This window comes from Fulvivirga ligni (assembly GCF_021389935.1).
Taxonomy (GTDB): domain Bacteria; phylum Bacteroidota; class Bacteroidia; order Cytophagales; family Cyclobacteriaceae; genus Fulvivirga; species Fulvivirga ligni.
In genome coordinates, this window is sequence record NZ_CP089979.1 from 3,872,954 (window position 1) to 3,988,296 (window position 115,343).

The window sequence follows — 115,343 nt, forward strand, 5'->3', positions numbered from 1 at the left end:
TTTTGGTTCAGCCGGTGTGGCCATAACAAAGGTGATTGGCAGAATTATCCTTTGTGAAGCTTTTTCACCATTGGCTTTTTCACCGGGTATCCAATCAGGACAATTTTCTATAATTCTTATAGCCTCCGCACTCAGAAGTGGATCTGGGCTTCTCACTATTTCAATGGACTCATCATTAATTTCTCCTGTCTTTGTCACAACGAATTGTACAAATACTTTCCCTTGAATTCCTTTCTGCCTGGCTTCCGCAGGGTATTGAAGAGAGTTGCCGACATAAAAATAAAAACCTTGATATCCATTTTCTTTATAAATCGCCGGTTTGTCCAGAATCTGAAAAACCTCTTCTTTCTCTTTATCCTGACCGTTTGAATCAAGGCAGAGGAATAACAATAATAGATTTATTGCAATAATCTTTAATATTTTCATGGTGTAAATCTATTAATAATTAATCAAACTCCACCCCCTTCAAAATCAATCCCGAGGCAGGAGCGATATAACTGAAGGCCCCAGCTTCTGAACCATCTATGGATTGTTGAAGCGCTGCTAGCGTAATTTCCCCTTTTCCTAATAGAAATAGGGCGCCCATCATTAGCCTTACCTGGTAACGCATGAATCCTTCGCCTTTTACTCTAAAGATGTAGCTTTTCTCTGGGAAGAAGTTGGCTGTGTAAAGGTTGTTTTCTATGATTTCTGCTTCATCAATCACTCTGTCAAATACCGTAATGTCAGAAGGCTTGTAGGCGTAATTTTTGAAATGATGAGGGCCTTGAAACAGCTTGGCTCCTTTTTTCATAATCTCAAGGTCTAAATCCTGGATAATGTAACTCATAAAAGGTGCTGCAAAGGGATGATTTTTAGCTCCAAAGGAAAAAAGGTAAAGATATTCCTTGGTTTTGGAGTGTTGAATGATGTTGAAATGCTTATCTGTTTCCTCTATTTTCAAAGCTCTGATGTCGCTAGGAAGATTTTCGTTAAGTAAATCGAAAATAGCTTCTGTATCTATAGGTTCTTTGGTGAATAGCTCAAATACTCCGCCTTCGGCAGAAACCATGGCGTCGGTTCGGGAAGAGCCTAAAGTACGGTAATTATCATGGCCAAGTACAAAAGTCAATGTCTTTTCCAGCATGCCTTGCACGGTTTTCACCTGCGGCTGCTTCTGCCAGCCATGATATCGGAAACCCAAAAACTGAAAATGAATGAGGTAATAATATTTCTTCATTGCCTCAAAGGTAGGCCATCTCTCCTACTCGGCTTACCAATCTATCGGGAAATAGTCTTTTAAAAACTGTCCACACCAGTGCTTTCCGGTGTTGATGCCATCGAAAAATGGATCACAAACACGTGCCGCGCCATCTACAATGTCCAACGGTGGCTGAAAATCATGCTTATCTTGTTTTATCTTGGCCAGTTCTACAGGATCTTCATCAGTAACCCAACCGGTGTCTACCGCATTCATAAAAATGCCTTCTTTCCCTAAATCGCCAGCGGCGGTATGAGTAAGCATATTCAGGGCTGCCTTAGCCATATTGGTATGTGGGTGACGACTTTCTTTTTTAAATCGGTAAAACTTACCTTCCATAGCCGTTACGTTTACCACGTGCTTCTTGCCCGTGTAGTCACGTTGCATCAGGTCAATTAATCGATTACAGAGCACAAATGGAGCAATCGAGTTCACCAGCTGTACTTCAAGCATTTCATGGGTATGAACCTCGCCAAGCTTTAATCTCCAACTGTTGGTTTTTCTTAAGTCAACTTGCTGAAGATCAGCATCCAGTTTGCCTTCCGGGAATACCTCGGCGGCCTCCAGTGAGTTATCAAACTTATAAGGTACTTGTGAAAGCTGGGCTGAAGCTCTAATACCGATGCCAGGCTCCTGACTATTCCAGGTAACGGGCAGCTGTCCCATTTTGCTTTCTTTGCCGCTATCCAGCAAGTGATGTAGTAGGTCTTCATGGTCATGCAGAAGCATTTGCACCTGCGGTGAATGATCATGATATCCTAAGCGCTCATTTTCCATCAGATGGGTGTAGAAGCCTGCGGGTCTCCTAACGGTTTGTGCGGCGTTATTAATGAGAATGTCCAAACGATCATATTGCTGCTCTATATAGGTGGCAAACAGCTCCACGCTTGGAATGTGTCTTAAATCCAGACCATGGATCTTCAGCCTGTGTCCCCATTCCGAGAAGTCTTCCTCTTTAGCAAATCTAATGGCAGAATCAGCTGGGAATCTGGTGGTAGCAATGACTGTAGCTCCGGCTCTAAGCATCATCAAAGTGGCCTGGTAGCCAATCTTTAGACGTGAACCAGTGATCAAAGCTACCTGACCGGTAAGCTCTGCCGTTTGGAATCTTTTTGCATAATTTAAATCACCACATTCCTGACACATAGAATCATAAAAATGATGGAGCGTAGTGTATTCCTTTTTACAGACATAACAGTTGCGAGGTGAGCTCAGCTTCCTGGCTTCATCTTCCTCCTGCTGTGGTCCTTCAATCTGCTTAGGGGCGGTGAAAATAGTGGCTTCTCTGGCGCTTCTTATTCCTGTAGTAGCTCTGGCTTCACGGTCTTGCTCGCGAACAAGTTGCTTCTGCACCTTCCTTTTTAAACGACCGCGCTTTCTGATCTCTGTGCGGTCTGGCCTGGAAAGCTTACCTGCCAACGTGATGAGTTCTATTTTCTTCTCTTCTGTAAGGCTGACGAGCTGCTCAGTATCTTCAAGTAAAAGTTTTAGTGTTTCAATACACTGATCTATATCGGCATCATTCACTTGCTTATTCACCTCTTCTTGTTGCTGATTCATAATCATTCAAAATAACGTACGAATATAAGCTTTACTTGAAAGCAAAAGCTTTTATTCGGTTGTATATTTTTCTAACGTGAAAATATCTTTAACTGTACATTAAAAATTTAACATTCATACGCATTAAATTTTTGCAAAAATCTAATACATTTAACCCTCTCAAAATTTGTAATAGTTTTAGATGATGTATGGAGATAGAGTTTAAAAGATGCACTTTAAATGAACTGGATCAACTATTAGAAATTTCAAAGGCTACCTACTTTGAAGCATTTTCTGCTGGGGAAGCGTCTGAGAATGTGCAGCAATATGTGGCTAACGCATTCAACGAAGACCGTCTTTGGCATGAGCTAAATAACCCATTCTCAGAGTTTTATCTCGCCGAATCTGATGGTGATGTGGTGGGTTATATAAAACTAAACTACAAAGAAGCACAGCAGAAGTATAGCGACAGAAATAGCATAGAGCTGCAGCGCATTTATACCGTAGGTAAAGTACACGGACAGGGTGCCGGCCAGGTGCTACTTAATGAAGCCATCAGAATAGCCAGACAAAATCACGCTGAGTTCTTATGGCTAGGCGTTTGGGACCAAAACCCTCGTGCCATTCACTTTTATCAGAAAAACGGATTTGACAAACTTGGCCAGATGCACTTTTACATGGGCGATAAGAAGTATACTGATACTATTATGATGATTGAGTTGTAGGTGGCTTAGCTGGAGGTGCTAATCTAACTGGTTATTCTTTTGCTGCTTAGTGGGTGCTGTTTTGATGGGGGAGTTATTGGGTTATTGGTTATTGAGTTATTGGTTGTTTTGTGGCTTTTCTGGTTAAACTAGGTACTCGTTACTTCTTACTATCTACTCTTTTATGATTGTTGGTTATTATGTTATTATTGATTTTGTAGGTAGGCTTTTTAACTAGTTACTCATTACTTCTTGCTATCTACTCTTTTATAGTTATTGGTTATTGAGTTATTTGTTTTTGTGGCTTTTCTGGTTAAACTAGGTACTCAATACTTCTTACTATTCACTACTCACTACTATCTACTAACATCTCAATACTCACTACTATCTACTCACATCTCTATACACCATGTCTCAATAGTAATTGCCATTTGTGGTAAATGCCATGGTTTGGAGTTGGGATATTGTGGTAATATTGGGCTTTAACTTCCTTGTATTATGATTTTGTATCGGTATATATTTCTTTCTCTTTTTGTCATTTGTTTGGTTCAATGTGATTTGGTGGCTCAGGATAATTCGGGTCTTGGTCAAATTAGGGTGGATGGAAAGCACTTTGTGGATGAGTCTGGGGAGGTAATTGTCTTTAGAGGTTTGGATACTAGTGATCCTGATAAGTTGGCTTCGGAGGGGCATTGGAATAGGCGGTATTTTGAGGAGATGGCTGACTGGGGAGCTAATATGGTTCGCTTTCCGGTTCATCCCGGGGCATGGAGACATAGAGGTGAGCAGGAATATTTGAAGCTTTTGGATCAAGGGGTGCAATGGGCTGGTGAGCAGGGCATGTATGTGATGATTGATTGGCATAGCATCGGGAATTTGAAGGAGGAGAAGTTTCATGGTAAGGGATATGTCACCACGTTTAAAGAGACTAAGCAGTTTTGGGATACTATTTCGAAGCATTTTAAGGGGAATAATACTGTGGCTATGCTGGAGCTTTTTAATGAGCCCACTACCAGAAATGGTGAATATGGAAGCATAACCTGGCAGGAATGGAAGCCTATGATGGAGGAGATTATCAAGTTGATCAGGGATAATGGAAATGATGCTATTCCATTGGTGGCTGGGTTTAATTGGGCCTATGATCTTACTGTGGTAAAGGATAATCCTATTGAGGCTGAGGGCATTGCTTATGTGAGTCACCCGTATCCTCAAAAGAGAGAGAAACCATGGTTTACGGCCTGGACGGAAGATTGGGGATTTGTGGCCGAGAAATATCCTGTTATTTTAACTGAAGTAGGCTTTTGCGGACCTAATGACAGAGGGGCTCATATACCGGTAATCAGCGATGAATCTTATGGTGAGGCGCTGGATGAATACTGCGATAAGCATGGCATCTCCTACATGGTTTGGGTTTTTGATGCGCAATGGTCACCCATGTTGATCTCGGATTGGGACTTCACTCCTACTACTCAGGGAAAATATTTCAAAAAATCACTGCAAAGTCGTAAATAGATCAGTTTACTTCAATCTTAAAGGTGCAGATATATTCTGTGTAGTTTAAAATATGAACCAGGTATTTGCCCTTGTTATTGAAGGTGTGGTCAAAGGCAATTTCTCCCTCTAGATTAGGATGAACCTCAGCTTCAAGCAACTCTACGTCATTTCCTTTAACTATCTGATAAGTAATGAATTGTGGAGAAGAAGCATTGTTTTTTTTCAATGTAAATGGTACGGTGTCTCCTTTGTTAATTTCCCTTTTAAAGGCCTTCGCGGTAGGTAATAGCTTCTCGTTGAAAGCGCCTTTGTAAAGCAGAGGTGCGTTCAAAAATTGATCAAAAGATGGTTTTTTATCCATCAATAGCCAGGCCGTGTCCAGCGGGTAATGATTCTTAGCGAATAATGATGGTTCTGTCAGAAAATAACCTTCACTAAAGCTTGTAATGAATCTCCCTTGAGCGGGATTAATGATTCCACTGGACCAGGTAGCATCGCATAAATACCATTTGCCGTTGAGTTTTACTGCATTCCAGGAGTGATTAGGGATACTTTTGGTCTCTACGTTCGAAACAACAGTTCGGCCGTAGCCATCTATAATTACGCATTCAATATCAGAATGATAGGCCAGTTGTTTTATTAAATATGCATAGCCACTGCACACAGTAGAATAGTTTTTTCTCAGTTGTTTGAAAACCTTTTGCACGAAGGATTTATTCCATTCATTGAGTTCAAATGGCTCATTTTGATACTTCTCTCTCTTGCGCTTATTGATTTCATATAGCGTAGGATCATTGGCAATGTTATCACAGACCCACCGATAGATAGCTCTGAACTTTTGTTCGTCATCTGGTAAGTTCGTGGTGAGACCAAGGGATAATGCCCTTAAGTTATCCAAGGAATTGCCTTTGAAAACTGTAGCTATGCTATCCGCTTTAGAGTAACGGGCATTATCATTATCTGACCCTTGTGCATAAAGTGTGATGTTTATGCCCAGGACTAATATTAAGATGAAGATTCTCACTTAGAATATGTTCTTTATTTTATCCCATAGATTTTCTTTTGGCTCCTGGTAAACTTTACCCACCACTACTTCTCCTAATATGGACACTGTAATTTTCATTTCTATTTCCAGGTTTTCGACGCTCTTGTTGGGCACTTTATATTCCTCAGTTTCGAAGCCGATAAAAGAAAACAATAGTATGTCACCCTCTTCTAAAGCTTGAGGAAATTCAAAACGACCATCTTTGTCGGCTACAGTCCCTATTTCACTGCCTTTTAATATGATGTTAGCACCCGGAACGGCTTGTCCTTCTCCATCTTTTACCACACCTTTTATCCAGTGTTTCTCAGCGGCCGAAGATGCATGAGTACTTTTGTCATTAGCCGTAGTCAGCACTGTTTCTTCTACAAAGTTTGTTTGCGCCTTCACTGTTGGCGTAAAAGCAAGTACTGATAAGCCAATAACTGCCGCTTTTACCCACAGCCAGTTATTGATTTTGGGCATGTCTACCAATTCATAGGTTTTTAATTGTTCACCTCTAAACATACCACATACTTTTCCTCCTTTGTGATTCAGGAAGTAGTCTTTTAATTCAACATCAGTCATGCTGGTAAAGTCTACTACATTTCTTTCGCAGACTGCGCAGTAGCCACCTTCTTTGGTTGGTGTAAACTCTGACCAGTTTTCATTGCAAGGATTCTCTACGGAAAGTGTTATGTGTTTTTTCATAATTATAGGATTTTAGAAGTAGGATGCAGGATGTTTAAAGATTCCATAAACAGAAATCATTTTTTTTAAATTTTATTTTCCATTCCATGGATTGGGCATTTTTTTCTACAGTAGGAAAATGCTATTTGAGCATTTTATAGCTTCATGGCGACTTTTGGTTATGGCACACTTATCTCTATATGAGAGAAGACTATAACTATGATTATGATTAAACATACCAACACCCTCGTATTTGCATTTATTTCTTTTTTATTATTCTCCTGTGCCAGCAATAAGCCTGTTTATAACAATAAAGTAGCTAATGATACGCTACCGGCGGCTTATGCTACGAAGTCCGTAATGAACTTTAGTAACGTTACAGGCTGGGAAGATGGCCTGAAACCTAAGGCGCCAGAGGGATTTGAGGTTAATCCTTTTTATGGGGGCCTGGAAAATCCAAGGTGGTTATATGAGTTGCCCAATGGAGACATTCTAGTCGCTGAAAGTAATTCTAATCATAGCTTCCTGGAGCAATTCGGAGCCATATTTATTGGGGCTAATAAGTCAAATAATTTAAAAAAGAGTGCAGATAGAATCTCCTTGCTAAAAGATACAAATAATGATGGCACAGCGGATGAAAGGCATATACTTGTTGAAGATCTTAATCAGCCTTTAGGTATGCTTTTGATGAATGATTATCTATATATCGCTAATACGGAAGCTTTGGTCAGATATAATTTCAAGGTTGGGGAAACTAAGCTCACAGGTAAAAGTGAAAAGATAATGGATTTCCCTTCTGGAAAACATAACAGACACTGGACAAGAAATATCATTGCAAATAAAGATGAATCCAAGATTTATGTGGCTATTGGTTCTGGTAGCAACGTGGCAGAATACGGCGTTTCGAACGAAATATTAAGAGCTGACATTCTGGAGATTAACCCTGATGGATCTGCCATGCGCATATTTGCTGATGGTATCAGAAATCCTGTGGGTATGGACTGGAACCCAGATACAGGCGAGCTCTGGACTGTGGTGAATGAGCGCGATGAGCTCGGCGATAACTTAGTGCCAGACTACCTTACTCATGTAGAAGAAAATGGCTTCTATGGCTGGCCTTACGTATACTTCGGACAGCATGATGACCCTAGAATTGGAGACGATCCGGCTGTAGTTAAGAATACTATTGTGCCAGATTATGCTTTGGGGGCACACACCGCCTCTTTAGGATTACAATTTTATAAGGGTGATGCATTCCCTTCAAAATATAGAAATGGAGCCTTTATAGCACAGCATGGTTCTTGGAATAGATCAACGTTGGCAGGCTATAAAGTGATATTTGTGCCGTTTAAAAACGGAAAACCAGCTGGCAATTCTGAAGATTTCCTGACCGGCTTTGTAGAAAATTTAGATAAGGAGAAAGTTCATGGACGACCTGTTTGTGTGATACAGGATCATGAAGGTAATCTGCTCGTTACTGATGATACTTCTGGTATGATATGGAGAGTTAGTGCCAAATAAGGCACCAACCCAGATCTATATCTTAGTAGTGTGCTATACTTGTAAGCTCAGCTAATATTTTATCGCAGTTTTCAATCACCTTTCTATGAAGGCCGTTGATAGATGCTGTTCCTTCCATTTGGTTAATTTCTCTCAGAATACTAGCAAGCTCCTCCTGCTCAAAAACTTTGTTTAAGCTGGTAATTTTATGGATGGCATCTTTTAATCTCTTTTCATCTGAAGTCTTTATCGCACCGTTAAAATCCTTTAAAAACTCCTCATAATTTTTGATGCAGTTGTTGGCAAAGTCCATTATAAAGTCCTTATCGCCGTCAGCATAGATATTGATTACATCTGCAATTCTGCTCTCATCCGTGTTTATCATCTCGTTCATAACTTTACCGTTTACTCGTTCTGAAAATTTGTACAATGTTTTATATAGCTCAGCAGGTCTGAAAGGCTTGCTCAAGTAGCCGTCCATTCCCAACTTAAATACTTCGTCTTTTACTTCTGCCAATGCATCTGCCGTTAGGGCAATAATGGGGATTGACCTAAAGTATGGATCATGTGATAGTCTGATCTTAGCAGTAGCTTCGTATCCATTCACTTCAGGCATTCTAAGGTCCATAAGTATCATGTCAAACCTTTTGGTTGAAACAAGATTCAGGGCTTCCATACCATTGTTAGCCATTTCATAGGTTACATTGGCTCTCTTTAAGAATTTACCTATAAGTATCTGATTAGCAGTGTTATCTTCAGCTACTAATACATGTAAATCTTTCTTTCTGATATCTTCTAAGGTAATGTCGTTATAGAGTTCGCTCACCGTAGGCTGACCTTCTTCCAGATATAAATCAAAGTAGAATTCAGATCCCTCTCCCAGCCTGCTGTAAATTTTGATATCGCTGCCCATCATGTTCAGAAGTTTTCTGGTGATGTATAGTCCCAGGCCGGTGCCACCGTATTTTCTGGTGGTTCCTGTTTCAGCTTGCTCAAAAGATTCAAAGATCTTGGATTGGTTCTCTGGTGCAATTCCTATTCCTGAATCCTTTACAGAGAATTTCATTCCGTACTTGCCATCTTTTTGCTCCAGATATTTTACTGATATATCCACATATCCGTCAGTGGTGAATTTCACGGCATTACCAACCAAATTGTAAATGATCTGGCTTATTCTGGTAATATCACCAATGAAGTGTGTAGGCAATTTCTCATCATAATTCGTTCTGATAGTTACCAAGTTTTCATCTGCCTTTTGGAATAATGAATTTTGAATGTTCTTAATCAATTCATGTAAGCCAAATACATTCTGCTCAAGCTTAAGCTTGTTAGATTCTATCTTATTGATATCTAAAATATCATTGACCAAATTCAGGAGATTGTCACCCGAAAACTTTAAAAGCTTAAGGTGCTCCAGTTGATCAGGACGTGGGTTTTCAGACATTAATAAATGAGATAAACCGTTGATAGCATTTAGTGGAGTCCGGATTTCATGACTCATGGTGGCTAGAAACTGCGCTTTAGCCTTGGTGGCTTTCTCGGCTTCTTCTGTGGCTCTTTCAGCTTCCTCTTTAGCCTTTAGCAATTGCAGGTTTCGCTCTTTTAGAGTGGTAATATCTTCAGTAAGAACGAGTACGCCGCCTATTTCGTCGTCACTTATGAACCACGGTCTTACTTCCCATTTTAACCATATTTTTCCCTCTCCATTTGTTCTACCAAAAGATTCTTCATTACTGTATTCAATGGCGCCCTTTAGGCATCTCTCATAGATTTTTTTCCATTTTTCTACATCCATGGTTGGGAAGGTATCGTAAATTTTCCTTCCCAATATCATACCGCCTGGAGCGTGATAATCTTCCCTCCATTTCTTGCTCACCGTAATGAATTCCATGTGCCTGTTGAACATGGCTACAGTAGCTGGTGTGTATTCGATAAAGGCGCTTAATTGATTCTTAATTACCTTCTTTTTATGTATATCAATCACTCGACCCACCAAAAGAATAATTTTTCCTTTTTCTCTTCTGACGTTACCGGTTACTTCTACCCAGCGGTACTCCCCTTTTTTTGTTAAAACTCTGATTTCAACGGGCGCATGATTTTCCTTTTTCCCTGCTGCTGATATGGCTCTCTTGAGAAGCATTTTATCTGCAGGGTGTACTCTGCTAAGCAGGTTTTTGATAGTAGCTTCTATCTCAGATTTTTTGAAACCTAGTATCTTGTATAGATGATTAGACCAAGTTTCAGTGCCTTCTATTATACTTTTTTCAAAAATTCCAACCTTGATAGAGTTGCTTAAAAACTCCATTTTCTTTACTCTAAAATCAGCTTCTTGTTTAGCCTGTTGTAATTTTATCTGTGTTTTATCAAGATTTTCTACAGTATGTTGAAGCTCATCTCTTCGCATTCTTAATTCAATAAGGTTCATGGCTTGTTTGGCCAGAAGATTTAATGAATTGATCTGTTGGTCAGTTAATGTTTTAGGTTTGTCATCAAGCACACAAAGAGAGCCTAGCTTAGTGCCATCATAAGATGTAAGAGCAATGCCTGCATAAAATCTTATGTATGGCTTCCCGGTAACTAAAGGATTGTTTTTAAACCTATCATCTTTATGAGCATCTTCTACTATAAAAACATTATTTGAAGATTTTAAAGTGTAATTGCAGAAGGTGTGGTTGATTGGTATGTTAACAATATCATCCAGTTCGCAAGCTCTGTAGTAGACCTCATCTTCGCTGATAAGTGTAAGTAAAGCACCAGGTGTCTCACAAATTTGTGAGGCCAGTGTTGTGATGGCATCAATGTCTGACTGTGGTAACGCTTGTAACAGTTTTACAGGACTTGCCTTCTCCGCTTTTAAAGCTTTGCTCATTCCGTTTCATTTATTGAAAAACTAGCGTTGGTTTTTTTTGGTATTTGGTTGTGTTATTTCAGGCTGTTTGCTCATTTATATGCAAATCTTACATGGTGTAACCCTCTAAAAGTACCTAAAAATCCACAAAAAAGCCAATGTGTTGGGTTGACGTATTCTAAATAGGTTTAGCAAAACCAAATAAATTGGATAATATTATCTATTTAGGCCTCAGAGCTAAAAATAGCACCTCTCTAATCAGAAAAATGTAAGTATATATTGATGATTCTAGCTCTTTTTTTTTGTGATCATTCGTATATATAACATGTGTAATTTTAGAAAGTGTCGATATGTCGACCTCATATGAGTCTAGGATAATGCTCTTCCGTTAGTTTGCGGTTCAGTCCATTCGAATTGTATCAACAGGATTCTTGCTGATAGCTACAAACATCTGCTTAAAAATGACGATGAATATAAGCGTGAAAACTATAATGAATGGAAGCATAAAAAACCAGCTGCCAATGTCCACTTGATCAATGAAACTGCCTAACCACTCTTTCATAGCATAATAGGCCAAGCTTATAGCAATGGTGTATGCCAGGGCCGCAAGAATGAAATATGTTCTAGTCAAATTCAAAAATAAATGCTTAAACGAGGCGCCAAGTACCTTTCTTATAGCCACTTCCTTTTCCCTTTCCCTTACTGTCTGAAGTGATAAACCTACCAAACCAATAGATGAGATGATAATTGATAATATACAGAGCACAGTAAAGAATTTCTGAAAACGAAGGTCATTGCTATATTGTTGGTTGTAGAAATGATCTAAATAGAAATGATCAAAGGGAGAGTCAGGAAAGGCCTTTTTCCATGATTGCTCTATCTGATTAATTAGATGGGGTGATGCATCTTGAGCAAAGTCGATGACATAGTAATTCATATCTCCTTTGATCTCATTATAAATTGTAGGGCTAATTTTATTTTTCAGTCCTTGCTGATGTACATCTTTCGCCACACCCAAAATAGTGATGGCCTGATCATTAGAATATATTGTGCTGCCAATCGCATGATTATCATCATTAAACCCTAATAAAGCCGCTGCTGTCTCATTAAGGATCACGCCATCATTTTCCTGATCAGTTTTAAACTTATCTCCGGCTACAGTCTGTATGTTGAAAATGTCGAAATAACTAGCCTCTACATTTAAATAGGTGAAGTCATAGTCAGAAACTTGGCCTTTATCCCGGCTATATTGATTAGATCGCCAATATACCTCCATGCCCGGTACCGCATCTGTAGCAGTAATTCCTTTTATACCAGACAAACTGCTTAATGATGAAGATAATTTTGTGAATGTGTTGTTGGAATCGTCTATGTTGGGCTGCTTGATTACCAGTTTATTACGGGTGTTTACCCCTTTATCAAAATTCAGAATGTAATCAATTTGCTGATAAACAGTGAGTGAGCCCGCAATGAGAAAGATGGTGATAACAAACTGTAAAACCAGTATACCGCTTCTCAACTTAATCCCTCCTATTGACGTGTGTGCAGTTCCCTTAAGTACCAATTGAGGTTTCCAACCAGACATGATTAATGCAGGGTAGCAGCCGGTAAGTAAGGTTCCTATAACCAGTATAATCATCATTTCCAGCCAGTAGTCAGCAATTGAATGAAGATGGATTGATCCTTGTATCTGGAAAAAGCTTTCGAAGTATGGCGTTAAAGTTTGGATCACAGTAACAGCTAATAGCATACCCATAGCATTAATTAAAAAGGATTCTGTCATAAACTGCCAAAAGAGTTGCTTTCGCACGGCGCCAGAGGCCTTTCTTACACCTACTTCTTTCATTCTTTTGTTGGAAATAGAGGCATAGAGGTTAATGACATTTACATAGATAATCATCAGTATTAAAATGCCCAATAAAAGAAGATACCATAGAGTCTCACCATTGACCGGCTCATCAAACTCCGAAAATACTGTAGAGTCATTATGAATTTCGGTAATAGGCTGAAAAACGTATGTTTCAACATCCTGATTCTGAATATTTGCCACATAGTGATTAAACTGATCCTGTAATTGATTTATGGAGATCCCCTTGTCCACTTGGATATAAGTGAATAGATTATTCCAATGCCAATTGCTCTCAATTTCATCTCCAAGAAACTGCTTCACGGTGGCGAAGGACATCAAGAGTTCAGGTTTTAAATGGCTATCTTTCCGAATGTCTTCATAGACGCCTTTGACGGTAAACTCCACGCTTCCTCCCAGGTTCGGGCTATTGATTTTCACCACTTGCCCCACCGGATCAATATCTCCATAGAGCTTATTCGCCAGCTTGTCAGACATCACCACTGTACCGGGAACATCGAAGCCCTCGAGCTGACTACCAGGCTTAAACTGGAAGGAGAATACATCAAAATGCCGCTTTTCTACCAACAGAATATCTGATTCCTTAACACTCTTAGCTTCAGTAATTACACTGGCGTCTCCAAATAGCACCACTCTTGAAAAGTCCTTGACGGTCGGGAAATTATCCATCAAAGCTTTAGCTACTGCGGGTGATGTTCTTGCTGAGCTTTGTTCTGTATCATTCTGACTCACCATGTTCACCCTGTACAGCTCGTCCGAATGTTCCAGATATGCATCATAGTTGCTCTCAAAGCTGTAATATTTATATAGCAGTACAGAAGTAGATATGCCGATACCAAGGCAAACAATGTATAGAATGCCTAATATTTTGTACTTGAGCAGTTGTCTGAAGGCTATTTTGAGGTAATGTTTAATCATGACTTTGCTATTCAGATTTTAAGTGCTCTACTGGGTTGGCTCTAATGCTTTTCAGTATCTGAGAAAGAGATGTAATCAGAGCAATGACCAGGAGAGTTGATAATGGCAGTACATAATAATATGCCCCCACTCCTATTTTTGACGCATATTGCTGAAGCCATAGAGCTGATAGATAGTAAAAGACGGGAAAGCTTAATGCCGAGCTTAGAATAATGAGCAGAATATATTTCTGAGTGAGCACTTTACTTAGATCAATGGCACTTGCACCTAATACTTTTCTTATACTCAGCTCTTTCATTCTCAGGTTAGCATTATAATTGGCTAGCCCCATCAGCCCCAGGCATGCCAGAAATATGGCTAACACTGAAAATCCCATTAAAGCCTGTAGCAGGCGATGATCTGCCTGAAACTGGTGCATCATATGATCATCTATGAAGAAGTATTCAAAAGGCTTATCTGGAAATAGCTTTTCCCACTCTGTTCTCGTAGCTTCAATGGCCTCCTTATAATTACCTTGTTGGAAAGCTACCGACAAGAAGGACTTATGCCCATGAACGAGCGTGTACATGGTAGCTTCAATTTTACTTCTCGGGGAAACCATGTGAAAGTCTTCCAAAACTCCAATAATTGTGGTTTCTGAGCCAAACAAGCTTAGCTTCCTTCCAATAGCCTTTTCTGTGTCCTGATAGCCCATGTCAGATGCCATCTTCTTATTAATAACCAGTTGATTTAAAGGATGTAATTCATCCTCAGCTTGGTAAAATCTACCTGCCAGAAGCTTTATGTCATACACTTTAGCAAAATTTTCATCAATCATGGTGCGGGCGGCGCTTATTCTAGTGTCATTACCAAGGTCTATTTGTCCGACCCAGCTATAATCCTGGCCAGGAATATTGGAACTGATTGTGGCTGCTTCTATACTCGGATAATCAGATAGTTCTTTGCCCAATAGATGAAATTTATCGAGATAAGTAGTGTCCATGTTTTCCTGAACGGTTTCATAAGATTTGACCACCATAACATTTTGGTTAAAATCTTTGCTGAGGTCCACTATGTAATTGATCTGTGAATACACCAAAAGAGCCATGGCACATAGCAGCATGGCTATACCAAACTGAAAAGTCATCAGTACAGAGCGGAAGGAATACTTTTTGGTTCTATTGCCTCCTTCTTTCAATAGTCTCGAGGGGGCAAATCGACTAAGAACTAAGGATGGATAAAATCCTGCTAAAAGGGTAATTACAATAGTGCTTAAGCTGAGGTACCCATAAAATCTGGCGTTCATCCACCAATCCGTTTTAATAGCACTTCCCATCCAGTGATTGAAGAGAGGCGTACTCAGCTGAATAGCAGTAACTGCTAAAATATGAGCCAACAACACCATACAGAATGATTCTAATAAAAACTGTAATCGGAGTTGAAACTGGCTGGAGCCAATAACTTTACGCACACCTACCTCTCGAGACCGCTCCAGAGAGCTGGAGGTTGAGAGGTTGATGTAATTAAATATGGCTATCATCAAAATAGCAATGGCTATGACTAGCAGAGCATTGACTACCTTTCCGTTACCATTGGCCTCCGTTTCTCCCCGAAGATTAGAATTGAGGTGAATATCTGTTAGCGGTTGTAAACTTATCTCTGAACTCAAGTTCTTGCCTTTGTTGTAGTCTTCCAGGTAGGCTTTAGAGAAGTTATTGACCTTAGCTTCCAACGCTTCAGGATCAACGTTCCTATCAGTTAAAACATAAGTATAAAAGCCATCCCAGGATTTAAGGCTCCTGTCTCCATAAACTTTCGCCCAACTCATGAGCATATTAAAATGTAGGTGACTGTTAGCCGGAATATCTTTAAAAACTGCTGTTATTTCATAGTTAGGATTAAACATTCCTTGCCATTGTAACTGCTCGCCTACAACATCAGTTGTATTGAAAACTTTCCGGGCCAGTGATTCTGATATAATCAGTTTGTTGGGCAGACTCAATGCTGAATGCAAATCTCCGGCTACAGCTTCCAGGTCAAAAATATCAATAAAAGAACTGTCTGTAAGAAAAATAGAGTTCTCCGAAAAACTATCCTCTCCATCATTATAAGTGAACACAGGCTCATATTCTGATGCAATATTGAACAGTCTGCATGTATTCTCTATCTCTGGCAGAGCACGCTGAAGCTCCAAGCCTAATTCAGGAAAAACCGAAGCACGTTGATAAGATTCTTCACCGTTGACAGATCTGGTATGAGTGAGCCTGTAAATCCTATCTGTCTTTGTGTTCCACTGATCAAAACTATGTTCATACCTCACATACATGAGTAGCAATAAAGTAGAAGCCAACCCAACCGTTAGCCCAATAATGTGAATCAGAGAAAATGCACGATTCTTTCTGATGTTTCTTAATGCTATCTTTATGAAGTTTTGGATCATTATTCTTCTTTTAGGTTAGGCTCGAGATGAACTATTCACTCTTCAAACTATCAACCGGATTTATTTTTATCACCTTGATCAATTCTATTGAAATGGTAGCCATAATGATTATGAAAAAGGTGACCATGGCTAAACTGTACAGTAGATATGGCTGAGCAATCTTATAGGCAAAACCTTGCAGCCACTGATCCATGATCATATATGAAACGATGACTCCTATGAAGGCGGCAATGCTGTAGACGCTCAGTAACTCTTTACCTAATAGCTTCCATATATTTAAAGCGCTGGCTCCCAGCACCTTTCTTATGCCTATTTCTTTAATTCTATAGGTAAAGTTTTGCATAGTAACGCCAAATACCCCAACTAATACAATCAATATGGCAAAGATAGAAGCCGTTGTAAAGGCTTTCTTAAACTGCGTATCATCGGCATACAGCTCCACCAGTTTGTCTTCAAGGAAGAAGCTTTCAAAGGGCACCATAGGAAATACCTGTTTCCATTTTGCTTCTATGGCCGCTTTGGCTTCTTTTGGTTCCCCACTTATCCTAAAACTGAGGAAGCGAAATATCTCAGCAGAGTCCACAGGAGTAAAATACAGACCTCGCATATTTTCATGTAATGAGCTAAAGTGAAAGTCTTTTACCACTCCAATGATTTCTCTTTGTTTGTTTCCTCTTTCATCAATCATTTCTCCTACCGCTGTCCTGTCACCAAACAATGATCTGGCAGCGGTTTCATTGATCACCACATTATTCAAAGCCTTATCAGATTCGGTGAAAAATCTACCCTCAGCCATTTCAAGCTGATAAATATCGTCGTATTCGGTATCGCAAATAATTTGACCGAAGATTTCATAACTGTCATCATCAGCTATAGAAGGTTTCACTGATTGTTCCATGCCGAATCGACCATCAGGTATTTCGTAAGACAAGCTCACTTGTTGAACGCCAGATATTTGCTTAAACTCATTTTTCATGCTTAGTATTTTGGCTATGCCAGATGGGCCATACCACCTAGGCACTGAAGAAACCACAAGGACATTACTATTGTCATACCCCAGATCCTTATTCAAGAGGAAGTCCATCTGAGAGCTTATTGTGAGCGTGGACAGTATGAAAAATAGAGCCAGAGCAAACTGAGATACCAGCAATGCTTTTTTAATGTCGAATGAATGATGACGGATAATGACTTTTCCTTTTAAAGCTTTTACTACATGCAGCTTAGAGAGGATCAGAGCTGGGTAGAGCCCGGATAAAACACCAGTAATTATGGATATAGAACCCATTATCAAAGCAAGTGGCCAGAAATTGACATTAGAAAAATCAGCTTTATGAAGAAGTTGAGCGTAATATGGAATAACGAGCTGAATTAAGCTCATCGCTAAGGCGAATGCTAGAATAGAAAGCATAGTTGACTCTAGTAGAAATTGTAAGATCAACTCCTTTCTATTGCTTCCTATGGCTTTTCTCACCCCTATCTCTTTCATCCTGCGGTTAGCAATACCAATAGATATATTTACGAAATTTATCATGGCCATTAGAAGGATGAACAAGGCAACTAATCCCAAAACCAATAAAACATGTTGCTTTGCGCCATTATTTTGAACCAGATTATAGGATTTCAAGGGAGTTAATTTAGCCGTAAGATCTTTGGCCAGGAAATCAGGAGCTTTGGCATGAATTAAATCACGAAGTGGTTTTTCTAAATCTTCCGGGGTCACACCAGGTTGAAGCTCTAAACGGGTCTGTAGTATGTAATTACCCCAAGCTTCAAATATGTCAGCTCGAAAATAGATGGCATTGGCGCTATTGATATAAATGTCAGTTCTATCTCCCAGATTGTCGGTTACGGAGTTTTCCGGTATATCATCCATCACCCCTGTAATCTTGAATTCTTTAAACCCTCTGGGATTATAATTTGCATTTTGTGTCTCCAAAGTCAGTGTTTCCCCAATTACGTCAGTAGAACCAAAAAACTTGAGAGCCACATCCTGTTGAAGTACTATACCATCTGGTACATCCAAAGCCGTCTTTGGGTTTCCTGCTATTAATGGAATGCCGAACATGGTAAGCATATTGCCATCAGCAATCTGTAAGTTGAGTCTGAAGTTGTTTTCTCCACCATCAGACACATTACAACTTACTGCATCTATAGTGAAATAGTTAGCTACTAATTGAGGGTACTGCTCTGTCAATTCTTTTCCTAGTGGAGCTAGCGTAGTGAACTCTGGCCGGCTCACTCCCTTTGCCCAATCAGACTCCAGCATGTACTGATTTTCTGCGTGCTTTAACCAGTTATTGGCCTGCCATTCATCTGCCATGAATAGTAATGTCAGGAAAGTTGCACTTAGTCCTGTCGCGAGTCCAAGAATATTGATGGCAGCAAACAATTTTTGCTTCTTAATATTCCTCCATGCCAGTAGTAAAAAGCTGAAAATCATTAGATTTTAATTTAAATATTATATTTTAAAATACTGTAAATCAATTAATTAAATGAAAGTTAACTTGAGTTAAGTAATTTAGTGAACTTTCATTGGTCACGCGTCATCATTCTTGTTTTAGAGAGTCTACAGGATTAGCAATGGCAGCTCTTATGGTGTTAAATCCAACTGTGAACATAGCCAGTGCGACCACAAAAAACAGTGGAATAACGAAAAGCCACCATGATAGATTTATGTGAGTGACATAACCAGCCAGCCATTCGCTCAAAACCAGATAAGCTATTGGAATAGCCACCACGTCGGCCACTATTATCAGAATGATGATACCTTTTGATAATAAGGTAACGATCTGAGCCACCGAGGCACCCAACACCTTTCTAATGCCTACTTCTTTAGTGCGCTGAGTTATAGTGAATGATGAAAGACCGAATAACCCCAGGCAAGCTATAAAAATGGCCAGGCATGCAAACAGAGTCACTACAGCGCCAAACTGAGTATCTGCTTTATATTGTTGGTCATAGTTCTGATCCAAAAAGAAGTAGTCAAATACACTTTCTGGAAATAATGCGTTCCACGTATCTTCAATGGTGCTTAATGTTCCTCTAATATCATTGCCACTCACCTTTAATGTCATGAAACCTTCTACAGGCCGATAAGGGAATAGCATGGGTAACATGCTTTCTTTTGGAGATCGTTGATGATAATTTTTGGTCACGCCTATGATGGTAGAAGGCTCATTATGCCAGTAGTAAGTAATTTTTTCTCCAATGGCCGCCTCTGGCGATTCAAAACCTAAGATTTCAGCGGCCTTTTCATTAATTAATATTTGGCCGCCATATACTGTTGCTTTATCAAAGTTACGACCGCTCACCATTTCCATGCCCAGTGTTGGGATATAGTCTTCATTAGACCTTACGATGTAGTAATTAAATCCATTACCTTCTTTGGTTTTATTACCTACCCACTTTATACCAGTGGTAGTACTAAGCTCATGTAAACTAATACCTGGCACCGATTCTGAGAACGCGATACTCTGAATATTAGGATAATTCAAGAGTTGATCTCTGGCGTTTTGCAGCTTTACATTATACAAAGAGTCACTGATAAGTAATTCAGGTGTTCTAACAGTAAGTGTATGACTTAGATCCATACCCAGATCCTTGCTTCTCAGATGATTAATCTGCAAGTACACTACGCTGGTCCCTATTATCAGAAAAATGGTTGAGCCAAATTGAAATACTACCAAGGCTTTTCTCAGCCACTGCCCATGACTCGAATTTCTCAAGGTTCCTTTTAACACTGAAACCGGACGAAAGCCTGATAGCACCATGGCCGGATATATTCCTGACAACAGGCTGCCGATAATGAACATGCCAAACAACATTAGCCAAAATTGATAATCAGATAATATATTTAGAGCGATAGGCTGTCCGGAAATATCTCTGAAGTAAGGAAGTGCTATTTGCAACATGGTGAAAGCTATAATCACGGCAAATAGGTTCACCAGAACAGATTCGAAGAGAAATTGAAATACCAGCTGTGACTTGGCAGACCCTAAGACCTTCCTCACTCCTACTTCGCGTGCTCTGCTTATCGCCCTTGAGGTGGATAAGTTGATATAATTGACCCAGGCTATGGCGATGATGAAAAAGGCGATGATAAGCAAAAAGAATACTGTTTCTGCCCCACCGGTGGCTTCGGGCTCAAATGTTCTATGAGAGTATAAATGAATATCTTTAATAAGGCCTGCTGTGAATTTCTCATCTTCTACTTTTTCCAATTCATCCGCCACTTTCCCCAGTTTTTGATTAAAGGCCTCCAGGTCGGTGCCTGGCTGCATGAGTAGATAAGTGTATTCATTATTACCCTGCCACTGGAACTTCTCATACCAATCCCAAAGTTGGGGTAAAGTGCTGTGTGAAAGTAAGATATCGAATTTGAGATGGGTGTTAGGCGGAACATCGGCCATGAGCCCGGAAACCCTATATTCCTGGCCATCAATGTTCATAGATTTGCCAAGAACATCATCAGTTCCAAAGTATTTTTGAGCTATAGAGCTGGTAATCACCACTTGAAAAGGCTTATTCAAGGCTTCGTTTTTATTGCCTTTTAGCATCTCATACGAGAATATGTCAAACACTGAGGGATCGGTAAAATATACCCGACTTTCATAAAACTTATCCTGGCCTGATTTTACTTCTATGGCATCATAATAGAACATCCTCACATAATCCTGTACCTCTGGCCACTTGTCCTTTAATAATGGTCCTAATGGTCCGTATGTCTCACAGTCAGTAGTGACATATTCATCTCCATCATACAGATCTACAGTAACACGATAAATGTTATCAGCATTCACATGGAAATTCTCATAGCTCTTTTCATACCTCACATACTGAATGATCAATAAGAAGGCAGCCATACCCACAGCCAACCCCAGAATATTGATGATGGAAAATGCCTTGCCTTTAAGCATATTCCTCAGTCCTATTTTTAAGTAGTTCTTTAGCATAATTACTCCTGTCTAAGTGAATCAATTGGATTAGCTATGGCTGCTTTTATGGTATTGTAACTCACGGTGAGTAGCGCTATGAGCATAGCACTGAGACCTGCTATGATAAAGGGAGTTGCACTTAACTCTATACGGTAGGCAAACTCCTCCAGCCATCGTTGAATGAAGTAGTATGCCACTGGGATGGCTATAATAAAGGATATAATGACCAGCTTTAGGAAATCTGTGGAAAACATAGAAGTAAGACTCAATACCGAAGCTCCGAATACTTTTCTGATGCCTGTCTCTTTGGTACGCTGTTCCGTCATATATGCAGTGAGACCGAAAAGCCCCAAACATGAAATCAAAATTGCGGCTAAAGAAAATATGTTGGCCAGTTTTCCTGCGGTGGCTACTTCGTTATAATTTTTAGCCAACTCGTCATCTAAAAACGAATACGTAAAAGGATATGATTGGTCGTATTTTTCAAAAATGGTCTTAATGCTTTCTAAGGTGCCAGGTATATCCTCTCCGGTTAATCTTATGTAGCCTAAATAGGTGTAGTCTCTTTTTAATCGTAGAATCACCGGTTCAATTTTGCTGAAAAGGCTTTGATGATGAAAGTCTTTTATGATGCCCACTATGGGTGCTTTATCGTCCCAAACGGTTATTTCCTGGCCTATGGGATCGGTTAGTCCCATTTCTCTTATGGCCGCCTCGTTTACGATATATTGAATGGTGCTGTCTTCAGGATTAGAGGTGAAGTTTTTACCTTCGATTAATTGTAAGTTAAAGGCTTCTATAAAGTTCTCATCAGTTTGCACCACATGAAACTGTGAATCTTTATCTGGTTTCCCTGGCCAACTTACACCCCATGATGCACTGGTTATGTGTGTAGGGTTTTGATCTGTAGAGGTTGCGGCAGCCACACCTGCCAGCGACCTCACCTCATCCAAATAACTCTCTTTGTGAAAAGTGGCCTTGTACAGAGGTTGTTCGATTAAGTTATTGCTGGCTATGCCTAAATCTTTCTGCATCACATATTGTATCTGCTGGTAGATGATGATGGTGCTACTGATTAATATGATGGATAATGCAAACTGCAGCACCACCAACATACGTCTAATGCCACCAAAGGAACTAGACTTATGGTTTGCCCCTTTTAGAATAGTAATGGGTTGAAAGGCGGAGATGTAGAAAGCGGGATAACTGCCGGCAATGATACCTACAAAAAGGCTAAGCCCTACAACGCAGGATATAAATAGAGGATCGCTATACGGAATGGTTAATTGCTTGCTCACCAGCTGGTTAAAGAACGGTAACGATACATCTGCTAATGTTACTGCCAGAATAGTGCTGATAGTGGTAAGTAGAACAGATTCGCTTATAAATTGAAATATCAGCATACTGCGTTTAGCACCAGAAGTTTTCCTAATCCCAACCTCTTTGGCTCTTAAACCAGATTTGGCAGTAGCAAGATTCATGAAGTTCATGATGGCAATGAGTATTATCACTAAAGCCACTATGGAGAACATTCTTACATATTCTATCCTTCCGGTGGCATTTTGCAAACCATCACTGATTTCAGATCTTAAGTGAAGGTCAGCCAATGGGAAAAGATGCAGGCGACCGTATTCATCACCATATTCAAGCTGATAGTTTTTTAGAAATTCTCTGATTTCTTTATCCACTTTAGCTTGCTCGGCATCCTTCCTCAATAAGACTATTAAAGACTGATCATAGTTATACCAATCATTGTCAGCATACTCGTTGACAGGTTCAAAGGGAATAAGAAAGTCGAAGTCGAAAGAGCTTTGTTGAGGAATGGTTTCCAGTACACCTGTAACTTTGTATTGAATGGTGCTTTCACCCTCTGCCAGTTCTACCATTTTATTTATGGCGGATGCATCTCCAAAAAGCGCTTTAGCATATGATTTTGTTAAAACTACACTACGAGGCTCATCCAATGCCGTGTTTTTATCACCTTCTATAAGAGGGAAAGATAGAAGATCCAGAAAGGTTGAATCTACATAGATCCCTTTTGGCTTTATCTTTTTATCCTCATAGCTGAATAACCGCGCTACGGCCGATGATTTACGGCAGGTCTGTTCTATGTCATTTATTTGCTCGGATAAGACCGGACCTAGGGCAAATGGCACTGCCTTCCAATAAGAGGTTTCATCCCCTATTTTAATTTCTGATACAGTTAAGAATAGCCTGTCCCCTTTCTCATGGAATTGATCATAGGCTAATTCATCTCTGACCCATAATGAGATGAGAATGGCACAAGTAAGTCCAAATGCCAAACCAATAATATTGATTAAGGAAAATGTCTTCTGTTTAACTATACTTCTGAATGCTATTTTGATGTAGTTCTTTAACATAACTGTTCGACCTTTTCTTATTTATTAGCCACACATGTGCCATGAATTTAACTTATTGATTTTCAGTTATTTAACTTGATTGCACTTCTAATAATTTGATATATTGTATCAGAATGATACGGTTTGTTTGTGTCAACCTGATACAGTTTTTAGATTTATGGCTCAATATTGAGGTTAAGGTAATGAAAAATAAAGCCACGATTTTAATTATAGATGATGATGAGGATGTTTTAATAACGGCCCGAATGATTTTAAGGCCGTTTTATCAGAAAGTCATTACCGAAAGCAGTCCCAAAAATCTGGAGTCAGTACTCAGGAAAGAGCACATAGATATCATTATCCTGGATATGAATTATAAGGTGGGTGCAACTACTGGTAATGAAGGCTTGTACTGGCTAAGACAAATTAAGTCTATAGACCCTGAGATAAAAGTAATCATGAATACGGCCTATGGTGATATTCAGCTGGCGGTAGAGTGTATGAAAGAAGGGGCTACTGATTTTTTGGTTAAGCCTTGGGAAAAGGAAAAATTGATAGCTACAGTGAATACTGTCTATCAACTGATGAACTCTGAGAAGAAGGTAGTGCGCCTGAAGGAATCTAACAAAATACTTCATTCTGATCTCACAAGTCATCTAGGGGAAATGATTGGTGAATCTGAGGCCATTAAAGAAGTTTTCGAAACCATCAGGAAAGTGGCGGCTACTGATGCCAATGTACTTATTCTTGGTGAAAATGGTACCGGTAAAGAATTGGTAGCCAGGGCGATTCATGATTTATCCAAAAGAAAATCAGAAGAGTTCGTGAAAGTTGATTTAGGTTCTCTTACCGGCAGCTTGTTTGAATCTGAGTTGTTTGGGCATGTAAAAGGAGCCTTTACAGACGCAAAGACAGATAAGTCAGGTAGATTCGAAATAGCCAGCGGAGGCTCTTTGTTTCTGGATGAGATTGGTAATATATCTTTAGCGCACCAGGCTAAGCTTTTGTCTGTATTGCAAAACAGACAAGTACTGCGTGTAGGATCTTCAAAGCCTACTCCTATTGATATACGCCTCATATCGGCCACTAATAAAGATATCAGCGCGATGGTTAATCAAGAATCCTTTAGGGAAGATCTTGTGTATCGTATTAATACCATTGAAATATCAGTGCCAGCCTTAAGGGAAAGAAAGGGAGATATAGGATTATTGGTAAAGCATTTTCTGGCGCTATATGGCAAAAAGTATGATAAAGGATCACTGACCATCAATGCTTCTCAGGTAAATAAATTAGAACAATATTCATGGCCGGGTAATGTGCGTGAACTACAGCACGCCACCGAAAGAGCTGTGATTATGTCATCAGGTACAGAGCTATCTGCAGATGATTTCATTACTAAGAAAAGTTTGGTAAATGTTTCAAAACCTGAATCTCTTAATGTGGAAGATGTAGAGAGGCAGACAATTATTCAGGCGGTGGAAAAACACAAAGGCAATTTAACTAAAGCGGCCAAAACTTTAGGTTTTGGCCGTAGTACGTTATATCGTAAAATGCAAAAATACGGCTTATAACTGTATTTCTGTATTACTTATTGATATACTCATAACTCATAGGGTTGTGCCCATAATCGTTATGAAGTACGTTTACTCCTGGGGTTCCTGAGAAACTAGTTGAGTTCTCTTCTGTTGGTCTTAATGATTTAACAAAGACTCTTTTCTTCACAAAATCACTTAGCTCTGTAGCTTGTTGTCTGTATATATCATTGATGTCCATGATCGTTAATTTTTTATTTCTAACATCTATTAATCAACAACCAGGCCATATTAGTAACCCGACGTATAGCATATTTTTGAGAAAAATAAGTCTCAGATTTTCAACAAACTGTTGAGAATTGTTCAAAGAAGGCATCATCAATCACTATATAAGAGGATTATTTTGAGATGATTTCACTGGTGATGGTTAAAGAGTGTGACATAAAAAAAAGCATCCTGAATACAGGATGCCTTTCTACTAATTAACCTGATTATAAAAGAATTTATTTTACATCAAATCTGTCTGCATTCATAACTTTGGTCCATGCGTTTACAAAGTCAGTAACAAACTTCTGCTTACTGTCGCTGCAGGCATATACCTCAGAAATGGCTCTTAACTCAGAGTTAGAACCAAAAATTAGATCTACTCTTGAACCAGTCCACTTGGTACTTCCAGATACTCTATCTGTACCTTCAAACTCTAATTCATCATCAGAGACTTTTTTCCATGTGGTTCTCATATCCAGAAGATTCACGAAGTAATCATTGCTAAGAGTACCTGGCTTATCAGTGAATATTCCCAGCTTAGAGCCATTATAATTAGCTCCTAATGACCTTAACCCACCTACTAGTACAGTCATTTCAGGTGCAGTAAGATTCATGAGCTGTGCACGATCTATAAGCATTTCCTCAGCAGAGGCAGAGATGTGATCTTGATTTCTAAAGAAGTTTCTAAAACCATCAGCGTTAGGCTCTAATATAGAGAATGACTCTATATCTGTCTGCTCCTGACTAGCATCGGTTCTACCTGGGGTAAATGGAACGGTTAAATCGTGTCCGGCAGCTTTGGCTGCTTTCTCTATGGCCGCACCACCTCCAAGCACGATCAAGTCAGCTATAGATACCTTTTTACTTCCACCCTGGCTATTAAATGATTCTTGTATACTTTCATAGGCTTTTAGCACCTTAGCCAGTTGCTCAGGATTGTTAGCTTCCCAATCCTTCATAGGCGCCAATCTAATTCTACCACCATTAGCCCCACCACGCTTATCTGACTGACGATAAGTGGAAGCAGAAGCCCACGCAGTAGAAACCAATTCTGATACCGAAAGACCTGAGTCTAAAATCTTGGCCTTTAGATCAGCAATATCCTTATGATCAATAGTGTCGTAATCGGCTTCAGGAAGCGGATCTTGCCATAGAAGTTCTTCGGAAGGAACCTCAGGGCCTAAATATCTAGACAAAGGTCCCATGTCTCTGTGTGTAAGCTTGTACCATGCCTTCGCGAAAGCATCAGCAAACTCATCAGGATTTTCGAAGAATCTTCTGGAAATCTTTTCATAGGCAGGATCCACCTTAAGCGATAAGTCTGTGGTAAGCATAAAAGGTGCATGCTTTTTAGAAGGATCATGAGCATCAGGTACCAGCCCCGCTCCTGCTCCATCTTTAGGTTTCCATTGGTGTGCACCAGCTGGGCTTTTGGTAAGTTCCCATTCGTAACCAAAAAGGTTCTCGAAGAAGTTATTACTCCATTTGGTAGGTGTGGTAGTCCATGCCCCTTCTAACCCACTAGTAATGGTGTTTTCGCTATGACCTGAGTTGAAAGTGTTTTTCCAGCCTAAGCCCATTTCTTCAATACTGGCACCGGCTGGCTCTAAGCCTACAAATTCACCAGGATCAGCTGCGCCGTGCGTTTTTCCGAAAGTATGACCTCCAGCAATAAGAGCAACAGTTTCTTCATCATTCATTGCCATACGGCCAAAGGTTTCTCTTATATGTTCTGCTGCCGCTGCGGGATCAGGATTTCCATTCGGCCCTTCCGGGTTCACATAGATGAGTCCCATATGAGAGGCAGCTAACGGATTCTCCAGCTTATCTTCTTCATAGCGTTCTTTGTTGCCAAGCCATTCCGTTTCAGCTCCCCAGTAAATGTCATCTTCAGGCTCCCATACATCTTCACGACCACCTGCAAATCCAAATGTCTCAAAACCCATAGATTCAAGGGCTACGTTACCGGCTAATACCATAAGATCGGCCCAAGAGATTTTATTGCCATATTTTTGCTTAACAGGCCATAATAAAAGTCTGGCTTTATCCAGGTTGGCGTTATCTGGCCAGCTATTTAATGGAGCAAATCTTTGGCTTCCTGAAGAGGCACCACCTCTGCCATCAGAGATACGATAGGTTCCTGCGCTGTGCCAAGCCATTCTTATGAAGAAAGGACCATAATGGCCATAATCAGCCGGCCACCATTCCTGGGAGTCTGTCATTAGATCAGTTAAATCTTTCTTTACAGCCGAAAGGTTCAGGCTTTTGAAAGCTTCTGCGTAATTAAATCCTTCATCCATAGGGTTGGATAAATGAGAGTTCTGGTGAAGGATTTGAAGGTTGAGCTGGTTTGGCCACCAGTCACGGTTTTTGGTACCACCGCCAGCGGTGTAATGTAGGCCACCATTTAAAAAGGGGCATCTGCTGGTGTCATTGGTATCCCACACCGGGCTTTCACCGGCGCCGTTTTTGTTTTCATAGCTGTCCATAAAGTGGAGGTTTAATAATTAAGTTTGTATTTCAATATTATAAGTTCGATTGTCGAATCATCTATCACCTTAAATTACTCAATTAATGACCTTGAGTCCAGTATTGTTAATTTAAAAAAACTATAGCCTAATAGAGAATAATTATATCTCGAAAACCTTTTCTGATATGAGGTTTATAAAAGTGACATGATTTTATTAAAATTGAGACTTCAGCTACCATAGTTATATTGAGTTTGAAGCACAACTATAAATCGATATTCGCCACCTTTGATCCTTACCCTTCTTATAAGGGCTCGGCCATACATATTGAAAAGGTCACAGAACAACTAGCAGGCAAATTCCCGGACACATTACTGGTGAGTCTACAAAAGCATACCGATAAAAGGTTTCCCGAGCATCTTGATCATCTGGAATGCCCGATACAAGAGCCTAATTACTTAAAGCGTGCCCTGAAATATTCCGAGTGGCTGGATGGCGTTTTGGACAATCAGCTTAGTCTTCAGATAGGTCACTTTCGAGATGTTTGGAGTGGCAAGCCGATATTAGAACGAGCTCATATTACCAGCGTGTTTGAGGTGAACGGTTTGCCTTCTATTGAGCTGGTTAACCGATACCCATATATAGGAAATGATACTATTGAGAAAATTGTCAGACTAGAGGATGAATGTCTTCAAAAAAGTCAGCTGATAGTTTGTCCTTCACAAACCATAAAGCAGCACTTGCTTAAAAGGCATGTTTTGGAAGATAAGATTCATGTGCTGCCCAATGGCGCTGATCTTATACCTGCTTACAGTAGGCCAGATGATATGCCGGATCAGTACATTGTTTATTTTGGTGCGCTTCAGCCCTGGCAAGGTGTAGATGTGCTAGTGAAAGCCATGCAATATCTTCAAGATAAGCCAGAGATAAAACTGGTGATTTGTTCATCGCATAAGCCTAAGTTCAGCCGTCCTTTTTACAAGTTGATAGGAAGGCTTGGGTTGGAAGATCAAATCATTTGGCGATATCAATTGCATAAGAATGATTTGCATAGGATCATCCAGCACGCCATGTGTACAGTGGCTCCCCTTACCGAGTGTGAGCGTAATTTGGAGCAAGGTTGCTCGCCATTGAAGATCTTTGAAAGCATGGCCTGCAAAACCCCAATAATTGCTTCTGATCTGCCAGTGATACGAGAAATACTCACGCCAGATGAGGAGGTGAAATTATGCCGGCCTGGCAGACCAGCTGATGTAGCCAGATGTATAAGATTGCTTGCTGACTACCCTGATTTCAGAGAGAAATTAGCCCAGAATGCTTATGCTAAATTTATTAGTAATTATACTTGGGAAGATATAAGTAAAAGATTGTCAGTGATTTACGACAATATTTTTAAACTTACTTTTTAATTTGAAATTCATCCAAGTTTGGTTTCAGATAATATTTTATATCTTGCTTTTCAAAATTAAATCAGCCCGTGACCGACAATAAATATTCAGAAAAATACAAGCATTTATCACCTGTTCAGCAGCAGTTTATAGATGAAAAAGTGGTGAGCACCACCATGAAAATTGATAAGTGGCTGGCGCTGCTTACCAAGGTATCTAAGTTTGATAAAAGAAATGATGATACTATAAGCTCCTTTCTGAAAGCTGCCATAGTGTGCTTCGTACTGACTTTCCTGTCTCTTTTTAGTTTACCTTTTCTGGAAGTGTATGCATTGATTCCAATTGGTATCTTTTTAGCATCAGGCATTGTTCTATTGGTTTACCGGAAGCAGCTGAAGAAGCGTGATGTAAATAACTATCTGCGTCTATTCTTTATACCAGTGCTTAACATCCTAAGGGCGAAAGTAGGTGGTGAAGCCAAGTTATCGGCTAACCTTGATTTTAGAATACCCAGAACGGTGCTTACACCGGTAAAGTCAAACGTCCGAGGCAGAGATATGAAATTATACTCACCCAAATACATAGTGGCCAGACTTACCATGGCGGATAATGCTGCGCTTGAGTTCGTGGTTGCCGACGATATCAAAGATTTTAGGTGGACTAAGAGATCTGCCAGTGGTAAAACCAAGATAAAGACCAAGACCAAGTTTGTACACTATTGCTTCGTGAAGCTGTCACTGCCCAAGTCTGAGTATCAATTAAAGAAAGAGCCTGCAGGTGGTATTACCGTAATGGATCATAATGGCCATTACCTTGCTAAGGCCAAGGTGAAGATAAAAACAGTGGGTAAAGGAAATGTGCTTAAAGTGGCGGTGTTTCTGGATACCATGCAGAAAATATATAGTCTGTTCCAGCCGCTAAACCCAATCTACGACGAAGGAAAAACTACAAGGCTGGAAAGGTCTGAGCGAGATGATGTTGATGATGTGGAAGATGGTGCAATAATGATGGCTATGCCCTATTTGTGGTATGGTTCTGATTTTGACGATTATGATTATGATGGCTTTGACTATACAGAAACCGGTGATTATGTGTTAGATGATGATTCTGTTACTGCCTTTGATAGCTAATGTATGTCTGTGATTTTATGGTTGACTGACAACTATCCGCCCCAAAGAGGTGGAATGGCTCAGTCTTGTGATAGAATAGTTGATGGATTAAGAAGAGCTGGAGTGCAGATTGAGATCATCCATTTTGTGAATAAGGAGGTCAAGATAAGAAGGCAACAGCAGCAGAATGGTGGATATACTGCTATACCCTATGTTAATAACGAAGCTCATGTGCTGAACATCACCTGGAATCATATTAAAACTATTGGAGGAATAGACTCAATAGTCTGCTTTGGCGGCTATTTATCTATGATTGGGGCTCCCGTGTTTAGTCAATGGCTTGGTGTAAAGCTGATTACTCTAATTAGGGGAAATGATTTGGATGCCGGGATTTTCACACCAAGAAAAAGAGGGATTCTCCAGGATGTTTTGGAGGCTTCATCACAAATATGTGCAGTAAGCACTGACAAGGTGTTTAAGATTCAGAAGTGGCTAAAGGTTGATAACGTTCACTTTGTTCCTAACAGCATTAATATGGAGGAATGGCGGGCTACCGACAGCGAATTGAAGTTTGCTAATGATTGGAAGGCTTCAAACTCTAATGGAAAGACGGTGCTGGGATTGTTTGGTCAATTAAAAGCAAAAAAAGGGCTGGACTTCTTTCTTGAAGCATTGAGAAGAACCAGTTGGGTTGAAACCACACACTTGCTCTTGATAGGCGAAACCGAGGAGCATTTAACTGACTTGCTTGAGCAGGTAGGCTGCAGCTATACCATATTGCCATTCCATGATAGGTATGAGCTTATGAAATATTATTTGTGCTGCGATGCTATGGTAATTCCCTCCTATTATGATGGAATGCCTAATGTATTACTTGAAGCAGGTGCATTAGGAGTGCCGGTAATAGCCTCTGATGTAGATGGGATGGCTGATGTAATTAGTGATGGCACCGATGGTCTGTTATTCGAGGCTGGCAATGATGATGCATGTAAAAAAGCCCTGTATCAATTCTTCTCAATGAATAAGGGAGAAAGAACTGAAATGGGTGGAAAACTTAAAAATACAATTAACACCAAATATACTCTTGAAGATGAAATCAATGCTTATAAAAACCTTATGCTATAGTTTATTGAGTTCTAGCCTATTTATGGCAGCCTGTTCTGGAGGCCATAATAGAGAGACTCAGGTAGATTACGTAGAGCCAATAGAATATCCTCAAGAGAAAGAGCCTCTGGATGCTGGTGACTATTACTATATCAATAATCAGAAGAATATTTCACTGGCTGAGATCATTATCAACGGAAAAGACCTGGTACTACATGTAGGTGATGAAACGCTAGTGGGCGATCTTAAAAGAGATGACAAGAGGAAGTATTACGACAATAACGACAATTTCCGATATGCTGTGAAGTATAAGGATAGAGAAAGCTTTAAATTGAGAGATAGCAATGAGGAGCTTTTGTGGAAAGTGAAGATAAAGGAAGATAAGATCAGTATTGCCAATAATGAAGAAATGAACAATGCCTTTGATATCAGAATCTATGATGGCAATAGAATAAAATTAAAGAAGAGTGATAGTGAGATCAACTCTATGCGCTTTGATCCCAATTCTGATTTTCTGGAGGTGGAGGATTACTCCCTTCGAGGTTTTAAGAATACCATGGCTCCCGCTGTTCTGATGATTCCTGATATGAAGCCTTTAGAAAAATACATTATTTGTACTGAGCTGGTGAATATTGGTAAATGATCGGCTTTTACGCTTTTAGTGGAGGTTTCGGTCACTTAACCCGAGTAAAGAAATTTAGCGAAAAGTGGCTTCCAGATGCATCTATTATCGTTTTTACCAATAATAAAATTGCCTTTGATATGTTCGATAGAGAGCAGGTCATTTACTTCGATCCTGCTCTTCCTTTCACAAAGGCCATGCTCAAGCCATGGTTTCAGCTACAGCTAAAAGAGCACAAAATCACTGATTTTTATATTGATACTTTTCCTGCAGGAATGCTGGGTGAGCTAGATATGTCGCTAGTTGGACACTGTAATGTGTATCTGCTATGCCGTAGATTAAAGTGGGAAGTCTATCAGCCCCTCATTAGTGCTCCTTTGCATTATAAAAGTAGCTATATATTTGAAGAGCTGGAGCCGGATCATGATGTTTGGCTAAAGGAGTTTTCGTACGAGATGGAGGATGTTAAAACTATACTTGAGTTTAGCTTTCATAACTATTTATCTAGTAGTGAGTTATGTGATTCAATTTGGGTGGTGTGCCATACGTCTTTACTGTCTGAAGTTGAGGTGTTGATAGATTATGCTCATGATCTGGCTTCGTTGGAAAAGAGTCATCCTAGAATAGTGGTGCTCACAGACCAGCCGTTGCAAAGAGATGATGTGGAAGTGATTCAGCAAGCTGATCCAATAGAATGGTTTTCCAGAGCCGAACGGATTTTTACAGCGGCAGGATTTAATACCTGGTATGAGCTGGCTCCCTGGAGAGACAAGCATACGGCTATCCCCTTTCCGCGTAAGTTCGATGATCAGTTTTGGCGGAGTAGATTAGATTAATTTTCCTTGATTATGGCAGATATCTAATCAGAGCAAAACGTAATAATCATATAATTTTGATATGATTAAAAATAATTCTACCTTGATTAACTAATTAATTAGTTAATGTATGAAAAGATCAACCTCCTACCTCTTTTTATTATTGGCAGCCAGTGTTTTTGCTGCCTGCCGGACTGAAAAAACAAAACCTACAGTAGCTTACATTAGCGGTCAGTATGTTGGAGCTGAAGACTCTGTTCTGATTGATGTTCGTGATTATGGTAAAGAGTTAAGTTATAACACCCCCATAAGCTTAGATACTGTCTTCTCTGATACGCTGGGTAATTTTGCTGTTACGATACCACTGTCTGAGGGAAAGGAAATTGTGCTTAACAGTGGTTTTGATTTTAATAAGATATTTGTGGAGCCTGGTGATAGCATTTATTTTGAAACCGACAATAAGCACGAAACACCTATCGAAGTAGTCTCAGGCAGAGGCAGCGATAAATTTAAAGTGTTTTTAAAATTGCGAAGTCTAATTAATTATGGCGATTTTACAGATTTTGATAGTGCTCAGGTAGTCAGCGAGTATGATCGTAGGTTTGGTGAAAGCCAGGCGCTAATAGATAGCGTGAAGCCACATTTCTCGGAGGCATTTAATCGGTATCTGAAAGCTCAAATGATAAGGGAAAAGCACTATTTTGAAGCCAGTTTCTTTGGCTATTTAAAAAATTACAGAAATATAGATATACAGAGAGATTCAGCTGCGGCTGTGCAAATGGAGCTAGACGTATTTGATAATGCTTCCATTGGTGATGGTAACAGTGATTATGCAATGGATTTGATGTATCTAGCAAGAAGCAAGGCCTGGAAGGCAGATACAGCTAATACTGTAAACAGAATTACTCATTACAAACATGTGATAGACAGCTTGGATATATCCAAACGGTTTGCTCAGCAATTGCTAGCTCAAGGTTATTTGTCCTATTTAAATGAAGGCAACGTAGCTGAGCTAGAGCCTTTTCTCACTAACTACTATGAGAGATACCCTGATTCCGATTATAATGAAACGCTAAAAGATGAATATAGAGATTGGTATGCCATATCTAATGGCCAACCTGCCCCCGATGTGGAGGCAATGGATCCTGATGGAACGGTTTTCCATTTATCTGATTTAAAGGGAAAAGTGGTTTACATCGATATTTGGGCCACCTGGTGCGGTCCGTGTCTTGGCGAAATGCCTCATGCTAAGAAGATTAAGGACCACTATAAAGAAAATAATGACATTGTATTTCTATATATATCGGTGGATGAAAACAAGGAGAAATGGCTTAAATACCTGGAAGAGCATCCTGATTTTAAAGGTATGCAGGTGAACGATTCTGGTAACTTTAATTCAAATATAACCAAGGCATTCAAGGTGAGAGGAATTCCCCGTTATATTATAATTGATATAGAAGGAAAGATCTTCTCTACTGATGCCCAAAGGCCTAGTAGTGGAGAGAAATTGATTTCGGAATTGGACAGGGCACTGGAAGGACCAGCAGCATAAAATTAAAACCCCAAGCTGATATTTATCCAGCTTGGGGTTTTAATTTATTTTATTTCCACTTTCAGAAGAACATCCTCCTTCTTCTTTTTATACACTTCTACAATGAATTCATTATCAGCAGTTTGAACTGCTCTTGTAGGGGTCAATTGGTAAGCTCTTAGGTTGTCTGCATTGTCAGTATGGAATAGGTTTAGGCGCTTCATCTCACCTGTAGTGTCATCTATTACATAATCTGTGAAAAGTCCTGTGCCCCCATTACCGGAAACTGCAGGCACTTTATCATCAGTTAGATCCTTATTGGCGTCAGTGTCCAGGAATATAAAGTGGTGGTTGGTGCCTCCATGGAAATATGAATATGACATGCTTCCTACCTGATTTGTGCCCGCTTGCCTTTTGGGTACTTTTTTAATCCAGCCGAGCTTTCCTTCCGGAGAAATCTTTACAACCATTATGTCTCCATAATTTAATACCGTTCTGGAGCTACTTCTACCATTTACATAGCTGGTGTAAGTCTTTATGTCAAACTGTTCCCCAACCAAAACAATGCTACCATCAGCCTGAGCATTTGCATAGTCGAAATATAAATTTGGTATTACAGCCGTTTCATCCTCTTTCTCTGTTTCCTTGATAGTGTTCTTCCTAACCGCTCGTTTGGATGCATTCTGATTGATCAATTCTAATGGCACTTCAATAGTGCTCTTATCATAAACCTCTCCTGCTTTGTTGATTTTACAAGCGAAAATACCATCTGTATCTCGTACTCTTTTACCATCGTTGTAAAAACCTGCACAAATCATATAATCTGGAGAACTCTCAAAAAGTGAAAGTGAATTGATGAACTTGTCTTGTAGAGTAACTGAGGTTGTTTTAATTTCTTTACTCTTTCCATTGGTGCTTAATAACTCCACATGATAGTTTGGTGAGCCCTCATTTGACCATTTGCTATCCGTGGTTTTATCATTATAAACCATAGCCAGTACGTAAGCGTTACCATCTGTATCCACTGAGTAGTCCAAGTTGTTCATCATCTTCTCAGTATATGGCATTTCTACTTCTCTATTCCAAATGGGATCGAAATATCGACCAAAAACGTGCATTCCTATAATATCATGACTCTTTTTGTCACTTTTAAATTCAGGTACCTTTCTGTATTGTATCAGCAATTTCGCCTGATCATGAGAATAAAGGAAGTCGAATTTATTTTGAACAATAAGCCTAAAACCATGTCCTACAGCTGTGCCGCTTATTTTTCCTTTTGCAGATAAAAGCTTTTTGGCTTCCTTATCCATGGTGCCATCAGAGAAATGTATTTCACGGTAATAAAGCTCTTCTTCCGCCCTACTCCTGTTCCATAGCGAATAAAAGAGGTAGTAGCTACCGTTGTGTTCGGCAATCCGTTCTATCGCTGCATTTTTTGGTAAATCCTTATATTCTCTTTGCGTCTTGAATTTCATGTTGGCATCAAAACGCTGAATGTAAATTAATCTATCAGCCACTTTTACGGTCATTACTTCACCTCTTTCATGGAAGTATAGTTTGTGTGAGGCGTCAATTACTCTATATGGTGGGCCTGCCTTCACCTTTACTTCTTGTGCTTGCAGATGGCTTATACAAAAAGTGAAAAAAAATAAGATCAAATATCTATTCATCATGATTTAAAAAATTAAAGCGCCCAATTTATAAAATAATAAGAAATAAGACTATTCATTTTTGTGTAACACGCACTTTGTATTAGTCATATGCTATTTCTACAGGTTCACCGATTTTAGCACGGGATAATTTATTTATTAACCTCTCATGATGAAACGATTGGAGATTATCTGATTATTAAGGTTTGAATACACATATAAAAAACACTTAATCAGCGAATTCTGAATGCAAGATGGAAGCGCTTTACATTTGTGCCATAGTAAAAAACTCTTCATATAGTAAAAGTTAATTAAGGTTATTCGAAGAGGTTGCCAGAGGTGGCAACCTCTTTTTTTTATTTCAGTTTTAAGTTCGCAGAGGTTGTGTATTTTTGCAGCTCAAAAAAGTAGAAGAATTATGCACGTTGCTATTTGCGGAAATATTGGATGTGGAAAGACGACCTTAGCAAAGATGTTAGCCAAACATTATAAATGGCATGCTGAACTGGAATCAGTGGATGATAATCCTTATCTGCAGGATTTTTATGAGGATATGAAAAGATGGTCTTTTCATTTACAGATTTACTTTCTCAATAGCAGGTTTAACCAAATTAAGCGCATTCGTCAAAGTTCTACTACTACTATACAGGATAGAACCATCTATGAGGACGCCTACATTTTTGCGAATAACCTGTATAAATCAGAGTACCTTAATGACCGGGACTATAACAGCTATTTAAACCTGTTTCATTCTATGCTGGAGCACGTGCAGGCTCCTGATCTAATGATATATCTGAAGGCTGACATTCCTAAGTTGGTAAGTCAGATAGAAAAGCGTGGTCGTGACTATGAGAACGCTATCAGATTAGATTACTTAAAGAATCTCAATCAGCATTATACTGATTGGATTGGAAACTATAAAGAGGGTAAACTCTTAATAATAGATGTAAATAACCTCGATTATGTGGCTAACCCTGAAGATTTTTCAGGCATTGTAAACAAAATCGATGTAGAGCTACATGGTTTATTCAGTAAAAGTAGTTAACCCACTGTGGGGTTAACTTACTTTCCTATTATGAGTTTACATAGCGAACTACATCCGCTAGAGTAAAAGTTGCTTCTTTGGCCTCTTCACTGGGGCTTTCACAATTATCCTTTATAGATTTTAAGCAGCAATCTACTTCCCAATCTTTAGCATGTAAAAAGCTGTTGCAGTGTAAGAGCATAGAGCCAAAAACTTCTAGTAATATGGCTGATCCTACCGGACCTAGCTTCTCTCCTTCCCCAACCTTTTCAGCCTCTCTCAGTATATAAAAGAACAGTGGCGTATGCTTGGCTAAATTATTGGCCTCTTTCTTTTCAAAGCAATGCTCTTCGAATAATTCTTCTAATTTCAGCTTATTATTAAGATTTCCGGGCTTTATCATAGGATAATGATCGCTGAGCTCTTTTGCCACCTTCTGGCCGGAGGGCAAACGCATAACATATCCTCTTAAGAGGTTTCTAAAAGCCAATGATCTATTATTTTCAGGTGCAAATTTCCCTACGATAGGGTTAGGTAGCCTGATCAATTCATCTGTTAGTAACGGATCAAGGGCTTTGCAACGGGCATAATTTTGCTTTTTATCAACATCTAATAGGTACCTCCAGTCTACGGTTAATTCTGGCGGCACGTGGCTAAAGCCTGTGGTGCTAAATCTTTCATCAAAAAGCTCTATAGCAGGAAAATCTTTATTGATAGGATATAGTGAACGAACCAAACTATGACCAAAGCGGTATGCTGCTACTGAAAATTCCACAGGCATGCATATTTTCCCGTGAGGATCAATGATATTGAACTTAGGATATTGTTTATGCTGGATTTCGTCTAACACATAATCAAACACTTCATTGTCACAAATTCGCTTTAGAAAATCATGTAATACTAAATATTGATAGTGATAAATGACATCTGTTTTTGCCTCTTCGAAGTCTCTTCCTATCAATCTTTTATTGTGGAATTTTATAAATAATAGCTGCAGCTGAGATACAAAAATATTCTCATCATTTCTGGGGTCTCCAATTAGAGCAGTACCTGCTGAAGTTCTGGCCAGGTCGTTCGGGTTAAACTCGTTACCGGTAAGTATTCTGCCATGTTGCGTATCATCATACAGATGAGGGCTGGCTTCTGGCCCAAAACCATAGATGCAATCCAGATCCAGTGAAGCTGATCTAAGGTTCGGTAAAGAATCGTCATGATGTTTTACCGGGCAGCTTACCATTTCTAATTTGGATTTTGGTTGCTCTCCTCCGTGAAGTTGTGTGGTGGTATCCAGGGTAACATCATGGTCAATAAATTGAGCAAAGAAAGTATATGCGGCCGGCAGCGTACTATTTTTGGATGATAATTGTGAGTCATGCATCACGCCGTTCACGCCCCCCAAGAGCTCAGCAACATGTTCAGCCTCTTTTGGAGTTTTTATGTGGTAATCGTCAGCCCAGGTATCTAGGTCAGGAAAAAGTTTACAAAATGATCCTAACCGCAAGTGCGAACATCCCTTAGCCTTGGTCATTCCATGCACATGCTTTTCTGCTTTTGGTAGTTTAGTTTCTGGCATTGTTGTGTGGGTTAGTTTTTGATTATCGAAATTCGATAATCAATAGGCCACTTTCAATACCTAAGTTTGGGTATAATGGAGGGGATTTTTCCCCTCCATAGTCCTTTTGCCATTAAACCAAATCAAACGCTTGAGCATACTTTAAAAGCGATACAAACGAATTTATATTTAGCTTTTTATTGATGTTTTTGCGGTGTTGTTCTACAGTTTTTCTACTGATAAACAGATAGTCAGCCACTGATGGGTTGTTATGCCCCAAGGCCAATAAGCCCATAATTTCTTTCTCACGATCGGTGAGAGAGTTGAAGCAAGCGTATTTATCCTGAATGAATCGTTCTTCCTCGATTATACGCTGTATTTTTCTAGGAGAATATTGAACCTGGTCTAAAGGCTGAGATATAATATACATGCCATCTTCATACCTGGCCCGCTTAGCCGAGATGATACTCAGCTTAAAGATTCGTTCTTTTGGGTACCAAAGTTTAATAATATTATGGTAGCTACGAATGAAATCTTTTCTATTATAAAAACGATTCAATTCGTCCTTAAGGAACTGACTAGAGTTATGATAGAACTTGTCGAAAAAGCCATTACCAAGGTACCGAGCTTCATCCAACGTGAGCTCTAATTTGTCTCTAGCGAAATTATTCAAATAACGAATGGATAGATCAGCGTTATCCAAATGAAAGATGCACGGCATGATGTCACCCACCTCTTCCAGCGTAATTTTACCATCACGAAGCCACTTATCAATCATCAACAGGTTAACACTGCTCATTTGCAGTTTGTCCTGAGTGAGATACATAGCACAATTAGTTAAAACCAACAAAGTATTGGGCCTAAACTAGAGATATTATGTGGTTATTCAAATTAATTATTAGATTATAAGAATGAATTATACGAAAAAGAGAAATAATTATATTTGTATAGTTATATGTATCTCATCTCCCACTGCTTTGCCACTATTTTATAATTGTTTAGGTTAGCTTTACGTATCAGATGAGATTATTTCAATCATACCGTAGTCAGATAATAATTAGGTTAGTTGTACTTATTTTACTGGGTGCAAGTGGCCTTTACATATTGCTACAAACTTATTTCTGGCTGGTAAGTTTTTGGCTGTTTCTGTTTTTTATCATTTTGTTGGTTAATACTATCAAATACATGGAGCGTGTTAAAGCTGACCTCAGCAACTTCCTGGTGAGTATTAAGCAAAATGATTTTAGTACTACCTACAGCAAGCACATTAAAGACAAATATGATCTGGAACTCTCTGACGCTTTTGCTGCCATAAGCACAGAATATAAAAAGCTGCGAACGGAAAAGGAATCCAATTTTCACTTTCTGAAAGCAATCGTAGAGCATTCTACCGTGCCCATGCTCAGCTATCGTGAAGACACGGATGAGATTACCCTACTTAATCAGGCTGGGAAAAAGATATTTGGTACGCCCTATTTGAAAAGTGTTCAGTCGCTAGCCAATATAGATCAAGCTCTTCTTCAGGTAGTTATGCGCTTGAACAGTGGAGAGAAAGAACTTTTGAAATTAGCCTTAGATACCCAGGTTTTAAGCCTTTCTATTTCGGCTAAGCAAATCAAGCTGGAAGGAGTACCTCACAAGTTGGTGTCATTCCAAAACATTAAGGCGGAACTAGATGAGCAAGAGGCTGATTCATGGCAAAAGCTGATTCGTGTACTCACACATGAAATCAAGAACAGTGCTATTCCTATTTCCACCCTCACCTCAGTGGTAACACAATTAATCACCGATGATAATGGAAATCTCAAGGACTTAAATGCTCTGGATGAAGAGGATTTGAATGATCTTAAAATAGGTGTCAACACTATTGAAAAGCGAAGTAAAGGCTTAGTTAATTTCGTAAATGCATACAGTAAGCTGGCCAATATACCACCGCCACAATTATCTTCTGTAAACTCAAAGTCATTTATCGAGGGTATTCTTTTATTGTTAAAATCAGATTTAAGCCATATCCATGTTCAATCAAAAATTGATGATTTTAGCTTATATCTTGATTCCGAACTTATGGAGCAGGTATTAATCAATATCATTAAAAATGCAAAAGAGGCCCTGAGAGAAACTGAACAGCCGATGATTATTATTAGAGCCTTTCGGGATCAGGATACTGTTATCATCAAGATCACAGATAACGGACCGGGTATTTCAGCTGAAGATATGGAGAATATTTTCGTTCCGTTCTTCACCACCAAAAAGGAGGGCTCAGGGATTGGTCTGAGTTTGTCACGTCAGATTGTACGTGCTCATCGTGGTGATCTTACTGTAAAATCTACCGATGGAGAGACTTCATTTTATATAAAACTTTAAATGTTTTAAAACCTTTTATTCATCTCTGTGTTTGATAACCACAAACAAAAACTAATTATCAAAAATGAAGTATTTAAAGATTTTCACGTTGTCGTTAGGCCTTATGGCAGTTATGAGTTGTGGTAACAATACCACTAATGAAGCAGCTGATACCGAGACTAAAGAGGTGGAAGTGAAAGCTGATGCTACAGCTGAAGAAGATGAGAAAGTAAAAGTTAAGCTTGATGCTGATAAACAAGAAATTGGAGTTGAAAGCAAAGATGTTGACATCGATCTTAAAGGAGACGATGAAGATAATAACTAATAATATTTAATGAAGGAGCTGCCAGGTCATTTATCTTTAGTGGCTATTTTGGCAGCTCTTTTTTATTGCCTACCTTGTCCTTATGCAGCTTTTAAATACCACCATATTCATAAGTGAAGAAATTGGGTCCGTAAGTGCAGAATGGACACACGCTCAGTCACCTATTGCACAGATTATTCTTGGTCATGGTGCCGGAGCCGGAATGCACCATCCTTTTATGCAGGCTCTGGCGCAAGCGCTTAAAGACAATAATATCACATCTCTCAGATATCAGTTTCCTTACATGGAAGCTGGTAAAAATATGCCTGATAGACCCAAAAAGGCTACTAAAACTATAATGGAAGTAGCCAATGCTGCTCATCAGGCTTTTCCATCATTGCCACTGTTTATGGCTGGCAAATCGTTTGGAGGCAGAATGAGCTCTTTGCTTGCTGCCGAATGGTCAGAAGATTTTATCAAAGGCCTTATCTTTTATGGTTTTCCACTACACCCCCCAGGAAAGCCTTCTAAAGACAGGGCAGCCCATCTTTCTAATATTAAGGTGCCAATGTTATACTTACAGGGCACAAGGGATAAATTGGCCACGCCTGAGTTACTGGATGAAGTAACTAAACCATTGAAACTTGCAGAGGTAAAATACTTTGAAGGTGCAGATCATTCTTTCACTTATTTGAAAAAATATGGGGTAAGTAAAGAAGCTTCTACTGATTTGCTGGCAGAGGCCTCTGCTCACTGGATAAAAAGTAGAATTGATTAAAAATAAAATGTCTCAAAATATTCTAGAGCGTAGACATTTTGAGACATCATTTAATTAATGACTCGAACCAGATAATTAGTGAGCTAATTCTTTGTCAACCTTCTCAATTTTCTTCTTACCCTTTTCTTTCAATTCTGAAGATTTATTGAAGAAGTCATCTAACTTTTTATCTATAGTATCTTCTATAAGTTGCAGGGTTTCAGACCCTTTTCTAGGCGCAAATAGTACACCTGCCAGCACGCCAACGCCAGCTCCTAATAAGGCTCCTAATATGATTTTACCTTTTTCCATAATGATGTGTGTTTAGATAGTGATTCTGGTAGAAAATTATGTGCCAACTGTTTAAATCAATTTACGGATTTCTACGATAATAGATGCACCAATATTCCACATAAAAGTGTGGAAGAAATGGATAGTGTGAACACCCAACGTGTAGTAAATACCACATAATAAATCCGTAAGAGCCCTTATTTCCGTAAATACGGATATCAATTAAATCTGGCACATAGTTTTCTTAATGTTTGGGTATGAAACTAAAACCAAACATGAATATGAAATTATTGAAACTATTGAGCATGGGTGTAATTGTATCTTCAATACTATTTGCCTGTGAACCCGCACAGAAGTCTGAAGACCATGATGATGCAGATGATATTACCATGGCTGACTTTGAAAGAGAAAGAGATGAGTTGAAAGCTGAGATCAAAGCTGAAATTGATGAAGTGGATGCTAAGATTGATAAGTTTCAAGAAAGAAGAAAATCTGATGCAGAGGAATTATCTGATGAAGCTGAAGATAGATACGAAGACCTAATCGATAACCTTAAAGATAAAAGAGAAGAGCTTAAAGAAGAGTTAAATGATGTAGAGAAATCTACTGAAAGTAACTGGGATAACACTAAAGCCGATATTAAGAAAGGATTTAATGAAGCTAAAAGTGCTGTAGGTAAAGCTGCTCAAGAAGTGGAAGACTTCTTCGAGGGTGATAATGATAATGTTTAAGAAATAGATTGAAAGGTAATTTAAAGAAAGATATATGTTAAAGTTATTTGTTCCACTACCGTTAATTCTGTCCTTATTATGGGGCATCTTGTATGTTGGCTGTGAAATGGGCAACTGGACATATATCTTTCTGCTTGCCAGCTTAGGAATCTTGTTATATAGAATTCATAACTATAACAAAGATCTATATTACTAGTCTCGTTTAAAGGCTAGCAAAGAATCGGTAGATTCCTTCTCATCGTACCAATAACCTTCATAATCAAATCCCTTAAGGTCTTCAACCTTAGAAATTTGATTTTTTATTATATACCTGGCCATAAGACCTCTGGCCTTCTTCGCATAAAAAGATATAATCTTATATTGGCCAGATTTGAAATCTTTAAAATCTACATCAATAATCTTCCCTTTCAGCTGATCTTTATCTACTGATTTGAAATACTCCACAGAGGCTAGATTCACTAATACTTTATCGCCCTGGTTTTTTAAGTCTTTATTAAGAGTCTTAGCAACCACATCTTTCCAAAATTCATATAGGTTTTTATTCTCTCCTACCTTTAGATGTGTTCCCATTTCCAGTCTATAAGGCTGAATGAGATCTAATGGCCTTAGTATTCCATAAAGTCCTGAGAGTATTCTAAAATGATCTTGTGCAAAAGCCACTTCTTTATCACTGAAGGTGTCAGCTTCTAGTCCTTGATAAACATCTCCCTGAAACGCCAGCATGGCAGGCTTTGAATGTGCTGGATTCTTCTTTTTGGTGAAATTGTGATAGCGCTCCACATTTAACGTAGCTAATTTTTCACTGATGCTCATGAGAGATTCAATGTCTTTTTCACTTTTCTCTTTCAGTACAGCAATCAACTGAAGTGCTTCCTTTTGGAATCTTGGCAATGTGGGCTCTAATGTATATGGAGTTTCAAAATCCAGCGTTTTTGCCGGAGATACTATGGCAATCATTATCTATCTATTTTTTGTGTAAAACTAGGACAACCAGCAATGTTCTCCAATTAGAATGAATAGTTGTTATCTATGGCATAACAGGTTCTGTCTATAGCAGTTATTCCAATAACTTACCTGCGATAAAACCTGTGGTCCAGGCGGCCTGAAAGTTAAAACCTCCTGTAACCCCATCAATATCTAAAACCTCTCCGGCAAAGTACATCCCCGGCACCTTCTTACTCTGCATGCTGGCTGGGCTTATGTCTTGCAGGCTTATGCCGCCACAGGTAACAAACTCTTCTTTAAAGGTGGTTTTTCCATGAGTTTGGTAAGTATCATTAACGATGATATTAACCATTTTATTCATGCTCTTCCCTCCTAGTTCACCCCACTGGATATCTTCTCTCAGTTCTATTTTATTCAGCAAAAATTCCCACAATCGAGCTGGTATGTCCACAGGATTTCCATTGATCACTTTCTTCTTATGGTGTTTTTCCTGATATGCTGAGAGCTGAGTCCTCAAATCATTTTCCGCAAGAGATGGCCAATTAATTTGAACATTAAACTTATAGCCCTTATCAGCTAGTTCACGAGCACCAAAAGCCGACAGCTTGAGCACCGCCGGGCCGCTCATACCCCAATGGGTTACCAGTGCCGGACCTTCAGCTTTTAGTTTTGAACCTTGAACCTTTGCGGTGGCATGCGGTACGGCTAATCCCATAAGTTCCTTAATAGGCTCCCCCGGCATATTAAAAGTGAAGAGTGACGGTACCGGAGTTTCAATAGAATGACCCAAATCTGCAAGCCATTGTAAGCCGCTTGCCTTCGGGCTGCCACCAGTGGTAACAATGACTTTACTTACATTATAGTCTTGATTATCAGTTTTTAATGCGAACCCGTTGTTGTCAATTTCTATCTCGCGAATATCAGTTTTAAGGCTTATTTTAATATCAAGCTTTCGCGTTTCTGCCAGTAGACAATCTATTATGGTTTGAGAATCATTAGTTACCGGAAACATGCGGTTATCAGCTTCGGTCTTCAGTTCCACTCCACGTGCTTCGAACCAATTAATAGTATCTTGCACGGCAAACTGCCCAAAGGCCTTTTTTAATAGCTTCTCTCCTCTGGGGTAGAATTTTGAGAGCTGCACATTATTAAGGCAAGCATGCGTTACATTACACCTGCCACCACCAGATACTTTTACCTTTGCTAATACTTTAGAGGTCTTTTCATAAATAGTTACTTCAGCTGACGGATGATGTTCTTTGGCTGAAATAGCAGCAAAAAATCCGGCCGCTCCCCCTCCTATTATGGCAATCTTCATTTGACAGGTTTACATGTAAAAAGTTGCAAAATAACCACATTTTGGGAAAATAGTCTACGCTTCTTAGATCTGATTCATTTAGAATTATGCTTTAGATAAGTTTTCCCATCAGGCAAGGTTTTAGCACTATCCGCAGTAAAACAATACTTTATATTACAAATGGCCGTACTAGGAACTCTAATCAAAACTGCGATTGACATCAAGGATAAGTTCACAGATGACTTACCAGATCATGACGCTCAAAAGCACACGCTTAAAAATTTACTTGAAACCGCTAAGGATACCGAATTTGGGAAGCACTATGGCTTTGAGGAAATCTTAGCCAGTGATAACATGGAAAAGGCTTTTGCTGCTAAAATTCCATTGCACAATTATGCCAAAATCCATGAAGACTGGTGGCATAAAATTCAGGATGGACACGAAGACGTTACCTGGCCGGGTAAGCCCGATTATTTGGCTCTAAGTTCAGGAACTACCGGTAGCCACAGCAAACGTATTCCTGTAACTGATGAGATGTTGGCCTCTATTCGTCAAGCCGCTATTCTTCAAATTACAAGCATGTCTCATTTTGATCTGCCTACTGAGTTTTTCGAAAAGGAGATCATGATGCTGGGTAGTAGTACTGACCTACATCAAAACGGTGAATTTGAGGAAGGTGAGATTAGCGGGATCAGTGCGAGTAACATACCATTTTGGTTTAAAGGATATTACAAGCCAGGAGATCAGATATCGAGTATAGAAGATTGGGATGAGCGCGTTCAGCAGATTGCTGAAAATGCACATAATTGGGATATTGGAGCTATATCAGGTATTCCATCTTGGATAGAATTAATGTTGAAAAAGGTTATAGAACATAATAATTTGAATAACATACATGAGATATGGCCTAATCTCACAGTTTATACTTCAGGTGGTGTAGCGTTTGAGCCTTATAGAAAAAACTTTGATAAGCTCATGGGCAAGCCTGTGATCTATATTGACACTTATCTTGCTTCAGAGGGGTTCATGGCCCTTCAAACCAGGCCTCAGGAAAATCAAATGGCCATGCAACTGGCCACAGGTAACGGAATTTACTTCGAGTTTGTGCCATTCAAGCCCGAATACTTAGATGCAACTGGAGAAGTGAAATCAGACGCTCCAACCGTAACATTAGATGAAGTGGAAGAAGAGGTAGATTACGCATTAGTGATCTCTACAGTTTCAGGTGCCTGGAGATATCTAATTGGCGACACCATTAAGTTCACAGATAAGGAAAGGCAAGAAATTGTTATTACCGGAAGAACTAAGCATTTTCTAAATGTGGTTGGATCTCAGCTATCTGTTGATAAGATGAATGCTGCTATTCAGCACGTGGAAGAAGAATATAATATGACCATTCAGGAGTTTACTGTGGCTGCAACCAGAGTAAATGGCGAATATATACATAAATGGTATCTCGGCTCAGATGATACTCAGGATAATAAGATTTTAGCGAAAGCTATCGATGAGCACTTAAAGAGTGCCAATAAAAACTACGGTGTTGCCAGAGGCAAGGCTTTGACCGGAGTGGAAGTAGAAGTGGTAAATCCAGAAGTGTTTTATGCCTGGAATGAGACCAAGAAGAAAAAAGGAGGTCAGGTAAAAACCCCAAGAGTGATGAAAGAAGACGAGTTTGCTGAATGGGAAGAATTTGCCAAGTCTAAAGCAAAGATGGTAGTGAGTTAATCCTCATCTACCTCTTCAATTTCCCTTGCCAGAATATTAACGGCGGTATAATGCTTACCGCCTTTTCTTACTTGCACCCAGCCCATTTTTCTAAGATATTTAGCTACGTATTTATTATGAAAACCATGGGCTACTAATATTACTAAGTGCTCTTTATCAGCCTTTTGTTCTAAATAGTGAGCGTTTTCCTTGGCTCTTTGTCGGGCTTCTTTAAAAGTTTCTATTCCTTTATCATTAAACCCCAGGATCCAGAGTATTCTAGAGTTGCCCAGCCACCATCCTAGTGGCATTTTAATGTTAAAAAAAGGCATTACTTTCCTTTCAAATTCACGAAAACGAGCGTCTTCAATCATATCATATTTGTCTTCGAAGATTCGCTCAGCAGTGTTTCTTGCCCTTGGAATGTTACTGTAGTAAACACGGTCTGTTCTAAGATTATCAGGACAAAGAGGCATAGGTTTAAATGATAATACGCCAACACTGTCATACACTTCGGTGAAAATAACGGCCTCATCCCTATTTCTCCATCCACCTCTGGTTACATCTGGCTGGCCATGCCTGATAAGAATGATTTGGTCAACATTTTTTGTAGAGTCATAAAAAGGCACTATGCAAGAGTCTATGGACTGTTTTTGGTAGTAGTCCTTCACATATTTTAAGCTAACTTTTTTTTGAGCCATTGCTGATACAGAAATTACTACGCTAATGATGACTAAGACTACTGATTGGCACAATGCGCGAGGTGTTATCACAATAAAAACATTAAACCGTTAGAATAATTTTACCAATATGCTGGCTGGATTCCATCATGCGATGGGCCTCAGCAGCTTCTTCCAGAGGAAACTCGTCATATACCACAGGTATGATTGTCTGATCTGCCAAAAGTGGCCAGATGTGCTTCTCCAGGTTGTTAGCAATGGCTTTTTTGAAATCACTATCTCTGGGTCGTAAGGTAGAACCAGTCACCGTTAAGCGCTTACTCATTACTTTCAGTAAGTCTACTTGTCCCATTCTGCCTTGCATAGCATTAATCATAATCAGTTTTCCCTCTACTTGTAAAAGGTTGATATTCTTGGCTGTATAATCACCTCCAATCATATCAAGTATTATATTAACTCCCTTCTTATGAGTATGTTCTTTAATTTCTGACTCAAAGTCATCCACTTTGTAGTTGATGGCCAACTCGGCGCCTAATTTGCTAACGAAGTCAGCCTTTTCGCTACTTCCCACTGTGGTAAACACTTTTCCTCCCATGGCACTAACCATCTGTACAGCAGCTACTCCAATACCAGAAGTGCCGCCGTGTACCAGCACGCTGTTGCCAGATTGAAATTGCCCAATATCAAATATGTTAGTCCACACGGTAAAGTAGGTTTCAGGCAAGGAAGCTGCCTCAATAAAGCTTAGTCCCTCAGGCACAGGAAGGCACTGATCACCAGACACTTTTACAAATTCCGAATAGCCTCCACCTGATAGTAATGCACACACTTTGTCGCCCACCTTCCATCTGGGGTGATTACTTTCATCAATAACACCGGCCACTTCAAGCCCTGGGATATCTGCTGGTACGCCATCAGGAGCTGGGTATTTACCTTCTCTCTGAATGATGTCCGGCCGATTGACCCCTGCGGCTTTTACGCTTATTAAAACTTCATTTTCTTTTATCTCCGGTATGTCTCTTTCCTGAAGGGCAAGTACCTCGGCAGCGCCTGGTTGTGTTATGCTTATTACTTTCACAATTGTTTTAAGAAGTTTTGGCTTCTACCATCATCATGACCTCTTCAGGGGGCATGTATAGCCTCTTGATTTTGGCCTTGTACTTTTCTGGTAGATCAGAATGGTTGAGTATAAAGTTTTTAGTGGTAATAATCTTATCTGCCAAACCGTGCTGTATAGCATAAGTATCAGCTACACGCTCGGCTCCAATGATATAAGCCCTTGATATTAAGTATCCTATACCGAATTTGATCATAGAAAAAAGTCCTCTGCCCATGTAGTCCATTACATGCCCCAACTCATGCCCAATCCAGCCAAGAATAACGTCAAATGGCAAGGCATGAATAAAGATTTTCTCATGACCGATTTTAAAGTATCTACTCATAAAGATCACATATTCTCTATTGGCTCTTCTTCCAAACATGCTTCCTATTACCGGCTGAGCCTGCATAAATGACCTCTTAATATTGTCTTTAAACACGAACCTTATCTTCACATCTACCAGCTCAGGATAATATGACAGTGCCGTCAAAATCTCTGTTCTTAGGGTATCTGGAATTATCTTATTGGCAGCAAATTGCTCTAACTCAAAGTTAGTGTATTGCGTGGTTTTATCTTCTAGGTTCATAACACTTATTGATTCAATAAATATGCCATTAATTAGCAGGTTCTCGCGGTATAGCTGCCGGTAAACGGCTCAGCATTTCATTATTTAACAATTGCGTGAAGTCTGTAAAGGAGCTGATATTGATCACATTATTGTTCTGGCGGCCAATAAGCACCACTTCATCGCCTACATTTACGTCAGGAATGTGTGATACGTCTACCATAAACAGGTTCATATTGATCAATCCGACTATGGGTGCTTTTTTTCCTCCTATTAAAACGTGGCCTCTATTAGACAATGCTCTTGGGTATCCATTGGAATAACCTAGTGGCAAAACCGCCACACGCATGTCTTGAGTAGCTTGAAAGGCCGTGCCATAACCGATGAACTCACCTGTTTTCACCGACCTTAAATCCATAATGTCGGTTTTCCAATTAAAAATACGCTTAAGGGCTGTTTCCTTTTGTTTATTGCTTTGTTGAAGGTGCATATAGTAAATGTCCGGGCTTGGCCAAAAACCATATTGAGCCACGCCTATTCTAACCATATCGTACAAGGTGTCTTCATAAGCTAAGGCAGCGGCTGAGCAAGCGATATGTTTAAAGTTCGGCATTAGATCCTTTGACTTGCAGATTTTTAGAAAATCCTTGTATTTGGAGTGCTGAGAATCGATTTTAAATTGATTGGATAGGCTTTCTGCTCCGCCAAAATGGGTGCATAGTCCTTCGAAGATCAGATGATCTTTGTTTTTCTTCAAGAAGGTTAGTGCTTTTCCAAATTCACTGGCCTGCATGCCCGTGCGATTAGCACCGGTCTCTACTTCTAAATGAATTTTAGCCGCTTTGCCAACATTTTTGGCAGCTTCCAGGGCCTTTTCGAGTTTATCATAATTGTATACGTAAAACTCAATATCATTTTCAACTGCCCATTTCATATCTTCATTATATAAAATACCCATGATCATGATACTACTATCTTCATTGCGGCATTCCAGCACTTCTTCAGCTTCAAAAGCACTGGCCGTGGCAAAGTGATTTACACCACACTTTTCAGCCATGGGTACAAATGTTCCTATGCCATGTCCGTAGGCGTTGGCCTTTACCACGGATGAAATCCTTACGTTCTTGCCTACTTTCTTTCTTATAAAGTTAAAATTGCCCTTTAAGGCGGATTGATTTAAATATATTCGTGATGAATGTTTTACCATTTTTTTGAAGTTTCTATCCATTGATATGATTCTCCCCAGCTATTTCTAGCCAATTTTTCTACTCTTTCTACCTCTGTGTCGGGCACATCGTGTATGCGGTTTTCAGCTTCTAAGGTATTATAATGAAAGGCATAAAGTCTGGCTGCAAACTGATGAATAGGGAGTGAAGATTCACCATGTTGTTCACCATTGCCATACACTGATGGTTTAATGCCTTGCCCCCAGTCTTGACGGCCTTCATTATTCGGATTAAGGAAATACACCCTCATTTCTCCTTTGGAATCTTTGTCTACTCTTAACAGCGATACGGCATGGAAACCAAGCATTTTTCCCGTAGAGGTAGTAACAAAAATACCCACCGGATTAGGATACATAATTTGATGGTTTCCATTAAAATCTGGGTGCGAAGTAGCGTAAAAGATCTTAACAAAACCTTTGAAATCCACTATAGCATTATATCTATTGTCATAAGCTGATGCAAAGCCTACTTGTATCCACTGTCCATAAAGTGCCGGGTTTACCCATTTATGCGGGTCTTCCATTCTTCCTGAGGCACGTAGCATCATCTCATTGTAGATTTTGTCTAGCATACCTACAAGCACTACTGAAACAGAATCGAGATTATAATCCAGCTTCTGCACTAATCCTTTTCCCACAAGCGATGCCGTTATTTCCTGGCCTTCAAACCTGAATGTCAGGTCGTTATGGGTTGCTGCAGTCATTACCAGATTAATTAACTTGGCCGGGGCATGCTGACTCCACATGCTTATACCTCTGGCCGACTGGCAGGTGGGATTGTTACCCTGCCCCACCCCTAACGGCTGACCTAGCACTCTTATCAGCGCGCCAACCAGGTATTGAAGGGCTGTAATCTTTTCGTCAGGATCTCTTTCTATGTTAGATTTAAGTATCCTGGCCTCTACTTTAGGATGCAGCTTTATAGTCCTGATGTTAGAGAGGCCTGATCTTACAGCATCCCTGCCAATAGTTCCTTTCTCCATCATATTACTCAGTCCATAAATGCACTGGCAATTATATGGCCTTACTGTTTCTAAGATGAGCTCAGAAAGATAATCCTGATATTGGTACCATTTTGCCTCTCCCACTGCACTTACTCCTAAGCATACTGGCACCACCTTATGATATTCATTCTTCACCAAGTAAAGTAGCAGTAAACCATGAAAAGGACTCACTAAACCGAATCGCAGCATATAATTAGCTGCCTCACCGGCTTCTCGCAGAAGATCTTGTTCATCAATACTCTTCAGGTAATCCTTATATGCTTTTAAAGATCTATTTACAGTGCCAGCTGTTGGACAATAGATGCTGTTTTGAAAGTTCAATAGCTCAGCATCAAGTGGTTTGTCTTTGTCCAAATCCATTTTTTCATTGATGAGCGCTATGATCTTTCTCTGCTTCTCTGTAACAACTGGCCTTTGTTCACAAATTAATGTTAGCTCTTCAACCAGTTTACTTTTGATTCCATCCAGATGAATTCTTTCAGAAAGGAAATTGAAAAGCGCATGCACCTTTTTTAGTTCATGCTCACTCATCATTAATCTGGTTTCTTCAAGCGGTTCATTAAACACGAATTCCAGATTGGCAACTAACACTTCTTCCAGATAATTGGAGGCATCTCGGGTATTAAAAGCCTGGTCAGCCATTCGTCCTTCGCTTATGGCCAAGATTCTTAACTCACTCAGAAGCTCAATCGTAGAGCTGGGATGCCCACTTTTATAAGTGCCATTTACTAATGATGGCACTAGTTTATCAGTATTATTCCATGCTGTATCTTCGAAGATTCCTGCCTGAGTAATCTCCTCAATCTTATTATAAACAAAGTCGATACCCTCATGAGTATCGACTATTAAATCTATTTGGCTCATAAACTTAGTGGCTTTGTCGCCTCTGGTAAGTTTAGTGGCCTCTTTGAGCTCATTTAAGACCTCTGCCAACCGATCATATGATTGTTGGATCATTCCATTTTCCACCATTAATTTTGTTTGCTTTTATTATAAATAGAAGTCAACATTCTCATAATGCAAGAGTAGTTCTCGCATTCTATCAGGATCTTCACCTTTAAAGTTTACGGTACCAAAGTGATTACCGAAACCAGATCTATCACTGATTTTCTGTGTTGATAATGGTGGTACCAGGTTATGATCCAGGAAGTAAGATTCCTCTTTTAACTCTTCAGGTATCTCCAGTTTGGAAATAGAGTTTTTGTGAGGGTAAATCATTACGTTTCCGTAGAATGTTTTAGGTCTGGCATCCATAGGAGGCAATATTTCCTGAAGCTCCTCTTCAGTAAGATTCGGATCATGAATCTGAACGAAGGCTGCCAGAGCATCAAAATCATACGCTTTAGCTGCTAGTTCCAGAATATGACCACCAGGAATTCTACATGCAGTCTCTCCAAAGCTTATTTCATTTTTATCGGTAAGGAACCACTCTGGGTGTACCATGCCGTATTCAATGCCAAATATGTCTACTAGTTTCTGTACTTCCTGTAGTATCTGATCTCTTTTGGTATGCAGATAGTTTCCTTCAGGAATGAAGTTAGAATAACCTAGCTTCACGTATTCTGTAATATTTAGAAATCTAACTTTACCTCCATGTACGAAGGCCTCGCATGAAAACTCCTGACCTGACAAGTGACTTTCTGCCAGACATGGAAAATCTTCGTCTAACACTTTATTGTCAATGTCCTCCATGGAGCGTAGCAAGCGGTGGCCTACCGTTCCTGCAGAAGCGAAAGGTTTTATATGCACCCAGCTATCTTCTTCACCGTCTACCTGAAGGTTGGCCTCATTAAGCCTTTTCATGAAAGCTTTAACACCCTCTTTATTGTACACTTCTTCAAATAGCCCTACTCTGAGTCCTCCTATTAAAGCCTTTCTTTTCATCATTGCTTTATTTCTAAATAGGAAGGCACGGTTTAAAACTCTTGGGTCACCTCTATACATTGAATTCAAAGCCCCTGCCCATTCTACAGTTTCTTCGAAAAGTGGAACAGCTACATCTACATTATAAGGTTTAAGTTTTTCAAGAAGATCTAAACTGTTAGAACTATCACTCCATTCGTTAAGCTGGTAAGGCACGAAAGGGATGTTATTCTCTTCTGCGTAATTAGCAAAGTCCGGAAATGATACTACTACAAATGGTTTGTTGAGTTTTTGCATGCTTTCTATTACAGGCAAACTCCAGCCCATAAGCGCAAAACACTTAGCCATGATTGTCTTATTTTTTGGTTCTAATAATCTATTTTCTACTATTACTAAGGGTTTAAAGGAGTGTAATGTTCCGAAAAATTTGGATTTTTCCGTTTTATGGGTAAAAATTGGGCATAAAAAAAAGCCGACAGATACTGTCGGCTTCCTCAAATGTTAATACTTTAATATATATTGATAATTATACTAATCTAACATTAACTGCATTCAAACCTTTACGACCTTCTTGTAATTCAAATGTCACCTCGTCATTCTCACCAACTTCGTCTACTAATCCTGAGATGTGCACAAAATACTCTTGGTTGTCTTCGTTGTCCTTCACAAACCCATATCCTTTTGAGTCGTTGAAGAACTTAATTTTTCCTTCTTTCATTATTAAATATTGTTATTGGACCCAAAGGTATGATAAAAATCAAGCTCTCAAAGAGAATTAAGTATTTATATTTTAATTTATATTTTGACTTTTGTTTTTCACGTCATTAATTTTCTGAAAAACTGTACCAAGAAGTTCTTTATTCTATTATATTAGGCATTTATATACATTACAAAACTATCAACTAATGCCCAATGAATGTGCTCTGCACCTGACTGATGCAGTGCTGGAAAGTAAGCGAAGTCTTACGGATCCTATTGCTGATCAGGTTGTTGCTCAAATTATCGAATCAGGATATGAAGAGAAAATCAATGATATTTTTTATACACTGGTAAGAACTAATGGCTTCGATGGTGAAGCTTTTTCCAGCTTGCCTGATCCCATCTCACAGCTGTTAGTTAATTATTTTGATGAAACTTCTCATCTGCCTTCATGGGCAGATCCTGTTTTAATAGCTCAAGGTGAAGCCGTGTTTAGCGAATACGGCCCTGAGATTTCAATGATACTAAATGTAAAGTCACTGCCACTTTGCTATGCCTGTAGCAATGGAGCTGAAGTACTTTACATGACGGGCAGACTTACTGAGCGTAGCGGTTCTCTTAATCCTTTGGCGAGAAGGCTCATGGAAACATCTCAGATGATTATGAATGCCCTGGCTCCGGGAGGAATGTCTCCAACGGGAAATGGCATCATAACCATCCAAAAGGTAAGGTTGATACACGCTTCTATTCGCTATTTTATACAACATGAAAGATATAACCCAAAAGGCTGGAATGCTGATACTTTGGGTAAGCCTATTAATCAGGAGGATCTGGCTGGTACGCTGATGTCCTTTGGGCCATTAGTGCTGAAAGGTCTTCAGCAAATGAACATTGAGCTTAGTGATGCCAAGATTAAAGGATATATGCACGCCTGGAAGGTAATTGGCTATCTGATGGGTGTAGAAGATTTGTTTTTAACTGATGATTATGCAGAAGGTTGGAATATAGGTGTGGCCATCATGAAACATCAGGCTAAGGCGTCGGATCATGGCAAGGAGTTAACTAAGGCATGTATAGATTTTTTAAATAGCATCATACCTGGCAATTTGTTCGATGAGATGCCTGAGTATATGATCTGGTACTTTTCGCAAGATGTGTCTGAAGCTATCGGCTTAGATATAGCTGCCGCTCTGGGCGTGCGCGAAGGTGACCAACTTAGAGATAAGGTGATGCTGAAATTATGTGATCTGTTTTTTAGAGATATGGGTAAAGTGGGTGATCACAGTAAAATCATTTTTGGAATTAGCTGCTACCTGAACAGAAAGGTGCTCCAGGGATTTTTACACCATTTTAATGATAACAAAAATGTGAGATTTTCAATCCCTCCTTCTCTACAGGATGATTGGAAGCTTAACGAGGAAATAACTACTCCTTATACTTTTTAAACTTTACTCAATTAACATTCATGATCAACACACCTAATAAGCAAACAACCTATTTCATTGTTATAACACAGGCCATTATGGTTTTATGGTCTGTAGCTAGTTCTTTACTCCATGCCGGGCCGCTATATGCTTACATTATTACAGTGGGTTCATTTGTAGTGTATGCCATTTATGCGTTTCTGAAAAAGAACGATTTAATTAAGAAATTAATGATTTTTGGCTTTGTAGCCGGTGTTCTGGAGCTGTGGGCGGATCATTATAGTGTATCGGTGATAAAGACGCTGATATACCCAGCGCATGAAGGAATTATAGTTAACTCACCTTATTATATGCCTTTCTCCTGGGCCATTGCCTTGGCTCAATTGGGTTATTATGCGCTTTTGCTTACTGATAAGAAAGGCGTATGGGTAGCTGCAGCTGTCATCACCATTTCAGGTGGGTTTTACATTCCTCTTTATGAACACTTGGCTAAGGATGCCAACTGGTGGTACTATCAGGATTGTAAAATGCTCTTTAATGCACCTTACTACATCATTTTATGTGAAGCGCTCCTATCAGCATCCTTGCCATTTTTAACCAAATGGATAGCAGGAAAGAATATGGGATATTCATTGATAGCTGGAATCATTCAAGGTGTGTGGATTTACCTGAGTGCGGTGATTGCTTATAACATTGTAGCTTAATTAAAGTATCATGGAGAGCAACAATCTTTGTGCAGAATACCCTGAGTTTAGTAAGATTATCAATATCTGTGATTATAGTATTACAGAGCTTGCATTGGTATTTATAGGCACTATTTTCTGGGTGGTGGTATATGTGATCATCATCAGAAATAGCATTAAGAATAAATACGTGGAAATGCCAGTGCCTGCAGCCGCTTCCAATCTGGCGTGGGAGTTTGCCTGGGGCTTTTTGTTTACTACGGACATGGGCCTACTCTTTGTTTGGGGGCTTAGAATATGGTTTATATTAGACGTGTTTATCTTCTATAACGTACTGCGTTATGGCGATAAACAGATCAGTACACCACTGTTGAAAAAATATTTTAAACCCATAGAATTGGCCTCAGTCTTATTGTGGACATTTGGGTTTTATTTCTTTATTAAAGAAGGTTATGATACTAGCATGGGAGCCACATCGGCCTACATCATTACGATTATCATGGCTTCCTTGTATAGCATTTTCTTTTTGTCTAGCAATTTTAAGCAAGGCTACTCTCTCACTAATGCCTGGTGTAAGATGTTAGGTAATGCTCTTATGAGCGTGTTTGTATTTATACATTATCCGGATATGCACTTTTTGCAGTTTACCACCATTGTGGTATTCATTCTGGATGTAGTTTATATACCATTGCTTAAGATGAAATCGCAATAAGCGAGTATAGTTGTAAAAAATTATTGGTTGGTAGAAGTTGATAATGGATAATATTCTTAAAAATTCGAAAAAAATAGCCGAAGGAGGCAATTCTCTTATTTATCTCAGTGAGTTAAATGACTATAAAAAAAGTGTAGTTATTAAAATTCCTAAGAAGAAGAGTTCTTTATTATCAGCTGAATATCAACTACATAACGAATATAACTACCTCAAATCATTAAACCTTCATGGTGTTCGTAAGCCTATTGAGAAGATCATAATAGATCACCACCCGGCTTTAGTGTTAGAGTATTTTGAGGCCGCCACGCTTAGAGAGTATATCAATACTCGTCCTTTCAATTTGCTGGACTTTCTTAAAGTGTCCATTGAGATATGCAAGACCTTAAGTGATATTCACCATCATAACATTATTCATAAGGATATTAACAGCCATAATATCCTGATCAATAAAACTGGTGAGTTAAGGATCATTGACTTCGGCATTGCCTGTAAATATAATCAGCACAGTGATCTTACTAATAGCCCGGAAATGCTAGAAGGTAATCTGGCCTATTTGTCTCCGGAACAAACCGGAAGGATGAATCGTGAGATCGATAAGAGATCAGACCTATATTCATTAGGTGTGGTTCTCTATGAATGGTGCGCGGGTAGTCTACCCTTCCCTACTAAAGATCCTATGAAATTGATTCATAGTCATTTGGCTGTGAATCCTGAACCAGTTAATCTGCTGAATACAGAGGTTCCGAATAACATATCAAAGATCATTTTAAAGCTTCTTTCAAAAGATAAAGATGATCGTTACCACTCTGCTGACGGGCTACGTTCAGACTTGGAATTAGCTTTGAAGCAATTTTCAGAACACGGTTATATCGAGGGGTTCCCTCTTGGTATGTCTGACTTTTCTGGTCAGCTATCAAGGCCTCAGAAGCTCTATGGCCGTGAGAAAGAGTTGCATACGCTGGTGCAGGCTTTCCATAAAGCCTATAATAAGGAAAAGCAGGTGGTCTTAATTTCCGGACCATCCGGCAGCGGTAAATCTGCACTTGCCATAGAGGTAAACTCACAGTTTTCTGACAAAAGTGGCCATTTTATTTATGGTAAGTTCGATGAACTCCATAGAGACAAGCCCTATTTAGCTATAAAAAATGCCTTCAGGAAGTTAGTCAATAACATTCTGGCAGAAGATAAAGAAGTAAGACAAGCCTGGAAGAAAAGCATTCTGGAGGAAGTAGGTAAAGAAGCTCAACTGCTCATTGAGGTTATTCCTGAATTAGTCAACATTTTAGGGCCACAGCCCGAAGTGCCGAAACTAGGATCTGAAGAGACTAAGAACAGGTTTAGCTACATATTTAGACAATTTATTAAGGCTGTAGCTACTGCATCTCATCCATTGGTATTGTTTATAGATGATGTGCAATGGTCAGATCCGGCATCGCTTACTTTGCTGAGTCAGATTACCAATGATGCGTCTATTCCATACCTTTTCATTATTCTTACCTTAAGAAGTGAATCGGATAGTGCTATTCATTCCGGTAATTTCAAATTTACAGATCAGCTGGAGTTATCAGTGCTTAGCCCACAGCACGTGCAAAGTTTGCTGGTAGATAGTCTGTCAAAGAAATGCCCTGATGCTGAAAAGCTTGCACAGGTCATTTACATGAAAACAGGTGGTAATGCCTTCTTTGTCAACCAGTTCATTCAGAAGATATATCAGGAAGGCTTCCTGTTCTTCAATACAAAGAAGCAGCAATGGGACTGGAAGCTTAAGGAAATAGAGAGTTTGCAGGTCACAAAAAACGTGATCGATCTTTTACATACAGAGCTGAAGAAATTACCGGCAGAATGTCTTGATCTCTTGCAAACAGGGTCATGCCTAAATGAATACTTTAACCTAAAAATTATCTCATCTATTCACTCTGCCAGTGAAGAAGACATCAAGAGCTACTTGTGGGATGCTGTTGAAAAAGGCTTTATTAAGGTCAGTGTGAACCAAAAGGTGGTAAATAATACCGAAGACTACGGTCTGGGAATAGAATATTCATTTGCACATGATAAAATAAAGAAGAGTGCTTATGAGTCGTTATCATCATCCCAGACACTTGATCGCCATTGGAAGATTGGCAAATACCTGTATAACAACCAGGATAAGTATCATGTAAGTGTATTCGATATTGTTTTTCACTGGAATATAGGAATAGAGCACGCCTGGTCAGAGAAGCTAACCAATGACTTGCTTAATCTCAATTTCCTGGCGGGAAATGAAGCAAGAAGTTCAGCGGCATACATGAATGCTCTGGAATATTACCGCCATGCTCTTAAGATATCAACTGGCGATATTTGGACTGAGTTTTACGATTTAGCGCTGGCGGTTCACACGGGTGCTGCAGAAACGGCTTTCCTTACGGGTAAGATGTCTGTGATGCAAGAGCACATTATAGAAGTATTGGCCCATGCTAAGAATATACATGAGAAAATAAAAGTATACCAGATACAAATACAAGCATATATTGCTCAAGGTCAGTCAGTTAAGGCGGTTGATGCCGCGCTGGGTGTATTAGGTCAGTTAGATATTATTTTCCCGGCTAAACCTACCACAGTTCAGATTGGGAAGGAGCTTTTGAGAACCAGTATCAAGCTGAGCAGAAAGAATAAGAAGCAATTGCTTACGCTCCCTCCCATGACTGATCAAAAAGCGCTGGCCAGCATGCAAATTATGGCAAGCGTAGGTTCTGCTGTATCAAGAACTACACCTACCCTATTCCCGCTGATGGTGTTTAAGATGATACACTTATCGCTCAAATATGGTAATTCCATGGAGTCTATCCCCAACTATGGCGGATATGGCATTATTCAGGTGGGAGCGCTTAAAAACTTTAAGGCAGGGCTCAAATATGGTGAGCTCACAAGGGAATTGCTGGAGAGACATAATCCTGATCCAATTAAAGCTAAAACGCTTATTGTATACTACAGCTTTGTTCACCCATGGAAATATGATCTTAAAGAATCATTAAAGCCACTGATGGATACCTACCATATTGGTATGGAAACGGGTGATCATGAGTTCGCTGCTTCTGCCCTTATGGTAAATGGCTTTTATAGCTATTTCAGTGGAGAGGTGCTATCTAAGCTGGATGATAAAATGGCTGCACATGCTCAAAAGATACAGCAGCTTAATCAGGAGTTGCTATATACCCAGCATAGCATTTTCCATCAGGTCATTCAAAACCTGCTTGGCAAAAATAACAAGCCTGAGGTGCTAGAGGGCAATCAATTTAGTGCTTCAGAAGTCATTACAGAGAAATTTAGAGCGAACAATTCCGCCGCAGCTTTCTATGCAGATTTTCATACTTTGGTTTTATCCATTTGGTTTAAAAAGTTTGAAAATGGCTACAAATCCATAGCACTGCTCGATAAAAATCTTAATGCTGTACTGGGCACTATCTTCGTTCCCCAATATCATTTTTATCGTGGAATATCATTGTGCTCCGGATTTCATACCTTATCTGAGAAAGAGAAGAAACAAGCACGTAAAAAGATTACCGAGGGAGTTAAAGTACTAAAGACCTGGTCTGATAGCTGCCCTTATAACTATCTACACATGTATTATTTGCTTTCAGCAGAGTCTCTGAGAGTAAAAGGTAAAAACCCTAAGGCCAAGCTTTTCTATGATCTGGCTATTGTAAGTGCTAATAAGCACGGTTTCTTAAATGACGAAGCCTTATGTTACGAGCTGGCGGGTGAATTTTGTAAAGCCAGCAAAGAACACTATCCATTTGAGATATACCTTAAGAAAGCCCATGATACCTACATGCATTGGGGTGCTGAAATAAAGGCTAGAAACCTTTCAGACCAGTATCCTTTCATTAGCTTGAATTCTGTCGGTCACATTAATGTAGAGGAAAGTTTGAGTACTACCACCGGCAATTATTCTAACCTTGAGCTATCGTCTATACTTAAAGCTTCCACTGCAATAGCCAGTAAAATACAGCTTGATAGACTTCTGGAAACACTCTTAAAAATTGTGTTGGAAAATGCAGGCGCTCAAAGCGGATATTTACTTAGCGTTAAAGATAACGATCTGATAATTAGGGCTAAAGGACACGCAAGTTCAGAAAAGGTAGAAGTGTTTGAGGACTTGAGATTAGCTACCTATGATCACCTGCCATCTTCTATTATCCAGTATGCGGGTAAAATTAGAGAAGAGATTATAATGGATGATGCTTCTTTGGAACACAGGTTCTCTAATGATCCTTATTTTCATGGCAATGATGTGAAGTCCATATTATGTAGCCCCATCATTAAGCAAAATGAATTAATAGGAATTATTTATCTGGAAAATAACCTCATACCAGGTGCATTTACGCAAAAGCGGCTGGAGATGCTGCAGTTGCTTTCTGGGCAGATAGCGGTTTCATTAGATAATGCTTTGCTTTATGAGAATATGGAGCAAGCCGTGAAAGAGAGAACGCAAGAAATCAAGGCCCAGCAGGAAGTGCTGAAGGAATATAATAAAGATTTGTTGGCCCTTAATGATGAAAAAGATCACCTCATAAGTGTAGTTGCTCATGATTTAAGGAGTCCGCTGAATCAGATAAAAGGTATGGTTAACCTGATTAAACTTACCTCCCAGGATAAATCTAACGAGCAGCTGGAGTTCATAAACATAGTTCTGGACAGCACTGAGCGTTTAGGGAATATGATTAGCAGGATTCTGGATGTGAATGCCATTGAAGCGAAGAAGATTGATCTGAAGTTTGAGATGGTGAACCTCTCTGATATGATGCAGAAGCTTCTAAATAACTTCAAGCTTACTGCTAATGAAAAGAAAATTAATTTAGAACTGGATATAGAAGGAAATTACCTGTCTAGCTTGGATAAAAACTACACCATTCAGGTGTTTGAAAATATCTTATCGAATGCCCTTAAATTTTCACCATCGGGTAAATCTATCTTAGTGAATGTAAAAGGCCATAATCAGAATGTTCTGGTGAGCATTAGGGATCAAGGTCCTGGTATCAGTGAGGAAGATATGAAGAGACTGTTTATGCCTTATCAAAAGCTGTCAGCTCAGCCTACTGCTGGTGAGCAGTCTACAGGGCTCGGACTTTCCATTGTAAAGAAATACGTTGAAGCTATGGAGGGTAAAATCTGGTGTGAAAGCACTGAGGGTGAAGGTGCTACCTTCTTTGTGGAGTTCAAGAAGTTTTAGAACCAGCTTTTAGTTGGTTGTAATCTGCTTCGGTGTCTACATCAAAGGTTTTATCATTGGCCTCTAATATTATAATATCCGGGGCATTTTGCTTGAGTATAGTTTTAGCTCCTTGATCACCAGTAAGTTGCTGAAGGTCTTTGAAGTATGCTTTCGGGAAGAGTGCCGGTACTCCTGGCCGTCCGTCATATGACGTAGCTATGATTTTATCGTTGTTAGATCGGAACTCCCGAATCATATCATTTAAGTACTCGGTATCCACCAGAGGTTGATCTCCAAGTGTGATAAGCAAAGCATCCAGATGCTCGCAGTGTTCAACCGCACAGGCTATCGAGGTTCCTAATCCGTGCTGCCAGCTATCGTTGATCAGTACCCGAACTGCACTGCTGTTAATTTCACTCTGGATTAAAGTGCTGTTGGCTCCCAAAACACAAATTACTTCTGCAGCATGGCTTTTAAGCGATTCTTGAACCACATGGCTTAGCATACTTCCCTTTCCGAGAGGAAGCAGTTGTTTGGGTTTCCCCATTCTGCTGGAGCTACCGGCGGCTAATATAATGATGCCGATCTTAGGCATGAATCCTTGATTTGTTTCTTAAGGAGAATGCTTCCCTATGATTTTTAATGGCTAGAATCTCTGAGATGATGGCAATGGCAATTTCTTGTGGAGTAACCGAACCAATATCTATTCCTGCAGGCCCAAAGATGGCATTTAAGAAATCCGTATCTAATTCAGGATTAAGATCTATCAGTTCATTGAAAAGCTTTTCTCTTCTTCTCTTCGCTCCTAACAGACCTAGATAAAAGAATTGCTTCTCCTGTAAAGCCATAAGAAACTTTAAGTCCTGCGAATAGCTGTGTGTCATTAAAACTACTGCTGTTTCAGCGTCTATGGTTAGCTCTGAGGCATGTGTTGGGTCTAAATGAATGATTTCCTTGGCTCCTGGAAAATTGATTAGGCCTTTGGGGTCTTTAGGTGAATCAATGATGGTGACCTCCCAGCCTAACAATGAAGCTGCAGTACAGAGCTGTACGGCATCATGTTCTGCTCCAATAATTATCAACTGAAACAGCGGTGCCATTTCCTGGCTAAATGTGAGAGGAGATTCTTGATGGCTAAATTCCTGGCCGGATAAGGGAAATATTTGAGAATCGATATTTACATGTGAACCAATATTCTCATGGTAGCCTTCTTCCAGCAAGTATTCAGAATGAATGATAAACGGCTTTCTTCTAGAGAATGCTGTTTGTAGTTCTTCCTTCAAGCTTGTAATGAAATCTAACTTTTCTAGTAAGATGTAAAGTATTCCTTCGCAGCCCAATCTATATCTACCATCATAAGTCATCATTTTAGGTGTGCCGCTTTCAAAAACTGATTGGGCCTGCCTTACAACCTCAGATTCCACACAGCCACCACTTACTGCTCCTGTCATGTCACCATCTTCACTGATCAGCATTCTTACTCCAGGCTTTCTATAGGAAGATCCTTCCAAATGCACTACGGTAGCTAGAACGCAGGATTTTCCATTGGATTGATAACTTATAGCGGTGTTAAAGATGGTTTTAAACTCGTGGGTCATTTATGACTTCTTAATGTTTGTGACTGTAAGTATATACAGCAATTAAAATTAAATGTTTTGGAGCAGAAATCATTAAATAAAAAAAGGCCACTGTTAAAGTGACCTTCTATATTATCTTCTTCTTCCGCCGCCGCTTCTGCGACCTTTTCCGCCGCCTCCTCCGCCGCCTCTGCCGGATGAACGTTTTCTATCATTTCTCTTGAACGATCTGCCGTCATTTCTATCGCTGCGTTTACCGCCGCCATTGCCACCACCGCCGCCACCGCGGTTCGCTGCGTTCACTCTGATCTCTCTGCCGTCTAGCATTAAGTCAGTAAAGGCACCATCCATTTGAGATAAGTCCTCTTTCAATACTTCAAAATAAGATCTTCTCTCTTCTATAGTTATTTCACCGATAGACTTTTTCTTAATTTCAGAATATGTCATCACAAACTCAATAAGATCAGACTTATTAAAGCCATCCATCTTACCAATGTTGATGAAGAATTTCTTATAAGGACTTTTCTCAGACTCACGGCTTGATCTGCTATCAAGGCTTACATTATCTAAGTCCGCTACATCAAAACCTTGATCTCTAATACCAAACTTATCCAGCTCTATAGTAAGGAGTTTATCTATAAGTTCTTCTTTAGAAAGTTCGTTAAAAAGCTCGTAAATATCTGACTGATGGTCTTTTATAGCTTGAACATCAGTTTTTACATCCATTACACGCTTAGCCCATGTAATCAATTTTTGATTCTCAACAGCTACTGGGCTTGGTAATGTATATTCAGAGAACTTTAGGTTAAGCTTCTTTTGCATAAAGTTCAGCTTTCGCTGATCTGAGGAGCTTACCAAAGCCAATGAGATACCAGTTTTTCCAGCTCTACCTGTTCTACCACTACGGTGAGTGTAGTATTCAGTATCATCAGGCAGTGCATAGTGAATAACATGGGTAATGTCATTTACATCAATACCTCTAGCGGCTACATCAGTACATAGAAGAAACTCCAGGGTGTGGTTTTTAAACCTTTTCATTACCTGATCTCTCTGGGCCTGAGATAAGTCACCATGAAGTGCATCTACAGGTAAACCTCTTTTTTGAAGTTGCTCTGTAAGACTTTGTGTATCTCTTTTGGTTCTGCAAAAGATGATACCTCTCATGTCAGGCTCAAGCTGAATGATGTATTGCAGTAAATTCGGTTTGTCTTTCGCTTTAACCGCAAAATACTGGTGATCAATATTTGTATTTACAACATTGCCAGAATCAATCTTAACCTCATTAGGGTTATTCATGTATTTCTTTACAATGTTCTTAATTTCTTTAGCCATAGTAGCAGAGAATAACCAGGTGGCCTTCTCTCCTTCTGTATATGATAAGATGTGATCAAGGTCTTCTCTGAAACCCATGTTAAGCATTTCATCTGCCTCATCTAACACTACAAAACGAACACTCGCTAAGTCTACTGCCTTTCTGTTAAGTAGATCTAACAACCTACCAGGCGTGGCTATAACTATTTGAGGCTTCTTCTTTAAAGCCTTAATCTGAACCTGAATAGAGGCTCCACCGTAAACCGTTACGATGTTTACACCATCCATGTATTTAGAAAAAGATTCCAACTGCTGCCCTATTTGCTGACCAAGTTCTCTGGTTGGTGCAAGTACTACAGCTTGTGTTTCTTTACGCGCAGGATCTATTGATTCCAATAATGGAAGGCCAAAAGCAGCGGTTTTTCCTGTACCAGTTTGTGCTAAGCCTATAAAATCACTATCCCCCTCATTAATAAGTACCGGAATTGCTTGTTGCTGAATTTTGGTGGGTGATTCAAAATTCAGTTCATTAAGAACTTTCAGCAAAGGATCTGAAAGTCCGAGATTGGAAAAATTTGTCAATTGATATTTTTTTAAATAAAACACAAAGCTACTCTTATTTCACAGGGTATCCGTTTATAATGAACAATATTTTTAATTTTCCGCAAAATCACATCGATTCCTGTTAAATTTATTATTAATTACTAATTATTTTAGTAATTTAGGATTATGAAACGATCAGGAACGGCAGATTTGCCATTGCATGGAGGAAAAGTGCCCTACTGGCTTGCTAAGCGTATGTCAGACCTGGGAAAAGCTATTACAGAATCCATTGTATATGAATATGGTAAGTCTGAATTTCTATCAAGACTGAGCGATCCCTTATGGTTTCAATCCTTTGGCTGTGTGCTGGGTATGGACTGGCATTCTTCTGGAATTACCACCTCCGTAATGGGTGCACTTAAGAAGAGCTTAAACCCTGTAGCCCAAGATTTAGGAATCTACATTTGCGGTGGCAGAGGCAAGCATTCACGCCAAACACCGGATGAATTAATACAACTCGCTGATAGAACAGGGATAGACGGCATGGCTATGGTGAATCATAGTAAGCTTAGTGCTAAAGTTGATAATACCGCCATTCAAGATGGTTTTCAGTTATACTTACATTCTTTTATAGTAACAGATGAGGGTGAATGGTCAGTAGTGCAGCAAGGTATGAATAATACCAGTGGTATGGCTCGCCGTTACCATTGGCATTCTAAAAATGTGAAATCATTCGTGGAGTCTCCGCATACTGCTGTTTGCGGCGTGAATAAAGGTCTTATCCTCAACCTTACTGCCAATGAAGCGGCTGGTACCAAAGATGGCATTATGACATTGAGCAAGGAACGCTCCGATCTTACAATGAAAGAAGCCCGACGAATTTTAATGCCAAGAAGACACCACCTGGAAAGTGATGACGTCAACCTAAAACGACTAGGAGCTGTTTTGGCACTTGCTAATGAGCATGATGTGAAAAATTTTGAGGAGCTTCTTTTATTGAAAGGTCTTGGGCCCAGAACTTTGCAATCTCTCACATTAGTAAGTGAAGTTATACATGGTACGCCCTCCCGTTTTCAGGATCCGGCCCGGTTTTCTTTTGCGCATGGAGGTAAAGACGGACATCCTTTTCCTGTGCCTACCAAAGTATATGACGAGACTATACAAACACTAAAAACATCAGTAGAAAAGGCTAAGATTGGTTATTCTGATAAGCAGAAAGCAATAAAAAGCCTCCATAGAATTAGTGTTGATATGGAAAAAGGATTTAACCCTGATCCTTCAAGGTTTAACCAGATCATTGAGAAGGAAAGAAGAGAAGCCTACAAGTACGGAGGAAGAACAGTTTTTGGTAAATCTAAGCCTCCGATGGGACAGTTAGATCTCTTCCAATGAGCATTTCATGATTATTTATACTTGATTGATTATAAATAAATTCATAACCATGCTAATCATAGCTTTTTCATATTGAGCATTAATTGATAATGTGTATATTGACGTGTGTCATAACTTATTATCAATATGGTGGTCTATTTAGTTTCAGTTTTCATTTTCGGGTATTTACTCATCACCCTTGAAGAAGTAATTAAAATTAATAAAACCGCCGTGGCGTTGTACACCGGTGTAGTGCTGTGGGTGGTGTATGTAGTAAGTACTGATCATACTGAAGATATAAGTGAAGAACTCACCTTCCAACTAGGGAGTATAGCGGAGATACTTTTCTTCCTTATGGGAGCCATGACCATCATCGAGCTCATAGATATTCACCAGGGTTTTAATGTTATAACTAATAGGATAAAGACCTCCAACAGAAAAACTCTGCTATGGATGGTCAGCGGCCTTGCCTTCTTTCTTTCTGCCTTACTAGATAACTTGACCTGCTCTATTGTAATGATATCATTGCTGCGTAAACTCATTGATGATGAGGAAGAAAGGATGATTTATGCCGGAGCCCTGATCATATCTGCCAATGCAGGTGGTGCCTGGTCACCCATTGGTGATATTACTACCACCATGTTATGGATCGGTGGGCAAATCAGCTCTGGCGCGATTATGAAAACACTTTTTGTGCCTAGCCTTATTTGTACCATAGTGCCAACTTTTATGCTGAGCTTAAGCATGAAAGGTGACCTAAACAGAAGAAAGAAGAACGAAAAGAAAGCCATTAAGAATGAAAAAGTAAAAGGTAGTTGGCAGATGCTAATAGGTGGCCTCGGGGCTCTGGTATTTGTACCTGTGTTTAAGGGTATCACTCATTTACCGCCTTATATGGGAATGCTGCTAGGACTTTCGGTGGTGTGGATTATGAGTGAGGTAATACACTTCAAGAAAGGTGAAGAAGAGAAAAAACCTTATTCCGCTGTGTATGCCTTAAGTAAAATTGACGCTTCCAGTGTACTTTTCTTCCTGGGAATATTGATGGCTGTAGGGGTTTTGGAAGAGGCTCATGTGCTTAATGATCTTGCCGCCTGGATGAACGAAACGCTTGGGAATCTTGATTATATCGTATTCTCTTTAGGAATGCTTTCGTCTATAGTAGATAACGTGCCTTTAGTGGCTGCCGCCATGGGCATGTACCCACTGTCTGAGTTTCCTATGGACAGTCGGCTGTGGGAGTTTACCGCTTACTGTGCAGGTACTGGTGGTAGTCTTCTAATTATTGGTTCTGCTGCAGGTGTGGCGGTAATGGGTATGGCCCACATCAAGTTCTTTTGGTATTTCAAAAAGATTACTTTTCCGGCTTTTCTAGGGTATTTAGCTGGTGCAGAGTATTATTTAATTGTTGCACACTTTTTCCATTAAATCATTCCTCTGCTTTTCAGCTCCAGATATTTATTGATAGCATTGATTGAAAGGTTTTCAGGTCGAGTGAAAATGTGTTGAATACCATAGTGTCTTAACTCATTGATAATCATCTCTCTTTCGTTCGCTATTTTATGGGCTACTGTTTTATAGTATATGTCCTTAAGATGCTTTTTGTCATCATTGTAATAGTCTATCAATTCCCTGTTTTCAAATACCACCACTACCAAGAGGTGTGATTTATTGAGCTTTCTAAGTACAGGAAGCACGCGCTCTAATGAGTGTAGACTCTCAAAATTAGTGAAGAGAAAAACCAGGCTTCTGCCTCTTATAGTACGCTGTACAGAGGAATACATGTGCTCATAATTAGCGTCTAGCTTGCTTTCTTTTTCTCGATATAAGGTTTCTAGAATAAACTTCAGCTGGTTTCTCCCACGATCAGCTTTTACTATGCTCTCCACCCTATTGCTGAAGGTGATCAGACCTGCCTTGTCTTGTTTTTGCAATGATGTATTAGCGATCACCAGACTCGAATTGATAGCGTAATCTAATAAGCTCAGGCCATTGAAAGGCATTTTCATGTAGCGGCTTTTGTCTATTAAACAATAAACCTGTTGTGATTTCTCATCAGTATAGCTATTCACCATTAGCTTATTGCTTCTGGAGGTAGCTTTCCAGTTCATACTTTTGTAATCATCACCTCTGGTGTATTCTTTAATCTGCTCAAACTCATAGCTATGGCCTATTCTTCTGATCTTTTTTATACCAAAATTGATGGTAGTACTCATAGCTGATTTGAGCTCATACTTTTTCATATCCATCACTGAAGGATAAACAGCCACTTCCTCATTGATGTCAAAAGTTATCTTTCTTTGTACAAGACCAATTTTTGAACTTATATATAGGTGCACTGCTCCAAATTCATACTGCCCGCGCACCAATGGTCTTATGGTATAGTTTATTTTCTTTTTAGCATTAGGAAACATAGAAAATTCCTTACCAAAATCTCTGATCTGTAGCTGAAATGGAAGTTCATCAATCAAATTCACCAGAAATGATCTTGGTGATTGATTAATAATGGTCAGATTCACCTCATTTTCATTACCCAGAGACATCAATCTGGAAGTGGTACGTGACACCTTAAATTGAATACTCTTCTGAAAGGCCAGAATAATATCAGTAATCACGACCACTAAAAAAGCCACTAGGGCTGTTTGAGCAATGGGGAAGAAAATGTAGAATGGGTAGCCTAATACAAATAGGAAAAAAATGGCACCCAGTCCGGCGAAAAACCTAAAAGGCAGATATAAGTTCTTTATTCTCAACGGGGTACTTCTGTTTTCTTAATGATCTCTTCAATTACATCCTCTGGCTCAATGCCTTCTAGTTCTCTATCCGGATTAAGGATAATTCTATGGTTCAATACCGGTTTGGCTACAAGCTTCACATCATCAGGAATTACATAATCTCTTCCATTCATTACTGCTACAGCTTTAGAAGCACGCATAAGAGCCAAAGAAGCTCTTGGAGAGGCACCAAGGAACAGATCTCCGTTATTTCTGGTGTCATAAATAATATTAGCAATGTAATCCAGAATCTCATCTTTGATGTGCACCTTTTCTACATAGCTGGCCCCTTCTCTGATATCGCTTTCAGTAAGAACAGCGTTTACTGTTTTCATAAGCTCTTCAGAGAAATCAGATCTAAATCTTCTTAATATGATCTTCTCTTCTTCCAGTTTTGGGTAATCCAGTTTTATCTTAAATAAGAATCTATCTAGCTGAGCTTCAGGTAGTTTGTAGGTTCCCTCCTGCTCTATCGGGTTTTGCGTGGCAATGATCATAAAAGGATACTCCATCGGGTAGGTAGTGCCATCTACAGTCACCTGTCTTTCTTCCATCACCTCAAAAAGCGCCGCCTGTGTTTTAGCTGGAGCACGGTTGATCTCATCAATGAGAATGATATTTGAAAATACCGGACCAGAACTGAATTTAAACTCAGATTCTTTCATGTTGAATACCGATGTACCTACCACATCAGTTGGCATTAAGTCAGGAGTAAACTGTATTCTGCTATAGCCTACAGAGAGAGACTTGGCAAACAGCTTGGCCCCCATGGTTTTAGCAAGCCCAGGCACACCTTCGAGCAAAATGTGTCCCTGAGTAAACAGTGAAACCATCATGAGATCTACAAGCTGATCCTGACCAATCAACAACTTCTTTATTTCCTGACGAACGGCTAATAAATTATTCTTAAACTTCAGCAGGTTTTCATCTTGCTGAGGTTCCTCTTGAAAAATGTTTTCTTCCATTACTTGCTCTTTTTATAAAATGACTCAATCTTATTGTGAAAAGACATTAGATCTTCAGATGAAATTTCCACCTTAAAATCTAGTCTTTCATATTCTTTTACAATGGCCTCTAGATCACTTTCAGCTACCTGAGACTTTAAACTTACTTTCTTAATGATTTCTGGCTCCATCTTCTGCGGATGGATATAATACCTATGGCGAATATAAGATAAGAATAGACTCCAGATATGATCTGCAATCTTTTTATGATTCTGCTCTTCATAATATAGATACCCCATGGTTTCAGCAAACTCAATGGAAGTATTTCTATTCTTCTCCAGCACAGGAATAATACGCTGTCTCCTCTTGGCATAGAATACGAAATAGATGATTACCGCAAATATGAGTAAATACCACGCCCACCGTAAAGGAGGTTGAGAAAGTATGTACTTCATAGGATTGTTCTGACTCTTGTCCGGCGTGAATGATTTCTTACTATATTCATCCCAATACAGGTTCTCTCCATGTGTCACCTGCATCATCTCTTCAGTGTAGGCCAGTAACTCCTCCCGGGTAAGATAATAGTTGGTAAAGGTTAATGGCGTGGTATAAAAATAAAGGTGGCCATCACCATACTCAATATCTACGAAATTAATCTTATTATTATCAATATAGCCTAATACGCTTAGGTTTTCAGCACATTCTAAACTATCCAGATACATCCAGCTATATTGGGTGGCTTCCTGATTGTATATGTGTTTGTATGAGAATTCGCTCTCATTTTCAATCAGTCTCATATCCGCCTTTTCGGAATTGATGAAATCAATGATGCCACATTCTTCATCGATCAATGAGTTAATCAGTCGATACGGGAAGTAATTAGTGGCTATAAAGGTTTCATTTCCACTGTAAGTAAACGCTAGCAGTGTATCCAGATCCTGATCAGTGTAATATGCGTTTTCTCCAATAAGCATATATACAGAGTTGCTGTATTCTGTGCTTAATAAATTTGCAATAGGTGTATTGATCTGAGTGTAATTACCATCATAGCTTCTTTTCATTAGCTCATGCATAATGAAGGTACCATATGGCTGTTGGCTTTCTATATTATAGCTTTCATTCCAATTGAAGACTTTTGTCCTTTTGTTGGTAAGAAAGAAATATAAAAAAACACCAATTAATACCGCTGCGCCTGCTCCTATGAGTATGTTTTTATTCATTGCCTTGAGCAGGGTTTATAGATTGAAAATAAGCTTTAAACTTATGGCTGGCATTAATGAGATAAGGATCTCCAACGTTTTTATCGCCGTACCAAACTAAGTGATATATATTAGTGACCTCTTCGAACTGATTATAGCTTTCATGGTCTCTCATTTCCATCATGTACTCCAGGTTAGTCTTCTCCTTTTTCCAATGAATGATGCCCTTTAGTGACAATTCCTTAATGATCATGAGATAGTAAATCCTTAAAGCTAGCTTGTAATTCTTGTCGGAAACAGCCTTTTTTAGCCAAATTAATAGGTCAGATTCCATTAATTTTTCCTCAAGATCTTCAACGGAAATATTATCACTTAGCTTTTTATTCTTAGGATTGAAGCCACCATGGCTTCCAAGTATTTTATATAACACAAATACCAGCACCGCTACTAGTACTAAAATCATGATGAACTGGAAGACCTGACCACCGAACGCAGGAATACTCCAGCTGGGGCCTGAAGAATCACTAGAGCTATACTCATCTCCATCTCCTCGCTCTACAGACTCATCATTGCTACCACGCTTATTTCTGGTGTTTTCATCTCTACCGTCTGAATAGTCTATTTCTTTGGTAATATCCTCCCATTCTTTCCTGTCAAAAGACTCGAATTTTTGGCCATACCCCAAAGTGGTAGTAATAATGAATAATAAAATAAATAGGTTACTCCTTCTCAATATCATCAACTATTTATTAAATGCATTAATCTTTTCAAGCAAGTACTTAGCAGTGGTAATTTCCGATAATGTTTGATACTGAATGTAGCTACCAATAATAAACAATGGTAAAATAAAAGCGATACCTAGCGTGATTACCAGGCCATTAAATGCCAGGGCCAGATAATACATAATGGTGGCATCATAAGCAAAGCTAGACTGTACAAAGTCCAGATAGAACGTCATGAAAGGTGAATCTATCAGAAACATGAATACGCTTAATATGAATATTAAGAGCGCATATAGGCCAATCATTCTTCCACCACTTTGCCCTAAAAACTCTCTAAATCTACTAAAGGCACTACCAAAGGAGACGCCTTCGTGAAACATCACTGAGATAACATACAGGCCTAATGGAAAAATCAACAAAAAGAGAACAATAGCCAGTACATGATGCATAAAGAACAAGGCATTGAGAATCAAGCCTATCGTCAATGCTGCAGTGATAATTTTGGCCTTTGAAATCTTATTATTGAAGAACTTTAGTGTTTGATTATAGGCTAGATATATTAACCCTGCCAAGGCCAGTGCATTAATAAGAAATAACAGTGGAGTTTCTGTGTGCTCCAAAAGTGAAAGCACCTTCATAAGTATAAAAGAATCTACTTGAATAAGGCCTCCCTCTATTAATCCCTTTAAGGCAAAAGCATAGCCTGTCACAGCCAGAGCACAAACACCTAATGCCGGAATGAAATACTTCTTGAAAATTTTGGTGTAAAGCACCACAGAGTCTCTGAATATTTCGTTCATAGACTGTACCTCTCCGTTATATGCTTCTATGTTATAGTCATCAGCTTTGGAGCTGCTATCTTTTATGGGTTGAATGGTGCCATTTCTATGCTTTTTATAAGGCAGCCATGCAAAATAGAATAAAATGAATACCAATGAGCAGATGATGAGAGCCAGTTTGATAACCGCAGGTGCGTCAGTATATCTGGTAAGAAATGATTCTATAATAGCAGCAAATACCAGTATGGGGACTATGCCTATTAATAGTTTTATTCCTAATCGGGCCGATTGCTGGAAGGCTCGCAGTCTGGAATGAGTACCTGGAAAGACAAACCCTTTGCCTAAAACTATTCCTGCAGCACCAGCAATTATAATCGCGGATATCTCTAATGTGCCATGGAGCCAAATGGTGAGCATCGATTCCATGACTAATCCTCTTTCTAGAAAGAAGTATTGAAAAGAGCCGAGCATGATGCCATTAAATATCATTACAATAATGGAGCCCAGCGAAAAAAAAGACACCCATAATAAATGTCATAAATGCGACTCGAACATTATTTACAGATATATGCAGAAACATGTCTACTTCCCCCTGGCTTTTGTAGATAGCCATAGGATCTCCTTTTTCTATATTCTCAAGTGTCTGATTTACATATTCATCACCAAGGATGGTGTTTACAAACTGAGCATCATTGGCAGCCGACACTACCCCTATGGCCACAGCCAGCAAAAATACTAGTAGAGCTAATAGAAGTTCTTTTCGGCAATGGAAGGATATGCTTGGTAGCTCATCTCTCCAAAATTTGATAATCTTATTTCTGCCCTCCTTCTTGTTCTTGTAGATGTTATAAAAGAGTTGCTGAGCCAGATTATTTAGGTATATCTTAATAGAGCGATTAGGATAATTAGTCCTCGCATACGATAAATCATCAGTAATTTGAATGAACAAATCTCCTAACTGATCCGGGTCTCTTCTTTTCAGTCGAAGTAATTGTTCAAACTTCAACCATTTTTCCTTATTTTGCTCAATAAATTTTGTTTCCTTCATTCAAAAAGGGATCAAATAATATTTTAGACTGGCAATATGCAAAAAATTGAAATTAACACCACACAAAATGTGAGTATTGAGTTTGAAATAGCTCCATTAAGAGATCGGATTATTGGCTTTGTAATCGATTTTTTAATTCTGATGGGAAGCACATTCTTTCTTCTGACGTTTGGTACTGTTTTTACCGGAGGCCTTGGAATGCAATATGTTTTGTATTTGGCGGTCATGCCGATTTTCTTTTTTTACTCAATACTGATGGAGGTGCTGAATAATGGCCAGACCCTTGGCAAAAAGGCTATGGACATTAAGGTAGTGAAATTAAACGGACTAAATCCCAGATCTAGCGATTACATTTTAAGATGGGCATTTAGAATGATTGATATTTACTTTTCATTTGGAGCATTGGCCTCGATTTTCATCAGTAGTTCTAACAGAAGGCAAAGGCTGGGTGATATGGCAGCTGAAACTACTGTAATAAAAATAAAGCCGAGTCAGAAGCTCAGATTCAGTGATATTATTAGAATCAATAATATTGATACTTACCAGCCTAAGTTCCCTGAGGTGCGTAAGTTGTCAGAAGATCATATGCTTTTAATCAAATCTGTGCTGGAGAGATATAGAAAGTTCCCTAATCCGGCTCATCGTCAGGCATTAAGAACTGCAGTAGCTAATGTTAGAGAGAAATTATCTATTGATGAAATACCTATGAGCGATGCGGACTTTCTTAAAACATTGATCAACGATTACGTTGTGCTAACCCGTTAAAATTGCATAGTATGAGTATAAATAAAAAAGTTACTGGCATAGGAGGAATTTTCTTCAAAACGAAAGATCCTGTTAAGATGCGTGAATGGTATACTGAGCATTTAGGATTGGTAACAAACGAATATGGTTCTCTTTTTGAATTTAGAAACTCTGAAAACCCGGAGAAGAAGGAATACTTGCAATGGAGCACATTTTCCGAAGACACCAAGTATTTTGAACCGAGTAAAAAGGAATTTATGATCAATTATAGGGTGGAGAATCTGGAGGCTTTGGTGGACGAGCTAAAGGCTAATGGGGTGAAGATTCTCGATGAAATTGCCACTTATGATTATGGTAAATTCGTGCATATCCTTGATCCTGAAAACAACAGCATAGAACTCTGGGAGCCCATAGATCAGGTTTTTACTGATAATTACGAAGACGAAACTACAAAATAAAAAAGAGAGCCCCGACCATTACTGATCGGGGCTCTCTTTTTTATTGTTTATATCAATTATTTCATTGAATCTCCAACCTCATTACTGCTGAAATCACCTTTTAGGTGCTTATTCAGATAATCAACATATTGAGCATATAATAACACGTAGCTCGTGCCGTCATACGCCACACCGTGAGCTCCAGGAGGATATATTCTCAAATCAGCGTCTTTACCATTGTCAATCAATGCTTTTACAAGCTGCATGGTATTCTGTACGTGAACATTTTCATCCATCGTAGAATGAGCAATGAACATTTTCCCATCCAGACCTGCAGCAGCAGCGGATGAAGCGCTTGACTTATAGCCTTCTTCATTATCACCTAATAAATCCATATACCTTTCAGTATAAATACTGTCATATAATCTCCAATCTGTAACAGGTGCACCAACTAATGAAACTTTAAATACACCTGGGTGATTTAGCATAGTGTAGCTAGACATATAGCCACCATAGCTATGGCCTCTAATGGCCATTCTATCACCATCCACCCATGGGTTAGATGCTAAATGTTTTACAGTTTGCACAAAGTCGTAGCTTTCTTTTTCTCCCAGGTTTCTGTAAACCACTTTTTCAAAAGCACTGCCGTAACCACCAGAACCTCTGTTGTTAACGCTTGCAATCACATAGCCATTCTGAGCTAAATATTGCTCCCACGTATCGCTACCAAATTCATTATAAACAGACTGTGCTCCTGGTCCACCATAGATATTTAGCACTAAAGGATATTTATTGCTAGGGTCAAAATCTTTTGGTTTGATCATATACCCGTCAAGCTTCTGTCCATCTTCTGTAGTAAAGCTAAAAAGTTCTTTAGGAGCGTAAAAATGCTCTTCTGTGTATTTCTTTACAGCAACATTGTCCTCAAACTTTTTGATCATCTTTCCTTTTACAGACCATAACTCTACTTGGCGAGGTGTTGAAACATTGCTGTAATTATCAATGTAATACTGACCGTTAGGTGCTACGTTTAAGTGATGTCTGCCTTCATCACGAGTTAATTTCTTTTTTCCTTTTCCGCTGAAATTAACTGCATACAGATGTCTCTCTACTGAAGATTCTTCAGTACTTGTGAAATAAATAGTGCTCTTCTTAGAGTCAACTGCCTCTACACGAACTACTTCCCAGTTTCCTTTAGTTACCTGGTTGAGTAATTTTCCAGTATAATCATATCTGTAGATATGGCTGAAACCGTCTCTATCTGAAATCCATAAGAATTCATTTTTGCCTTCTGGGAAGAAGAATAAATGATTGATACCAGCGAAAAAGTCAAAGACATCAATCCACTGCTCGGATTTCTCCTCCATGATTACTTTACCTTTGCCGGTAGTTACGTCACTGAAGTAAAGCTTTAGATGATTCTGTTTTCTATTCATATGAACTATCGCCAGCTTCCCTGACTCACTAGTCCAGTAGATTCTAGGGATGTATCCGCCGTCAAGAGGTACATTCATCCATACATTCTTTGCCGCACTTACATCTAGCACTCCGATTTTTACCAGAGGATTAGGATCACCCACTTCAGGATATGGAACATTTACATATTCGGCGTGCTGTCCCGCATAGTCAGTCATTTGAAAGATTGGAACCTCACGCTCATCAGACTGCCAGTAAGCAATGTACTTGCTATCTGGTGACCATGACCAAGCTTGAGCTAAACCAAATTCTTCTTCATAAACCCATCCATAACGACCATTATAGAAATACTCTTCAGCGTCAAAAGTAAGTTGTGTTTCTTTCTTTGAGGCAAAATCAAAAACGAATAGGTTGCCCCCTCTTTCAAAACCAACCTTTGTTCCATCAGGAGATATTTCAGCGGTTTGAGCGTCCTTAGCTACAAGCTTTAAAGACTTATCAGCTACAGAGTAAAAGTAGAAATCAGAGATTCCTGATCTTCTCCATACCGGTCTGAAGTTGGTTTGAAATAATATGTATTTAGAGTCTTTAGACCATTGGAACGAGCCATAACTAAAGGCATCATCGCTACCTGGGAATGTTGTGCCTGCAGAACTAAAAATTAGCTCTTCTTTTCCCGTTTTCGGGTTAAAGGATTTAATTTCTGGTTGATTATTAGAACCTCGCTCAATAAATGAAAATCTCTCTCCATTATCAATCCAGTTCACACTTTGAGGTCCTGAACCACCTGAAAGTCTGCCTCTTGAGAATAAGGCGTCTTTAACATTGGCATACTCCTGGTTTTGAGCAGATGCTGCAAAGCTGCACCACGTCAAGATCAGAAGTAGTATTAAGGATTTGTTCTTCATACTATGTTTATCTGATTTATTTAATTATAAATTATAGATGGCAATAAAAAAAAATTGCGTCACCTTAACTACCTGCAATTATAAATGCACTTAGTTAAAGTGACGCAACCGATGATATAATTTTATGGAATTACTTATCCAATATCAGAGATCATATCTGTAAGGATGATAACACCTTCTTTCAAATATTTGTCATCCATTTTCAATTTGTTTTCTGGAGTCTTTGAAGTTCCTTCCTTCTCCACTTTAGCATTGTTCAAAGTAAGTCTGTTTGCTTTTCTTTTCTCTGCCTCGTCTATTTCTTTCTTTCTAGTGGCCTCGTTCAGCGAAATTCTTGTCTTACTCAGGTTTTCTTTCAGCTCTTTGGTGTCTTCAACCAGCTCTTTTAATTCAAGATCACTTTTAAGTCTTGCATTATAGTCAGCATTAAGTTTAGAAACCATTTGAGAAGAAACCTTGTCAGTTAAGTTAAATTGTGCGCTATTGATCTGATCCCAAGGTAATGCACTTTTACTGGCACTCTCTCCAAATTCTTTAGCTTCAAATGCTGAAGGAAGATTTACATCAGGGCTAACTCCCAAATGCTGAGTGCTGCTACCTGTAACTCTGTAGAACTTCTGCAAAGTCAGTTTAAGCTGCCCTACCTTCTCTCCTTCTGGCACATTCATATATCTACCAAGATCAATTACACTTTGAACAGTTCCTTTTCCGAAGGTCTGCTCGCCAATAACTACACCTCTATGATAATCTTGAATTGCGGCTGCAAAAATCTCGGAAGCAGAAGCACTAAATCTATTAATCATTACAGCCATTGGGCCATCATAAATAATGTCTGGATCTTCATCTTCTCCTACTTCTATCTTATTAGTAGATGTTCTTACCTGAACAATAGGACCGTTTTTAATAAATAGACCAGTAAGGTCAATAGCTTCTGCCAACGAACCACCACCATTATTTCTTAAATCCATCATTAGTCCATCAATACCTTGTGCCTCAAGCTCTTTAACTAGTCTTTTAACATCTCTTGTGGTACTGGTATAGTTAGGATCACCTTTTTGGTAAGCTTCGAAATCCATATAAAAGCTAGGTAGTGTTATTACGCCTATGTTATACTCTACACCATTCTTTTTGATAGGAACTATTTCAGATTTAGCTTCCATGTCTTCTAGCTTAATCTTTTCTCTAACCAAAGTAATGATCTTAGAAGCGCCGTTAACACCTGTCTCTGCTGGTAAAATCTCTAGTTTTACCGTGGTGCCCTTTGGACCTTTAATGAGCTCAACTACGTCATCAATTCTCCAACCTACTACATCTACTATCTCTCCGTCTTCACCTTGACCTACTCCTATTATTCTATCATTCTCATGAACAAGATCGCTTTTGTAGGCTGGTCCTCCAGGGATTACCTGAACTACCTTGGTATAGTCTGTTTCTGTTTGTAATCTCGCTCCTATCCCTTCTAAGGATAAACTCATGTTTTGCTTAAATCTATCTGAAGTACGAGGTGAGAAGTAATTAGTGTGTGGGTCAAAAGCTTCAGCAAGAGTATTCATGTATAATTCAAAAATGTCTTCTGTCTTATACTGTTGTATGGCTCTGTCAAAGCGCTCATATCTTTTGCTGATCATGTCCTTGATCTCTGCGGGCTCTTTACCAGTTAATTTCAGAGATAAGGCCTGGCTCTTCACCATTTTGCGCCAAAGATCATTTAGTTCTTCCGTGGAGCTCGCCCATCCTTCCTTCGAACGGTCTGTGTTATAATACTCATCAATAGAGTAATCATACTTATAATCTAATAGATTGCTTTTCACATAAGCCATTCTATTGTCAAATCTTTCTTTAAATACGCTATAGATTTCATAAGCCGCGCTTACATCGCCAGCCTTGGTTAAGTCATCTAATTGTGTTCTGTATTTCTCGAAATTTTTGATGTCAGACTCCAGGAAATAAGAGTGGTTATTGTCTAATGTCTCTATGTAGTCATCTAACATTACTGAAGATAGAGAATCATTCAGCTTAATTTTCTTATAGTGATAAGTGTCTAATATCTGGCTAATTAGTTTTGCTTCGTCTCCGTAGTAACCTTTCGGTGTTAGTGTAGTGCTATCAGTGGGAAATAAAACTGCTCCAGGAATGAAATCAGAGCTATAGGTAATAAAACTTAGCAACACCAGAACGGGTGCTAATACAAATGTTATCTTCTTCATACTTCTTCTGCTTACTCTAATAATATCTTCTAGTTCTATATAACGAAAAGAATGCCAGTTGTTTCAATAATTCGGAATAATATTTTAACTCTCTGATAATCTATGAATTATATTCGTTTAAGAATTTTTGGGCTTGTTCTACTGACTGGAAATTGTAAGTTCTTTTCTGTCCTGTGGAATCTATGATTTCAATATTAATTAAGTCTATACCTTCTTCTGATCCTGTTTTGTTAAGAGCTGCCAATAAATCTGCCGCATCGTTAGATCTGGCTATTTGAAACTGAGTGGCACGAACAGAACCACAGTATTGACATTCATAATACTTAATTAGTTCCCCTTCGGTATCCTGAGTGGGAGCTGTCACTATCTCTTCACGGACCACTTTCATGGTATAAAAGCCGCAATTGTTACATTGCAGGGCTTCCAGGTGTCCTGGATATTTTTCTATTTTTGTTTCTTTTGTTTTCTCATCCACCCAAACATCATAGTCAACAGAGAAAACATTCTCTTCCGCCTGCATACCTTCATCCAGATGCACATCTTCCTCAGCTTCACTGAGTAACCTCATGGTATTGCCAGTGGCTGGATTAACCCTTGGCATATATCTCCACTTTTTCAATTTCTTGTAAAGGCGGGTTGGATAGTAATATTTCAACACCAGAGCGGCAATATATCCCACTAGCACTCCACCAGCTAAAGAGATGAAGAGTCTCACCATAAACCACACCCAATCAAAAGATAAGGAGTCCTTCCCATAAGTATTGATTAGACAAGCCACTGTTATGCCCAGGCTTATAAAGCATATCTGGTAAGTGCGAATCTCATTTTGCCTTATATAATCATACTTCTGTTTAAAATCTTTAACGCCAGATACTTTAACCTGGTGAAATAAGTAGATGATGATAGCTATTACAGCAAATATAATAGCACCTATAAACATGGCGTGATGCCAAATATTTAAAAAGGCGTCGCCAGTGGTTGATTCTTGCATTTCGAGTTTGGTTGGTTAATGGTTCAATTTTTAAATATAAATAAAATGTTGATAAATGAGTGTTTTGGCCTATAAATATTGGTTTTCTGAGTAATAGCGCATGCATAAAATAGATTTGTGTAATATTGCACAATAAATATTGATTAATACTTTGATAATTAATCTTATAGCGATATAATTGTATTATAGTTGTGCAAAAATACACGTCATGAACAATTATCAGCTTAGAAAAATCGACCAGGACTTTATAGTATTTGCAAGAAGACATTACGAGAAGCCAAAACATTGTAAGAATTTGGAGCAGACTAGATTTTATATCGATGAACTTCGGTCTAAAATTGAAGAAATGAAGGTCGCGTGGGACTACGTGCCTGAATATGCTTACACCTTATTATCTGAGTATAATGGCATTCAGAATAAGATATTATTCGAAGAATTTAAGAATGCATATTAATAAATAAAGAGGCTATGGTTTTAATGGACGGAATGAGGTTTATCCCCTCACCTATACCTTTAAAGTATGATTTACTTTATTCGGCTACGGCTAACCAGTCCGGCAGAATGCAGTATCATAAAATAAAGCCAGGCCAGTATAAAGAAAGAATAAGTAGAACGGAGTTTATCGATGTGTTTAATACATCAGATATTATTGCCATGAGGCCAATACCGCAAAAGGAGTCCCCTGTTTTTCAGCTTGAATTTTATATTTAGATTGATTTTTCAAGAATTTACTTAACTTGTATTCTTTATTAACAAATCAATTTTTTAAAATGAAGATGAAATTTACAGCAGCATTGATTCTTTGCTTTACCATTACCATGGGAATGGGAGCTTTTGCTCAAAAAATCAAGAAAGAGGGAGATTTGTCTTTCCTTAAAGGAATAGATAAGATAAACATAGAATACTCTTTTGATGAAATGAAAGTAGGTAAATACGATGATGAAAATGAGTATTTACAAGACCGTATGGATAAAAAAAATGAAAAAGAGCCGGGTACTGGTGATGAATGGAAGAAAGGTTGGTTTGAGGATAGAGAAACTAGGTTTGAACCAAAATTTGAACAGCTTTTTAATGAATACGCTAAGAAATCTGGAATTACCGCAAGCAAGGGGCTAGATGGTGCGGAAGCTACTATGAAGGTTCATACCTACTTTACTGAACCTGGATTTAATGTTGGTGTAGTGAGAAAGTCAGCAATGATTTCAGTGAAAATAGTATTTGTAGATTCTTCTGGAAAAGAAATGGGGAGTCTAGATATTACAAATGTACCAGGAAGAGATGCTATGGGCTATGATTTTGATACGGGATATCGCATAGAAGAAGCTTATGCTAAACTCGGAAAAGAGACAGCCAAATTTTTAGAAAAGAAAGTGCTAAAGTGAAAATAAGGAGGGGAAACCCTCCTTTATTTTTTTATTATCGATTCCAGGCTTGCTGGTGAATAATTGATAGATTTCAAAGTTTTGTTATCCGAGGTCCTGAAAACCAGGTATTTACCATCCTCTTCTTTGTAGTAACATTCAGTGTCTCGTTCCTTTGTGTAATATTCCACAGTAGCTTGAGCTTCACTCTCATCTTTGCAGGCTTTACTCATGTTAGAGCGCTGTACCTCGTCAAAAAGCTCCTTAAACTTCTCTCCTAGCCCAAATTCTAAGATTGCACCTGAAAGCACGTATTGAATATCGCATAGTGCATCAGCAATCTCTACCAGGTCATTGTCTTTTATAGCATCCTCTAGCTCCTTTACTTCTTCTGCTAACAGAGACACTCTTAAGGCGCATCTTTTTTCATCAGGAATAGTTGGTTCGTTAAGAACAGGATGCTTGAACGTCTTGTGAAATTCAGCGACTTGATTGAGTGAATCTGGTTGTTTCATAGTTACTTTTTAATAAAATTCACCGCAATTTTAATCAATATTGGCGGGTGGTAAAAGAATTAATCGATATATCCTTATAAACATTGAAGGATAGATCAATTGCCTTTTTCTATATTTGCAGTCCTTTAAAATTATTAATCAACGAGATATAATTGTTCATGACAGATTTTGTAGCTGAATTACAGTGGAGAGGTATGATTCATGATATCATGCCTGGTACAGAAGAACAGCTAAAAAAAGAAATGACTACCGGTTATATAGGGTTTGACCCAACCGCAGACTCACTTCATATAGGCCATCTTACTCAGATTATGACATTAGTCCATTTTCAGAAAGCTGGTCATAGACCTTTAGCCCTTGTTGGTGGAGCTACCGGAATGGTGGGTGACCCGTCAGGCAAATCAGCAGAAAGAAATTTATTATCTGAAGATATATTAAATCACAATCTTAACTGTGTGAAAGACCAGCTTCAGAAATTTCTAGATTTTGATTGTGGTGAGAACTCTGCCGAAATGGTGAATAACTATGACTGGTTTAAGAATTTTGGCTTTCTTGAGTTTATCAGAGATGTAGGTAAGCACATTTCAGTGAACTACATGATGGCTAAAGATTCAGTAAAGAAGAGACTGGAAACAGGTATGTCTTTTACAGAATTTAGTTACCAGTTGGTTCAAGGGTATGATTTCTATTGGTTAAACCAAAATAAAGACTGTAAGCTTCAGTTAGGTGGTTCAGATCAGTGGGGTAATATAGTTACTGGTACCGAATTGATCAGAAGAAAAGCTCAAGGTGAAGCTTTCGCTATGACCACACCTCTTATTAAGAAAGCAGATGGTACCAAGTTTGGCAAAACTGAGGAAGGTGCTGTTTGGTTAGATAGAAAGAAAACTTCTCCTTATAAGTTTTACCAATATTGGCTGAATACATCTGACGAGGACGCGGCCAACTATATCAGGATCTTTACTCTACTCGGTAAAGATGAGATAGAAGCTCTGGAAAAAGAGCATCAGGAAGCCCCTCATTTAAGACAGCTTCAGCAGGTTTTGGCTAAAGATATCACCATCAGAGTACACTCTGAAGAGGACTATGAAATGGCAGTAAAGGCTTCTCAAATTCTTTTTGGAAAGTCTACCACTGAAGATTTAGAATCAGTAGATGAGGATACTTTATTATCTGTTTTTGAAGGTGTACCTCAAGTACAAATCTCAGCCGCAGCTCTGGCTGAATGTGCTAATGTTACTGATCTTTTATCAGAAGTTACAGATAGTCTTGTCTTTTCGTCTAAAGGTGAAGCTAGAAAGATGATTAAAGGAGGTGGTGTAAGTATCAATAAAACAAAAATTGAAGACACTGCTCAAGAATGTAATTTCAAACTTCTACAAGAAAAGTATTTATTAGCTCAGAAGGGTAAGAAGAACTATTATCTAATTATAGTGGAATAGATCACTATTCTCATTATGTTATGTAAAGGCCATCAAAAGATGGCCTTTTTTTATGTTCAACGGTGTATGGTACTGGACTTTGACGTGATCATTTACTATATTGATTAAGTTCTAATTTCAACCTAAACAATACCCATTATGAACAAACTCCGATTAGGGGCTGTAGCCCTATGCCTTAGCTTTTTTATGTCCTGTGAAGAAAGCGATCAGCAGGTAAAGCCAGAGAAGGAGGAAATCTCTTCAGAAATACTGGCTAAAATCGAAACTCTAGGATTTAGTACAGTTGATGCCTTCCAGTATGATGGTAAGTACTTCGTAGAGAATGATATTGTACTCACAGATGCCCATCTTGAATCATTGTCAGAAGGTAAAATTTATGCATTTGAAGAACAGTATAGCACCGATAACCTCGTTACTGCGTTGCCTAGAACCATAAAGGTGTATCTAAGCTCAAGTTTTTCTTCTAAGTACTTTACTGCGCTAGATGCTGCACTTGGTAGATATAATGCAGAGGGACTTTCCATTACATTTCAGCGAGTAACTAGCGCGAGTAGTGCTAATATGGTTATCAATCCATCTCCATGGTATTACTATTGGTTTGGCATATTGGGCTCTGGGGGTTTTCCTACTGCTGCAGGTAATCCTCACGGTGAGATTTTGCTGACAAAGCAGTACTATGATGGCATCAATAATCCTGGCGCTCTTACCACCACTTTGGCTCATGAAATAGGTCACTGTATCGGCTTTAGGCATACGGATTATATGGATAGAAGCTTCAGCTGCGGTGGATCTACAGATAATGAAGGTGATGGCGGTGTAGGAGCAAACTATATCCCTGGCACATCAGCATCACCTGAGTCTGGTTCATGGATGTTAGCCTGTTCTGACGGTTCTGACAGACCATTTACCAGCAATGATAAAACTGCTCTAGACTATTTGTATTAGTAGATAGATTTATTCGTAGAAAGAGCCCCTACTTAGGGGCTTTTTTTATTTTTATCGTTTAACCAGAATCAATTGCAACCGAAAGCGCAAACGTTTTCGTGATTTTTTATAGCCTAATTCCACTATAATCCTTGATTTTAATTTACATTAGACCACTGATTATACATGAAAATGTGCTGTTTTAGCCCATTTTTTAAAGCTACTACTTATGTTATCATCTATTAAAGAAGGCAAGAAAGTCGACGGTGTTGGCCTTGGAAGTTTGCTGAGATACGAGCAAAATGATTTTGGTCTTAAGTGCTATACAGATATTGCAATCTATGAAATTTCAGTATATACAGATCACATTGTAAGAATCCATATCCACAAAGAGGATGAGATAAATACAAACCCCTATTCTGTAATAGTAAAACCAGAGCAGACCAACTTTACTTTTGTAGATGACGGGGATTTTCTGAATATATCTACAGCTGCCCTTTCGTTGAAAATACAGAAATGCACTTCTCTATTTACGTTTCTCACCGCTAATGGAGAGATAATCAACGAAGATGATACATTTGGCACCTCATATCTTGGTGAACAAGTTACAACTTATAAGAAATTACAAGAGGGTGAGCGATTCATTGGCCTGGGAGAAAAAACAGGACCGCTAGATCGCAGAGGGCATGGCTATACGCATTGGAATACTGATTATTTTGGTTACCCTGAAGATGGGGATCCTTTGTATTGCTCCACTCCTTTTTATATGGGGCTACATCATCAGTTGGCCTACGGCATCTTTCTAGACAATTCGCATAAGAGCCATTTCAACTTTGGAGCATCTAATAGAAGGTTTTCCAGCTTCTCGGCTGATAGTGGTGATATGGATTATTACTTCATTCATCATAATTATGTAAAAGATATTATTTCGTCATACACCTATCTAACTGGCAGAATGGAGCTCCCTCCCATCTGGAGCATGGGCTATCAGCAGTGCAGATATAGCTACTATCCTGATAAAGAAGTGGTTAACCTGGCCAGAACATTTAGAGAGAAAGAGATTCCGGCGGATGTGATCGTGCTTGACATCCATTATATGGATAACTACAAGATATTCACTTGGGACAAAGAGAAATTCTCCCAACCAAAGGAAATGCTTGAGCAATTAAAAGACTTGGGCTTTCATGTAGTGCTGATGTGCGACCCTGGTATAAAAATAGAAGAAGGTTACGCTGCCTACGAAGAGGCAAAAGAGCAGGATCTATTCTTAAAATTTCCTGATGGGTCTCTTTATGAAGGCGAAGTTTGGCCTGGTTGGTGTCACTTTCCTGACTTCACCAAAGAGGAAACTCGTGAATGGTGGAGAGAAAAATTCAAGGCTTATACAGATCTTGAGGTAGATGGTTTCTGGAATGATATGAATGAGATTGCTACCTGGGGGCAGAAATTGCCTGATTTAATAAAATTTAGCTTCGAGGGTGATGAAACTACCGCCAGAAAAGGACGTAATGTGTACGGATTTTTAATGGCAAAGAGCACTTTTGAAGGAACTAAAGAACTCCTGAATGGCAAAAGACCTTTCGTGCTTACGAGAGCTGGTTTTTCAGGCATACAGCGTTATGCTGCCGTCTGGACTGGAGATAACACAGCCACAGATGAGCATATGATGTTAGGCACCCGATTAGTAAACAGCATGGGACTTACTGGCATTGCATACGCAGGTTATGATGTAGGCGGCTTTGTAGGAAATGCCCGCGAAGCACTATTTGCCAGATGGATACAAGTAGGGGCCTTCTCCCCTTTCTTTAGAGGACATAGCAATATTAATACAAGAGACTCAGAACCATGGGCTTACGGAGAGGAAGTTGAAGAGATTTCCAGAAACTATATTAACCTCAGATATCGCTTACTGCCATATATTTACAGTCTGTTTTTTGAAGCCACAGAAACTGGTATTCCACTTTCGCGAAGCCTGGCGATTGATTATACCCATGAAGCCAAAGTTTATGATGAGCTATATCACAATCAATACTTATTTGGACCTTCAATTTTAGTAGCTCCAGTGGTAAGCACTAAGGATATTACGAAGTTGTATTTACCAGAAGGTCAATGGTATAATCTTTTTACTGACCAATTTTACCAAGGTGATCAGGAAATGTTATTTGAGTGCCCTATTGAGCAGCTGCCATTATTCGTAAAGGCCTCAGCCATTATTCCTATGGCTGCCGAAGCTAGAAGCAATACTCAAGATCTTGGAGATGTATTAGAAGTACATATCTATAATGGTAAAGAGGCAAATTCATTTGAGCTATATGAAGATGACGGCGAATCATATGATCATATCAATGGGGCTTTTGCCAAGAGAGAAATAACCTACACTCCAGAGGCTGGCACCATAACCATTGGCAAGCAAGAAGGTGATTTAAAATCATCATACAAAACAATTAAACTCTGTTTACATGGTTTTGAGGCTGAATCCTATCAAGTAAATGACGGAGAGGCAAGCCTTCACATTAAAGGTTACCGATTTATAGAACCTATCTCAAATTTTGATCCTATAGAGAAGGATCCAAATGCTGTAGTTCAAGTTGAAAAATTGAAAACCATTGAATTTGATAATAAAGAAGAATTAATCACTATTAGTTGGACTAATTAAACCTATACATGAAGAATTTTATATATATACTCTTTGCAGCTGTCTTTATTTTCTCTTGTGAGCAACAGGAAGATAAAGCTTCTCAATCAACACCTACTCAAAAGGGAGAGGTAGATAATGAAACCTTTCCTGAGAGAGCCAAGGACATGACCATATATGAGGTTAATGTACGTCAATATACCTCTGAAGGAACATTAAATGCCTTTTCAGAACATCTTAAAGATCTCAAAGATCTGGGGGTTGACATGCTTTGGTTCATGCCTATTCAACCCATTGGCGAGAAAAATAGAAAAGGGAGCCTTGGAAGCTACTATTCTATTAAAGATTATAGATCTATTAATCCAGAATTCGGCACCATGGATGACTTTAAAAAGCTAGTGGACAAAGCACATGAAATGGGATTTGTAGTTATACTCGATTGGGTACCTAATCATACTGCATGGGATAATCCTTGGATCACAGAGCATCCAGAATATTATGCAAAAGATAGTGCTGGCAACATTACGTATGAGGCTGATTGGAATGATATCGCCTTACTTGATCACACCAATCCAGCTACTAGAAAGGCCATGATAGATGAGATGAAATATTGGGTTGAAGAAACAGATATCGATGGATTTAGATGTGATCATGCTGGTCATGAAATCCCTCTTTATTTCTGGGAAGAAGCTACCGATGCCTTAGATCCAATCAAAGATTTATTCTGGTTAGCAGAATGGGATCAACCTAGAATGCACCTCACCTTTCATGCTACTTACAGCTGGGGTATGCTTCACCTTACAGAGGCTGTTGCCAAGGGTGAGCAGCCAGTTTCCGCTTTGGAAGATTTTATTGAAAAAGACGTGGCTGAATACGGAAAAAGGGCTTTTAGACTTACTTTAACTACTAATCATGATGAAAATGCATGGTCAGGAACTGTTTTTGAAAGATACGGAGAAGGACACAAAGCCTTTGCTGCCTTTGTTTTTACCACTTATGGCATTCCAATGATCTATAGCGGTCAGGAAGCTGGAATGGATAAAAGATTGGCCTTTTTTGAAAAGGACTCAATTGACTGGTCTGATAAAAATGGCCTAAAAGAGTTCTATAAAAAGCTGGTTCAGGTAAGAAAAGATAATCCGGCATTATGGAGCGGAGCTTATGGTGGAATGCCTCAAGTGCTGGAAGATGGTAACGAAGATGTGATATCTATTTTGAGGCAAAAAGATGATAATCAAGTAGTTGTCATCATCAATTTAACTGATAAGTCGCAGTCTGTTACCCTGCCATCGAATATATCAGCAGACTATAAAGACTACATGACAGATAAAAATATGAGTTTGAAATCAGGTGAAAGCCTTGATCTCAAACCATATGGTTTCTATATTCTTACAAAGGATTAAGTATGAGTGAGGTATCAGTAAGTTCTAAAAAGCCGAGACTCAGCTCTTGGCAGATCTGGAATATGAGTTTTGGATTTTTAGGAATCCAATTCGGTTTCGCTCTTCAAAATGCTAATACAAGTAGAATTTTTGAGACATTAGGAGCAAACACAAAAGACTTAGCTTTCTATTGGCTAGCAGCGCCGGTAACAGGTTTGATCGTCCAACCAATCATCGGTTATTATAGTGATAAAACATGGCATTCGAAGTGGGGTCGTAGAAGACCTTATTTTGCTGTAGGGGCTATTTTGGCCACCGCAGCACTTATAATAATGCCTAACTCACCCACCCTTTGGATAGCTATAGGAACTCTCTGGATAATGGATGGTTCTATAAATATCAGTATGGAGCCATTCAGAGCCTTTGTAGGAGATATGCTGCCTAATGAGCAGAGAACGAAAGGCTTTGCCATGCAGAGCTTCTTTATCGGGATCGGTGCAGTTGTGGCTTCTGCTTTACCATGGATATTTTCACATTGGATTGGACTTTCTAATAAGGGGGATGATGGAGAAGTTGGAGATTCTGTAAAGTGGTCGTTCTATGTAGGTGCATTTGCTTTCATCGGAGCTGTCATGTGGACGGTTTTTACTACAAAAGAGTATCCTCCAGAAAAGTCAGAAACATCAGAGGAGGAAGATCAATTTTATGTAGATGATAAAAAATCGCCCAAATCGTATTTAACAATTGGTGCCTTTCTCTTGCTAATTACAGTTGCTGTTAGTGCTTGGTTCTATATTGAAAAGCTAGATGCTGAATTATATGTTCTATCTGGAGTTCTGGGCTTGTTCGCCCTTTCATATCTTATCACAGGGTATCTAATGACTATTCAAAAAACGAAGAATGGTTTTGTTCAGATAGTTCGTGATTTTCAGAATATGCCAAAAACTATGGTCCAGTTGGCATTTGTTCAGTTCTTTACTTGGTTTGCCTTATTTGCAATGTGGATTTACGCTACATCGGCAGTAACCAGCCACATATATTTATCTACTGATCCAACTAGCTCGGAATACAACGACGGAGCCGACTGGGTTTCTCTTTTATTCTCCGGCTATAGTTTGGTGTCAGCTATAGTTGCATTATGTTTACCGGCTTTGGCAAGAATTACAAACAGAAAAATAACTCACTTGTTGGCTTTAATTTGTGGTGGTCTAGGTTTAATCTCATTCTATTTTATTACTGACCCTTTTTATTTAAGTGTCTCAATGATAGGTGTCGGCATTGCCTGGGCTAGTATTTTATCCATGCCATATGCAATTTTATCTGCTGCTTTGCCGGCTAAGAAGATGGGGTACTATATGGGTATATTTAATTTCTTTATCGTTATTCCGCAAATTGTAGCAGCTAGTATCCTGGGATTTCTGGTCACTACATTTTTCAATAGTGAATTTATTTATGCTATAGTGCTAGGTGGAGCATCCATGATTTTGGCAGGTGTTTTATGCTTGTTTGTTAAAGACAATGAACCAGATTAACTTTCTGTGTTTCAAGTAGATTACTTTTAAAGCAAATTCTGTATACACTGACATTGAGGCTTTTGGCACTAATTGTGTTAAATTGAAATAAATCAAATCAGGTATATATGAAAAAAGGCTACTTAATTTTTAGTTTATTAATAATCACCTTCTTCCTTTATGACTGTTCTTCAGGCAAAAAGGCATATGAACAAGGTGATTATTATGAAGCGGTACTTAAGGCGGTAAATAGGCTAAGGCAGAAACCAGATCATAAGAAATCCAAAGAGACACTGAAAGGTGGATATCCTTTGGCTGTACAAACTATTGAGCAAGATGCTAGAAATAGTTTAGCTAGCAATGCACCTTTCAAATATAAAAATGCACTGAGAAGCTATCAGTTGATCAATAATATGTATGACGAGATCAGAAGATCTCCAGGTGCATTAAAGGTAGTTCCGAACCCTAAGAACTACTATGATAAAGTAGCTGAGATGAAGCAATTAGCCGCTGAAGAAAGCTACGTTGCGGGCTTAAATGCGCTGGAAAGGAATACCAGAGAGGACGCTAAACAGGCATATTATTTCTTTAAAGATGTTGATTCATTTGTTCCTGGTTATAAAGATGTAGTTAACAAAACGGAAGATGCTCTTTTTCAGGCAACGTTGAAGGTAGTGGTAGAGCAAATACCTGTTCCTACAAGATACCAGCTAAGCGCTCGCTTTTTCCAGGATAAGATAGAAGAGTATCTTCATTCTCATTACAGATCCAATCTATTTGTTAAATTCTATAACCCCAGAGAAGCGGAGGAGATAAACCTACCTTATGTTGATCAATATCTAAGATTGAATTTTGACGATTTTACAGTGGGTGAAACTCACATCATTAAAGACACTGAAACCGTCACTAAGGACAGTGTGGTGGTAGGTAAAGTAACATTAGAAGATGGCACCAGTATGGACGTTTATAATACTGTAAAAGCAAAGCTAACGGTATGGAAAAAAGAGGTGATTAGTAAGGGCCTTTTCAGTATGAAAGTGTTTGATGCTCAAACTAAGGCAGTGCTTTTGCATAAGAAATTTGAGGGTGAGTTTGTATGGTTTTCAGAATGGGCAAACTTTAATGGAGATGAACGAGCCCTATCTAAAGAGCAGCTGAATATTTGCAAGAATCACGAAGTAGCTCCACCCCCGCCTCAAGATCTATTTATTGAGTTTACCAGACCAATATATGATCAATTGGTGGGTAGTGTAAACGGATATTATAATAGGTTCTAACATCCTATTTCTTTATAAATGTAAAAGGTCATATTCAAAATCTGAATATGACTTTTTTTTTTTAGTTTCTCTTCTTTTTATAGAATTTCTTTTTATTCCCTCTACTTTTGGTTCGGGGTGAGTAGGCTGGCCCTTCTCCGATAGAAGCTGGTATCTTCCCTTTTGGTATTGATTGCTCCAGCAATTGTTCTATAGCATAAAATTTATCTTGCTCCTTAGGATTAACAAACGTAAATGCTACACCTTTAGACGCGGCTCTAGCTGTTCTACCTATTCTGTGAATATAGTCTTCACCATCATTAGGTACATCATAGTTGATGACCAGCTCAATATCTTCAATATCTATACCTCTACTTAGGATGTCCGTGGCCACAAGAATCTTTAATTTCTTGTTTCTAAAGTCTCTAAGCACATGCTCCCTTTCAGTTTGATCAAGATCTGAATGAATGTCTTCTACAGAGAAGTCTAATGCCTTCAGTTCACGACTCAGCTGCTTAGCGCTACTTTTTGTACTGCAGAATATGATTACGCTTTGAAGCTCTTTAGCCTGAAGTATAAACTTAGCCAAAGGTATCTTTTGATTATCATAAAGGATAAATGCTGCCTGAGCTACTCTTTCTGCCGGTTTACTTATGGCTATGTTAATTTCATCAGGCTCATGCAAAATCTTCTTGGCCAGGTCTCTAATTTTATTAGGCATAGTGGCTGAGAAAAGCAGGTTTTGCCTTTTCTTAGGTAAGAATGATATGATCTTCATCAGGTCATCATTAAAACCCATATCGAGCATTCTATCGGCTTCATCTAATACCAGACATTGTAATTCACTCACCTTTACATAACCCAGGTTCAAATGCGCAATGAGTCGTCCTGGAGTACCAATGATCACATCAGCACCTTGGGTAAGAGCAGATTTTTCACGGCTAAATGATTGACCATCTCCCCCACCATAAACTGCGGTAGAGCTTACAGATGTAAAGTAAGAAAGACCTTCCATCTGCTGATCTATTTGCACAGCCAGCTCCCTGGTTGGTACTATTATTAAAGCCTTGATCTGGTGATCTGGCTCTTTTTGAAGTATTTGATGTATAACTGGTAATAAGAAGGCAGCTGTTTTTCCCGTTCCTGTTTGAGCTGATGCTATAATATCTTTCCCTGCTAATATGGTAGGTATTGCTTGTTCCTGAACTGGGGTAGCCTCACTAAATCCTATGGCTTCTATTCCTTCTAAAAGGCGGTCGTCCAGACCTAACTCTTTAAATTTCAAATGTGTTACTATTTAAGTATAACTGTACTTATTCATCATCAGAGATTGAGTGTCTTTGATGATATGATGCAATTTAATCAAAATAATTACTTTATCGTTGTAGTTATCCTTTATCATTGCACGATTACAAAGTATAGCTTACCTTTTTTATGTTTGAACATTTGATTTTTGATTGCGATGGAGTATTGGTCGATACCGAAATAGTAGCCGCTGAAGTAGTTTGTAAAGTAATGAATAAATATGGAGATGATATTTCTCTGGATGATTACCTTACTAATTGCACAGGAAAACAAATATCAGTGATATTGAATTCACTTCCAGAACAGTATACTAAGGATGTAGACCTGCATCAATTAATGATAAATTGTGAAGAGGAAATTTACGAGCAACTGAGGCCAGTTGTAGGTATGCCAGACATGGTACATGAACTACCTCTGCCAAAATCAGTTGTATCCAACAGCGCTTTATGGCAGGTAAAAAAAGCCATTGCCCATGTGCAATTGGAAGATGTATTTGAAGGGCGCTATTTTTCTGCACAAATGGTAAAGCACCCTAAGCCAGCTCCAGATGTTTATCTGCACGCCTCTAAAACGTTGGATTTAAGCCCGGAGAAATGTCTTGTGGTAGAAGATAGTAAAGCTGGTGTAACGGCAGCTGTCGCCGCAGGCATGCATGTTATAGGATTTGTAGGAGCAAGCCACATATTGCCAGGTCATGCTGAGGCTTTACTGGAAATTGGGGCTAAATCTATCGCATCAAATTATAAGGAATTGCAACAGATCATTACTGATCTGGTAAAATAAAAAAAGCTGCACCTAAGTGCAGCTTTCTTCAATTGTTTCATCTCATTTAGATACTTTCGTCAGCCATTTTGTATTCGGTAACGTCATATGCGAATAGCATAATTTTAGATACCGAACCATCACGATTTCTTGTGGCTGCATAATTCTCTTTGAAGTATTTGGTCTCCCCTGCTTTAGTAAGTCTCTTATACTCACCTTCTTTAGGGATTCCATTAGAAAGGTCTTTCCAGAATTGCTTATAAGTTTCTGAGGCCTTATCATCCTTAGAAACGAATATTCTATGATGCTCACCTAATATTTCATCTCTGGTATATCCTGTAAGCTCTAAGAAGTTTCTGTTTACACTAAGTATCTTACCATTCTCGTCAAATTCTGCAGTAGATACGGACATGTTAATGGCCTCCATGGTACTTTCAGCTTCTGCCTGACCACGTTGCATCTCTTCTTGAGTAGCCTGAAGCTCCTCCATATTCTGACGCATTTCTTCTTCCTGAGATCTCATTTGCTCAGTCATTTCCTGAGATTCTTCAAGAAGCTTCTGAGTTTTAGCGTTAATCTTCACGGAAGAAACCGTAGAAGCGATACTTTCAGCGATCTTCTCTACGAATTCTTTTTCATAATCATGGAAGTCTTTGAAAGAGGCAACTTCAACTACACCGTATATTTCGTCATTTACTTTCAATGGAACTATCAAAACACTTCTTGGATTTGAATCACCTAATCCAGAAGTAATTTTTATATAGTTATCAGGTACCTCGGTAAGATAGATAGAATCTCTTTCTAACCACACCTGACCTGCAAGACCTTCTCCTTTATAAACTTTCTGATCTATATATTTTTTCTTATCCCAGGCGTAACAAGCTGTTAATACCATATATGGCTCGTCACTTCTAACGTCTTCATCAATAATGTAAAGACCACCCTGGTTAGCACCTAAGTACTTCACAAGGTTGCTGATGATGTCATCAGAAAGTCTCTCAATATTGTCATTATTCTTTCTAAGGATGTCTCCAAACTTAGCCAGACCTTCTGTAGACCAGCTTCGTTTCTTATCTTCCTCTGCTACTCTGTAAAGGTTATTCCTCATGTCTATCAGAGCGTTACCCAGAGTATCGTGCTCACTTAAAGGAGCAAAGTCTGACTCATAATTACCTTTACCAATGTTTTCGGCAAAAAATGTTGTGGATCTTAAACCAGTAACGAGGTTATCCATGGCTATGGCCATTTCACCGATTTCATCATTACTGAATTTTCTATTCTTTTCTTCAACCAGCTCACCTTTACCAAGCTTAGTAATGATATCCCTGATGTAATTGATTGGTCTGGTAATATTCCGTGCCATTACAAAGGCAATGAGTAAACTTAGGAATACGATAATGACCCCGGTAATTACTGTGATTGTTCTAAGTTGGCTGGCTGCGTTTTTTAAATCTGCATCTGATTCTTCAGTAACACTTTGCTGAGTTTGAGCCACACTCTCTAAATCAGCAATGATAGAAGCTGTAAGCGGTATTACCTGACTATCTACAGCATCTTCTGCAAGTAATTTTGTTAATGGGTCTTCATAGTTTTCAAAAGTAACTAATTGCCCCATGATGTCTTTTTCTACAGCCAAGAGTTTCTCAAACTCCATAAATGCAGAATCAATCAAAGTTTTTTGACTGTCTACCTCCCACTCTATTTTAAGATTATTTATTCTATCCTTTAGCTGCGGATAATCATATTTATGAAGGTTCTCTAATGCCTTTTTATCATCAACGTTACTTTGAAGATAAACCCAGTTAGTGATGAGCATCTTTGATTTTGTAACCAATAATATGAAATCATTAATGGCTTCTTTCGAAGGTCTAATGATTTCAGATGATCTGTTCACTACACGATCAATTTTATTACCGTTAATAAAAATGATGGAAGCATTAATAATAAACAGGAAAATAAGGACAAAGAAGCCTGCAAAAATCTTATTTCCTATTGTAAATTTTATTTTTCCCATAAGGTTGAGATAACGTATAATGAATAATAAAAAATCCTATATTAAAATAGCTAATCGTGTCAGTTCTGAAGATACTTTCAGGTCTGCTCGTTGCATGGCTGACTTGTTAATTTCAAATGCAAGCTTACCATTTTTCTGCACAAAGTTGATGTTACTACCTGCCACACCCATTCCTTCTTTCTCTGTAATCACCAAAGTGTGTGCTCTACCTAATTTACCTAAAATCACTGAGAAATTCTCAGTATACTCTTTAGAAACGAACACTAAATCACAATTTTCAAGACCGTTAATATTGGTGAAGTTCTTTATCACAATATCTCTTGATCCTACTTTTTTAACGTCAGCCATCTTTTGCAAATATTCTGTGATAGGAGAATCGCCCACTACGCCTATGGTAAAGTCTCCATCAGCAGAGGATGATGGCCACTGTACATACCTTATAAAGCTATAAATGTAAACGGCGTGTGCCTGATAATTTTGCGCAAAACTGACTACACTAAGAAGTAGAAATAAACCAATTAAAAAATGCTTCTTCATGAGATGAATAAATAAGCCTTAACTATGTACGCCTTAAATTAAAGGCCAATAAATTTAATTTCAAAAAAATACTTTAAAATAGCACTCTAAAGTCTAATTCGGCTAAAAACGATAAAGTAACCCACTAACAGGTCTTTGCCACGACATTAAGCCCTTTAGCAGTGAATTCTTTAAACTTTATGCAATTATTACCAGTTTAAAGATTAAAAGCATAAGATATGAAAATTTTTAATCTTTCTCTTTCCTGTTTAGCGGCTTTGTTAATCTCAGGTTGTACAAATGGGCAAAATAAACCTAAAGAGAGTATGAACTATGAGATAAATAAAACGGCCGAGGAGTGGAAAAAGGAATTGAGTCCTGAGGAATACCGAGTATTGAGAGAAAAGGGCACAGAAAGGGCCTTCACAGGCGATCTCTGGGATAATCACAAGGACGGCGTTTACTACTGTGCAGCTTGTCATTTAGAGCTTTTCAGCAGCAAAACTAAGTTTGAGTCCGGTACGGGATGGCCTAGTTTTTATAAGCCCTTAGACGAAAATAGTATAGCTATCGTAAAGGATACGAGCTTGGGTATGACTCGCGAAGAAGTAGTTTGTAGTCGCTGTGGTGGGCATTTAGGTCATGTATTTCCTGATGGCCCGGAGCCAACCGGATTGAGATATTGCCTTAACTCTGTGGCTTTAGATTTCGAAGAAAAATAATTTATTCTTTAATAGAAGGAATTACCCATAAATGACTAATCCAGTGCCACTTACCATCTTGGTCTGGCACTGTGATGGTGTAAAGGGTTCTTCTTCTTTGTAATGATGAATTACTTTTAATCGATACGGTAACAATAGAATCCTGATCGTTAATATTCAGATCACAAGAACCTCCTTGTATGAAGCACTGGAGGTTTTTTAGTTGATAATTAGCCTTGTCAAATGATAGGCTCATCTTCGGAGGATTATCTGAAACAACATGTTCAGCATTATCGGCGTCAGATAAGAATATGGTTTGCATATTCGCCTTTTCAGTGAAATTCTTTAGCTCAGCGTAGCTACTTGCCATTGGGAATCTGGGGATGGCGTAAAAGTCTGCCTGAGAATTCATGACTCCTGAGTTTTGTGCTACTGCTGCCTCAAAACCCATTTCCTTAACGATTTCCTTCATAGCTTCATCATATTCGCCATAAGGATAGGCAAAGGTTACTGGCTTAACATTTAGGTGCTTTTGAAATAGATTTTGCGCTTTCATCACATCTGATTCAAAGTTTTTGTAACGTATAGCTTCTTCATAGTTTAGAAAGTATGCATGAGAATGCGTGTGGTTCCCAATTTCAATACCTGCGTCACTTACTTCTTTAAGATCATCCCAATTCAAATAGCTGCTCCCTCCTACGGTTTCAGTATTCACGAATAAGGTGGCTTTAAAATCATATTTCTTTAACACAGGCAAAGCCCCAGACTTAAAGGTTTTATAACCATCATCTACAGTAAGAACGGCTACTTTTTGAGATGGTGTGTCATTCTTTAGATAATCAACTGCTTCGCTAAGTGTAAGTACAGTAAAGTCATGCTCTTTCAGGTATCTCAGATGCTGTTCAAAAGTTTGAATATCGATATTGGTTGAAGGATATTTTTCATTGCCAAACCGGTGATAGACGAAACACGTGACTGACTTTTTGAGGTCATTGTTGACCACCTCATTATGTTGTGTTTCAGATGATTTAGATTCTGAAGGCTGGCAACTAAATTGAAAGAGTGCACCAATGAGAAGAAGAATACAGGATCTAATCAATAAGAATTTTTTGTCCTTCATAATAATATGCGGGGTCCAGTTTTGTAGTATCGTATTGGGTCAGGTTGTTCTTTTTAATTACCATATTTAGCCTGGAAACATAGGTGTATCTAAGCTCAGAATAGTTCTTTAAGAAATAGCTTAACTTCAGCGGATCATCGATTTTTGCCCTTTCCTTTCTAAAACTGCTATATGCCTTTGAGCGAGCTAGCATGTTAAAGTAGTCTTCAATGGAGCCGTTAATGTCAGAATAGCTTCTTACAAAAATGGACTTTTCTCCTCTATCGTGCAGCGCCTTCATTCTGTCTTCATCAGCATCATAAGACCATATTCCAAAAATGTTATTTCCCTCGGTAAAGAATCTGGAGCTGCCCCAGCCACTCTCAATGGCGGCTTGTGCTAATACCAAGCTGGTGGGGTGTGTCGCTAACCTGTTATAAAGATCTTTTGGGTCTTTAGCTTTAAAATCATTCATATAAGCCTTCAGGAATGTAGAATCAGTAGCTGAAATGTCTTCCTCTTGCTCTATCTTCCAGATGATGTCCCCTACCCTTTGACGATCAATGGCCATATTATGTTTAACTTGTAAAACTGAGGGCAAAAGCATGGCTATGAACTTTTGCTTTTTCTTCTTGAGCGAGAGATTATCAAAATTGAATTCATTAAAATAAATCACTGGTTTTACCCATTTCCCATCTATAGGCGCAATGTCGCTGGCCTTTTGTACAATCTTAAATGCAGGCTTTACCCTTGGGTCATCTTCACATGAAAAAGAGGACATTAAAACAGCCAGAGCCAGAAATAGAAGGGTAATTTTAAACTTCGGATTGAGCATAGTAAAGTAATTACACGAATAACCGACGGATTAGTTAATAAATTTAATGTTTGGTAAACAAGTATTATATTCGTGCCTATAACTTAAATACCAACAGTTGAAGTACGATATTGTTATTATTGGAGCCGGTATTGTAGGCCTTGCCACGGCTTTAAAATTAAAAAATAAAAGACCTGAATTAAAACTTTTAGTCCTGGATAAGGAAGAGCAAATAGCTCAGCATCAGACAGGACATAATAGCGGAGTAATTCACTCTGGTCTGTATTATAAGCCAGGTAGCCTGAAAGCTACAAATTGCATAAATGGCTATAATCAGCTGCTTGATTTCTGTACTAAGGAAGAGATTCGCTTTGAGCTTTGTGGTAAAATTGTGGTGGCTACTTCTGATGAGGAAATACCTCTGATGAACAACCTTCATGTGAGAGGTGAACAGAATGGATTAACCGATTTAAAAATTCTAGGTAAGGAGGAGTTAAAAGAATACGAGCCTCATGTGAATGGTGTGGCAGGTATTTATGTGCCTCAGACGGGAATTATTGACTATAAACAGGTTGCTGAGCGATATGCCTTGAGGATAAAGGAAAAAGGTGGCGAGATCAACCTTGGCGAGAAAGTTATTGATATTAAAACCTCAGAAACAGGATGCACTGTAGTTAGTAATAAGAGTAGCTATGACACCAAGCTGGTGGTAAACTGTGCCGGTCTTTATTCTGATAAGGTGGCTCAATTCACTCAGCAAAAGATAGATGTTCGAATTATTCCTTTTAGAGGTGAATATTATGAACTGAACCCTGAAAAACAATATCTGGTAAAAAACCTCATTTACCCTGTTCCTGATCCTAACTTCCCTTTCCTGGGTGTTCATTTTACCAGAATGATCAACGGAGGAATTGAGGCAGGTCCTAATGCCGTACTCGCCTTTAGAAGAGAAGGTTATAGTAAGAGTAAGATCAATTTAAAGGAGCTCACAGAGTCATTGATGTGGCCTGGTTTCCAGAAGGTAGCTAAAAAATACTGGAAGACTGGTATGGGTGAAATGTACAGATCTTTTTCAAAGGTAGCTTTTACCAAAGCATTACAAAAGCTTATGCCGGATATTGAGGAGAAAGATCTTGTGCCTGGAGGCGCTGGAGTAAGGGCACAAGCTTGCGATAGAAATGGTGGGCTTATTGATGATTTTCTTATATTAGAAAACGAGTATGCTGTGAATGTGTGTAATGCACCATCACCTGCGGCTACATCATCACTTTCTATAGGTGAAACTGTTTCAGAGTTAGTTTTAAAAAGATTTTAATAAGACTAAAATAAGAATTATATAATAGTAAGGATTCTGATGTTTATTAAACACATGGGTTCTTATGAACGTTTCTATACAAATACTAAAACCATGAAAGAAATTACCGTACAAGAATTAAAGGCCATGATGGATTCTGGTGAGGATTTCCAACTTATAGATGTAAGAGAACCACATGAGTATGAGATAGCTAACATTGATGGAGAATTGATTCCCAGAGATGAGCAGCCAGATGCAGGTGATAAAATAGCCAGAGGCAAGAAAGTGGTAGTGCATTGCCGAAGTGGGGCTAGAAGTGCACAGGCTATCAGATATTGGGCTAACAAATATGGCATAGACAATCTCTACAACCTTAAAGGAGGAATATTAGCATGGTCTGATGAGATTGATTCATCTGTAGCAAAATATTAATTTCCGAACAAAGAGAATGGTTGAATGTTAGCTTTAGATAATTAACTAAAACTAATATTGAGCTATGAATACCATAAAAATACTATTAAATGTTCTTCTTTTTGTCTCCATCTCGGCTTGTAGCCAGGCTCAAGGAGATATTCCTAAGGAAGTTAAAGAGGCATTTGAAAAGAAATACCCTTCACATAAAGATGTGGAATGGAATGTAGATGATCACGGCTTTTATGAGGCTGATTTTAAGCTAGATGGAGAGAAATATCGTGCTGATTTTGAGAAGTCAGGTGTTTGGGTTGAAACTGAAAATAGCATTAAATATGATGATCTTCCAGATGTGGTGAAGGATGTTATCAAAGAAGGGTATGACAAAGATGAAATCACTGAGATAGAGCATGTTCAAAATGCGGAGAAAGGAGAATTCTTCGATGTCGAATTCAAAAGAAAAGGTAAAAATAAAGATGTGATGATTACGCCAAGTGGTAAAATCATTCACTAAAGAGAAAGGCCGTTCAATCATTGAGCGGCCTTTTTATTTTCTTATTCTGTTCTTACACTTTCAACCACTGATTTCACCAGTTCATTAAAGTCGAAATTACCTCTCTTAGAAAGCCCTAGTCTTACAATGATCATGTCCTGATCTGGAAGAATAAATACTCTCTGACCATCATACCCATTTAGGCTGTACATATTTACTGGAGCATCTGGATAGTATCTGGTGCTCGGATTTCCGGGGGCACCAGCATTAGTCCAAAAATGCGCACCATATTCACCATTAGGTGCCGTCGGCGTAGGTGTGGATGAATATTTTGCCCAACCTTCCGGCAATATCCTTTTCCCATTCCATATACCATCATTTAAATATAGTAAGCCAAATTTAGCCCAGTCTCTAGGTGTGGCATACATGTAAGATGAACCTACATAAGTGCCTGATGCATCTGGCTCCAGTACTGCACTGGTCATACCCAAGGCTGAGAAAAGCTCTTTATGTACAAAATTGTAATAATTATTGCCGGTAGTTTCTCTAACAATCATAGAAAGAATGTTGGAGGTGCCACTACTATAATACCACTCAGTATCAGGAGTTTTTTCAGCAGGAAAAGATGAAGCATATTCTCCCATACTTGCTTCTTTAAATAGCATATTAGTCGCAGTGCTAGGACCCGCATAGTTTTCTTCCCACTTTAATCCGCTACTCATTCTAAGTAGCTGGTCAATGGTGATTTTTTGCCTTTCGTCATCTTCCCTTTTCCATTTTGCAATGGGCGCAGGTTCATAGATATCCAGCTTATCTTGCTTTACCAAAATGCCGATCAGCGCATTTGTAATGCTTTTGGTCATGGACCAACCTAATTGTGGTGTAGTTTCATCAAAACCAGGAGCATACTTCTCTCCTATCACTTTGCCATGATGAACAACTACTATTGCCCGAGTATTTTTAGGTTTTTCCGGGTTATCTTCGAGGAAAGCCTCATCTATTGCTGCATTTAGCTTGGTGAAATTAATAGTGGAATCCTCATAGTTTACTGCATCTCCGAAGGGCCATGCTTTAACTTTTGACAGTGCCTGGAACGATAAATGGGGTTCTTTTTGGCCTCGTACAGCTTGCTCTGATATCTCAGAGATTAGCGTACAACCAAATCCTTTTCTATAAATAGCCTTACGCCTGGCCAATCCAAAAACAGATCCATATGCTGAAGAATCAGAATTGTCAATTTCGAAGGAACCCAAGGATAATGGAAATGAGCCTAATTCATTATTTATTACAGAATCTGCCTCTCTGCCAGATACATAAGCACAGCTACATAGGTTCTTGGCGCCATAACCGCTGATAATAGGGAAAGCTCTCCATGCATATGTAATACCATATACTAATACCACCACCAATATCATGTAGATGATGGTCTTAAAAATTCTAGTCATCTTAATACTTTATTTGTTTACCGTCGTACAAATCATCCACCTCACCATCTTCATCCCAATCTGTATATCCGGTAAATGTAGCAGTGTCTCCGGATATTTCAACATCGTAAACAAAGCTTTTTCCTCGTGTCATGTATACCAGGCTGTCGTTTTTGATAAACCAAACACCACTGTTGATCATAATTACAGAGTCTAACAGGTTTCGGTATTCGGAAGTGAAAGAACTGTCATTGCTAAAGGTGGTCCTAACTGGTTTGATTTGCAGGGTATTTTCCCAATCACTTTGGGATATAGTGACAACGGAATCTCCTGTTTCTCTGGCTATGGTGATATTTAGTGAATAGTTTCTCCACTCTCCCAACAGAGCCTCCTTGAGCGATGGCTCACTCACTTCTGCCTGTACATTGAGGCTGTCACTATTCTCGCTGCTGTTCTTCTCTGGTGGATTACAGCTAACTGTCAGAAGGATTAATAATGATAAAATGTATAAGTTTTTCATGCTGCTGAGATTGATGTTAGGACTAAAACTAATTCCATTTAATAGTATTTCAAAGGCTTGAATGTTTTACATTTGAAAATGGACGGAAGACATAGAGAAAATGTAAAGCCTGGTTTGAGTGTAGGTATTGTGTTGAAGCAAGATCAACGATCAGGCAATATTACGGATGGTGTGGTAAAGGACCTTCTTACTAATTCCAAATTTCATCCACATGGCATAAAAGTGAGGTTGGAAGACGGATCCGTTGGCAGAGTGAAACATATAAACGAAGAATGATAAGGAAAGATTACATCTTGAAGGAAATTCAAAAGCTTCACCTGCTTATGGCCAAGATTTTAGGTCTCAGAACTGAGGGGAGAAATTTAGAAGCTTTGGATATGTTAGATCATCATATAGCTGCAGAATCAGGTTTGGCACTTGAAGACATTATGGATATGGACGAGCAGCAGCTAATTGATGAAATCAAGGAAACCGTTGATTTAAAGCTGGTAGATTATACTATCTTAGCCGAGACCACCTATGTAGCCGCTGAAATTAAAAAGGATGAAGGAGATATTGATGCTGCTTTAAATTTGTTTGCTAAATCACTGATTCTGTTCAATTATGTAACCTTAGAAGAGCGTACAGTTAGTTTTGAACGTGAACAAAAAATAGCTAACATCAGCCAGCACATTCAAGAGCTTAAAGACCTTGCTCATTAAGAAATTCCAGAGCTCTCTTTTCCATATAGTTAAATTCAGAACCAGCTAAAGAGAACCCAACGTGGCCACCGTGATGTGGTGTTTCTAAATAAACCTTATCGGATGCATCTGCCTCTTTATATGGATAGCATTTATCTCCCAGGAATGGATCGTTAACGGCATTTACAATAAGCACTGGAATAGTGGTATTATAGACGTATTCATTTGCACTGGCTTTGTGATAGAAATCCTCAGCATTCTTAAATCCATGAAGCGGTGCTGTGTAGATATTGTCAAAATCAGGAAAATATTTGATATGATCGAAACCCTGATACTTAATAAGTTCCGGGAAACTCTCGGCCTTTATCTTTATTTTCTCCTCAAGCTTTCTTAAAAATCTCTTTCGATAGAAGTCGTTTTGCTTCTCTGCTAGCTTTTCAACACTAGATGCCAAGTCTACAGGAACAGAGAAGGCTATGGATGCCATTACTTCGTTAGGAATTTCATTACCTTTTTCACCAGCATATTTCAGGCTTAAGCTGCCTCCCATACTAAAACCAATGAGAGCGATATTGTTATAACCATATTGATTTACAGCATATTCTATCACCTCGCTTAAATCTTCGGTGGCACCATGATGGTAGAATCTTGCTGTCTTGTTCATTTCTCCACTACAGCTTCTACAATTCCATGCTAATACATCCCAACCATTTTGATAGAGGTATTTGGCCATGCCCTGTACGTAAGGTCTACCTGTGCTGCCTTCGAGACCATGAGAGATAATAACTAGCTTCTGACGGCCTTTTTTTAGCCAATCCAAATCCAGAAAGTCATTGTCGCTGGTTTCAATTCTTTCTCTCTGATATACTACACCTTTGATCTTTCTGAAGCTACTAGGGATTATAGTGGCTAAGTGAGGATTTTTGAGATAAAATGGGGGCTTGTAATTGGAATCTACTAGTGGCATGAATTATAGTTAGAGGACAAATAAACGATTCAATCCTCTAACTACAAAGACATAACTTTTAATGGTCAGAATTATTTTGCTGGGCTAATCTCTCACGCTCCCTCTCCTGCTCTCTTCTACGCATCTCTTCCTGAGTGGCCTGCATTTCTTCCATGTTTTGTCTTAGCTCTTCTTCCTGAGCTCTCATGGCCTCAGCTTGCTCTCTAGATTGCTGTAAGAGAACACTCGTGCGTTCGTTAATCTTAGTTGAATAGATTGAAGAAGCCATAACCTCTCCCGCTTTCTCTAAGAAATCAATTTCATGAGGTGCAAAAGGTTCAAACCTTGCTAGCTCAAATACTGCCTCCGTCCTTTCATTATATTTCATAGGTACTATAATGACACAACCCGGCGTAGCATCTCCTAAACCAGAAGTGATGTTAATATATCCTTGAGGTAAATCTGTAAGTACCACCGTTTGGCCCTCAAGGTAGGTTTGCCCCACCAGCCCCTTTCCTATGTCTATTTTCTTTTCTAAATATTTCTTTTTGTCGAAGGCATAGCAAGCCATTAATTCTAAATAAGGGTCGTCATTTTTATCCTCATCCTGTATGACGAATAAAGAGCCCTGTTGGGCTTCGAGATAATTAGCAAGGAACTTCACTACCTCAAGGGTAAGTTGCTCAAAACTGTTCTGATTTCTCCTGGCGACATCTGAAAATTTAGCAAGTCCATCGGTACTCCACAGCCTTCTGTCCCCCTCGTCTTTCACCTCTTTCATCTGATCTCTCATTTTAATCAGATCACCTACCAGATTATCCTTATTAAGTTTTTTGTTTTCATTGTCAAGACCTTCCCAGTTAATAGTATAATTACCTTTCGTAATTTCCTTTATGAAAGTTGACGCCTTTTTTAAATTTCCTATTGAATTGTCTATGATTACTTCATAGTCATCAGATATTTCTGTTCCAGGATTAAAAACATACGTGCGATTATAATCTGAGAAGGTTTTCAATAGTTTACTACGGTTTCTGGAATTTTTCTTTAATCTGTAAACTACTGAAGCAATGGTAGGAATGCTAAATAGAATAAGAATGATTTGAATCACCAAATTCCTATTTTGAGCACTCTGATAAGATTCTCTGGCATGTTCTAACAGCTCATCTTCATAAGCCTGTGCTTTAAAGAATATTGGTGCCCAGGCATTCCATAGATCAAAACCTTTATCTTCATTAAGCAATGCAACAAAAGCTTCTTGGTTGCCTTCATCAGCATAAGCACGCAGTTGCTTCATTACATTTATGAAAGATTCAAGGTTGCCCTGAAATTTATTGAATTCGTCTACCAGAGTATCTAATTTTTGGGCTCTAAGGAGCGAGTCAATATTTTTAATAGTATACTGAATCTCATTTATACCATCATTGTATGGTTGTAATAACTGCTCATTTTTAGTAAGTGCATAACCACGAAGACCTAAATCCATTCTTCTCAAGTCACTTTCAAAAATATTGTTGAGATTCTCTTTTACCGCTTCTGTCTGCTTTTGAAGAATGGTGTTTTCAACCATTACCTGACGATTATAAAAAGTAAATGCGGCCCCAATGAGAATTAAAAGCATTAGTAAGGATAAGGCCACTGTAATATAGTTTGACTTTACAAACTCTAAAAAACGTGTGCGCATATTTATTCAGGAGGAAGTTTAAATAATATAATAATAGCGAAAAAAAATGAATGACTCCAAAATATGATTCAATTAATTCTCATTAAATATTAGAAAATCAATGAGTTGCTAGTCTTGATGCTCCACCATTTCTTCTAATACTTTCTTGTCTTCCAATATTTTACTTAAAGCAATATCAACTCCATTTGTCCATCCAAAACCATCTTGTAATGGGTACTCTCCCCCTCCGGCAAGCAATGCTAAGTCCATCACATTATACTTCTCCATCATTTTACCAGTGGCTTTGTATACCTCACGGTTTCTAGTTAACCACCTTTCTGCGGCATCGTTACCTTCATCAGAATAACCATAGTTATAAAGACCGTTGATACTGATCCATTGAAGTGGAGCCCAGCCATTAGGTGAATCCCACTGCTGGCCAGTTTTATTTAATGTAGTTACAAATCCGCCTGGTTGAAGAAATTCATTAATCAACCTCTCTGAAACCGATTTGGCTTGCGGTTTCGTTGCTATTTTGAAGAACAACGGATATGCACCAGCTAAAGATAATACACCAGTTGGTTGCTTTGCCTTAAAGTCATAATCTACATAAAAGCCAGAAGCTCCATCCCACAAGTATTTATCAATGGCCTCTTTTCTTTTCTGAGCCTGGTCCAGATAAAATTGAGCTTTTTCCAGATCTCCTTCCCAGTTATAGCCCTGAGCTATTTTTACTTCCAGAAAATAGAGCAAAGTATTCAGATCTATAGGAATGATGTCTGTAGTATGGATTGTACTTAAGTTTTGTTTATCCCTAAGCCATCTGCTGCTATAATCCCAGCCGGACTCTGCTCCTGCTCTCAGGTGTCTGTAGGTGGTTACAGAGTCAAGGTTATTTTCTTCCACCAACTTATAATCTTCACGATAGCTCTCAGGTCTTGGCAAGGCATAGTTGTCCCAGTATCTATTTAATATAACGCTGTCATCCAGCATAACCACTCTACGATGCTCAGGATTCTCACTACTAAGTGACTCTTTACCATCCATCCAAAAATTATATTCTTTTTCCAGAAATGGCAGGTAGCTTACGAACAAATCTCTATTGTCAGAGGCCATCAAATCCACCATAAGAGCATAAAATGGGGGTTGTGAACGACCTCTATAGTAATCGCGGTTCCCGTTAGGAATAAAGCCTATCGAATCAATTAAAAAAGAGAAATTATCTACCATGTTCTTCGCCATGTCCTTTTGACCAGATAGCATTAAACCTTCCATAGTAAAATAGCTATCCCAATAATAGATTTCTCTAAATCGGCCACCTGGTACAATGTATGGATTAGGCAATGGAATAAGAGAAGTATTTTTAGCCTGGGATTCTGGCTGACGAGTTAGTACATTCCATAATCCGACCACATGCTGTTGCATGCTTTCAGAAGTATCTGTTTCATAACCAGTTACAGGTGTCTCAGGCAGTTCAAAATATTGATTTACAAAGTCAATGATTTGAAAACCTTCAGCTTCTTTCTCCTCATTATAGTTATTCACTATTTCTTCCAATGAAGCTTTTGGAGTACAGTCTACAAATGTTTTTGAATCTGGGTAAACACCTGAAAGCTGCACATCTTTGAAAAATTGTGTTTGATAGAAATTAAACGGTTCCTTAGCCGCTTCAGAACTGAGTTGTTCGGAAGTTTTAGGTGTGCAGCTAAAGAGTAATGTTGCTGCTAAAATGGTATAAAGATATTTATTGAAGTATTTCATTAATTCTATCCTCGTTTCTTAAGTTCCAGATTCTTAACTACAAATTCACCGACGGCTCTACCCTCTTCTACACCATTATTGATGGCAGGCATATAGTGTATTCCTCCGTATAATCGACTAATAGCAGCTTCCTGAGAGGCTTCTTTAAACGAGTTAAATTCTCTTGGTGGCATGCCATATTTAACCTCTGTGCTATCTACAAAGTGAAAATTTTCGCCAAATATTGATGTCAATGCTATGCCCGCGGCGGTGCTAATTACGCTATGTCCACTAGGATATTCTGGAAATGGTGGTGTCTGTAAAACAGGCGTCCAGTTTTCATCTATATACTTATTAATTACTGTTTCTGGTCTTATTAAATTACTTCTATACTTTTCATCCCAGCAGCTAATAAAACCGTCTGCAAGTGCCACAGAAGTAAGTGCATAGGCTTCTGCTGTTTTCATCAAGTCAGCTTCCGCTTTTTTACATGCAATTTTAACAATACCCATCCAGTGCCCTCCCGGAGTGATTTTTTTGGTAGCAAACATCACATGTCCGTGTACATTCATAACATAGGGATTGCAATCCCAAAAACTGGCTATTGCTCTCTGATCCTCATCTAGTTCTTTTCCTGTGGTGTAAACTTTCAGTGCATCATTATAAAAGTCCGTACCTTCTGCCATATCGAAATGAGTTGGCTTAGGTGGCATAAATTGGCTAGCAGAATCAATAACGAAAGGCCTTATTTTACTCCAATGAGGTTCTATGGCCTCCAGATATGCAGGAGGCGTTGGTTGCCATTTATCCGGATCATCACTAATAGAGTATTTTTGGAAAGTCCGTGTTTCCTTATAGTAATCTGTACTTGCCCAGGTAAAAATATGGTCTACCACTTGCTGAGAATAGGCCAATGAATTATTCAAAATTTCTTCCTCTAAACCCTGATCCTCTACGGATTTTAACCATGCTTGCCTATACTCCTCCATTTTCTCTTCCGAGAAGATTAGCTTTTTTCCTCCCAATAAGAAGGCATTTATGGCAGCTACATTATAATCAATAGCATTATCTGGTTTGGGGATGCTGGTAAATTCATTGAGCTGTCCGGCCAAGGATTTATAGCTAGAGTCATTCAGTGCTAGAATCTCATAAGCGGCTATGCTGGGGTAGGCATATATTCTACTCGCTACAGGCGGAGAGAAAATATCATGAACAATGACATCAGTTAGCTTTTGCATAGCATCATGCATGGCGTCTGCATTTACCGCTACCTGCTTCTTTTGTTCTTTACAGCTAACTATAACAACACTCAAAAAAATGATAACAGCTTTTTTTAATGTAATTCTCATCGGTTAAAAGGTTTATTTCCAGCCAGTTATTTTCAAAGATTTCCATTGCTTTGGCAACAATACGTCTCCTTGTATAATTCCTTCATCAGTAATTTTTAGACCACCGAAGCCCATGATAACAGCCTGCAACATCCCACCAGCACCGGTAGCAAAATAAGGGTTAGTACCTCCAGCAGTTTCGGAGATAATACCAAATGGAGGAACTTCGTTTTGCTTATAGCTTTGTAAAAACATATCATAGGCCCTCTTCATATCTCCGGTTTGAGCGTATAATGCTGACAGCACAGACTTACCCATGGCGGGTCCTGTTTTATCCATTTTAGATGAATAGTAATTCAAATCTTTCTTTATCTGCTCTTGATCAGTAATGATATCTAGTGGGAAAGCCAGCAAATTAACATCTGCCTGTTTAATGTTTACACCATCATAAGTAGCGTTTTCACGGGTGGTGCCATCAGGGAATTTTAGAATAGGAATGTTTTCTGCCACGTGCATCCAATCTGGATCAGCTGCTATATTTAATTCTTTGGCAGCCTGGGTAGCATAGTTCAATGATAGCTTGGCCATGGCGTTAGTGAATGCATTGTTATCAATGTTTTCTTGCCATTCATTGGCCCCGATCACATTCTTAATATCATACTGCCCTGGTCCGTTTCTTTCCACACGACTACTCCAAAAGTCGGCAACTTCTTTCAGAACCGGCCATCCTCTCTCCTGCAGCCAAAGTTTATCATGTGTTACCTGATAATATTTCCAAAAAGCCCAGGCTACATCACCACTAATGTGATGTTGAAACGGACCTGTAAGCGCCCATACAGGCGTATCTTCAGAGCCTTCATCTGATGATTCCCAAGGATACATTGCCCCCTTATAACCATGTGCAAATGCATTTTGCTTGGCGGCGTCTAGCCGTTCGTATCTATACTCCAATAAAGACTTTGCAATTTCCGGTTGTAAGATTAGTAATGGAGGATACATCCATAATTCAGTATCCCAGAAGACATGGCCATTATATCCGAGCCCGGATAATCCCATGGGTGATAAGCTGTAAGCAGTTCCTTTTCTAGCAAATGAATAAAGGTGATATATAGCAAATCTCACATCCTTTTGGGCTTGATCATCACCTTCGATGACGATATCACTTTTCCAGAGCTCCTCCCATGCTTGCTCATGGTATTTTATAAGCCGATCTTTTCCCTCAAGAGCAGCAAAGATCGTCAGCCTTTCAGCTTCATTATGAGGATCCTTATAATGTTCGTCAGATACCGCTGATGCCACAATGCCAAATTCATAAACCTCTCCTTTTTTAAGCTTCTTTTTGAACTTGGCCAGGTGCATATTATAATCCCAGTCTTCATGTATCAGATCAGGCTCAGAGCCATGTTCTTCTTTAAAAATAAAGCTTGTAGAAGCTGCAATTTTATGCTTACCAGAAGGACTGAGACCTACAGAGGCCAGTAAGGGTATTTTTACATGTGGTCTGTCTATTTCACTGTACAGGTTATGTACTTCCATAAGATGATTAGGAGCTTCGATAACACTCATAGGAATTACTTCCACATTTTCATGAGCAGTAAGCTTTACAGTAATCAAAGCGGTATAAGGTAAATGCCTCAGGGATCGGATTTCTTGCTGCACAGACAGCTTAGAGCCAACCTTAAACTGTGTCTGAAGAAAGGCCTTTTTCATATTAAGCGACTGAGCGTAGCCACTGATGTTGTTCTTATTAACCCTCTGACCATCAACATCCAAATTCATATTTACATGGTTGAAAGTCTTTAAAATATTAGACACCCTACCACGCTGATAGTAATCATAAACACCATTCAGCACAACATCAGACACTTTCAATGGCTCTGGTGATGATACAATTCCCACCATTCCATTGGCCACTGTAACTCCAAAATAGTTATTTGGGTCTATTTGTTGGGCTTGGATGGTCCATAGGTTATTTTGGGCGTAAGCTGTTAGTGCAGCTAATTGAATTATAAAAAATACTACTATTCTCATTTGTCTTTAGATAATCTTAAAATTTTCAAACTTTCAGCATTTCGAGCAATCACTATAAGTTTATCTTCCTTAAAGTTCAATGATTTTATATCTCTCACCTGGCCTGTTATTGATAGACCACTAATTTGATTAGGAATTGAAATCAACTTCCCATTATTGTTCTCAACTAGCAAACCATAGTCAGCATCGTTTCTTCCTAATTGAATATTGTTTTCATAAAAATTACCACCAAAAACGAAGTCTAGCCATCCATCATGATTATAGTCAAATGTATATATGCTATTTATGGGAGACATTTGTGCCTCAATGGGTAAAGGTTCAAAACTAAAACCGTCATCACCATTATTTAAAAATATACCAGATCGCATTTCATAAACAGAAAGATGCTTGGCATCTTCGAGATCAGATGATTTAATAACATCTCCCTTATCCGCCGCCTTTGCAAACTCAGCATAGCTTACATACTTGTTTTTGATGGCCGTTAGTTGACCGCCTAATTCGTCTTTTGTGGCAAAAAGGTATTTTTTATCATGCAGATAATAATAGAGCAAATGATCCAGTTTACCGTTTTTATCGTAGTCTTTCACATACAGTGAGATAGGCTGGTCAATGCTTGCTTTCAGCTTGGTATTTAAGCCTAGATTACCGCAGATTAAATCCATGTCACCATCATGATCTATATCTGCTGTCAACACTGTGTTCCACCAGCCATTACTTCCTTCGAATGAATCTTCTTGTCCGGGCGTCAATTTATTATCAATGTTGTAAAAAATGGTAATAGGAAACCATTCTCCTACAACTACTAGATCTAATGTTCCATCTCCATCCATATCTGACCAAGATGCATCCTTTACCATTCCTATTTCCTTTAGTGCCGGAGGTGTGATGTCCGTGAAATTTCCTTTGCCATCATTTTGAAGTAAAAAACTTTCTGGTGTTTTTCCATAATTCCACGGCACAACTCTTCCTCCTACGAATAAGTCTATGTCTCCATCTTTATCATAATCGGCTGCGACTACAGTGGAACCTGTTACTGTTACATTTATAAAATCATTCTTGCGACTAAATTCGCCTTTCCCGTTATTTGAATAAAGCCTTAATTGAAGGGCTTCATCCCCTTCTCTAAATTCATTCCCCCCACTTACCACAATAAGATCCAAATCTTTGTCATTGTCAACATCAACTAAGAGTGAGCCTATATCTTCATTTAAGCTATCCTTATCCAAGGCTGGCTGATTTGATAATTTGAACCCTTCATCGGTTTGAAGGAATAAATTCGCTCTCTGCCATTTAGCTCCACCAACAAAGAAATCATCTTTCCCATCACCATTCACATCGCCAACTGCCAGTTTAGGGCCTTCAGTGGATGACATATGAGGAACTAAAGCTTCTCTATTAAATTCAATAAATTTATTTTCTTTATGAACATATGATAATGAAAGACTGTCAGAATAATCCTCAAAAACATGACTTTGTGCTTTATCATAATTATACTGTTCATTGGCATCAGATTGCTTAATTGTAAGCGTTTGATTGGACTCAACTTGTTTGAGTAGCTGGAAGGATTTGTTTGGCCATATTACATACAAGGAATCAATTGTTTCTTTTTGTCCTAAACCTAAGATTATCTCAGCAGGAACAGCAGATTGATAACCTCGGGTAGTGTATACTTCATGGACAATTTGCTGTCCATCAGTTAAAGGGATCATTATTTTTGTGCCTATTCCAAGTGTGTTTTTATCTGATCCAACTAGCTTGATTTTTAAATATTTAGCTTTAGGGCTTGAGTTCTGATCTATGACATGGTTTTTATAAATGAATGCGGGTTGATCTACATTATTACAAATGATGTCTAAATCCCCATCGTTATCAAGATCCGCATAAACAGCTCCATTAGAAAAAGACTCTTGGTTTAATCCCCAAAGTTTAGACACATTCTCAAAGGTCAAATTCTTATTATTCTTAAATGCATAGTTTGGGATCTTTACCACAGGCATTTGCTCAACCAGAGCTAAATCTTTATCGCTAATATCTCCTTCAAGTCTTCTCTGAACGGCCTCACTGGATACATAGTTTATATAGTCTAAATCATTGGAGCGCCTCTTTATTCCGTTAGCTACATATATATCTTTATAACCATCTAGGTCTAAATCAGCAATTAAACCGGACCAACTCCAGTCAGTAGCCGCAATATTTGCCAAAAGACCTATCTCACTGAAATGATTATTACCACGGTTTAATTGTAGGGAATTTCTAGCGAACTGGTATCCATAACCATAACGGAGTTTATAATTATAGATATTAAATGGATCCTCTGCCGCCGATGACTTCAACATAATAGGGTCTTCGGGTAGCATATCCAATGATATAATATCCAGTAAACCGTCATTGTTAATATCAGCGATATCGTTACCCATGGAAAACCTACTGGTATGGCCAATACTTTTTTCTAACTGCTCAGAGAAGGTGCCATCACCATTGTTCATGTAGAGATAGTCATTTTCATGGAAGTCATTACCAACATATATGTCAGGATATCCATCCCAGTTCAGATCGCCGATGCTTATACCTAAACCGTATCCTAAGGCACTACTATATATTCCACTCTCAGCACTGACATCTACAAAAACGCCATTGTCATTGCGCATCAGTTTGTCGCCGGCTAGAGGATGAATTTCGCCACGAATATCTGATCTAACGAAAGTGCCATTTGAATGCACCGAATGGTTAAGCATATACATGTCTAGATCTCCATCTAAATCATAGTCAAAGAAGGCAGCCTGTGTGGAGAATCCTATTAAATCAAGTCCATATTCCTTAGCCATATCTTTGAACTTTGGCACACCATTTTCATCATTTCCTTGATTAATATATAGCTGATTCTTACCACGTATATTTTGGAAATCTCCTAGCTGACTAACATATATATCTAATTTACCATCAGCATTAACGTCAGCCATAGTTACGCCAGTTGTCCAGCCCTTTTTTCCTTCTACATGAGCCAATTCAGTAATATCCTGAAACTTAAAATTTCCCTTATTTAAATAAAGCTTATTATTGATTTGATTAGCAGTAAAATATAAGTCGTGCAGGCCATCCCCATTTAAATCTCCGGCTGCAATACCACCACCGTTATAGAAATAGAGATAAGAAAAGATGTTTAGTTGGGTGCTTTCCGTTAAATCATTGCTGAAATTAACACCTGTATAATCTTCAGTTAGAAGCTCAAATTGTGCGCTTGGCTCATCTTTCTCTTGGCAGGAGCAAATGATAATAAATACTAAAATTGCGAATAAGTAGTTTTTAATATTCATAGAATTCGAGTGAATCATTGTTTTTAGCAACAATTAGTAATCTTTTATTATTGATAGTTCTAACCGAAATGACCTTTTTTACATCACCAGTCACACCTATTTCAGTCGTCAGTATTTTAGGAGTGGTAGTATAGTCGAGTATTTGCCCATGGTTACTGTCATATATACCTTCTTCTGGTTTT

At 38.8% G+C, this 115,343-nt stretch carries 91 protein-coding genes and 1 pseudogene (2 of these 92 running past the window's edge); 40 read left to right on the plus strand and 52 right to left on the minus strand.

The window, feature by feature from the left end:
* The 3 genes in view from LVD16_RS16475 to LVD16_RS16485 are tightly spaced (at most 33 nt apart) and all read right to left on the minus strand, a layout consistent with a single transcriptional unit that may run on beyond the window.
* Positions 1 to 426, minus strand: partial view of an energy transducer TonB gene (locus LVD16_RS16475; RefSeq protein ID WP_233769369.1) — the 5' portion only. 39 nt of this gene lie to the left of the window's left edge; the window shows 426 of its 465 coding nt (coding positions 1-426); it begins with the start codon at positions 424 to 426; its stop codon lies beyond the left edge, outside the window.
* 19 nt (positions 427 to 445) lie between these two features.
* Positions 446 to 1,219 (minus strand): tRNA pseudouridine synthase A, encoded by a 774-nt coding sequence (locus LVD16_RS16480; RefSeq protein ID WP_233769370.1) that lies wholly within the window; start codon positions 1,217 to 1,219, stop codon positions 446 to 448.
* A gap of 33 nt (positions 1,220 to 1,252) precedes the next feature.
* The gene (locus LVD16_RS16485; RefSeq protein WP_233769371.1) at positions 1,253 to 2,800 is read right to left on the minus strand and encodes an SDR family NAD(P)-dependent oxidoreductase; all 1,548 of its coding nucleotides are present in this window, start codon (positions 2,798 to 2,800) and stop codon (positions 1,253 to 1,255) included.
* Between the two features lie 188 nt (positions 2,801 to 2,988).
* On the opposite strand from LVD16_RS16485, the gene LVD16_RS16490 reads away from it, so the two are divergent.
* The gene (locus LVD16_RS16490; RefSeq protein WP_233769372.1) at positions 2,989 to 3,504 is read left to right on the plus strand and encodes a GNAT family N-acetyltransferase; all 516 of its coding nucleotides are present in this window, start codon (positions 2,989 to 2,991) and stop codon (positions 3,502 to 3,504) included.
* A 477-nt stretch (positions 3,505 to 3,981) separates the two neighbouring features.
* On the plus strand, positions 3,982 to 4,995 hold the full coding sequence (locus tag LVD16_RS16495) for a glycoside hydrolase family 5 protein (protein ID WP_233769373.1): 1,014 nt from the start codon (positions 3,982 to 3,984) through the stop codon (positions 4,993 to 4,995).
* Position 4,996: 1 nt separating this feature from the next.
* Here the strand turns inward: LVD16_RS16495 and LVD16_RS16500 are convergent, their stop codons facing one another.
* Both LVD16_RS16500 and LVD16_RS16505 read right to left on the minus strand, forming a co-directional pair.
* Entirely contained in the window at positions 4,997 to 6,001 is a 1,005-nt protein-coding gene (locus tag LVD16_RS16500; RefSeq protein ID WP_233769374.1) for a transglutaminase domain-containing protein, read from the minus strand.
* Entirely contained in the window at positions 6,002 to 6,709 is a 708-nt protein-coding gene (locus LVD16_RS16505; RefSeq protein ID WP_233769375.1) for a carboxypeptidase-like regulatory domain-containing protein, read from the minus strand. It abuts the gene before it with no gap.
* A 204-nt stretch (positions 6,710 to 6,913) separates the two neighbouring features.
* Between LVD16_RS16505 and LVD16_RS16510 the strand changes: the two genes are divergently transcribed.
* A complete protein-coding gene (locus tag LVD16_RS16510; protein ID WP_233769376.1) occupies positions 6,914 to 8,209 on the plus strand; it encodes a PQQ-dependent sugar dehydrogenase in 1,296 nt (431 codons plus the stop codon).
* Positions 8,210 to 8,231: 22 nt separating this feature from the next.
* On the opposite strand, the gene LVD16_RS16515 is transcribed toward LVD16_RS16510, so the two are convergent.
* The 6 genes from LVD16_RS16515 to LVD16_RS16540 all read right to left on the minus strand — a co-directional run bounded on the left by LVD16_RS16515 (position 8,232) and on the right by LVD16_RS16540 (position 23,555).
* A complete protein-coding gene (locus LVD16_RS16515) occupies positions 8,232 to 11,057 on the minus strand; it encodes an ATP-binding protein (RefSeq protein WP_233769377.1) in 2,826 nt (941 codons plus the stop codon).
* A gap of 379 nt (positions 11,058 to 11,436) precedes the next feature.
* Positions 11,437 to 13,821 carry an ABC transporter permease gene (locus LVD16_RS16520; RefSeq protein ID WP_233769378.1) on the minus strand — a complete coding sequence of 795 codons (2,385 nt, stop codon included), beginning with the start codon at positions 13,819 to 13,821 and terminating at the stop codon, positions 11,437 to 11,439.
* Between the two features lie 7 nt (positions 13,822 to 13,828).
* Positions 13,829 to 16,240, minus strand: coding sequence for an ABC transporter permease (locus tag LVD16_RS16525; RefSeq protein WP_233769379.1), 2,412 nt, complete (start codon positions 16,238 to 16,240; stop codon positions 13,829 to 13,831).
* Between the two features lie 31 nt (positions 16,241 to 16,271).
* A complete protein-coding gene (locus tag LVD16_RS16530; RefSeq protein ID WP_233769380.1) occupies positions 16,272 to 18,680 on the minus strand; it encodes an ABC transporter permease in 2,409 nt (802 codons plus the stop codon).
* Between the two features lie 106 nt (positions 18,681 to 18,786).
* Positions 18,787 to 21,192 carry an ABC transporter permease gene (locus LVD16_RS16535; RefSeq protein ID WP_233769381.1) on the minus strand — a complete coding sequence of 802 codons (2,406 nt, stop codon included), beginning with the start codon at positions 21,190 to 21,192 and terminating at the stop codon, positions 18,787 to 18,789.
* A 2-nt stretch (positions 21,193 to 21,194) separates the two neighbouring features.
* Positions 21,195 to 23,555, minus strand: coding sequence for an ABC transporter permease (locus LVD16_RS16540; protein ID WP_233769382.1), 2,361 nt, complete (start codon positions 23,553 to 23,555; stop codon positions 21,195 to 21,197).
* 182 nt (positions 23,556 to 23,737) lie between these two features.
* Here LVD16_RS16540 and LVD16_RS16545 point away from each other — a divergent pair, with 182 nt between their 5' ends.
* Complete coding sequence (locus LVD16_RS16545) at positions 23,738 to 25,105, plus strand: sigma-54-dependent transcriptional regulator (RefSeq protein ID WP_233769383.1); 1,368 nt, start codon at positions 23,738 to 23,740, stop codon at positions 25,103 to 25,105.
* A gap of 13 nt (positions 25,106 to 25,118) precedes the next feature.
* Here the strand turns inward: LVD16_RS16545 and LVD16_RS16550 are convergent, their stop codons facing one another.
* On the minus strand, positions 25,119 to 25,307 hold the full coding sequence (locus LVD16_RS16550; protein ID WP_233769384.1) for a hypothetical protein: 189 nt from the start codon (positions 25,305 to 25,307) through the stop codon (positions 25,119 to 25,121).
* A gap of 262 nt (positions 25,308 to 25,569) precedes the next feature.
* Positions 25,570 to 27,822: a catalase/peroxidase HPI gene (gene katG, locus LVD16_RS16555; RefSeq protein ID WP_233769385.1), complete on the minus strand. Its 2,253-nt coding sequence runs from the start codon at positions 27,820 to 27,822 to the stop codon at positions 25,570 to 25,572.
* Positions 27,823 to 28,055: 233 nt separating this feature from the next.
* Between katG and LVD16_RS16560 the strand changes: the two genes are divergently transcribed.
* The 6 genes from LVD16_RS16560 (at position 28,056) to LVD16_RS16585 (ending at position 34,391) form a co-directional block, all read left to right on the plus strand.
* A complete protein-coding gene (locus LVD16_RS16560) occupies positions 28,056 to 29,210 on the plus strand; it encodes a glycosyltransferase family 4 protein (RefSeq protein ID WP_233769386.1) in 1,155 nt (384 codons plus the stop codon).
* Between the two features lie 68 nt (positions 29,211 to 29,278).
* Positions 29,279 to 30,319 carry a hypothetical protein gene (locus LVD16_RS16565; protein ID WP_233769387.1) on the plus strand — a complete coding sequence of 347 codons (1,041 nt, stop codon included), beginning with the start codon at positions 29,279 to 29,281 and terminating at the stop codon, positions 30,317 to 30,319.
* Positions 30,320 to 30,322: 3 nt separating this feature from the next.
* On the plus strand, positions 30,323 to 31,423 hold the full coding sequence (locus LVD16_RS16570; RefSeq protein ID WP_233769388.1) for a glycosyltransferase family 4 protein: 1,101 nt from the start codon (positions 30,323 to 30,325) through the stop codon (positions 31,421 to 31,423).
* A gap of 22 nt (positions 31,424 to 31,445) precedes the next feature.
* Positions 31,446 to 32,045 carry a hypothetical protein gene (locus tag LVD16_RS16575; RefSeq protein WP_233769389.1) on the plus strand — a complete coding sequence of 200 codons (600 nt, stop codon included), beginning with the start codon at positions 31,446 to 31,448 and terminating at the stop codon, positions 32,043 to 32,045.
* Positions 32,042 to 32,860, plus strand: a complete 819-nt coding sequence (locus LVD16_RS16580; RefSeq protein WP_233769390.1) for a hypothetical protein — start codon at positions 32,042 to 32,044, stop codon at positions 32,858 to 32,860. The genes LVD16_RS16575 and LVD16_RS16580 overlap by 4 nt, the downstream gene beginning before the upstream one ends.
* A 109-nt stretch (positions 32,861 to 32,969) precedes the next feature.
* Complete coding sequence (locus LVD16_RS16585) at positions 32,970 to 34,391, plus strand: TlpA family protein disulfide reductase (RefSeq protein ID WP_233769391.1); 1,422 nt, start codon at positions 32,970 to 32,972, stop codon at positions 34,389 to 34,391.
* 44 nt (positions 34,392 to 34,435) lie between these two features.
* On the opposite strand, the gene LVD16_RS16590 is transcribed toward LVD16_RS16585, so the two are convergent.
* A complete protein-coding gene (locus LVD16_RS16590; RefSeq protein ID WP_233769392.1) occupies positions 34,436 to 36,043 on the minus strand; it encodes a hypothetical protein in 1,608 nt (535 codons plus the stop codon).
* A 394-nt stretch (positions 36,044 to 36,437) separates the two neighbouring features.
* Between LVD16_RS16590 and LVD16_RS16595 the strand changes: the two genes are divergently transcribed.
* A complete protein-coding gene (locus LVD16_RS16595; protein ID WP_233769393.1) occupies positions 36,438 to 37,064 on the plus strand; it encodes a deoxynucleoside kinase in 627 nt (208 codons plus the stop codon).
* 28 nt (positions 37,065 to 37,092) lie between these two features.
* Here the strand turns inward: LVD16_RS16595 and LVD16_RS16600 are convergent, their stop codons facing one another.
* On the minus strand, positions 37,093 to 38,616 hold the full coding sequence (locus tag LVD16_RS16600) for a peroxidase family protein (protein WP_233769394.1): 1,524 nt from the start codon (positions 38,614 to 38,616) through the stop codon (positions 37,093 to 37,095).
* 112 nt (positions 38,617 to 38,728) lie between these two features.
* On the minus strand, positions 38,729 to 39,421 hold the full coding sequence (locus LVD16_RS16605) for a response regulator transcription factor (RefSeq protein WP_233769395.1): 693 nt from the start codon (positions 39,419 to 39,421) through the stop codon (positions 38,729 to 38,731).
* 359 nt (positions 39,422 to 39,780) lie between these two features.
* Between LVD16_RS16605 and LVD16_RS16610 the strand changes: the two genes are divergently transcribed.
* The 3 genes from LVD16_RS16610 to LVD16_RS16620 all read left to right on the plus strand — a co-directional run bounded on the left by LVD16_RS16610 (position 39,781) and on the right by LVD16_RS16620 (position 42,020).
* On the plus strand, positions 39,781 to 40,959 hold the full coding sequence (locus LVD16_RS16610) for a sensor histidine kinase (protein ID WP_233769396.1): 1,179 nt from the start codon (positions 39,781 to 39,783) through the stop codon (positions 40,957 to 40,959).
* 64 nt (positions 40,960 to 41,023) lie between these two features.
* A complete protein-coding gene (locus LVD16_RS16615; RefSeq protein WP_233769397.1) occupies positions 41,024 to 41,263 on the plus strand; it encodes a hypothetical protein in 240 nt (79 codons plus the stop codon).
* A gap of 82 nt (positions 41,264 to 41,345) precedes the next feature.
* Positions 41,346 to 42,020 carry an alpha/beta hydrolase family protein gene (locus tag LVD16_RS16620; protein ID WP_233769398.1) on the plus strand — a complete coding sequence of 225 codons (675 nt, stop codon included), beginning with the start codon at positions 41,346 to 41,348 and terminating at the stop codon, positions 42,018 to 42,020.
* 75 nt (positions 42,021 to 42,095) lie between these two features.
* Here the strand turns inward: LVD16_RS16620 and LVD16_RS16625 are convergent, their stop codons facing one another.
* Positions 42,096 to 42,311: a YtxH domain-containing protein gene (locus LVD16_RS16625; RefSeq protein WP_233769399.1), complete on the minus strand. Its 216-nt coding sequence runs from the start codon at positions 42,309 to 42,311 to the stop codon at positions 42,096 to 42,098.
* A gap of 260 nt (positions 42,312 to 42,571) precedes the next feature.
* On the opposite strand from LVD16_RS16625, the gene LVD16_RS16630 reads away from it, so the two are divergent.
* Entirely contained in the window at positions 42,572 to 43,021 is a 450-nt protein-coding gene (locus LVD16_RS16630) for a sll1863 family stress response protein (protein WP_233769400.1), read from the plus strand.
* A 192-nt stretch (positions 43,022 to 43,213) separates the two neighbouring features.
* Here LVD16_RS16630 and yaaA read toward each other — a convergent pair whose 3' ends face one another.
* Positions 43,214 to 43,978 carry a peroxide stress protein YaaA gene (gene yaaA, locus LVD16_RS16635; RefSeq protein ID WP_233769401.1) on the minus strand — a complete coding sequence of 255 codons (765 nt, stop codon included), beginning with the start codon at positions 43,976 to 43,978 and terminating at the stop codon, positions 43,214 to 43,216.
* A 100-nt stretch (positions 43,979 to 44,078) separates the two neighbouring features.
* The gene (locus LVD16_RS16640) at positions 44,079 to 45,284 is read right to left on the minus strand and encodes a BaiN/RdsA family NAD(P)/FAD-dependent oxidoreductase (RefSeq protein WP_233769402.1); all 1,206 of its coding nucleotides are present in this window, start codon (positions 45,282 to 45,284) and stop codon (positions 44,079 to 44,081) included.
* Positions 45,285 to 45,443: 159 nt separating this feature from the next.
* On the opposite strand from LVD16_RS16640, the gene LVD16_RS16645 reads away from it, so the two are divergent.
* Positions 45,444 to 46,988: a GH3 family acyl-acid amido synthetase gene (locus LVD16_RS16645; protein WP_233769403.1), complete on the plus strand. Its 1,545-nt coding sequence runs from the start codon at positions 45,444 to 45,446 to the stop codon at positions 46,986 to 46,988.
* On the opposite strand, the gene LVD16_RS16650 is transcribed toward LVD16_RS16645, so the two are convergent.
* The 7 genes from LVD16_RS16650 to LVD16_RS16680 form a co-directional block, all read right to left on the minus strand.
* Entirely contained in the window at positions 46,985 to 47,668 is a 684-nt protein-coding gene (locus LVD16_RS16650) for a histidine phosphatase family protein (RefSeq protein WP_233769404.1), read from the minus strand. The two genes, LVD16_RS16645 and LVD16_RS16650, sit on opposite strands and share 4 nt — an antisense overlap.
* Before the next feature lie 82 nt (positions 47,669 to 47,750).
* Positions 47,751 to 48,725, minus strand: coding sequence for an NAD(P)H-quinone oxidoreductase (locus LVD16_RS16655; protein ID WP_233769405.1), 975 nt, complete (start codon positions 48,723 to 48,725; stop codon positions 47,751 to 47,753).
* Between the two features lie 7 nt (positions 48,726 to 48,732).
* On the minus strand, positions 48,733 to 49,332 hold the full coding sequence (locus LVD16_RS16660; protein WP_233769406.1) for a hypothetical protein: 600 nt from the start codon (positions 49,330 to 49,332) through the stop codon (positions 48,733 to 48,735).
* Positions 49,333 to 49,360: 28 nt separating this feature from the next.
* Positions 49,361 to 50,518 (minus strand): alanine racemase, encoded by a 1,158-nt coding sequence (alr, locus tag LVD16_RS16665; RefSeq protein ID WP_233769407.1) that lies wholly within the window; start codon positions 50,516 to 50,518, stop codon positions 49,361 to 49,363.
* Positions 50,512 to 52,497, minus strand: a complete 1,986-nt coding sequence (locus tag LVD16_RS16670) for a hypothetical protein (RefSeq protein WP_233769408.1) — start codon at positions 52,495 to 52,497, stop codon at positions 50,512 to 50,514. The genes alr and LVD16_RS16670 overlap by 7 nt, the downstream gene beginning before the upstream one ends.
* 33 nt (positions 52,498 to 52,530) lie before the next feature.
* Positions 52,531 to 53,751, minus strand: a complete 1,221-nt coding sequence (locus tag LVD16_RS16675) for an ATP-grasp domain-containing protein (protein WP_233769409.1) — start codon at positions 53,749 to 53,751, stop codon at positions 52,531 to 52,533.
* A gap of 178 nt (positions 53,752 to 53,929) precedes the next feature.
* Positions 53,930 to 54,121: a cold-shock protein gene (locus tag LVD16_RS16680; RefSeq protein WP_233769410.1), complete on the minus strand. Its 192-nt coding sequence runs from the start codon at positions 54,119 to 54,121 to the stop codon at positions 53,930 to 53,932.
* 187 nt (positions 54,122 to 54,308) lie between these two features.
* On the opposite strand from LVD16_RS16680, the gene LVD16_RS16685 reads away from it, so the two are divergent.
* Genes LVD16_RS16685 through LVD16_RS16700 form a run of 4 tightly spaced genes read left to right on the plus strand, consistent with a single transcriptional unit; the run spans position 54,309 to position 62,130 of the window.
* Entirely contained in the window at positions 54,309 to 55,547 is a 1,239-nt protein-coding gene (locus LVD16_RS16685) for an oxygenase MpaB family protein (RefSeq protein WP_233769411.1), read from the plus strand.
* 20 nt (positions 55,548 to 55,567) lie between these two features.
* Positions 55,568 to 56,230: a DUF6989 domain-containing protein gene (locus LVD16_RS16690; protein WP_233769412.1), complete on the plus strand. Its 663-nt coding sequence runs from the start codon at positions 55,568 to 55,570 to the stop codon at positions 56,228 to 56,230.
* Positions 56,231 to 56,240: 10 nt separating this feature from the next.
* Positions 56,241 to 56,921, plus strand: coding sequence for a transmembrane-type terpene cyclase (locus LVD16_RS16695; protein ID WP_233769413.1), 681 nt, complete (start codon positions 56,241 to 56,243; stop codon positions 56,919 to 56,921).
* Positions 56,922 to 56,964: 43 nt separating this feature from the next.
* Positions 56,965 to 62,130, plus strand: coding sequence for a sensor histidine kinase (locus LVD16_RS16700; RefSeq protein ID WP_233769414.1), 5,166 nt, complete (start codon positions 56,965 to 56,967; stop codon positions 62,128 to 62,130).
* On the opposite strand, the gene LVD16_RS16705 is transcribed toward LVD16_RS16700, so the two are convergent.
* The 3 genes from LVD16_RS16705 to LVD16_RS16715 all read right to left on the minus strand — a co-directional run bounded on the left by LVD16_RS16705 (position 62,117) and on the right by LVD16_RS16715 (position 65,582).
* The gene (locus LVD16_RS16705) at positions 62,117 to 62,707 is read right to left on the minus strand and encodes a nucleotidyltransferase family protein (protein WP_233769415.1); all 591 of its coding nucleotides are present in this window, start codon (positions 62,705 to 62,707) and stop codon (positions 62,117 to 62,119) included. The genes LVD16_RS16700 and LVD16_RS16705 overlap by 14 nt on opposite strands.
* Positions 62,700 to 63,710 (minus strand): XdhC family protein, encoded by a 1,011-nt coding sequence (locus LVD16_RS16710; protein ID WP_233769416.1) that lies wholly within the window; start codon positions 63,708 to 63,710, stop codon positions 62,700 to 62,702. Before LVD16_RS16710 ends, LVD16_RS16705 begins: the two co-directional genes overlap by 8 nt.
* A 111-nt stretch (positions 63,711 to 63,821) precedes the next feature.
* Positions 63,822 to 65,582, minus strand: coding sequence for a DEAD/DEAH box helicase (locus LVD16_RS16715; RefSeq protein ID WP_233769417.1), 1,761 nt, complete (start codon positions 65,580 to 65,582; stop codon positions 63,822 to 63,824).
* A 147-nt stretch (positions 65,583 to 65,729) separates the two neighbouring features.
* Between LVD16_RS16715 and LVD16_RS16720 the strand changes: the two genes are divergently transcribed.
* Both LVD16_RS16720 and nhaD read left to right on the plus strand, forming a co-directional pair.
* Complete coding sequence (locus LVD16_RS16720) at positions 65,730 to 66,935, plus strand: DUF763 domain-containing protein (protein ID WP_233769418.1); 1,206 nt, start codon at positions 65,730 to 65,732, stop codon at positions 66,933 to 66,935.
* Between the two features lie 126 nt (positions 66,936 to 67,061).
* Positions 67,062 to 68,342, plus strand: coding sequence for a sodium:proton antiporter NhaD (gene nhaD, locus LVD16_RS16725; RefSeq protein ID WP_233769419.1), 1,281 nt, complete (start codon positions 67,062 to 67,064; stop codon positions 68,340 to 68,342).
* Here nhaD and LVD16_RS16730 read toward each other — a convergent pair.
* The 5 genes and pseudogenes from LVD16_RS16730 to LVD16_RS16750 all read right to left on the minus strand — a co-directional run bounded on the left by LVD16_RS16730 (position 68,339) and on the right by LVD16_RS16750 (position 74,380).
* A complete protein-coding gene (locus LVD16_RS16730) occupies positions 68,339 to 69,667 on the minus strand; it encodes a DUF58 domain-containing protein (protein ID WP_233769420.1) in 1,329 nt (442 codons plus the stop codon). The two genes, nhaD and LVD16_RS16730, sit on opposite strands and share 4 nt — an antisense overlap.
* Positions 69,664 to 70,653 carry an AAA family ATPase gene (locus tag LVD16_RS16735; RefSeq protein WP_233769421.1) on the minus strand — a complete coding sequence of 330 codons (990 nt, stop codon included), beginning with the start codon at positions 70,651 to 70,653 and terminating at the stop codon, positions 69,664 to 69,666. The genes LVD16_RS16730 and LVD16_RS16735 overlap by 4 nt, the downstream gene beginning before the upstream one ends.
* On the minus strand, positions 70,653 to 71,852 hold the full coding sequence (locus LVD16_RS16740; RefSeq protein WP_233769422.1) for a DUF4350 domain-containing protein: 1,200 nt from the start codon (positions 71,850 to 71,852) through the stop codon (positions 70,653 to 70,655). The genes LVD16_RS16735 and LVD16_RS16740 overlap by 1 nt, the downstream gene beginning before the upstream one ends.
* Positions 71,845 to 72,570 carry a hypothetical protein gene (locus LVD16_RS16745; protein ID WP_233769423.1) on the minus strand — a complete coding sequence of 242 codons (726 nt, stop codon included), beginning with the start codon at positions 72,568 to 72,570 and terminating at the stop codon, positions 71,845 to 71,847. The genes LVD16_RS16740 and LVD16_RS16745 overlap by 8 nt, the downstream gene beginning before the upstream one ends.
* A gap of 3 nt (positions 72,571 to 72,573) precedes the next feature.
* Positions 72,574 to 74,380 (minus strand): annotated as a pseudogene (locus tag LVD16_RS16750) (stage II sporulation protein M).
* A gap of 36 nt (positions 74,381 to 74,416) precedes the next feature.
* Here LVD16_RS16750 and LVD16_RS16760 point away from each other — a divergent pair.
* Together LVD16_RS16760 and LVD16_RS16765 are read left to right on the plus strand one after the other, a co-directional pair.
* A complete protein-coding gene (locus LVD16_RS16760; RefSeq protein ID WP_233769426.1) occupies positions 74,417 to 75,145 on the plus strand; it encodes an RDD family protein in 729 nt (242 codons plus the stop codon).
* Positions 75,146 to 75,156: 11 nt separating this feature from the next.
* Positions 75,157 to 75,582 (plus strand): VOC family protein, encoded by a 426-nt coding sequence (locus LVD16_RS16765; protein ID WP_233769427.1) that lies wholly within the window; start codon positions 75,157 to 75,159, stop codon positions 75,580 to 75,582.
* 56 nt (positions 75,583 to 75,638) lie between these two features.
* On the opposite strand, the gene LVD16_RS16770 is transcribed toward LVD16_RS16765, so the two are convergent.
* From LVD16_RS16770 to LVD16_RS16780, 3 genes are all read right to left on the minus strand, one after another.
* Positions 75,639 to 77,885: a S9 family peptidase gene (locus tag LVD16_RS16770; RefSeq protein WP_233769428.1), complete on the minus strand. Its 2,247-nt coding sequence runs from the start codon at positions 77,883 to 77,885 to the stop codon at positions 75,639 to 75,641.
* A 134-nt stretch (positions 77,886 to 78,019) separates the two neighbouring features.
* Positions 78,020 to 80,092, minus strand: a complete 2,073-nt coding sequence (locus LVD16_RS16775) for a carboxy terminal-processing peptidase (protein WP_233769429.1) — start codon at positions 80,090 to 80,092, stop codon at positions 78,020 to 78,022.
* A 100-nt stretch (positions 80,093 to 80,192) separates the two neighbouring features.
* Complete coding sequence (locus tag LVD16_RS16780; RefSeq protein ID WP_233769430.1) at positions 80,193 to 81,083, minus strand: hypothetical protein; 891 nt, start codon at positions 81,081 to 81,083, stop codon at positions 80,193 to 80,195.
* Positions 81,084 to 81,291: 208 nt separating this feature from the next.
* Here LVD16_RS16780 and LVD16_RS16785 point away from each other — a divergent pair, with 208 nt between their 5' ends.
* The 3 genes from LVD16_RS16785 to LVD16_RS16795 all read left to right on the plus strand — a co-directional run bounded on the left by LVD16_RS16785 (position 81,292) and on the right by LVD16_RS16795 (position 82,465).
* Entirely contained in the window at positions 81,292 to 81,537 is a 246-nt protein-coding gene (locus LVD16_RS16785) for a hypothetical protein (RefSeq protein WP_233769431.1), read from the plus strand.
* Positions 81,538 to 81,551: 14 nt separating this feature from the next.
* A complete protein-coding gene (locus LVD16_RS16790; RefSeq protein ID WP_233769432.1) occupies positions 81,552 to 81,794 on the plus strand; it encodes a hypothetical protein in 243 nt (80 codons plus the stop codon).
* Positions 81,795 to 81,859: 65 nt separating this feature from the next.
* Entirely contained in the window at positions 81,860 to 82,465 is a 606-nt protein-coding gene (locus tag LVD16_RS16795; protein ID WP_233769433.1) for a hypothetical protein, read from the plus strand.
* Between the two features lie 23 nt (positions 82,466 to 82,488).
* On the opposite strand, the gene LVD16_RS16800 is transcribed toward LVD16_RS16795, so the two are convergent.
* Positions 82,489 to 82,959: a pyrophosphohydrolase domain-containing protein gene (locus tag LVD16_RS16800; RefSeq protein ID WP_233769434.1), complete on the minus strand. Its 471-nt coding sequence runs from the start codon at positions 82,957 to 82,959 to the stop codon at positions 82,489 to 82,491.
* A 158-nt stretch (positions 82,960 to 83,117) separates the two neighbouring features.
* Here LVD16_RS16800 and tyrS point away from each other — a divergent pair, with 158 nt between their 5' ends.
* The 6 genes from tyrS to LVD16_RS16830 all read left to right on the plus strand — a co-directional run bounded on the left by tyrS (position 83,118) and on the right by LVD16_RS16830 (position 92,130).
* Complete coding sequence (tyrS, locus tag LVD16_RS16805; RefSeq protein WP_233769435.1) at positions 83,118 to 84,401, plus strand: tyrosine--tRNA ligase; 1,284 nt, start codon at positions 83,118 to 83,120, stop codon at positions 84,399 to 84,401.
* Between the two features lie 138 nt (positions 84,402 to 84,539).
* The gene (locus LVD16_RS16810) at positions 84,540 to 85,346 is read left to right on the plus strand and encodes a M57 family metalloprotease (RefSeq protein WP_233769436.1); all 807 of its coding nucleotides are present in this window, start codon (positions 84,540 to 84,542) and stop codon (positions 85,344 to 85,346) included.
* A 208-nt stretch (positions 85,347 to 85,554) separates the two neighbouring features.
* Positions 85,555 to 87,981, plus strand: a complete 2,427-nt coding sequence (locus tag LVD16_RS16815; RefSeq protein WP_233769437.1) for a glycoside hydrolase family 31 protein — start codon at positions 85,555 to 85,557, stop codon at positions 87,979 to 87,981.
* 8 nt (positions 87,982 to 87,989) lie between these two features.
* A complete protein-coding gene (locus LVD16_RS16820) occupies positions 87,990 to 89,363 on the plus strand; it encodes an alpha-amylase family glycosyl hydrolase (protein WP_233769438.1) in 1,374 nt (457 codons plus the stop codon).
* Between the two features lie 2 nt (positions 89,364 to 89,365).
* Positions 89,366 to 90,874, plus strand: coding sequence for an MFS transporter (locus tag LVD16_RS16825; RefSeq protein WP_233769439.1), 1,509 nt, complete (start codon positions 89,366 to 89,368; stop codon positions 90,872 to 90,874).
* Between the two features lie 107 nt (positions 90,875 to 90,981).
* Positions 90,982 to 92,130, plus strand: coding sequence for a hypothetical protein (locus tag LVD16_RS16830; RefSeq protein WP_233769440.1), 1,149 nt, complete (start codon positions 90,982 to 90,984; stop codon positions 92,128 to 92,130).
* 61 nt (positions 92,131 to 92,191) lie between these two features.
* On the opposite strand, the gene LVD16_RS16835 is transcribed toward LVD16_RS16830, so the two are convergent.
* Positions 92,192 to 93,394 (minus strand): DEAD/DEAH box helicase, encoded by a 1,203-nt coding sequence (locus LVD16_RS16835; RefSeq protein ID WP_233769441.1) that lies wholly within the window; start codon positions 93,392 to 93,394, stop codon positions 92,192 to 92,194.
* Between the two features lie 149 nt (positions 93,395 to 93,543).
* Here LVD16_RS16835 and LVD16_RS16840 point away from each other — a divergent pair, with 149 nt between their 5' ends.
* Positions 93,544 to 94,197 carry an HAD family hydrolase gene (locus tag LVD16_RS16840; RefSeq protein WP_233769442.1) on the plus strand — a complete coding sequence of 218 codons (654 nt, stop codon included), beginning with the start codon at positions 93,544 to 93,546 and terminating at the stop codon, positions 94,195 to 94,197.
* A gap of 46 nt (positions 94,198 to 94,243) precedes the next feature.
* Here LVD16_RS16840 and LVD16_RS16845 read toward each other — a convergent pair whose 3' ends face one another.
* Both LVD16_RS16845 and LVD16_RS16850 read right to left on the minus strand, forming a co-directional pair.
* The gene (locus LVD16_RS16845; RefSeq protein ID WP_233769443.1) at positions 94,244 to 96,190 is read right to left on the minus strand and encodes a PAS domain S-box protein; all 1,947 of its coding nucleotides are present in this window, start codon (positions 96,188 to 96,190) and stop codon (positions 94,244 to 94,246) included.
* A 36-nt stretch (positions 96,191 to 96,226) separates the two neighbouring features.
* Entirely contained in the window at positions 96,227 to 96,727 is a 501-nt protein-coding gene (locus tag LVD16_RS16850) for a YfiR family protein (protein ID WP_233769444.1), read from the minus strand.
* A gap of 305 nt (positions 96,728 to 97,032) precedes the next feature.
* Between LVD16_RS16850 and msrB the strand changes: the two genes are divergently transcribed.
* Positions 97,033 to 97,428, plus strand: a complete 396-nt coding sequence (gene msrB, locus LVD16_RS16855) for a peptide-methionine (R)-S-oxide reductase MsrB (protein WP_233769445.1) — start codon at positions 97,033 to 97,035, stop codon at positions 97,426 to 97,428.
* 1 nt (position 97,429) lies between these two features.
* On the opposite strand, the gene LVD16_RS16860 is transcribed toward msrB, so the two are convergent.
* Together LVD16_RS16860 and LVD16_RS16865 are read right to left on the minus strand one after the other, a co-directional pair.
* Positions 97,430 to 98,527, minus strand: coding sequence for a polysaccharide deacetylase family protein (locus LVD16_RS16860; protein ID WP_233769446.1), 1,098 nt, complete (start codon positions 98,525 to 98,527; stop codon positions 97,430 to 97,432).
* Positions 98,499 to 99,341, minus strand: a complete 843-nt coding sequence (locus LVD16_RS16865) for a glucosaminidase domain-containing protein (RefSeq protein ID WP_233769447.1) — start codon at positions 99,339 to 99,341, stop codon at positions 98,499 to 98,501. The genes LVD16_RS16860 and LVD16_RS16865 overlap by 29 nt, the downstream gene beginning before the upstream one ends.
* A gap of 97 nt (positions 99,342 to 99,438) precedes the next feature.
* On the opposite strand from LVD16_RS16865, the gene lhgD reads away from it, so the two are divergent.
* From lhgD to LVD16_RS16880, 3 genes are all read left to right on the plus strand, one after another.
* On the plus strand, positions 99,439 to 100,635 hold the full coding sequence (gene lhgD, locus LVD16_RS16870; RefSeq protein ID WP_233769448.1) for an L-2-hydroxyglutarate dehydrogenase: 1,197 nt from the start codon (positions 99,439 to 99,441) through the stop codon (positions 100,633 to 100,635).
* Between the two features lie 93 nt (positions 100,636 to 100,728).
* Positions 100,729 to 101,046: a rhodanese-like domain-containing protein gene (locus tag LVD16_RS16875; protein ID WP_233769449.1), complete on the plus strand. Its 318-nt coding sequence runs from the start codon at positions 100,729 to 100,731 to the stop codon at positions 101,044 to 101,046.
* 64 nt (positions 101,047 to 101,110) lie between these two features.
* Positions 101,111 to 101,539: a PepSY-like domain-containing protein gene (locus LVD16_RS16880; RefSeq protein ID WP_233769450.1), complete on the plus strand. Its 429-nt coding sequence runs from the start codon at positions 101,111 to 101,113 to the stop codon at positions 101,537 to 101,539.
* A gap of 41 nt (positions 101,540 to 101,580) precedes the next feature.
* Here LVD16_RS16880 and LVD16_RS16885 read toward each other — a convergent pair whose 3' ends face one another.
* Both LVD16_RS16885 and LVD16_RS16890 read right to left on the minus strand, forming a co-directional pair.
* Positions 101,581 to 102,963: a serine hydrolase domain-containing protein gene (locus LVD16_RS16885; protein WP_233769451.1), complete on the minus strand. Its 1,383-nt coding sequence runs from the start codon at positions 102,961 to 102,963 to the stop codon at positions 101,581 to 101,583.
* 1 nt (position 102,964) lies between these two features.
* A complete protein-coding gene (locus tag LVD16_RS16890; protein ID WP_233769452.1) occupies positions 102,965 to 103,462 on the minus strand; it encodes a hypothetical protein in 498 nt (165 codons plus the stop codon).
* 78 nt (positions 103,463 to 103,540) lie between these two features.
* Here LVD16_RS16890 and LVD16_RS16895 point away from each other — a divergent pair, with 78 nt between their 5' ends.
* Both LVD16_RS16895 and LVD16_RS16900 read left to right on the plus strand, forming a co-directional pair.
* The gene (locus LVD16_RS16895) at positions 103,541 to 103,738 is read left to right on the plus strand and encodes a YwbE family protein (protein ID WP_233769453.1); all 198 of its coding nucleotides are present in this window, start codon (positions 103,541 to 103,543) and stop codon (positions 103,736 to 103,738) included.
* The gene (locus tag LVD16_RS16900; RefSeq protein WP_233769454.1) at positions 103,735 to 104,163 is read left to right on the plus strand and encodes a hypothetical protein; all 429 of its coding nucleotides are present in this window, start codon (positions 103,735 to 103,737) and stop codon (positions 104,161 to 104,163) included. The genes LVD16_RS16895 and LVD16_RS16900 overlap by 4 nt, the downstream gene beginning before the upstream one ends.
* Here the strand turns inward: LVD16_RS16900 and LVD16_RS16905 are convergent.
* From LVD16_RS16905 to LVD16_RS16935, 7 genes are all read right to left on the minus strand, one after another.
* Positions 104,144 to 105,109, minus strand: a complete 966-nt coding sequence (locus LVD16_RS16905) for a YheT family hydrolase (protein WP_233769455.1) — start codon at positions 105,107 to 105,109, stop codon at positions 104,144 to 104,146. The genes LVD16_RS16900 and LVD16_RS16905 overlap by 20 nt on opposite strands.
* A 58-nt stretch (positions 105,110 to 105,167) precedes the next feature.
* Positions 105,168 to 106,769 carry a CHASE3 domain-containing protein gene (locus LVD16_RS16910; protein WP_233769456.1) on the minus strand — a complete coding sequence of 534 codons (1,602 nt, stop codon included), beginning with the start codon at positions 106,767 to 106,769 and terminating at the stop codon, positions 105,168 to 105,170.
* 108 nt (positions 106,770 to 106,877) lie between these two features.
* Positions 106,878 to 108,509, minus strand: a complete 1,632-nt coding sequence (treF, locus tag LVD16_RS16915) for an alpha,alpha-trehalase TreF (protein ID WP_233769457.1) — start codon at positions 108,507 to 108,509, stop codon at positions 106,878 to 106,880.
* Between the two features lie 5 nt (positions 108,510 to 108,514).
* Positions 108,515 to 109,837 carry a vanadium-dependent haloperoxidase gene (locus LVD16_RS16920; protein WP_233769458.1) on the minus strand — a complete coding sequence of 441 codons (1,323 nt, stop codon included), beginning with the start codon at positions 109,835 to 109,837 and terminating at the stop codon, positions 108,515 to 108,517.
* 12 nt (positions 109,838 to 109,849) lie between these two features.
* Positions 109,850 to 111,847 carry a kojibiose hydrolase gene (locus LVD16_RS16925; RefSeq protein ID WP_233769459.1) on the minus strand — a complete coding sequence of 666 codons (1,998 nt, stop codon included), beginning with the start codon at positions 111,845 to 111,847 and terminating at the stop codon, positions 109,850 to 109,852.
* Positions 111,844 to 115,161 carry a VCBS repeat-containing protein gene (locus LVD16_RS16930; protein ID WP_233769460.1) on the minus strand — a complete coding sequence of 1,106 codons (3,318 nt, stop codon included), beginning with the start codon at positions 115,159 to 115,161 and terminating at the stop codon, positions 111,844 to 111,846. The genes LVD16_RS16925 and LVD16_RS16930 overlap by 4 nt, the downstream gene beginning before the upstream one ends.
* A protein-coding gene (locus LVD16_RS16935; RefSeq protein WP_233769461.1) for a VCBS repeat-containing protein crosses the window boundary here: on the minus strand, positions 115,151 to 115,343 show its end. Its footprint extends 3,092 nt past the window's final position; the window shows 193 of its 3,285 coding nt (coding positions 3,093-3,285); its start codon lies off the right edge, out of view; it ends in the stop codon at positions 115,151 to 115,153. Before LVD16_RS16935 ends, LVD16_RS16930 begins: the two co-directional genes overlap by 11 nt.

Coding starts and splice junctions, on each gene's coding strand:
- LVD16_RS16480 (WP_233769370.1), bottom strand. CDS start 1,219: ATGAAGAAATATTATTACCTCATTCATTTTCAGTTTTTGGGTTTCCGA.
- LVD16_RS16485 (WP_233769371.1), bottom strand. CDS start 2,800: ATGAATCAGCAACAAGAAGAGGTGAATAAGCAAGTGAATGATGCCGAT.
- LVD16_RS16490 (WP_233769372.1), top strand. CDS start 2,989: ATGGAGATAGAGTTTAAAAGATGCACTTTAAATGAACTGGATCAACTA.
- LVD16_RS16495 (WP_233769373.1), top strand. CDS start 3,982: ATGATTTTGTATCGGTATATATTTCTTTCTCTTTTTGTCATTTGTTTG.
- LVD16_RS16505 (WP_233769375.1), bottom strand. CDS start 6,709: ATGAAAAAACACATAACACTTTCCGTAGAGAATCCTTGCAATGAAAAC.
- LVD16_RS16510 (WP_233769376.1), top strand. CDS start 6,914: ATGATTAAACATACCAACACCCTCGTATTTGCATTTATTTCTTTTTTA.
- LVD16_RS16515 (WP_233769377.1), bottom strand. CDS start 11,057: ATGAGCAAAGCTTTAAAAGCGGAGAAGGCAAGTCCTGTAAAACTGTTA.
- LVD16_RS16520 (WP_233769378.1), bottom strand. CDS start 13,821: ATGATTAAACATTACCTCAAAATAGCCTTCAGACAACTGCTCAAGTAC.
- LVD16_RS16525 (WP_233769379.1), bottom strand. CDS start 16,240: ATGATCCAAAACTTCATAAAGATAGCATTAAGAAACATCAGAAAGAAT.
- LVD16_RS16530 (WP_233769380.1), bottom strand. CDS start 18,680: ATGATTTTCAGCTTTTTACTACTGGCATGGAGGAATATTAAGAAGCAA.
- LVD16_RS16535 (WP_233769381.1), bottom strand. CDS start 21,192: ATGCTAAAGAACTACTTAAAAATAGGACTGAGGAATATGCTTAAAGGC.
- LVD16_RS16540 (WP_233769382.1), bottom strand. CDS start 23,555: ATGTTAAAGAACTACATCAAAATAGCATTCAGAAGTATAGTTAAACAG.
- LVD16_RS16545 (WP_233769383.1), top strand. CDS start 23,738: ATGAAAAATAAAGCCACGATTTTAATTATAGATGATGATGAGGATGTT.
- LVD16_RS16550 (WP_233769384.1), bottom strand. CDS start 25,307: ATGGACATCAATGATATATACAGACAACAAGCTACAGAGCTAAGTGAT.
- katG (WP_233769385.1), bottom strand. CDS start 27,822: ATGGACAGCTATGAAAACAAAAACGGCGCCGGTGAAAGCCCGGTGTGG.
- LVD16_RS16570 (WP_233769388.1), top strand. CDS start 30,323: ATGTCTGTGATTTTATGGTTGACTGACAACTATCCGCCCCAAAGAGGT.
- LVD16_RS16575 (WP_233769389.1), top strand. CDS start 31,446: ATGGCAGCCTGTTCTGGAGGCCATAATAGAGAGACTCAGGTAGATTAC.
- LVD16_RS16580 (WP_233769390.1), top strand. CDS start 32,042: ATGATCGGCTTTTACGCTTTTAGTGGAGGTTTCGGTCACTTAACCCGA.
- LVD16_RS16585 (WP_233769391.1), top strand. CDS start 32,970: ATGAAAAGATCAACCTCCTACCTCTTTTTATTATTGGCAGCCAGTGTT.
- LVD16_RS16590 (WP_233769392.1), bottom strand. CDS start 36,043: ATGATGAATAGATATTTGATCTTATTTTTTTTCACTTTTTGTATAAGC.
- LVD16_RS16595 (WP_233769393.1), top strand. CDS start 36,438: ATGCACGTTGCTATTTGCGGAAATATTGGATGTGGAAAGACGACCTTA.
- LVD16_RS16600 (WP_233769394.1), bottom strand. CDS start 38,616: ATGCCAGAAACTAAACTACCAAAAGCAGAAAAGCATGTGCATGGAATG.
- LVD16_RS16605 (WP_233769395.1), bottom strand. CDS start 39,421: ATGTATCTCACTCAGGACAAACTGCAAATGAGCAGTGTTAACCTGTTG.
- LVD16_RS16610 (WP_233769396.1), top strand. CDS start 39,781: ATGGAGCGTGTTAAAGCTGACCTCAGCAACTTCCTGGTGAGTATTAAG.
- LVD16_RS16615 (WP_233769397.1), top strand. CDS start 41,024: ATGAAGTATTTAAAGATTTTCACGTTGTCGTTAGGCCTTATGGCAGTT.
- LVD16_RS16620 (WP_233769398.1), top strand. CDS start 41,346: ATGCAGCTTTTAAATACCACCATATTCATAAGTGAAGAAATTGGGTCC.
- LVD16_RS16625 (WP_233769399.1), bottom strand. CDS start 42,311: ATGGAAAAAGGTAAAATCATATTAGGAGCCTTATTAGGAGCTGGCGTT.
- LVD16_RS16630 (WP_233769400.1), top strand. CDS start 42,572: ATGAAATTATTGAAACTATTGAGCATGGGTGTAATTGTATCTTCAATA.
- yaaA (WP_233769401.1), bottom strand. CDS start 43,978: ATGATTGCCATAGTATCTCCGGCAAAAACGCTGGATTTTGAAACTCCA.
- LVD16_RS16640 (WP_233769402.1), bottom strand. CDS start 45,284: ATGAAGATTGCCATAATAGGAGGGGGAGCGGCCGGATTTTTTGCTGCT.
- LVD16_RS16645 (WP_233769403.1), top strand. CDS start 45,444: ATGGCCGTACTAGGAACTCTAATCAAAACTGCGATTGACATCAAGGAT.
- LVD16_RS16650 (WP_233769404.1), bottom strand. CDS start 47,668: ATGGCTCAAAAAAAAGTTAGCTTAAAATATGTGAAGGACTACTACCAA.
- LVD16_RS16660 (WP_233769406.1), bottom strand. CDS start 49,332: ATGAACCTAGAAGATAAAACCACGCAATACACTAACTTTGAGTTAGAG.
- alr (WP_233769407.1), bottom strand. CDS start 50,518: ATGGTAAAACATTCATCACGAATATATTTAAATCAATCCGCCTTAAAG.
- LVD16_RS16670 (WP_233769408.1), bottom strand. CDS start 52,497: ATGATCCAACAATCATATGATCGGTTGGCAGAGGTCTTAAATGAGCTC.
- LVD16_RS16675 (WP_233769409.1), bottom strand. CDS start 53,751: ATGGCTAAGTGTTTTGCGCTTATGGGCTGGAGTTTGCCTGTAATAGAA.
- LVD16_RS16680 (WP_233769410.1), bottom strand. CDS start 54,121: ATGAAAGAAGGAAAAATTAAGTTCTTCAACGACTCAAAAGGATATGGG.
- LVD16_RS16685 (WP_233769411.1), top strand. CDS start 54,309: ATGCCCAATGAATGTGCTCTGCACCTGACTGATGCAGTGCTGGAAAGT.
- LVD16_RS16690 (WP_233769412.1), top strand. CDS start 55,568: ATGATCAACACACCTAATAAGCAAACAACCTATTTCATTGTTATAACA.
- LVD16_RS16695 (WP_233769413.1), top strand. CDS start 56,241: ATGGAGAGCAACAATCTTTGTGCAGAATACCCTGAGTTTAGTAAGATT.
- LVD16_RS16700 (WP_233769414.1), top strand. CDS start 56,965: ATGGATAATATTCTTAAAAATTCGAAAAAAATAGCCGAAGGAGGCAAT.
- LVD16_RS16705 (WP_233769415.1), bottom strand. CDS start 62,707: ATGCCTAAGATCGGCATCATTATATTAGCCGCCGGTAGCTCCAGCAGA.
- LVD16_RS16710 (WP_233769416.1), bottom strand. CDS start 63,710: ATGACCCACGAGTTTAAAACCATCTTTAACACCGCTATAAGTTATCAA.
- LVD16_RS16720 (WP_233769418.1), top strand. CDS start 65,730: ATGAAACGATCAGGAACGGCAGATTTGCCATTGCATGGAGGAAAAGTG.
- nhaD (WP_233769419.1), top strand. CDS start 67,062: ATGGTGGTCTATTTAGTTTCAGTTTTCATTTTCGGGTATTTACTCATC.
- LVD16_RS16735 (WP_233769421.1), bottom strand. CDS start 70,653: ATGGAAGAAAACATTTTTCAAGAGGAACCTCAGCAAGATGAAAACCTG.
- LVD16_RS16740 (WP_233769422.1), bottom strand. CDS start 71,852: ATGAATAAAAACATACTCATAGGAGCAGGCGCAGCGGTATTAATTGGT.
- LVD16_RS16745 (WP_233769423.1), bottom strand. CDS start 72,570: ATGATATTGAGAAGGAGTAACCTATTTATTTTATTATTCATTATTACT.
- LVD16_RS16760 (WP_233769426.1), top strand. CDS start 74,417: ATGCAAAAAATTGAAATTAACACCACACAAAATGTGAGTATTGAGTTT.
- LVD16_RS16765 (WP_233769427.1), top strand. CDS start 75,157: ATGAGTATAAATAAAAAAGTTACTGGCATAGGAGGAATTTTCTTCAAA.
- LVD16_RS16770 (WP_233769428.1), bottom strand. CDS start 77,885: ATGAAGAACAAATCCTTAATACTACTTCTGATCTTGACGTGGTGCAGC.
- LVD16_RS16775 (WP_233769429.1), bottom strand. CDS start 80,092: ATGAAGAAGATAACATTTGTATTAGCACCCGTTCTGGTGTTGCTAAGT.
- LVD16_RS16780 (WP_233769430.1), bottom strand. CDS start 81,083: ATGCAAGAATCAACCACTGGCGACGCCTTTTTAAATATTTGGCATCAC.
- LVD16_RS16785 (WP_233769431.1), top strand. CDS start 81,292: ATGAACAATTATCAGCTTAGAAAAATCGACCAGGACTTTATAGTATTT.
- LVD16_RS16790 (WP_233769432.1), top strand. CDS start 81,552: ATGGTTTTAATGGACGGAATGAGGTTTATCCCCTCACCTATACCTTTA.
- LVD16_RS16795 (WP_233769433.1), top strand. CDS start 81,860: ATGAAATTTACAGCAGCATTGATTCTTTGCTTTACCATTACCATGGGA.
- LVD16_RS16800 (WP_233769434.1), bottom strand. CDS start 82,959: ATGAAACAACCAGATTCACTCAATCAAGTCGCTGAATTTCACAAGACG.
- tyrS (WP_233769435.1), top strand. CDS start 83,118: ATGACAGATTTTGTAGCTGAATTACAGTGGAGAGGTATGATTCATGAT.
- LVD16_RS16810 (WP_233769436.1), top strand. CDS start 84,540: ATGAACAAACTCCGATTAGGGGCTGTAGCCCTATGCCTTAGCTTTTTT.
- LVD16_RS16815 (WP_233769437.1), top strand. CDS start 85,555: ATGTTATCATCTATTAAAGAAGGCAAGAAAGTCGACGGTGTTGGCCTT.
- LVD16_RS16820 (WP_233769438.1), top strand. CDS start 87,990: ATGAAGAATTTTATATATATACTCTTTGCAGCTGTCTTTATTTTCTCT.
- LVD16_RS16825 (WP_233769439.1), top strand. CDS start 89,366: ATGAGTGAGGTATCAGTAAGTTCTAAAAAGCCGAGACTCAGCTCTTGG.
- LVD16_RS16830 (WP_233769440.1), top strand. CDS start 90,982: ATGAAAAAAGGCTACTTAATTTTTAGTTTATTAATAATCACCTTCTTC.
- LVD16_RS16840 (WP_233769442.1), top strand. CDS start 93,544: ATGTTTGAACATTTGATTTTTGATTGCGATGGAGTATTGGTCGATACC.
- LVD16_RS16845 (WP_233769443.1), bottom strand. CDS start 96,190: ATGGGAAAAATAAAATTTACAATAGGAAATAAGATTTTTGCAGGCTTC.
- LVD16_RS16850 (WP_233769444.1), bottom strand. CDS start 96,727: ATGAAGAAGCATTTTTTAATTGGTTTATTTCTACTTCTTAGTGTAGTC.
- msrB (WP_233769445.1), top strand. CDS start 97,033: ATGAACTATGAGATAAATAAAACGGCCGAGGAGTGGAAAAAGGAATTG.
- LVD16_RS16860 (WP_233769446.1), bottom strand. CDS start 98,527: ATGAAGGACAAAAAATTCTTATTGATTAGATCCTGTATTCTTCTTCTC.
- LVD16_RS16865 (WP_233769447.1), bottom strand. CDS start 99,341: ATGCTCAATCCGAAGTTTAAAATTACCCTTCTATTTCTGGCTCTGGCT.
- LVD16_RS16875 (WP_233769449.1), top strand. CDS start 100,729: ATGAAAGAAATTACCGTACAAGAATTAAAGGCCATGATGGATTCTGGT.
- LVD16_RS16880 (WP_233769450.1), top strand. CDS start 101,111: ATGAATACCATAAAAATACTATTAAATGTTCTTCTTTTTGTCTCCATC.
- LVD16_RS16885 (WP_233769451.1), bottom strand. CDS start 102,963: ATGACTAGAATTTTTAAGACCATCATCTACATGATATTGGTGGTGGTA.
- LVD16_RS16890 (WP_233769452.1), bottom strand. CDS start 103,462: ATGAAAAACTTATACATTTTATCATTATTAATCCTTCTGACAGTTAGC.
- LVD16_RS16895 (WP_233769453.1), top strand. CDS start 103,541: ATGGACGGAAGACATAGAGAAAATGTAAAGCCTGGTTTGAGTGTAGGT.
- LVD16_RS16900 (WP_233769454.1), top strand. CDS start 103,735: ATGATAAGGAAAGATTACATCTTGAAGGAAATTCAAAAGCTTCACCTG.
- LVD16_RS16905 (WP_233769455.1), bottom strand. CDS start 105,109: ATGCCACTAGTAGATTCCAATTACAAGCCCCCATTTTATCTCAAAAAT.
- LVD16_RS16910 (WP_233769456.1), bottom strand. CDS start 106,769: ATGCGCACACGTTTTTTAGAGTTTGTAAAGTCAAACTATATTACAGTG.
- treF (WP_233769457.1), bottom strand. CDS start 108,509: ATGAAATACTTCAATAAATATCTTTATACCATTTTAGCAGCAACATTA.
- LVD16_RS16920 (WP_233769458.1), bottom strand. CDS start 109,837: ATGAGAATTACATTAAAAAAAGCTGTTATCATTTTTTTGAGTGTTGTT.
- LVD16_RS16925 (WP_233769459.1), bottom strand. CDS start 111,847: ATGAGAATAGTAGTATTTTTTATAATTCAATTAGCTGCACTAACAGCT.
- LVD16_RS16930 (WP_233769460.1), bottom strand. CDS start 115,161: ATGAATATTAAAAACTACTTATTCGCAATTTTAGTATTTATTATCATT.